Source organism: Cellulomonas endophytica, assembly GCF_004123805.1.
Lineage (GTDB): Bacteria > Actinomycetota > Actinomycetes > Actinomycetales > Cellulomonadaceae > Cellulomonas > Cellulomonas endophytica.
In genome coordinates, this window is record NZ_RWJX01000006.1 from 1 (window position 1) to 106,053 (window position 106,053).

Annotated in this window: 87 protein-coding genes, 2 tRNA genes and 3 pseudogenes; 59 read left to right on the plus strand and 33 right to left on the minus strand. The window is 76.7% G+C overall.

The features are described from left to right. Positions 1-169 precede the first annotated feature (169 nt). A complete protein-coding gene (locus EJA20_RS03015; protein ID WP_129336704.1) occupies positions 170-1,504 on the minus strand; it encodes a GNAT family N-acetyltransferase in 1,335 nt (444 codons plus the stop codon). A 93-nt stretch (positions 1,505-1,597) separates the two neighbouring features. On the opposite strand from EJA20_RS03015, the gene EJA20_RS03020 reads away from it, so the two are divergent. Next, complete coding sequence (locus EJA20_RS03020) at positions 1,598-2,275, plus strand: uridine kinase family protein (protein WP_205687336.1); 678 nt, start codon at positions 1,598-1,600, stop codon at positions 2,273-2,275. A gap of 55 nt (positions 2,276-2,330) precedes the next feature. On the opposite strand, the gene EJA20_RS03025 is transcribed toward EJA20_RS03020, so the two are convergent. Genes EJA20_RS03025 through EJA20_RS03035 form a run of 3 tightly spaced genes read right to left on the minus strand, consistent with a single transcriptional unit; the run spans position 2,331 to position 4,229 of the window. After that, a complete protein-coding gene (locus tag EJA20_RS03025) occupies positions 2,331-2,960 on the minus strand; it encodes a GyrI-like domain-containing protein (protein WP_129336705.1) in 630 nt (209 codons plus the stop codon). Beyond that, positions 2,957-3,334 (minus strand): cupin domain-containing protein, encoded by a 378-nt coding sequence (locus tag EJA20_RS03030; protein ID WP_129336706.1) that lies wholly within the window; start codon positions 3,332-3,334, stop codon positions 2,957-2,959. The genes EJA20_RS03025 and EJA20_RS03030 overlap by 4 nt, the downstream gene beginning before the upstream one ends. Further along, the gene (locus tag EJA20_RS03035) at positions 3,327-4,229 is read right to left on the minus strand and encodes an alpha/beta hydrolase (protein WP_129336707.1); all 903 of its coding nucleotides are present in this window, start codon (positions 4,227-4,229) and stop codon (positions 3,327-3,329) included. The genes EJA20_RS03030 and EJA20_RS03035 overlap by 8 nt, the downstream gene beginning before the upstream one ends. Before the next feature lie 119 nt (positions 4,230-4,348). Here EJA20_RS03035 and EJA20_RS03040 point away from each other — a divergent pair, with 119 nt between their 5' ends. Both EJA20_RS03040 and EJA20_RS03045 read left to right on the plus strand, forming a co-directional pair. Continuing rightward, complete coding sequence (locus EJA20_RS03040; RefSeq protein ID WP_129336708.1) at positions 4,349-4,771, plus strand: SRPBCC family protein; 423 nt, start codon at positions 4,349-4,351, stop codon at positions 4,769-4,771. A gap of 25 nt (positions 4,772-4,796) precedes the next feature. Continuing rightward, a complete protein-coding gene (locus EJA20_RS03045; RefSeq protein WP_129336709.1) occupies positions 4,797-5,495 on the plus strand; it encodes a M23 family metallopeptidase in 699 nt (232 codons plus the stop codon). Here the strand turns inward: EJA20_RS03045 and EJA20_RS03050 are convergent, their stop codons facing one another. Next, on the minus strand, positions 5,496-5,879 hold the full coding sequence (locus EJA20_RS03050) for an MGMT family protein (protein ID WP_129336710.1): 384 nt from the start codon (positions 5,877-5,879) through the stop codon (positions 5,496-5,498). A 113-nt stretch (positions 5,880-5,992) separates the two neighbouring features. Here EJA20_RS03050 and EJA20_RS03055 point away from each other — a divergent pair, with 113 nt between their 5' ends. Next, entirely contained in the window at positions 5,993-7,108 is a 1,116-nt protein-coding gene (locus EJA20_RS03055) for an LLM class F420-dependent oxidoreductase (protein WP_129336711.1), read from the plus strand. On the opposite strand, the gene epsC is transcribed toward EJA20_RS03055, so the two are convergent. The 3 genes from epsC to EJA20_RS03070 form a co-directional block, all read right to left on the minus strand. After that, complete coding sequence (gene epsC / locus EJA20_RS03060) at positions 7,099-7,680, minus strand: serine O-acetyltransferase EpsC (protein ID WP_129336712.1); 582 nt, start codon at positions 7,678-7,680, stop codon at positions 7,099-7,101. The genes EJA20_RS03055 and epsC overlap by 10 nt on opposite strands. A 96-nt stretch (positions 7,681-7,776) precedes the next feature. Further along, on the minus strand, positions 7,777-8,712 hold the full coding sequence (cysK, locus tag EJA20_RS03065; RefSeq protein ID WP_129336713.1) for a cysteine synthase A: 936 nt from the start codon (positions 8,710-8,712) through the stop codon (positions 7,777-7,779). A 476-nt stretch (positions 8,713-9,188) separates the two neighbouring features. Further along, on the minus strand, positions 9,189-9,479 hold the full coding sequence (locus EJA20_RS03070) for a hypothetical protein (protein WP_129336714.1): 291 nt from the start codon (positions 9,477-9,479) through the stop codon (positions 9,189-9,191). A 188-nt stretch (positions 9,480-9,667) separates the two neighbouring features. Between EJA20_RS03070 and EJA20_RS03075 the strand changes: the two genes are divergently transcribed. The 6 genes from EJA20_RS03075 (at position 9,668) to EJA20_RS03100 (ending at position 19,223) form a co-directional block, all read left to right on the plus strand. Then, complete coding sequence (locus EJA20_RS03075) at positions 9,668-12,112, plus strand: beta-galactosidase (RefSeq protein WP_129336715.1); 2,445 nt, start codon at positions 9,668-9,670, stop codon at positions 12,110-12,112. A gap of 100 nt (positions 12,113-12,212) precedes the next feature. Beyond that, complete coding sequence (locus EJA20_RS03080) at positions 12,213-15,248, plus strand: DUF5107 domain-containing protein (protein WP_129336716.1); 3,036 nt, start codon at positions 12,213-12,215, stop codon at positions 15,246-15,248. An 83-nt stretch (positions 15,249-15,331) separates the two neighbouring features. Then, positions 15,332-16,105 (plus strand): group II truncated hemoglobin, encoded by a 774-nt coding sequence (locus tag EJA20_RS03085; RefSeq protein ID WP_129336717.1) that lies wholly within the window; start codon positions 15,332-15,334, stop codon positions 16,103-16,105. Positions 16,106-16,144: 39 nt separating this feature from the next. Then, positions 16,145-17,158 (plus strand): LacI family DNA-binding transcriptional regulator, encoded by a 1,014-nt coding sequence (locus EJA20_RS03090; protein WP_129336718.1) that lies wholly within the window; start codon positions 16,145-16,147, stop codon positions 17,156-17,158. 278 nt (positions 17,159-17,436) lie between these two features. Next, complete coding sequence (locus EJA20_RS03095) at positions 17,437-18,141, plus strand: ThuA domain-containing protein (RefSeq protein WP_129336719.1); 705 nt, start codon at positions 17,437-17,439, stop codon at positions 18,139-18,141. Further along, entirely contained in the window at positions 18,114-19,223 is a 1,110-nt protein-coding gene (locus EJA20_RS03100) for a Gfo/Idh/MocA family protein (protein ID WP_129336720.1), read from the plus strand. The genes EJA20_RS03095 and EJA20_RS03100 overlap by 28 nt, the downstream gene beginning before the upstream one ends. A 21-nt stretch (positions 19,224-19,244) precedes the next feature. Here EJA20_RS03100 and EJA20_RS03105 read toward each other — a convergent pair whose 3' ends face one another. Together EJA20_RS03105 and aztD are read right to left on the minus strand one after the other, a co-directional pair. Further along, positions 19,245-20,165: a metal ABC transporter substrate-binding protein gene (locus tag EJA20_RS03105; protein WP_129336771.1), complete on the minus strand. Its 921-nt coding sequence runs from the start codon at positions 20,163-20,165 to the stop codon at positions 19,245-19,247. Then, complete coding sequence (gene aztD, locus EJA20_RS03110; protein WP_205687337.1) at positions 20,165-21,457, minus strand: zinc metallochaperone AztD; 1,293 nt, start codon at positions 21,455-21,457, stop codon at positions 20,165-20,167. Before aztD ends, EJA20_RS03105 begins: the two co-directional genes overlap by 1 nt. A gap of 157 nt (positions 21,458-21,614) precedes the next feature. Between aztD and EJA20_RS03115 the strand changes: the two genes are divergently transcribed. Together EJA20_RS03115 and EJA20_RS03120 are read left to right on the plus strand one after the other, a co-directional pair. Beyond that, entirely contained in the window at positions 21,615-22,322 is a 708-nt protein-coding gene (locus tag EJA20_RS03115) for a metal ABC transporter ATP-binding protein (RefSeq protein ID WP_240674950.1), read from the plus strand. 14 nt (positions 22,323-22,336) lie between these two features. Beyond that, positions 22,337-23,101: pseudogene (locus EJA20_RS03120) on the plus strand (metal ABC transporter permease); the annotation flags it as partial. Between the two features lie 44 nt (positions 23,102-23,145). Here the strand turns inward: EJA20_RS03120 and EJA20_RS03125 are convergent. The 5 genes from EJA20_RS03125 to EJA20_RS03145 form a co-directional block, all read right to left on the minus strand. Continuing rightward, complete coding sequence (locus tag EJA20_RS03125; protein ID WP_205687338.1) at positions 23,146-24,102, minus strand: GGDEF domain-containing protein; 957 nt, start codon at positions 24,100-24,102, stop codon at positions 23,146-23,148. A 199-nt stretch (positions 24,103-24,301) separates the two neighbouring features. After that, positions 24,302-26,386: a beta-galactosidase gene (locus EJA20_RS03130; RefSeq protein WP_205687339.1), complete on the minus strand. Its 2,085-nt coding sequence runs from the start codon at positions 26,384-26,386 to the stop codon at positions 24,302-24,304. 128 nt (positions 26,387-26,514) lie between these two features. Continuing rightward, entirely contained in the window at positions 26,515-27,030 is a 516-nt protein-coding gene (idi, locus tag EJA20_RS03135) for an isopentenyl-diphosphate Delta-isomerase (RefSeq protein WP_129336774.1), read from the minus strand. Between the two features lie 112 nt (positions 27,031-27,142). Next, positions 27,143-28,588 carry a phytoene desaturase family protein gene (locus EJA20_RS03140; RefSeq protein ID WP_129336722.1) on the minus strand — a complete coding sequence of 482 codons (1,446 nt, stop codon included), beginning with the start codon at positions 28,586-28,588 and terminating at the stop codon, positions 27,143-27,145. Positions 28,589-28,622: 34 nt separating this feature from the next. Then, a complete protein-coding gene (locus EJA20_RS03145; RefSeq protein ID WP_129336723.1) occupies positions 28,623-29,498 on the minus strand; it encodes a UbiA family prenyltransferase in 876 nt (291 codons plus the stop codon). Positions 29,499-29,817: 319 nt separating this feature from the next. On the opposite strand from EJA20_RS03145, the gene EJA20_RS03150 reads away from it, so the two are divergent. Further along, the gene (locus EJA20_RS03150) at positions 29,818-31,038 is read left to right on the plus strand and encodes a nucleotide disphospho-sugar-binding domain-containing protein (protein ID WP_240674971.1); all 1,221 of its coding nucleotides are present in this window, start codon (positions 29,818-29,820) and stop codon (positions 31,036-31,038) included. A 69-nt stretch (positions 31,039-31,107) separates the two neighbouring features. Here EJA20_RS03150 and EJA20_RS03155 read toward each other — a convergent pair whose 3' ends face one another. Next, positions 31,108-31,338, minus strand: a complete 231-nt coding sequence (locus EJA20_RS03155) for a hypothetical protein (RefSeq protein WP_129336725.1) — start codon at positions 31,336-31,338, stop codon at positions 31,108-31,110. On the opposite strand from EJA20_RS03155, the gene EJA20_RS19320 reads away from it, so the two are divergent. The 5 genes and pseudogenes from EJA20_RS19320 (at position 31,337) to EJA20_RS03180 (ending at position 36,601) form a co-directional block, all read left to right on the plus strand. Further along, positions 31,337-32,887 (plus strand): nucleoside hydrolase-like domain-containing protein, encoded by a 1,551-nt coding sequence (locus tag EJA20_RS19320; protein WP_276319519.1) that lies wholly within the window; start codon positions 31,337-31,339, stop codon positions 32,885-32,887. The genes EJA20_RS03155 and EJA20_RS19320 overlap by 2 nt on opposite strands. Next, positions 32,884-33,378 (plus strand): MarR family winged helix-turn-helix transcriptional regulator, encoded by a 495-nt coding sequence (locus EJA20_RS03165; RefSeq protein WP_129336726.1) that lies wholly within the window; start codon positions 32,884-32,886, stop codon positions 33,376-33,378. Before EJA20_RS19320 ends, EJA20_RS03165 begins: the two co-directional genes overlap by 4 nt. A 140-nt stretch (positions 33,379-33,518) precedes the next feature. Further along, a complete protein-coding gene (locus EJA20_RS03170) occupies positions 33,519-34,658 on the plus strand; it encodes an LLM class flavin-dependent oxidoreductase (protein WP_129336727.1) in 1,140 nt (379 codons plus the stop codon). Beyond that, positions 34,655-35,329: an NADPH-dependent F420 reductase gene (locus EJA20_RS03175; protein ID WP_129336728.1), complete on the plus strand. Its 675-nt coding sequence runs from the start codon at positions 34,655-34,657 to the stop codon at positions 35,327-35,329. Before EJA20_RS03170 ends, EJA20_RS03175 begins: the two co-directional genes overlap by 4 nt. A 97-nt stretch (positions 35,330-35,426) precedes the next feature. Next, positions 35,427-36,601 (plus strand): annotated as a pseudogene (locus EJA20_RS03180) (IS3 family transposase). 827 nt (positions 36,602-37,428) lie between these two features. Here EJA20_RS03180 and EJA20_RS03185 read toward each other — a convergent pair. Then, positions 37,429-37,971 (minus strand): hypothetical protein, encoded by a 543-nt coding sequence (locus EJA20_RS03185; protein WP_129336729.1) that lies wholly within the window; start codon positions 37,969-37,971, stop codon positions 37,429-37,431. Continuing rightward, complete coding sequence (locus tag EJA20_RS03190; RefSeq protein WP_240674954.1) at positions 37,968-38,300, minus strand: helix-turn-helix transcriptional regulator; 333 nt, start codon at positions 38,298-38,300, stop codon at positions 37,968-37,970. Before EJA20_RS03190 ends, EJA20_RS03185 begins: the two co-directional genes overlap by 4 nt. Before the next feature lie 1,809 nt (positions 38,301-40,109). Here EJA20_RS03190 and EJA20_RS19890 point away from each other — a divergent pair. Both EJA20_RS19890 and EJA20_RS03205 read left to right on the plus strand, forming a co-directional pair. After that, positions 40,110-40,253 (plus strand): annotated as a pseudogene (locus EJA20_RS19890) (type II toxin-antitoxin system PemK/MazF family toxin); the annotation flags it as partial. A gap of 315 nt (positions 40,254-40,568) precedes the next feature. Next, positions 40,569-41,066 carry a helix-turn-helix domain-containing protein gene (locus tag EJA20_RS03205; RefSeq protein ID WP_129336730.1) on the plus strand — a complete coding sequence of 166 codons (498 nt, stop codon included), beginning with the start codon at positions 40,569-40,571 and terminating at the stop codon, positions 41,064-41,066. Here the strand turns inward: EJA20_RS03205 and EJA20_RS03210 are convergent. Both EJA20_RS03210 and EJA20_RS03215 read right to left on the minus strand, forming a co-directional pair. After that, complete coding sequence (locus EJA20_RS03210; protein ID WP_129336731.1) at positions 41,028-42,167, minus strand: tyrosine-type recombinase/integrase; 1,140 nt, start codon at positions 42,165-42,167, stop codon at positions 41,028-41,030. The genes EJA20_RS03205 and EJA20_RS03210 overlap by 39 nt on opposite strands. A 167-nt stretch (positions 42,168-42,334) precedes the next feature. After that, a tRNA-Gly gene (locus tag EJA20_RS03215) sits at positions 42,335-42,408 on the minus strand. Between the two features lie 137 nt (positions 42,409-42,545). On the opposite strand from EJA20_RS03215, the gene EJA20_RS03220 reads away from it, so the two are divergent. From EJA20_RS03220 to EJA20_RS03255, 8 genes are all read left to right on the plus strand, one after another. Beyond that, positions 42,546-43,490 carry a Ppx/GppA phosphatase family protein gene (locus EJA20_RS03220; protein ID WP_129336776.1) on the plus strand — a complete coding sequence of 315 codons (945 nt, stop codon included), beginning with the start codon at positions 42,546-42,548 and terminating at the stop codon, positions 43,488-43,490. A gap of 102 nt (positions 43,491-43,592) precedes the next feature. Continuing rightward, positions 43,593-43,666 (plus strand) — tRNA-Pro (locus EJA20_RS03225). 192 nt (positions 43,667-43,858) lie between these two features. Further along, positions 43,859-45,073, plus strand: a complete 1,215-nt coding sequence (locus tag EJA20_RS03230; RefSeq protein ID WP_129336732.1) for a baeRF2 domain-containing protein — start codon at positions 43,859-43,861, stop codon at positions 45,071-45,073. Positions 45,074-45,314: 241 nt separating this feature from the next. Then, positions 45,315-46,760: a trigger factor gene (tig, locus tag EJA20_RS03235; RefSeq protein ID WP_129336733.1), complete on the plus strand. Its 1,446-nt coding sequence runs from the start codon at positions 45,315-45,317 to the stop codon at positions 46,758-46,760. A 273-nt stretch (positions 46,761-47,033) separates the two neighbouring features. After that, positions 47,034-47,684 carry an ATP-dependent Clp protease proteolytic subunit gene (locus EJA20_RS03240; protein WP_129336777.1) on the plus strand — a complete coding sequence of 217 codons (651 nt, stop codon included), beginning with the start codon at positions 47,034-47,036 and terminating at the stop codon, positions 47,682-47,684. Positions 47,685-47,736: 52 nt separating this feature from the next. Further along, positions 47,737-48,438: an ATP-dependent Clp protease proteolytic subunit gene (locus EJA20_RS03245; protein ID WP_129336734.1), complete on the plus strand. Its 702-nt coding sequence runs from the start codon at positions 47,737-47,739 to the stop codon at positions 48,436-48,438. A 230-nt stretch (positions 48,439-48,668) separates the two neighbouring features. Further along, positions 48,669-49,955 carry an ATP-dependent Clp protease ATP-binding subunit ClpX gene (gene clpX / locus EJA20_RS03250; protein ID WP_129336735.1) on the plus strand — a complete coding sequence of 429 codons (1,287 nt, stop codon included), beginning with the start codon at positions 48,669-48,671 and terminating at the stop codon, positions 49,953-49,955. 5 nt (positions 49,956-49,960) lie between these two features. Beyond that, entirely contained in the window at positions 49,961-50,347 is a 387-nt protein-coding gene (locus EJA20_RS03255; protein WP_129336736.1) for a chorismate mutase, read from the plus strand. Between the two features lie 133 nt (positions 50,348-50,480). Here EJA20_RS03255 and EJA20_RS03260 read toward each other — a convergent pair whose 3' ends face one another. Further along, the gene (locus tag EJA20_RS03260) at positions 50,481-52,322 is read right to left on the minus strand and encodes an AMP-dependent synthetase/ligase (protein ID WP_129336737.1); all 1,842 of its coding nucleotides are present in this window, start codon (positions 52,320-52,322) and stop codon (positions 50,481-50,483) included. A 41-nt stretch (positions 52,323-52,363) separates the two neighbouring features. Then, positions 52,364-55,057 (minus strand): valine--tRNA ligase, encoded by a 2,694-nt coding sequence (gene valS, locus EJA20_RS03265; protein ID WP_129336738.1) that lies wholly within the window; start codon positions 55,055-55,057, stop codon positions 52,364-52,366. 229 nt (positions 55,058-55,286) lie between these two features. Between valS and EJA20_RS03270 the strand changes: the two genes are divergently transcribed. The 4 genes from EJA20_RS03270 to EJA20_RS03285 all read left to right on the plus strand — a co-directional run bounded on the left by EJA20_RS03270 (position 55,287) and on the right by EJA20_RS03285 (position 62,471). Then, positions 55,287-55,991, plus strand: coding sequence for an SDR family NAD(P)-dependent oxidoreductase (locus tag EJA20_RS03270; protein WP_205687341.1), 705 nt, complete (start codon positions 55,287-55,289; stop codon positions 55,989-55,991). 174 nt (positions 55,992-56,165) lie between these two features. Continuing rightward, positions 56,166-60,092: a Pls/PosA family non-ribosomal peptide synthetase gene (locus EJA20_RS03275; protein ID WP_129336739.1), complete on the plus strand. Its 3,927-nt coding sequence runs from the start codon at positions 56,166-56,168 to the stop codon at positions 60,090-60,092. 5 nt (positions 60,093-60,097) lie between these two features. Further along, on the plus strand, positions 60,098-61,453 hold the full coding sequence (locus tag EJA20_RS03280; protein ID WP_240674955.1) for a M1 family metallopeptidase: 1,356 nt from the start codon (positions 60,098-60,100) through the stop codon (positions 61,451-61,453). Positions 61,454-61,535: 82 nt separating this feature from the next. Then, entirely contained in the window at positions 61,536-62,471 is a 936-nt protein-coding gene (locus EJA20_RS03285; protein WP_129336741.1) for an aldo/keto reductase, read from the plus strand. Between the two features lie 45 nt (positions 62,472-62,516). Here EJA20_RS03285 and EJA20_RS03290 read toward each other — a convergent pair whose 3' ends face one another. Beyond that, positions 62,517-63,341 carry a 4'-phosphopantetheinyl transferase family protein gene (locus EJA20_RS03290; protein ID WP_129336742.1) on the minus strand — a complete coding sequence of 275 codons (825 nt, stop codon included), beginning with the start codon at positions 63,339-63,341 and terminating at the stop codon, positions 62,517-62,519. Between the two features lie 89 nt (positions 63,342-63,430). Between EJA20_RS03290 and EJA20_RS03295 the strand changes: the two genes are divergently transcribed. The 5 genes from EJA20_RS03295 to EJA20_RS03315 all read left to right on the plus strand — a co-directional run bounded on the left by EJA20_RS03295 (position 63,431) and on the right by EJA20_RS03315 (position 70,382). Further along, positions 63,431-64,435, plus strand: a complete 1,005-nt coding sequence (locus tag EJA20_RS03295) for a TIGR03557 family F420-dependent LLM class oxidoreductase (RefSeq protein WP_129336743.1) — start codon at positions 63,431-63,433, stop codon at positions 64,433-64,435. A gap of 89 nt (positions 64,436-64,524) precedes the next feature. Further along, on the plus strand, positions 64,525-65,340 hold the full coding sequence (cofE, locus tag EJA20_RS03300) for a coenzyme F420-0:L-glutamate ligase (RefSeq protein ID WP_129336779.1): 816 nt from the start codon (positions 64,525-64,527) through the stop codon (positions 65,338-65,340). A 49-nt stretch (positions 65,341-65,389) separates the two neighbouring features. Beyond that, positions 65,390-65,830 (plus strand): YbjQ family protein, encoded by a 441-nt coding sequence (locus tag EJA20_RS03305; RefSeq protein ID WP_129336744.1) that lies wholly within the window; start codon positions 65,390-65,392, stop codon positions 65,828-65,830. An 83-nt stretch (positions 65,831-65,913) separates the two neighbouring features. Further along, entirely contained in the window at positions 65,914-66,321 is a 408-nt protein-coding gene (locus EJA20_RS03310; RefSeq protein WP_129336745.1) for a DUF6766 family protein, read from the plus strand. A gap of 155 nt (positions 66,322-66,476) precedes the next feature. After that, positions 66,477-70,382: a Ser-Thr-rich GPI-anchored membrane family protein gene (locus EJA20_RS03315; RefSeq protein WP_129336746.1), complete on the plus strand. Its 3,906-nt coding sequence runs from the start codon at positions 66,477-66,479 to the stop codon at positions 70,380-70,382. Positions 70,383-70,437: 55 nt separating this feature from the next. On the opposite strand, the gene EJA20_RS03320 is transcribed toward EJA20_RS03315, so the two are convergent. After that, positions 70,438-71,010, minus strand: a complete 573-nt coding sequence (locus EJA20_RS03320; RefSeq protein ID WP_129336747.1) for an HhH-GPD-type base excision DNA repair protein — start codon at positions 71,008-71,010, stop codon at positions 70,438-70,440. 105 nt (positions 71,011-71,115) lie between these two features. Here EJA20_RS03320 and cofC point away from each other — a divergent pair, with 105 nt between their 5' ends. Then, entirely contained in the window at positions 71,116-71,850 is a 735-nt protein-coding gene (gene cofC / locus EJA20_RS03325) for a 2-phospho-L-lactate guanylyltransferase (protein ID WP_240674958.1), read from the plus strand. A 30-nt stretch (positions 71,851-71,880) separates the two neighbouring features. Here the strand turns inward: cofC and cofD are convergent, their stop codons facing one another. The 5 genes from cofD to EJA20_RS03350 all read right to left on the minus strand — a co-directional run bounded on the left by cofD (position 71,881) and on the right by EJA20_RS03350 (position 78,464). Then, complete coding sequence (cofD, locus tag EJA20_RS03330) at positions 71,881-72,891, minus strand: 2-phospho-L-lactate transferase (protein WP_129336748.1); 1,011 nt, start codon at positions 72,889-72,891, stop codon at positions 71,881-71,883. After that, positions 72,888-73,862, minus strand: a complete 975-nt coding sequence (locus EJA20_RS03335; RefSeq protein WP_129336749.1) for an ATP-binding cassette domain-containing protein — start codon at positions 73,860-73,862, stop codon at positions 72,888-72,890. The genes cofD and EJA20_RS03335 overlap by 4 nt, the downstream gene beginning before the upstream one ends. Beyond that, positions 73,853-75,058 (minus strand): putative F420-0 ABC transporter permease subunit, encoded by a 1,206-nt coding sequence (locus EJA20_RS03340; protein ID WP_240674961.1) that lies wholly within the window; start codon positions 75,056-75,058, stop codon positions 73,853-73,855. Before EJA20_RS03340 ends, EJA20_RS03335 begins: the two co-directional genes overlap by 10 nt. Beyond that, the gene (locus EJA20_RS03345; protein ID WP_129336750.1) at positions 75,058-76,227 is read right to left on the minus strand and encodes a putative F420-0 ABC transporter substrate-binding protein; all 1,170 of its coding nucleotides are present in this window, start codon (positions 76,225-76,227) and stop codon (positions 75,058-75,060) included. The genes EJA20_RS03340 and EJA20_RS03345 overlap by 1 nt, the downstream gene beginning before the upstream one ends. A 617-nt stretch (positions 76,228-76,844) precedes the next feature. After that, positions 76,845-78,464: an aminotransferase class I/II-fold pyridoxal phosphate-dependent enzyme gene (locus tag EJA20_RS03350; RefSeq protein WP_240674963.1), complete on the minus strand. Its 1,620-nt coding sequence runs from the start codon at positions 78,462-78,464 to the stop codon at positions 76,845-76,847. A gap of 277 nt (positions 78,465-78,741) precedes the next feature. Here EJA20_RS03350 and EJA20_RS03355 point away from each other — a divergent pair, with 277 nt between their 5' ends. The 14 genes from EJA20_RS03355 to EJA20_RS19685 all read left to right on the plus strand — a co-directional run bounded on the left by EJA20_RS03355 (position 78,742) and on the right by EJA20_RS19685 (position 93,535). Next, positions 78,742-79,590 (plus strand): nitrilase-related carbon-nitrogen hydrolase, encoded by an 849-nt coding sequence (locus EJA20_RS03355; protein WP_129336752.1) that lies wholly within the window; start codon positions 78,742-78,744, stop codon positions 79,588-79,590. A 59-nt stretch (positions 79,591-79,649) separates the two neighbouring features. Next, positions 79,650-81,065 (plus strand): dihydropyrimidinase, encoded by a 1,416-nt coding sequence (gene hydA / locus EJA20_RS03360; protein WP_129336753.1) that lies wholly within the window; start codon positions 79,650-79,652, stop codon positions 81,063-81,065. A 72-nt stretch (positions 81,066-81,137) separates the two neighbouring features. After that, positions 81,138-82,169 (plus strand): TIGR03842 family LLM class F420-dependent oxidoreductase, encoded by a 1,032-nt coding sequence (locus EJA20_RS03365; protein WP_129336754.1) that lies wholly within the window; start codon positions 81,138-81,140, stop codon positions 82,167-82,169. Beyond that, positions 82,166-83,044 carry an ABC transporter permease gene (locus EJA20_RS03370; RefSeq protein ID WP_240674965.1) on the plus strand — a complete coding sequence of 293 codons (879 nt, stop codon included), beginning with the start codon at positions 82,166-82,168 and terminating at the stop codon, positions 83,042-83,044. The genes EJA20_RS03365 and EJA20_RS03370 overlap by 4 nt, the downstream gene beginning before the upstream one ends. Further along, positions 83,041-83,967: an ABC transporter ATP-binding protein gene (locus tag EJA20_RS03375; RefSeq protein ID WP_129336755.1), complete on the plus strand. Its 927-nt coding sequence runs from the start codon at positions 83,041-83,043 to the stop codon at positions 83,965-83,967. The genes EJA20_RS03370 and EJA20_RS03375 overlap by 4 nt, the downstream gene beginning before the upstream one ends. Continuing rightward, a complete protein-coding gene (locus EJA20_RS03380) occupies positions 83,964-84,758 on the plus strand; it encodes an ABC transporter permease (RefSeq protein WP_129336756.1) in 795 nt (264 codons plus the stop codon). Before EJA20_RS03375 ends, EJA20_RS03380 begins: the two co-directional genes overlap by 4 nt. A 102-nt stretch (positions 84,759-84,860) precedes the next feature. Further along, on the plus strand, positions 84,861-85,520 hold the full coding sequence (locus EJA20_RS19820) for an ABC transporter substrate-binding protein (protein WP_338068790.1): 660 nt from the start codon (positions 84,861-84,863) through the stop codon (positions 85,518-85,520). 78 nt (positions 85,521-85,598) lie between these two features. Beyond that, entirely contained in the window at positions 85,599-86,051 is a 453-nt protein-coding gene (locus EJA20_RS19825) for a hypothetical protein (protein WP_338068791.1), read from the plus strand. 174 nt (positions 86,052-86,225) lie between these two features. Continuing rightward, on the plus strand, positions 86,226-87,683 hold the full coding sequence (locus EJA20_RS03390) for an aspartate aminotransferase family protein (RefSeq protein WP_129336757.1): 1,458 nt from the start codon (positions 86,226-86,228) through the stop codon (positions 87,681-87,683). Next, positions 87,680-88,456: an SDR family oxidoreductase gene (locus tag EJA20_RS03395; protein WP_129336758.1), complete on the plus strand. Its 777-nt coding sequence runs from the start codon at positions 87,680-87,682 to the stop codon at positions 88,454-88,456. Before EJA20_RS03390 ends, EJA20_RS03395 begins: the two co-directional genes overlap by 4 nt. Before the next feature lie 96 nt (positions 88,457-88,552). After that, positions 88,553-88,885 (plus strand): YnfA family protein, encoded by a 333-nt coding sequence (locus EJA20_RS03400; protein WP_129336759.1) that lies wholly within the window; start codon positions 88,553-88,555, stop codon positions 88,883-88,885. 618 nt (positions 88,886-89,503) lie between these two features. Further along, entirely contained in the window at positions 89,504-91,300 is a 1,797-nt protein-coding gene (locus tag EJA20_RS03405) for an ABC transporter ATP-binding protein (RefSeq protein WP_129336783.1), read from the plus strand. Then, positions 91,297-93,048, plus strand: coding sequence for an ABC transporter ATP-binding protein (locus EJA20_RS03410; protein ID WP_129336760.1), 1,752 nt, complete (start codon positions 91,297-91,299; stop codon positions 93,046-93,048). The genes EJA20_RS03405 and EJA20_RS03410 overlap by 4 nt, the downstream gene beginning before the upstream one ends. Positions 93,049-93,199: 151 nt before the next feature. After that, positions 93,200-93,535, plus strand: a complete 336-nt coding sequence (locus tag EJA20_RS19685) for a hypothetical protein (RefSeq protein ID WP_129336761.1) — start codon at positions 93,200-93,202, stop codon at positions 93,533-93,535. A gap of 44 nt (positions 93,536-93,579) precedes the next feature. Here the strand turns inward: EJA20_RS19685 and EJA20_RS19330 are convergent, their stop codons facing one another. Together EJA20_RS19330 and EJA20_RS03425 are read right to left on the minus strand one after the other, a co-directional pair. Continuing rightward, positions 93,580-94,524: a dihydrofolate reductase family protein gene (locus tag EJA20_RS19330; RefSeq protein WP_240674967.1), complete on the minus strand. Its 945-nt coding sequence runs from the start codon at positions 94,522-94,524 to the stop codon at positions 93,580-93,582. Beyond that, positions 94,521-95,477, minus strand: coding sequence for an NAD-dependent epimerase/dehydratase family protein (locus tag EJA20_RS03425; RefSeq protein WP_129336762.1), 957 nt, complete (start codon positions 95,475-95,477; stop codon positions 94,521-94,523). The genes EJA20_RS19330 and EJA20_RS03425 overlap by 4 nt, the downstream gene beginning before the upstream one ends. A gap of 111 nt (positions 95,478-95,588) precedes the next feature. Between EJA20_RS03425 and EJA20_RS03430 the strand changes: the two genes are divergently transcribed. After that, complete coding sequence (locus tag EJA20_RS03430; protein ID WP_205687342.1) at positions 95,589-96,227, plus strand: TetR/AcrR family transcriptional regulator; 639 nt, start codon at positions 95,589-95,591, stop codon at positions 96,225-96,227. A gap of 63 nt (positions 96,228-96,290) precedes the next feature. Beyond that, positions 96,291-96,809 carry a phosphoribosyltransferase gene (locus tag EJA20_RS03435; protein WP_129336764.1) on the plus strand — a complete coding sequence of 173 codons (519 nt, stop codon included), beginning with the start codon at positions 96,291-96,293 and terminating at the stop codon, positions 96,807-96,809. Positions 96,810-96,848: 39 nt separating this feature from the next. On the opposite strand, the gene EJA20_RS03440 is transcribed toward EJA20_RS03435, so the two are convergent. Beyond that, entirely contained in the window at positions 96,849-97,610 is a 762-nt protein-coding gene (locus tag EJA20_RS03440; protein ID WP_240674968.1) for an HAD hydrolase-like protein, read from the minus strand. Continuing rightward, a complete protein-coding gene (locus EJA20_RS03445) occupies positions 97,607-98,395 on the minus strand; it encodes an HAD hydrolase-like protein (RefSeq protein WP_240674969.1) in 789 nt (262 codons plus the stop codon). The genes EJA20_RS03440 and EJA20_RS03445 overlap by 4 nt, the downstream gene beginning before the upstream one ends. Before the next feature lie 366 nt (positions 98,396-98,761). On the opposite strand from EJA20_RS03445, the gene ileS reads away from it, so the two are divergent. The 5 genes from ileS to dhaM all read left to right on the plus strand — a co-directional run. Continuing rightward, positions 98,762-102,037 carry an isoleucine--tRNA ligase gene (gene ileS / locus EJA20_RS03450; RefSeq protein WP_129336765.1) on the plus strand — a complete coding sequence of 1,092 codons (3,276 nt, stop codon included), beginning with the start codon at positions 98,762-98,764 and terminating at the stop codon, positions 102,035-102,037. Beyond that, the gene (locus EJA20_RS03455) at positions 102,034-103,644 is read left to right on the plus strand and encodes a bifunctional folylpolyglutamate synthase/dihydrofolate synthase (protein ID WP_129336766.1); all 1,611 of its coding nucleotides are present in this window, start codon (positions 102,034-102,036) and stop codon (positions 103,642-103,644) included. Before ileS ends, EJA20_RS03455 begins: the two co-directional genes overlap by 4 nt. Positions 103,645-103,877: 233 nt before the next feature. Beyond that, positions 103,878-104,873, plus strand: a complete 996-nt coding sequence (dhaK, locus tag EJA20_RS03460) for a dihydroxyacetone kinase subunit DhaK (protein ID WP_129336767.1) — start codon at positions 103,878-103,880, stop codon at positions 104,871-104,873. A 28-nt stretch (positions 104,874-104,901) separates the two neighbouring features. Beyond that, the gene (gene dhaL / locus EJA20_RS03465) at positions 104,902-105,588 is read left to right on the plus strand and encodes a dihydroxyacetone kinase subunit DhaL (RefSeq protein WP_129336768.1); all 687 of its coding nucleotides are present in this window, start codon (positions 104,902-104,904) and stop codon (positions 105,586-105,588) included. Then, on the plus strand, positions 105,585-106,053 hold a 469-nt coding region (dhaM, locus tag EJA20_RS03470), incomplete at its 3' end, for a dihydroxyacetone kinase phosphoryl donor subunit DhaM (protein ID WP_129336769.1). The genes dhaL and dhaM, both read left to right, overlap by 4 nt.

The window sequence follows — 106,053 nt, forward strand, 5'->3', positions numbered from 1 at the left end:
CGGGTCGCGGGGCACGGGCCGGGACGCTAGCCCAGGCCCGGCCGCACGCGCCCGACCGCCCGGCCCGCAGGCGCCGGACGCGGCACGACGGGCCGTGCCCGCCCCGCCGCCCCCGGGCCGCCCGCGGCCCGGTCCTGCGTCAGAGGACCCTGCGTCAGAGGACCCTGCGTCAGAAGACCCAGCTGCAGAGGGGCGCGACCGGCCAGCCGGCGGCGAGGTCCAGGGCGCGCAGCGCGGCCGCGTCTCCCCGGACCAGCCCCGCGGCGGCGAGGGCCGTGAAGGACCGGCCGCCGAGGTAGGCGGCGCCGAGCTCGCGGACGTCGAGCCGGACCGCGGCCTCGGCGTCGGTCCGCTCGAGGACCGCCGGGCGGGTGCCGTCCGCGGCACCCTCGCCCGTGGCCAGCCGCCACCGGCCGGCGTTGGCGGGGAGCAAGGCGTCGGTGACCTCGAGGACGACGTCCACGGGTGCGCTCCAGCGCCGGGCCGCGAGCGCCGTGGGCAGGTCGAGCAGCCGCACCCAGAGGTTGTCCGACAGGGTGCCGCGCCCCCGCGGGTCGACGAGGAGGGCGGCCAGCGGGTCGTCGAGCGCGAGGGACGGCGTCCGCACGGTGGCGGTGAGGTCGAGGTCGAGCAGGAACGACCACACGCGGTGCGCGGCGGCGGCGTCGAGCGCGCCGACCTCCTTGACGCGCACGGACGCCGCGGGGCCGGTCGGCTCCCACTTCTCCGTGCGGGCGAAGAGCGCGTAGCCGCGCGGCTCGCCGTCGGCCGTGGCGACGGTGAGCAGCAGCAGCGCCTCGGCCCCGTGCCGCCACTCGACGGGGTCGACGAACACCCGCTGCCGCAGGACGTCGGAGTCGCGCGTCATCCAGCCCGGGCGGTGCGCCCCGGCCCGGTGCAGCCGCTCGACGAGCTCGCCGTCGTGCGCCCCGTCCGCGCGGCGCAGGTGCACCCGCAGGTCCGCCGATCCCGGCACGTCCCGCAGCCGCGCCCCGCGCGTGAGGTCCCACGTGACGGAGTCGGCCGCGGAGCCGTACCCGAAGCGGCCGTAGATCGCCGGCTCGGCGGCCCACAGCGCGGAGACGGGCTCGCCGCGCTCGAGGCTGCGCTCGACGTGCGTGGCGATCATGCTCCGCAGGAGCCCGCGGCGGCGGTGGTCGGGGCGCACGCCGACCCACGTGAGGCCCGCGCACGCCACGTCGCCGCCGGGCACGGGCATGCGGAACGCGTAGGAGCCGTGCACGGCCGCGAGGCCGCCGTCCGGCCCCTCGACGCCCATGGCGCGGTCGACCGGCACGGTGAACGGCAGCTGGGCCTGCAGCTCCGGCGTCGTGGCCATCGCGAACGCCAGCGCGTCGACCGCGAGGTACTCCTCGACGCGCTCGGCCGGCACGGGCACCGTGCGGTACCCCTCCGGCAGGGCGTGCGGGCGGACGGTGGGGACGTCCTGCGAGGGCGTCCCGGTACCGGGAGCGGCGGCGGTGGAGGTGTCGGTGGCGACCATGGCGCCATCGTGCCGTCCCCACGGGGCCCCGGGCACCACCTTTCCGGCAGGGGGACCGGGGCCGGCGGGAGGCCGTGCGGCAGGATGTCGGCCGTGCCGATGCTGCTGCCCACGGGCGAGCCCGCCGCGACGGGGTGGAGGGTCGTCGACGAGGCCGCGCTCGTCGCCCGGGTGCTCGAGGCCGCGGGCGAGCCGGCGGGCCGGCCGCGGGTCGTCGCCGTCGACGGGCGGGGCGGCGCCGGCAAGTCGACCCTCGCCCGGCGGCTGGCCGCGGCGGTCCCGAGCACGGCGGTCGTGCACACGGACGACCTCGCCTGGCACGAGGCGTTCTTCGGCTGGGGCCACCTGCTCCAGGGGCTGCTCGAGGCCGTCCACCGGGACGGCGCCGGGCGGCTGCGGCCTCCGGCGTGGGAGCGGCGGGGGCGGCCGGGTGCCGTCGAGGTGCCCGCGGGCACGTCGCTCGTCGTCGTCGAGGGCACGGGCGCCAGCCACCGGGAGCACGCCCACCTGCTCGACGCCACGGTGTGGGTGCAGTCCGACGCGGCGGAGGCCGAGCGGCGCGCGATCGACCGCGACGTGGCGCAGGGCGTCAACGGCGACCGTGCCGCCGCGGTCGCCTTCTGGGACGAGTGGATGGCGCACGAGCTGCCGTTCTTCGCCGCGCAGCGCCCCTGGGAGCGGGCCGCGCTCGTCGTCGCCGGGACCGCGCCGGGGCCGCTGCCCGAGGGCGCCATCGCCGTCGTCGCCGGGCCCCTGCCCGCCGCGGCCTGAACCGCCGCACGGGCCGTGGCCCGGGCCTCCCGCCCTGCCGCACCAGCACCCGGGCTCACCCGGCCGCGTCGGCCGTCCGGCGGACGGGCTGGCGCAGGATCGTGCGCAGCCGCTCCGGCGCCGTGCGCCGCGGGTCTCCGAGGTAGACCTCGTGGTGCCGGCCCGTCGGCACGAGCCCGTGCTCCGGCAGGAACCGCCCGTGCAGGTCCGCGAGCACGGGGCCCTCGTCGTCGTACGGGCCGACGTGCAGGGTCTGCACGCACAGCCCCTCGTCGAGCCCCAGCACGTGCAGCCGGTCGAGGGGCAGGACGGGCGAGCGCGCCGCGACGGCCGCCCGCGCCGCCGCCACGTGCTCGTCGCCCAGCCCGTCCGGGACGAGGACCAGGAGCGTCCACGACCACGCGCCCTTGTCCCGCCGGTCCGTGAAGGACACCGGGTCGTCCGCCCACCAGAGCCCCTCGAGCGGCGGCACGACGTAGTCCGCGCCGAGCGCCTCCCGGCTCACCGCCCGCAGCGCGTACGCCACGGGGTAGAGCAGGGCGACCGCCTCCGCGTACGCCGGGACGGTGTCCGGGTCGCCCCGCCCGTCGACGGCGAGGTAGCGCGCCGGGGGCACCTCGAGCACGCGCGGCTCACCGCGCCGGGCGGCGTACCGGTCGAGCGTCCGCCGCAGGTCCGTCCTCACCTCGCCCGGCCGCGCTCGTCGGTCCGGTCCTCCTGCACGAACACCGGCGAGGCATGGATGCACACCATGCGCAGGCGCCCGGACCCCGTGTTCGTGAAGGCGTGCCAGGTGCCGGGCTGCACGACCGCCGTGTCCCCGGCCTCCGCCACGACGACGACGTCGCCCCGGGTGATCGTCGCCCGGCCCTCGAGGACGGTCCACGTCTCGGTGTAGGGGTGCCGGTGGAGGCCGGGCCCCTGCCCCGGGTCGTCGTCGACGAGGTAGAAGCTGACGCCCGACCCGTGCGCCGCCCCCTCGAACCGCAGCGTCCGGCTGCCCGGCGCACGCAGGGTCTCCGCCCGGACGACGGCGGCGGCGTCGTCGCCCTCAGGCATCGCCGGCCAGGACCGCGCGCAACGCACGGGCGAACTCCACCGGCCGGCCGGTCTGCCCGTACTCGCCGCCGAGGAAGCCCGCGTGCCCGCCGGGGAGGACGACGGGCGGCCGGCCGAGCGCCGCCGCGAGCGCGTGCCCGCCACGCCCGGCCATCTCGCCGTCGTCGGGGCCGCCGGACTCCTCGCCCACGGCGACGACGACCCGCGTGCGCGCGGCGCGCAGGGCCTCGAGGTCGGGCGTCCACCCCACGCCGCCGCCGCGCATGTTGGCCATGAGCGGGTCGTCGCGCGTGCCGTCGTCCGTGGTCGGCAGGCCGAAGGCCGCCGGGTCCGGGGCGGGCCGCGCGCGGAAGTCCGCGTCGACCGGACCGCGGTGGGACACGAGGGCGATGAACCGCGCCATCGCGGGCCCGGACCCGCCGGCGTCGTAGGCCGCCAGGATGTCCTCCGTGGCGGCCCGCACGCCGTCGGCGTCGGGGAGGAGAGCGGCCAGCGGCGGCTCGTGCGCGACGAGGAGCCGCACGTCGTCGGGGTGGGCGGCGACGAGCGCGAGGCCGTTCGTCGCCCCGCCGGACGAGCCGAACAGGTCGACGGGACCGTCCCCCAGCGCCTCGACCACGGCGTGCAGGTCCTCGGCGTGCTGCTCGACGGTGACCGCGGCGGACGGGTCGTCGCGCTCGCTGCGGCCGGTGTTCCGCGGGTCGACGAGGACGACGAGGCGGTCGGGGAAGTGCGAGGCGAGCGTGCCGAAGCCCGTGCTGTCCATCGGGGAGCCGACGAGGAGCAGGGGCGGGACGCCGGGGGTGATGGCGGCGGCGTCGCCGAGGCGGTACGTGGCGATGCGGGCGCCGCGCGCGGGGACGAGGACCGGCTCGGCGGCGGTGGTGGTGGTCATGCGCGGGTAGACCGCCGGCCGTCCGACGACTCATCGGGCGCCCGCCCGACGGGGCGGGAGGGCCCGGCGGTCCGTCCGTCGGCCTCGTCCCCCAGCGGCCCCGGTGGCAGGCTGCGGGGATGGTCCACGAGTCCCGGCACGTCGCCGTCCACGTCGCCCGCCCGCTCGACGAGGTGTGCGCCTTCGTCGCCGACCCCGCGCACCTGCCGTCGTGGGCACCGGGCCTCGGCACCTCGGTCGAGCACCGGGACGGGGAGTGGTTCGTCGCGACGCCGCAGGGGGAGGCGCGCGTGACGTTCGCGCCGCCCAACCCCTTCGGCGTCCTCGACCACGACGTGGTCACGCCCTCGGGGGAGACCGTGCACGTGCCGCTGCGCGCGCTGCCCGACGAGGACGGGTGCGAGGTGGTGCTCACCGTCCGGCGCGCGCCCGGCATGTCCGACCAGGAGTTCGAGCGCGACGTCGCGCTCGTCACCGCCGACCTCGCCCTCCTGCGCACGGTGCTCGAGGGGTCGTCGCCGGACGAGACCCCGTCCGGCTGAGGGGTCGCGGGTTTACCGTGCCGGGATGGTCGTGCTCGCGCTGCCGTTCGCGGGACGGTGGCGGGTCGAGAACAGCCCCGCCCGCCGCGTCCCGAGCCACGGCACCGACCTCATGGGGCAGCGGTACGCGATCGACTTCGTCGGGGTCGACGCGCGCGGCCGCTCCTCGCCCGTCCGCGACCTGCGCACCGTCCTGGGCACGGAGCCGCCGGAGCGGTTCGTCGGGTTCGGGCGCCCCGTCCTCGCGCCCGGCGACGGGGTCGTCGTCGTCGCGCACGACGGCGAGGCGGACTACGCGGCGCGCCGCTCGCCGCTGACGCTGCTGCCGTACGCCCTCGGGCAGCCGGGGCGGCTGCGGGCGGGGACCGGCGCGGTGGCCGGCAACCACGTCGTCCTGGCGCTCGCGGACGGGGGCCCCTTCGTGGCGCTGGTGCACCTGCGGGCGGGGTCGCTCCGCGTGGCCGTCGGGGACCGCGTGGTGACGGGGACGGCCCTGGGCGCCTGCGGCAGCTCGGGGAACTCGACGCAGCCGCACGTGCACGTGCAGGTCATGGACGACCTCGACCTGGCCCGGGCCCGGGGCGTCCCGTCGGTGTTCGCCGGGTTCCGGGAGTGGCCGCGGCACGGCGGGGGAGCGGTCGTCCGCGACGTCGGAGTCCCGGCGGAGGGCGCGGTGGTCGAGGCCCTCGGGACCGGCCCCGGGGCGGCGTGGCAGGAGAGGTGATCAGCCGTCGTGCGGGTCGTCCCCGGCCGACCCCCTCGTGGGGTCCGCGCCGGTCGGCGGCGGCGGGAACCACCCGGCGGTGCGCAGGGCCACGCGGGTGCCGTCGGCGACGAGCGGCGTGGCCTCCTCGCGCAGGTGCCCCAGCGCGCGGGACGCGTGCCGCGCGGGCGGGCGGCCCGAGGCGTCGACGACGCGCCACCACGCGACCCCGGAGCCGGCACGGGCGAGCACCTGCCCGGCCTGGCGGGGCCCGCCGCGGCGGGTGGACCCGGCCGCCTCCAGCCGCTCCGCCGCCGCCTCCGCCACCGCGCCGTAGGACATCGCGCGCCCCGACGGGATGCCGGCGACGACGTCGAGCACGGCCTCGAGGTACTCCTCGTCCACGGCCGCGACCCTAGCGCCGCCGCGACGGCCGACCCTCCGCCGCACCGGTGGTGGGGCGGCCCGCTACGGTGGCGGCCGGCGCGGCGAGGGCGGGCGCCGGAAGGGGCGTCGACATGGACGGACGGCAGGCAGGACCCGCGCTGGGGTACCACACGGGCTACTGGTCCGCGGGGCCGCCGCCCGGCGTCGCCGAGGCCGTCGCGGGCGCGGACGCGCTGGGGCTCGACTCCGTCTGGACCGCCGAGGCGTACGGGTCGGACGCCTTCACGCCCCTGGCGTGGTGGGGCGCCGCCACGTCCCGGGTGCGGCTCGGCACGGCGGTCGCGCAGCTCGACGCGCGCACCCCGACCGCCACCGCGATGGCGGCGATGACGCTGGACCACCTCTCCGGGGGGCGCGCGGTCCTCGGGCTGGGGGCCTCCGGCGTGCAGGTCGTCGAGGGCTGGTACGGCCGCCCCTACGCCAGGCCGCTGGCGCGGACCCGGGAGTTCGTCGCCGTGGTGCGGCAGGTGCTGCGGCGGGAGGCCCCGGTGCAGGCGGCCGGCGACTTCTACCGCCTGCCCCTGCCCGAGCCCGAGGGCAGCGGGCTCGGCCGCGCGCTGCGGCCCACGCTGCACCCCCTGCGGGCCGACCTGCCCGTGCTGCTGGCGGCGCAGGGCCCGCGCAACGTCGCGCTCGCGGCGGAGATCGCCGACGGGTGGCTGCCGCTGTTCGTCACGCCGTCGTCCGACGCGGCCGTCCGCGAGCAGCTCGCCGACGGCTTCGCACGGCGGGACCCGCGCCTGCCGCCGCCCGAGGCGTTCGAGGTCGTCGCGACGCTGCCCGTGGCGCTGGGCCCGGACGTGGAGCGGGCCGCGGACCGGGTCCGGCCCTCTGTCGCGCTCTACGCCGGCGGGATGGGGGCCCCGGGCGCCAACCACCACCGGGCGGCCCTGGACCGGCTGGGGTACGCCGACGCCCTCGACGAGGTCGAGGCCCGCTTCCGCGCCGGTGACCGCGCCGGGGCCGCCGCCGCCGTCCCGACGGAGCTCGTCCGGGAGGTGGCGCTCGTCGGGACCGCCGCGGACCTCACGGAGCAGGCACGCCGGTGGCGGGGGTCCGTCGCGACGACGCTCGCGCTGCAGACGGACCCGGGGGACCTGCCGGACGTCGTCGCGGCCCTGCGTCGCGCGGGTTTGGGCGCCGCGGGCCCGGGCGCCGCCGGCCCGGGTGCCGGGCCTCAGATGTAGATCGCCGGGTCGTCCACGTCGGCGAGCAGCGGGGTCACGGGGCGGCGTCGGATCGTCGCGGGCACGCCGACCGCGGTGCTGCCGGCCGGCACGTCACGGATGACGACGGCGTTCGCGCCGATGCGGGCGTCGTCGCCGACGGTCACCGGGCCGAGGACCTTGGCGCCGGAGCCGACGACGACGCGGTCGCCGACGGTCGGGTGCCGCTTGCCGTGGCGCATCGACGTGCCGCCGAGCGTGGCGCCGTGGAAGAGGACCACGTCGTCGCCGACCTCGGCCGTCTCGCCGATCACCACCCCCATGCCGTGGTCGATGAAGAGGCGGCGGCCCAGCACGGCGCCGGGGTGGATCTCGATGCCCGTGGTGGCGCGCGCGGCCTGGGACAGCAGGCGGGCGGCCAGCTGCAGGCCGGGGCGGTGCCACAGCCGGTGCGCGGCCCGGTACGCCCACACGGCGTGCACGCCCGGGTAGCCGAGGGCGACCTCGAGGAGGCTGCGTGCGGCCGGGTCGTGGTCGCGCGCGGCCTGCAGGTCCTCCCGCAGCGTCGCGCGGAAGGGCAGGTGGTGGGACATGCAGGGGGCCTCGGATCGGGAGGGGCGGACGCCGGTCCGGCCCCGGCGCGGTGCCGGGGCCGGACGGGCGGTGGTGCGCGGGACGGGGGCGGCCCGTCAGTCCATGAGGTCCTGGTAGAGGATCGTGGACAGGTAGCGCTCCCCGAAGGACGGGACGATGACGACGATCGTCTTGCCGGCGTTCTCGGGACGCTGCGCGAGCAGGGTCGCGGCGTGCAGCGCGGAGCCCGACGAGATGCCGACGAGCAGGCCCTCCTCGGCGGCGGCGCGGCGGGCGACCTTCACCGAGGTCTCGGCGTCGACGTCGATGATCTCGTCGTAGACCTCGCGGTCGAGGATCTCGGGGACGAAGTTGGCGCCGATGCCCTGGATCTTGTGCGGGCCGGGGGCGCCGCCGTTGAGGATCGGCGACTCGGCCGGCTCGACGCCCACGACCTGCACGCCCGGCTTGCGCTCCTTGAGCACCTGGCCGACGCCGGTGATGGTGCCGCCCGTGCCGATGCCCGCGACGAAGATGTCGACGGCGCCGTCGGTGTCGGTCCAGATCTCCTCGGCCGTCGTGCGGCGGTGGACGGCCGGGTTGGCCTCGTTGGCGAACTGGCGGGCCAGGACGGCGCCCGGGCGCTCGGCGGCGATCGCCTCGGCCTGGTTCACCGCGCCGCGCATGCCCTCGGACCCGGGCGTGAGGACGAGCTCGGCGCCGAAGGCCCGCAGCAGCGCCCGGCGCTCCTTCGACATGGTCTCCGGCATCGCGAGGACCACCTTGTAGCCGCGCGCCGCGCCGACCCAGGCGAGGGCGATGCCCGTGTTGCCCGAGGTCGCCTCGACGATCGTGCCGCCGGCCGTCAGCTGCCCGGAGGCCTCCGCCGCGTCGATGATGGAGACGCCGATGCGGTCCTTGACCGAGTTGGCGGGGTTGTAGAACTCGAGCTTCGCCAGGACGGTCGCCGGCGCGCCGTCCGTGATGCGGTTGAGCCGCACGAGCGGGGTGTTGCCGATGAGCTGGGTCGCGTCGTCGTAGATGCGGGCCATGGCGTCTCTGTCCTCCTGGGACCGGTCGGGGCGGTGGTCGTCGTGGACGGCCGGCCCGGGACGTGGGTCCGGGAGGGGTGCGACGGGGCCGTCCGCGGGGCGAGCGCTGGTGCGGGTGCGTCGCAGGGACGGACCCGCCCTCGGACGAGGGCGTCCAGCGCTCTAGGGACAGCGACACGGGCGGGCGACGACCACGTCGTCCGCCTGCGACGGCACGGCCACGAGGGACCGGAGGGTGCGGTGCAGCACGCCTGTCCCCTCCTCGCCTGTCCCGGACCGTCGCCGTGGGCGCGACGACCGTACCCGTAACGCCTCGGGCGCCGCAAAGAGTCCCACGACGAGTCCCACGACCGGGTGAGGACCCGGGGACCACCGGACGGCGCGCCCCGGGAGGCAGGTGCGTGCCGCTGCACGGGGAACGGGTGCGCGGGGGTCCGGGGCGCGCCGGACCGTCCCGCGGCGCCCCGGGGACGTGCTCAGCAGCAGGGGCGCACGCGCTCCCGCAGCGCGAGGACGGCGCCCTCGTCGAGCACCGTCACGTCCTTGGCCGTCTGCATCCACACCGCGTCGCTCATGACGTGGCCCGCCACGTGCTCGACGACCCACAGGCCCGCGTCGGGTCCCGACCCGGCGACGAGGTGCCAGGTGCCGACGCGCCCGGTGGCGGCGTCGACGCCGCGCAGCGTCTCGGTGGCCGTGGCGGTGGCGGTGACGGCGGCGGGGTCGGTCGCCGCGACGGGCGGGGTCGCGAGCAGGGTGGCGCTCATGGGGGGCTCCGAGGGCGGGAGGACCGGTGCCGACGGTCGTCGACCCCTCCTCATCGACGCGGGGAGGGCACCCCTTGAGTCGCTGCGCCCCCGGGCGCGGGACGTCCCCAGCCCCGGCGCGGTTTCGTCCAGGGTCTGCATCGACCCGGCTCCTGCGCGCCGGCGTGGGCGGACCCTACGGTCGTCGCATGCTCACCGCAGAGACCGCCGCCGAGGGCGTGCCGGGGACGACCGGGCCCCGCGCGCCCGGGCCGGCCCGGGGCGCACGCCGCCTCGTCGTGCCCGTCCCGCCCGCGCCGCGCCGCGGCCACCTCCCGCTGGGGGAGCCGGCCGGGACGCCGGACCGGATCGAGGTGACGAGCGGCTGGTTCGAGCGGGCCGGGCGGCCCTGGTTCCCGGTCAGCGGCGAGGTCCACTACGCGCGGGTGCCGCGGGAGCGGTGGTCGGACGTCCTGGGGCACGCCCGCGCCGGAGGGCTCGACAGCGTGGCGACCTACGTCCTGTGGCAGGCCCACGAGCCCGAGCCGGGGGTGTTCCGCTGGGACGGGGACCGCGACCTGCGGGCCTTCGTGCTGCTCGCGGCCCGGCACGGGCTGGACGTCGTCGTGCGGATCGGCCCGTGGGCGCACGGGGAGGCCCGCCACGGCGGCTTCCCGGACTGGCTCGTGGGGCGCGACGACGTGCGCCCGCGCACGGACGACCCCGCCTACCTCGCGCTCGTGCGCCGGCTGTACGCCGAGACGGCCGCCCAGCTCGAGGGGCTCAGCCACACCGACGGCGGGCCGGTCGTCGGCGTGCAGGTGGACAACGAGCTGTACGACCAGCCGGGCCACCTGGCGACGCTGCGGCGCACGGCGGAGGAGCTGGGGCTGCGGGTGCCGCTGTGGACGGCGACGGGGTGGGGCGGGGCGCAGGTGCCCGGGACCCTGCTGCCCGTCTACAGCGCCTACCCCGACGGCTTCTGGGAGGAGACGACGACCGGCTGGCCGCCCTTCGCCCCGGTGCACTTCCGGTACAGCAGCGTCCGCGACGACCTGTCCGTGGGCGCCGACCTGCGCGAGGCGCTCGACGGCGTGGTCCTCGACCCCGCCGTGCCGCCGCGCCAGGACGACGACGCGCTCCCGTACGCCACCTGCGAGCTCGGCGGGGGGATGCACGTGGCCTACCACCGCCGCCCGCTCGTGCAGCCCCTCGACGTGGCCGCCCTCGCGCTGGCGAAGATCGGCAGCGGCTCCGTCTGGCAGGGCTACTACATGTACGCCGGCGGGACGCAGCGGGTGGGCGCGCACGGCACGGAGCAGGAGTCGCAGGCCACGGGCTACCCCAACGACGTGCCGACGCGCACCTACGACTTCCACGCGCCGATCGGCGAGCACGGGCAGGTCCGGCCGCACCACCACGCCCTGCGGCGCCAGCACCTCTGGCTGGCCGCGGACGCCGCGCTCGCGGCGATGCCGGCGACGATCGGGGGCGGGGGCGAGGACCCGGAGGAGCTGCGGTGGTCCGTGCGCTCGGACGGGCACCGCGGCTACCTGTTCCTCACGACCTACCAGCCGGCGCACACCCCGCTGCCCCCGCAGCCCGGGGTCCAGGTCGAGGTCGTCCTCGGGGGCACCCCGCTCACCGTGCCGTCGGCGCCGGTCGACCTGCCCGCGGGGGTCAGCGTCGTCTGGCCGCTGCGCCTGCCGCTGACGGACGCGCTCGTCCTGCGCAGCGCGACGGCGGGGCTGCTCACGCGCCTGGACGCCGAGGACGCCGCCGACGCGACCGGGGACGTCGACCCGCTGGTCGTGCTCGTCGCGACGGACGGGGTGCCCGTCGAGCTCGTGCTGGAGGGCGACGTGCCGGTGGGGGGCGCGGGCCGCGGCGCCGCCCGGGACGGGACGACCGTCGTGACGCTGGCCGACGCCCCGGGGCCCGGGACCGTCGTCCGGCTGCCCGGCGTCCGGGTCCTCGTGGTCGACGAGGCGTCCGCCGACCGGCTCCACCGCCTCCACCTCGGCGGCCGCGACCGCCTCGTGCTGGCCGACGCGCCCGTGCACGCCGAGGACGGCGCCCTCGTCGCCCACCCGACCGGTCCCGTGTCGTCCGTGTCCGTGCTCCCGGCGCCGGCGCGGCTCGTCGGCGAGGGCGTGACGCCGGCGGCGTCGACCGCGCCCTGGACGACGTGGACGCTCACGACCCCCGACGCAGGGGCCCGCCGGCTCGTCGCGGACCTGCACCCCGTCGCACCGGCACCCCCCGCGCCGACGCGGGGCGGGCCGATGGACCGCCTCGCCGCCCCGACGGACCTGTCGGGCGCGGCCCGCGTCGACCTCGCCGTGCCCGACGCCCTGCTCGCCGACGTCGACCGCGCGCTGCTGCGGATCACGTGGACGGGCGACGTCGGCCGCCTGCTCGTCGGCGAGGAGGTGGTGGGCGACCACTTCTGGCACGGCCGCGTGTGGGACGTGGACCTGGCGCCCTGGCGCGACGAGGTGCGCCGGCACGGCGTCCGGCTCGAGCTCCTGCCCTGGCGCCGGGCCACGGGCGTGTGGGTCGACCCCTCCGTGCGGGACGTCCCCGACGGCATCACCGTCGCGGCGGTCGACGTGGTGCGCGTCCCCCGGGTCGTCGTGACCCTCGAGGACTGACCCCGCCTCCCTGCAGCGGCCGTGGCCACGACCGCCCCGGCACCCCCGACGGCATCCCGACGACCCGCCCTCCCCCCGACGACCCTGCGAGGACCGCACCATGACCACCGACCAGCACGCCCCGCCCGCGCCGGCCCTGCCCGGCGCCGTCGACGCCGCTGCCGCCGCGGCGGTGGACGCGCGGCCGCGGATCACCCTGCCGGACGCCCCCGCGCACCTGGCCGCGACCCTCGCCGCCGGGGGCGCCGTGGCGTGGTCCGAGCCGCTGACGATCCGCACGTACGAGGCGGGCGAGCCGAGCCCGTACCCCATGTTCCTCGACCACCGCGTCTACCAGGGCTCCAGCGGCGCGGTGTACCCCCTGCCCCTCGTGGAGAGGGTGGCCGACGAGGGCGTCGACCGGCCGTGGCAGGCGGTGCACCTGGAGAACGCGTACGTGCGGCTCGTGGTGCTGCCCGAGCTCGGCGGGCGGATCCACGTGGGGTACGACAAGACCACGGGGTACGACTTCTTCTACCGGAACGACGTCATCAAGCCGGCCCTCGTGGGGCTGGCCGGACCGTGGATCAGCGGCGGGGTCGAGCTCAACTGGCCGCAGCACCACCGGCCGGCCACGTACCTGCCGGTGGAGACGCACGTCGAGACCGACGACGACGGCACGGTCACCGTCTGGTGCGGCGACCACGACCCCTTCGCGCGCATGTCGGCGCAGCACGGCGTGCGGCTGCGCCCGGACAGCTCGCTGGTGGAGCTGGCGGTGCGGCTGCACAACCGGACGAGCGAGCGCCGCTCGTTCCTGTGGTGGGCCAACGTGGCCGCGCGCGTCCACGACGACTACCAGTCCTTCTTCCCGGAGGACGTGCGGTACGTCGCGGACCACGCCCGCCGGGCGCTGACGGCCTTCCCGCGCGCGGACCGGCCCTACTACGGGGTGGACTACCCCGCGCTGGCGGCGGAGCACCCCGGCGCGGACCGGATCGACTGGTACCGCAACATCCCCGTGCCGACCTCGTACATGGTCGTCGACTCGCAGGAGAGCTTCTTCGGCGGCTACGACCACGCCGCGGGCGCGGGGTTCGTGCACTGGGCCGAGCGGCGCCTGTCGCCGGGCAAGAAGCAGTGGACCTGGGGCGACGCCCCGTTCGGGCACGCCTGGGACGACCAGCTCACGGACGGCGGCGGGCCCTACGTCGAGCTCATGGCCGGGGTCTACACCGACAACCAGCCGGACTTCTCCTGGCTGCTGCCGGGCGAGACGAAGGTGTTCACGCAGCACTGGTACCCCGTCCCGGCGATCGGCCCGGCCCACGCGGCCACCCCCGACGCCGCCGTGCACGTGGACCGCACGGGCGGAGCGGGCGGAGCGGGCGGAGCGGGCGGAACCGGCGAGGTCGTCGTCCGGGTCGCCGTCACGTCCCCGCAGCGGGGCGCCGAGCTGCGCGTCCTGCGTGCGGGCGCGGTGGTGGCGCGCCGCGTGCTCGACCTGCGGCCGGGCGAGGTCGGCACCCTCGGGGCGCCGGGCGGTGCGGGCGAGGACCTGCGGGTCGAGCTCCGCGACACGCACGGCCGCGACCTCGTCTCCTGGGCCCCCTCCCACCCCGCCGACGGGACGCCCTGGGTCGCCGACGAGCCCCCCGCGCCGCACGCGGTCGGCTCCGTCGAGGAGCTCTGGCTGACCGGCGTGCACCTGAGCCAGTACCGGCACCCGACGCGCTCGCCGCTGCCCTACTGGCGCGAGGCGCTGCGGCGCGACCCCGGGGACGTCCGCACGAACCTCGCGCTGGCCGACCACGACCACCGCGCCGGCCGGTACGCGGCGGCGCTGGCCCGCGTCGAGACCGCCCTGGGTCGCCTCCAGCGCCGCAACGCCAACCCCCTCGACGCCGAGGGCCTCTACCTCGCGGGCCTGCTCCTGGCCCGCCTGGGCCGGGGCGAGGAGGCCGAGCGGGCGTTCGGCAAGGCCGGGTGGGACGGCACCTGGGCCGCGGCGGCCGGGCTGGAGCTCGCCCGGTCCCTGGCGCGCCGCGGGCGTGACCGGGCGGCGCTGCGCGTGCTGGACACGCTCGACGGCGTGGTCGGCCACGACGTGCGGCGCACCGCCGTGCGGGCCGTGGTGCTGCGCCGCACGGGCCGGGCGCAGGAGGCGGCGGCGCTCGTCGACGCGGCCCTGCGCGCCGATCCGCTGGACGCCACGCTGCGGGTCCTGGCCGACCGGCGCCCGCCGACGGACGCCGGCCTGCTGGTGGACGTCGCGGGCGACCTGGCCCGGGCGGGGGAGCCCCTGGCCGCCGTCGCGCTGCTGGAGCGGGCGGCGGCGGCGCCGCCGACCCCGGCGGGCAACGTGCGCCCGGTGGCGCTGTACACGGCGGCGGAGCTGCTCGACGAGGCGGGCCGCCCCGGGGCCGCCGAGGCGCTGCGGGACCGGGCCCGGGCGTCCGACCTCACCTGGGCGTTCCCCCACGGGCTCGACGCGCACGACGTGCTCCGGCGGGCCGTCGAGGCCGCGCCCGAGGACGCGGTGGCCCGGCACCTGCTGGGGTTGCTGCTGTACGCGCACGGACGCCGACGCGAGGCGCGGGACCTCTGGGAGCGGGCCCTCGCCCTCGGGCTGCGGCACCCGGTCCTCCTGCGGGACGCCGGGCTGGCCGCCTACGCGGTCGCCCACGACGACGCGCTCGCCTGGCACCGGTACGCCGAGGCGGTGGCAGCGGCGCCGGAGGACGCGCGGCTGCGGTACGAGCAGGACCAGCTCGCGCTGCGGCTGGGCCACGGGCCGCAGGAGCGGCGCGCCCGCCTCGAGGCCGTCGAGCCCCTCGTCCTCACGCGCGACGACCTCACGGTCGAGTACGTCGGCCTGCTCACGGCCACCGGGGCCGCCGAGCGCGCGCGGGCCATCCTCCTCGGCCGTCGGTTCCACCCCTGGGAGGGCGGGGAGGGCCGGACGCTGGCCGCCTGGGACGCGGTGCACGACGCGCTCGGGCTGCCGCGCACCGACCCCCCGGCCGGCCTCGGCGAGGCGCGCCCCCGCTGGACCGCGCCCGCCGCGGTCCGCCCGGACGGCTCCACGGACTACTTCGCCACGAGCCTGCCCGACCTGCTCCTGTTCGTCCGGGAGAGCGAGGACGACGAGGGCTGAGGCGGCGGCCGCGACGCCGCCGGCACCGGCCCGCGCCCGGGAGGGGGCTGCCGCGGGCGGCGCCGGGCTCCTAGGGTCGGTGCATGACCGTCGAGTACGTGCGGTACCGCGTCACAGGTGACGCGCAGGCGTTCGAGGACGCGTACGCGCGCGCCGCCCGGTCGCTCGCGCAGGCGCCCGAGTGCGTCGACTACGAGCTGAGCCGGTGCACGCAGGACCCGGCGGCGTACGTCCTGCGCCTGACGTGGACGTCCGCCGCCGGGCACCTCGAGGGCTTCCGCCACGGGCCCCACTTCCCGCCCTTCCTCGCGGAGATCCGGCCCTGGGTCGACGACCTGGAGGAGATGCGCCACTACGAGCCGACCGCCGTGGCGGGGTCCGGGGGCGCCGTGCCGACGCTGCACGCCTGGGCCGGCGGCGCCGGGGCGTTCGAGCGCCTCACGGAGGTCTTCGACGGCAAGGTGCTCGCCGATCCCGTCCTCGGCCCGGTGTTCGCGGGCATGGACGCCTCGCACCCGCGGCACGTGGCGCTCTGGCTGGCGGAGGTGTTCGGCGGCCCGCCGCGCTACACGGCCGAGCGCGGCGGGTACCCGGCGATGCTCGGCCACCACCTCGGCCGGGGCATCACGGAGGTCCAGCGGCGCCGCTGGGTCGACCTGCTCCTGGACGCCGCCGACGAGGCGCGCCTGCCCGACGACCCCGAGTTCCGGGCGGCGTTCGTCGGCTCCGTGGAGTGGGGCACGCGGCTCGCGGTCGCGAACTCCCGCCCGGGCGCCGCGCCGCCCCGGGAGGCACCCGTCCCGCGGTGGGGCTGGGGCGTCGCGCCGCCCTACAGGGACGGCACCCCGGCGGGCTGAGCCGCCGCCGCGACGGGCCGCCGGTGCGATGATCCGCCCGTGAGCACCCCGGGCGCCCGGCCGACGCTGCTCGACGTCGCGCGGACGGCGGGCGTGTCACGGGCGACCGCCGCGCGGGTGCTCGCCGGCAGCGGGACGGTGCGGGAGGACATGGCGTCCCGCGTCCACGCCGCCGCCGGCACGCTGGGGTACCTCACGAACCCGGTCGCGCGCGCCCTGCGCCGCGGCCGCACGGGCGCGGTGGCGGTCGTCGTGCCCCACAGCGCGACGGGCGGCCTGGCGGCACCGTTCGTCACGGACCCCGTGCAGGGCGCCTCGACGGTGCTCTTCGAGCGCTCGCTCCAGCCCGTGCTGCTGCTCGACGACGGCCGCAACACCGACTGCCTGGTGCACCACCTCCTGTCGGGGTTCGTCGACGCCGCCGTCGTCATCCCGCTGGGGGAGTCCGAGGCGCTGTTCCGCGAGCTGGGCGCCCTGCGGGTGCCGGTCGTCTTCGCCGGGCACCCGAGCGCGGACGTGGAGGGCCGGCACTTCGTCGACGCCGACAACCTCGGGGGCGCACGGGCCGCGGCCCGGGCCCTCCTCGAGGCCGGCCGGCGCCGCATCGGCATGCTCGCGGGCCCGGCCGCCTACGAGCCCGCCGTCGACCGCGAGCGGGGGCTGCGCGAGGAGCTCGCGGCGTGGGGCGTGCCGGCGCCCACGGTCGTGCGCGGCGACTTCTCCCTGCCGTCGGGCGTGGCCGCCTGCGAGGGCCTGCTGCGCCGCCTGCCGGACGTGGACGGGGTCTTCGCCGCCTCCGACCTCATGGCGGTCGGCGCGCTGCGCGCCCTGGCGGCGAGCGGCCGTCGCGTCCCGGAGGACGTGTCGGTCGTCGGGTTCGACGACACGGTGGTCGCGGCCACGTCCGAGCCGCCCCTGACCACGGTGCGGCAGCCCCTGCGCGAGATGGGCGCGCGCGCCGCCCGCATGGTCCTCGAGCTGCTGGAGCGGGGCGCGCTCGACGAGCCGCACGTCCTCCTCCCCACGGTCCTCACCCGCCGCGGATCCGTCTGAGCCGGCCGGGGGAGGGCGCCGTCGCCGCCGTGCGACCGCTTTACAACGGCCGGGGCCTGCGGCAGGCTCTCCCGTCAGAGATCGATCTCCGGCCTGCGGGCCCGCGACCGGTCGCGACCGCCCTGCCCGACGACGTGCACCTCGGCTGACCGCACCCTCCCGCCCCAGCACCTGCCGCCCAGCACCTCCCGCCCCGCGGCCCGGCGCCCCGCCGCCGACGGCCGGGACCGCGCCGCGCCGACCCACCACCCCTGCACCCATCCCGACGGAGGGACGACATGACCCGACAGGCGCTCGTGGTCCGCGGCGGCTGGGACGGGCACCAGCCCGTCGCCGCCACGGACCTGTTCCTGCCCTTCCTGCGGGACCAGGGCTTCACCGTGGACGTCGAGACCGACCCGGAGGTGTACGCGGACGCCGAGCGCATGGCGGCGACGGACCTCGTCCTGCAGTGCGTGACGATGTCCACCATCAGCGGCCCGGCCGTGGCCGGCCTGCGCGCGGCGGTCGAGGCCGGGACGGGGCTGGCCGGCTGGCACGGCGGCATCGCCGACTCCTTCCGGGAGAGCTCGGACTACCTGCAGCTCGTCGGCGGGCAGTTCGCCACGCACCCCGGCCGGGCGCCGGAGGAGCGGTCGGGCGAGGCGTCCGACAACTACCTGCCGCACCGGGTCGAGATCACGCCGCTCGGCCGCGAGCACCCGGTCACCGCGGGCCTCGAGGACTTCGCCCTCGAGACGGAGCAGTACTGGGTGCTGCACGACGACCTCGTCGACGTGCTCGCCACGACGACCCACCCGGTGCAGCCGTACCACCCGTGGCACCGGCCGATCGTCTCGCCGGCCGTGTGGACGCGGCTGTGGGGCGCCGGCCGGGTCTTCGTCGCGACGCCGGGCCACACCCCCGAGGTGCTCTCGGAGCCGTCCGTCCGCACCATCGTCGAGAGGGGTCTGCTGTGGGCCAGCCGCACGGCATCGGAGTAGTCGGCCTGGGCGTCATCCTCGACGCCTACCTGCGCACGCTCGCGGACCACCCCGGCGTGCGGCTCGCGGCCGTCGCGGACCTCGACCTCGCACGGGCGGCCGCGGTGGCGGAGCGCGTGCCGGGGGCGCGGGCCCTCACGGTCGAGGCCCTGCTGGACGACGACGAGGTGGACACGGTCCTCGACCTCACCACGCCCGGCGCCCACGCGGAGGTCGCCCTCGCCTGCGCCGCGCACGGCAAGGCCCACTACGGGGAGAAGCCGCTGGCGGCGACGCTGGAGGACGCGCGCAGGGTCGTCGCGGCGGCGGCCGCCGGGGGCACGGGCCTGGGCTGCGCCCCCGACACGGTGCTCGGCACCGGCGTCCAGACCGCTCGTGCGGCGGTGGACGCCGGCGCGATCGGCCGCCCGACGTCGGCCGTGGCGACGTGGATCTCCCCGGGGCACGAGGCGTGGCACCCGAACCCCGACTTCTACTACCGCCACGGGGGCGGGCCGCTGCTGGACATGGGCCCCTACTACCTCACGAGCCTGGTCCACCTGCTGGGGCCGGTGGCGAGCGTGACGGGGGTGGCGGCAGGGCTGCGGGCCTCCCGCACCATCGCCTCGGGGCCCCGGGCCGGCGAGAGCGTCCCCGTCGAGGTGGCGACCCACGTGGCGGGCACGCTGCTGCACGTGGGCGGCGCGGTCTCGACCGTGACGATGAGCTTCGACGGCGCCGGCACCCGGGCCCGCCCCATCGAGGTGCACGGCGAGGAGGGCTCCCTGGCCGTGCCCGACCCCAACACCTTCGCCGGCGACGTCGAGCGCTTCGTGCCGGGCGGGGACTGGGAGGTGCTGCCGCCCTCGGCGGGTTTCGTCGAGGCGTCGCGCGGCGTCGGCCTGCTCGAGATGGTCGGTGCGGCCGGCCTCGGCGGGGCCCCGGCCACGCCGCGGGCCGGCGGCGAGCTGGCGCTCCACGTCACGGAGCTCATGGCGGGCCTGCTCCGGTCCGCCGACGAGGGGCGCCGGGTCGACCTCACCACGGCGCCCGACCGGCCGGACCTCGTCCCGCTCACCCCGCTCGCGACGTGGAAGGGCTGACGGCCGCGGCCGGCTGCGCGTCTACCCGTCCCCGTCGCAGTCCAGGCCCGCGGCGAGGGCGGCCAGGTTCGCGCGCATGAGGGAGGGGTAGGTCTCGTCCTCCGCGACGCGCTCGACGGGGTGCAGCACCGCCGTGGCGACCCCCAGGTCCTCGGCCAGCGTCCCGGCGACCCGGGGGCTCGTCGTCGCCTCGAAGAACACCGTGCGCACGCCGCGGCCCTCGACGACGTCGACGACGTCGCGCAGACGGGCCGGCGAGGGCTCCACGTGCGGGTCGATCCCCGCGATGCCCACCTGCTCCAGGCCGTAGGCATCCGCGAGGTAGCCGAACGCCTCGTGGGCCGTCACGAGGGTCGCCCCGCGGCACGGTGCCAGCGCCGCGGCGTACTCCTCGTCCAGCGCCCGGAGCTCCGTGACGAGCGCCCTCGCGCCGGCGCGGTGGTCGGAGGCCCCGGACGGGTCGAGCTCCGTGAGCCGGTCCGCCACCTGGCCGGCCAGGGTGGCCATGCGGCCGGGGTCCAGCCAGACGTGCGGGTCGCCCTCCCGGTCCGCCAGCGGGGCGGCGTCGAGGAGGTGCTCGGGCTGCTGCTGCGCGAGCGCCGCGTCGACGCCCGGCTGGAGGCCGGACAGGTGGACGACGAGGTCGGCCCCCCCGAGGGCCGCGACCTGTCGTGGCGTTAGCTCGGTGGCGTGGCTGTCGGCGCCCCGGGCGGTGAGGTTGATGACCTCGACCCGGGAGCCGCCGACCTCCCGCACCACGTACTCGAGGGGGTAGGACGACGTGAGGACGGTGAACCCGTCGTCACCCGCCCCCGCACCCCCGCCGCCGGAGCAGGCGGCGAGGGTGAGGAGGCCGGCTACGAGGCCGAGGGATGGGAGGGCGCCGCGCGTGCGGCCGCCCCCGCCCGTCGTGCCCCGGGACGCGCCCGACAGGGTGCGCATCACCCGTGGTCGTGACCGGCGTGCTCGTCGGCCTCGCCCGTCACGCCCGAGAGCTCGTTCGGCACGACGTCGAGGTCGGCGCTCGCCCAGATCTCACCGGTCTCGATGTCCACGGCATGGATTGCCCGGCCGGCGGGGTCGGTGATGTACGCGGTGCCCTCCAGGGTGAAGACCTGCGGCTGCGGGTCCTGCCAGTTCTCGGAGACCTCCCACGCGTCGATCACGGGGACGGAGCGGGCGACCGTGCCGGCCTCGGTGTCGATGACGTGGAGCGAGCCGTCCGTGCCCAGGACGACGCCCTCGCCGTTCTCGCCCCGGCCGAGGGAGCGGTACCAGTACGAGGAGGGCAGGTCGACGAGCCGCAGGGTCGCGGTCCGCGTGTCGATCAGGGAGACGCGGGTGGTGAGGTCGATCTCGGCGTCCGGGTCCGCCTTGTAGTCGCCGAGGACGACGGGCGAGTCCTCCGTGCCGAACTGGTTGCCGATGCGGCCGTAGACGTCGGGGCTCTGCACCTTCGTGATCGTGCCGTCGCGGTAGACCAGGACGCCGTCGGTGCAGCCGATGACGACCGTCTCCTCCGCGGCGACGGTCTCGCCGTGGACGTCCGGGCACCGGTCGTCGGCGGCGATCTCCTGGTCGTCCTCGTCGAGCACGCGGATGCCGGTCCGGCCCTCCTCGGTGCCCTCCGAGACGACCATGCGCCCGTCGGACAGCTCGACGGCGACGCCGTGGTGCACGGCGGGCGTGGTGTACGTGCGCAGCTCGCGGTCCTCGTCCTCGATCTCGGCGCTGCTGAACGACGTCACGTCGCCGGTGCCGTCGTCGAAGAGGACCGTCCTGCCGGCGTGCGTGACGACGTGCGCCGGCTCCTCGGCGGGGAAGACCGTGCCCGTGAGGCCCGGCTCGGCCGTGTAGAAGTGCGAGTGGTCGCCGTGGGTCTCCTCCCAGGCGCCGCCGTCGAGGACGTGCCAGCCGCCCTGCGCGGTGACGAGCAGGTGACGTCCGTCGCCGGCGGGGTTGAGCCGGACGAAGCCCTCCAGCCTCTCGTCGGCGAGCACCTCGAGCGTGGTGCCGTCCACGACCTGCACCCCGCCGTCGTAGGAGATCGCGAGGCGCGGGGAGGACGCGGCGGCCTCCGTGGCGCCCGAGGGGGTGCTCTCGCCGTCCTCGGTCGTGGCGCTGGCGGACGCGGAGGCGGAGCCGCCCGCCTCGGAGGTGCCGCAGGCGGCCAGGAGGACGAGGGGGAGGGCGGCGGCCGCCGCGAGGGGGCGGCGAGGTCGGGTCACGGGCACGGAGGAGTCCTGTCTCGGGAGGGGGGTGGCGGAGGGCCGGTGGGCCGCAGGTGCGCCCGGGCGCGCCGAGGACGGCCGCGGCAGGGCCGGGCCGGTGTGCTCCGGCGGACCGGGCGGGACCACCTTAACGCTAACGATTCTCGTTTACAGTGAAGCCGTGATCGCCTCCCTCCCCACGACCGCACGCGCCTCCGAGCTCTCCCCACCGGGCGGCGCCGCTCTCCTGACGCTGGACTGCTGCGCGCTCGGCTACGACGGGCGGGCGCTGCTGAGCGACGTCGACGTCGTGGTGCGCGGCTGCGAGTGCGTCACCGTGACCGGCCCCAACGGCTCGGGCAAGACCACGCTCCTGCGCGCGGTCCTGGGGTCGGCGCAGGTGCTGGACGGGACCGTCCGCGTCGGGACGGCCCGCCTCGGGTACGTGCCGCAGCGGGACCCGCTCGCGCCCGTGGTGCCCGCGACGGTGGCCGAGGTGGTGGGGGTCGGGCGGCTCCCGCTCACGGGGCCGCTGCGCCGCCTGCGCCCCGCCGTGCGCCGGGCGGACCGGGCGGCGGTGCAGGACGCCCTCGAGCTCGTCGGCCTCGCCGACCGCGCGCGCACCCCCGTCGCCCAGCTGTCCGGCGGGCAGCAGCGCCGCGTCCTCGTGGCCCGGGCCCTGGCCGCCGAGCCGGAGCTCCTGCTGCTCGACGAGCCCACGGCCGGCGTCGACGCCCTCCACCAGAGGGCGCTGTGCGAGGTCCTGGCGCGGGTGCGGGACACCGGCGTCGCCGTCCTCGTCGTGACGCACGAGCCGGAGGCGCTCCGCGGCGCCACGACGCGCCGCCTCACGGTGGCGGACGGCCGGGTCGCGGAGGCGGCGGCGTGAGCGACCTGCTGGGGATGCTCGACCACGCCTTCCTGCAGCGCGCGCTGCTGGCCGCCGCGCTCGTAGGCGTCGCGGCGCCGCTCGTCGGGACCTTCCTCGTGCAGCGCGGCCTCTCGCTGGTGGGGGACGGGCTGGGGCACGTCGCCCTCGCCGGGGTGGCCGCCGGGGTCCTCACCGGCACGGCGCCGGTGGGGACCGCGCTCGTCGCCGCGGTGGGGGCGGCCCTCCTCGTCGAGGCCGTCCGGGCGCGCGGGCGCACCGCGGGGGACGTCGCGCTCGCGGTCGTCTTCTACGGCGGCATCGCCGGGGGCGTCGTCCTCATGAGCCTGGCCCCGGCCGGCGCGACGACGGACCTCGAGAGCTACCTCTTCGGGGCGATCACCACGACCGGCACCGCCGACGTCGCCGTGTTCGCCGTGCTGGCCGCGCTGCTGCTCGTCGTCGTCCTCGTCCTGCGGCCCTGGCTCCTCGCGGTCGCGCTCGACGAGGAGCACGCCCGGGCCGTCGGGCTGCCGACGCGCGCCCTGACCTCCACGCTGGCGGTCCTCACCGCCGTGACGGTGGTGCTCTCGATGCGCACCGTGGGGCTGCTGCTCATCAGCGCCCTCATGGTCCTGCCGGTGGCGGCCGCGCAGCGGGTGGGCCGCAGCTTCACCGCCGTGCTCGGCACGGCGTGCGCCGTCGGCCTGGTGTCGAGCGTCGGCGGGGTCGTGACGTCAGCCGTCGCGGACACCCCCTCCGGCGGCACCATCGTGCTCCTGGCCCTCGGCGCCTTCGCCCTGGCGGTGCTCGCCGAGGCCCTCGGCCGCCGGGGTCCGCGCGGTCACGCCCTCCGGCGGCGCTTGTTCTCGTACATCGCCGCGTCGGCGGCACGCCACGCCTGGGGGAGCGTGCCCCCGGGTGCCCGCTCGGCGGTGCCGGCCGCGACGGGGACGGCCGCCGCGTCGAGCGCGGCCCGGAGCCGGACCTCCAGGGCGGCGGCGCCGGCCGGCCCCGTCTCGACGGCGAGGACCGCGAACTCGTCGCCGCCCAGCCGCGCCAGGTAGTCCGCGGAGCGGGCCGACCCCCGCAGGGCAGCGGCGCACCGGCGCAGCAGCGCGTCCCCCGCGTCGTGGCCGTCCCGGTCGTTGACCGCCTTCAGCCCGTCGACGTCGAGGACGACGACCGCGGCCGGGTGCCCGTACCGCACCGCGCGCGCCTCCTCCGCGGCCAGCACCGCGTCCCAGCCGCGACGGTTCCCCAGGCCCGTGAGCGCGTCCGTCGTCGCGTCGCCCTCCGCGCGCTCGAGGCGCCGGTGCAGGTCCTCCGCCTGCAGCTCGAGGTCGAGCAGGGTGGACAGCAGCCGCGCCTGGAGGCGGACGAGCGGCTCGAGCTCGCGCAGCGACGCCGGCTGCGGCTCGGGGTCGAAGCCGCACAGCGTGCCGAAGACCTCGCCGTCCGCCCGGACGAGGGGCATCCCGACGTACGCCTCGATCGGGAACCCCTGCCGGTTGGGCGCCGCCGCCAGGGCGGGGACCTGCGCCACGTGCGGGGCCACGTGCGGGCTCCGCCCGTCGACCATGACCGCGCAGAGGGACCCCGGCCAGCTCAGGACGGCTCCGGCGGCCATCCCGTAGCCGTCGGGGGAGTCCTGCGCGAGGAGCACGACCTGCCGGTCGTCGGACCGGCGCGTCACCATCCACAGGCGCAGCCCGGCCCGGCGGCGGAGGTCGCCGAGCACGTCCTGCGCGGCCTCGGCGAAGCCGGCGAACGGGACGAGCGGAGCCGGTCCCGCGCTCACCGGCGGACCCGGGGAGCGCAGGTGAGGGCGCGGGCGGAGGCGCGGAGTGGCGCACGGGCAGGACCGGTCACGGCTGCGGACCACCTCTCGCCCGGCGGCTGCGGGCGGGCCCATGATCCCCCGGCGGTCCGCCCCGGTCGACCACGGGCCGGCGCGGCCGTCGTGCTCGGCCCTCGGGCCGGGGTGCGCGCGGCGGGCGTCAACCCTCGACGACGAGCAGGTCCCAGCCCCCGATGGTCACGTCCTGCCCGGCGGTGAGCGTCCGGTCGTCCAGCAGCGACCGGCCGGCCACGGGCAGGGTCAGCGTGACGGGCCCCGCGGAGTAGTTGAGCAGGTAGGTCAGGGCCCGGCCGCGTCCGTTCGTGCCACGGCGGACCGCGACCGTCGGGGTGGCGGCCGCGACGTCCTGCGGCCAGTCCCACAGGCCGGCGTCGCGCACGAGGGCGCCGAGGACGGCCCTGGTCGTGGCCGCGTCCGTGAGGGTGGCGAGGTAGGTGGCGGTGCCCGCGCCGAAGCGGTTCCGCGTCAGCGCGGCGTACGACGACCAGGCGGGGTGGTCGTACCCCGCGAGGACCTCCGTGCCCGCGTCGGGGACGAGCAGCTCCAGCAGCGCCTCCGCCGCGGGCCCCTCGTCGCCCGGGCCGTCCCCGGAGCCGGTCCCGGAGCGCTCCGCCAGCCCGGCGAACGCGCCGCGGAAGGCCAGGCGGGCGCCGTCCGGGGTGGAGAACTGGTTGTAGGTGGCGCCGAAGACGTCCGTGAGGCCGTGCGGCGCGCGGTCGTGCCAGACCTTCACGTGCTCGTCGGCCACCGCGGTCCGCAGGGTCGCGACGAGGTGCCCGCCGCCCTCGACGTACGCGCGCAGCGCCTGCACCGTCGCCTCGGGGGCGCTGTAGAGGACCGGGGCGACGACCATCGCGTAGCGGCCCAGGTCGGGGTCGTCGAACGGCACGAGGTCGACCTCGACGTTGAGCTCGAACAGGGCGTCGTACACCCGCCGCAGCACGTCGTTGTACGACACGGAGCGCGCGAGGGCCGCCGGGAAGCCGGTCTCCAGGGCGAACCAGCGCAGGGCCGTCAGCGCCTCGTTGCTCACCATGACCGCGACGCGGTTCTGCTTGCGCAGCCCGGTCAGCGCGGCGCCGAGCCGCTCGACCTCCGCACCGAAGACCCCGGCCTCCTCGAGGGTGGGGTTCGTCTCCAGGTCGTGGCTGAGCAGCCCCTTCCAGTACGTCTCGAAGGAGTGGTGGATGGAGTGCCAGTGCCAGTACATGACCCCGAGCGCGCCGCTGGCGAGGTGGCTCCACGCCTGCAGGCGCAGCTGGCCGGGGTAGGGCAGCCACCCCATCTGCCCCTGGGCCTGGGTCTCGAGGACGAGGTAGTTGGCGCCGCCCTTGATCGAGCGGGTCATGTCCCCGCCGAACGCGATCTCCTTGCCCGTCAGGCGGGACTGCGTCGGGTGGTAGATGTCCACCCCGGCGAGGTCCACCGCGCGGGCGGCGCGGAAGTGGTCCACGGAGGGCTGCAGGCCGTAGGACCAGCCCGGCGCCCAGTCGAAGTCGAAGTTGTGGGTGACGAACTGGTCCTCGCGCGCGTACTCGCGCACGAGGGCCGCCTGCCAGCCCAGGTACTCCTCCACCAGGCCGCGGCGGTACCGGTCGAACGCCGCCCCGAGCGAGCCGTTGATGGTGCCGCGCACGTCGGGGAAGTCCTCCCAGGCGTCCACACGGTTCGACCAGTAGTCGAGGCCGTAGGCGGCGTTGAGGGCGTCGAGGTCGCCGTCGAAGAGCTCGCGCAGGTGGCGCACGAAGCCGCGCTGCACCCCGGGCGAGGCGGCGTCGTAGTACTTCGTCTCGTTGTCCACCTGGAAGCCGATGACGTGCTCCCGGTGCGCGGACCGCTCCAGCAGCCGGCGGATGACGCGCTCGCCGTGGAGCCGGAACGCGGGGTGCGTGAGGTCCATGATCTGCCGCGCGCCGTAGCGTGGGGCGTCGGTCCGGTCGGTCACGGCCAGCACGCCGGGGTGCTCCGCGACGAGCCAGGCCGGCACCGCGTACGTCGGGGTCCCGACGACCACGCTGATGCCGGCCGCCTCCGCCGCGTCGAGGGCCCGGTCGACGTGGGTGAGGTCGAAGACGCCGGGCCGGGGCTCGAGGGTGCTCCACGTGGACTCCGCGATGCGGATGACGTTGAGGTGCGCCGCCCGCATCATCGCCGTGTCGGTGGTGACCCGGTCCGTCGGCAGGTACTCGTCGTAGTACGCCGCCCCGAACAGCACGCGGTCCACAGCCCCACCCTCCGTCGCGTGGCCGGGCGCGTCCTCGCGCCGGCGCGACCCGTCCGGACCGCGCGGTCACCCTACCGACCGGTCGGGCTCCCGCGGCGTGGACGAGGGCGGGGGCCGCCGCGGCCGCTCTACGCGCCGAGGGCACCCGCGATGCGGTCGAAGGACTGCACGAGCCACGGGCTCAGGGCCCACGGGGCGGCCTCGACGGTCCGGCGCAGCCTCTCGGGCGTGACCCAGGTGAGGTCCATGACCTCCTCCGGGTCGGCGACCGGGGGCCGGGCGGCGCGCGCCAGGAAGATCGGGCAGATCTCGTTCTCGACGACCCCGGAGGCGTCCGTGGCGCGGTACCGGAAGTCGGGGTCGATGAGCCGGACCTCGGTGAGCACGAGCCCGAGCTCCTGCTGACCCCGGCGCCGGACCGCCTCCTCCATGGGCTCCTCGGGCGCCGGGTGGCCGCAGAAGCTGTTGGTCCACACGCCGGGCCACGTCCTCTTGTGCAGCGCGCGCCGGCTGACGAGGACCCGCCCGTCGTCGTCGACGACGTGGCAGGAGAACGCCAGGTGCAGCGGCGTGGTCGCCGTGTGCACCCCCGCCTTCTCCGCCACGCCGATGGCGCCGCCCTGCTCGTCGAGCAGGACGACCATCTCCGGCTCCGTCACGGGAGCTCCCCTCTCCGAGGGCCCGCGGTGTGCGCGTGCCCGTCTGCGTCCGTGTCCTGATGGGTCCGTGCGTGGCGTGCCGACGGGTGCGCCGTCGTCACCGCCGGTCGGCGGGCGCCGACCGCAGCAGCCGCGCCACCGCGATCATCGCGCCCCCGAGGACGGCCGGGATGCCGCCGCCCGGGTGCACGGACGCCCCGACCCGCCACAGCCACGGCCGCCACGGGTCGTGGTAGGCGGGGCGGTGGAAGGGCCCGCTCAGCCAGGGCGGCCGGGCCGCCCCGTAGAGCGCGCCGTGCGGCTCCCCGAGGGCGCCGTAGGAGTGCGGGTCGAGCACGAAGGGCCTCTCCATGCGCTCGGTCAGGGGGGCGTCGAGACCCAGGACGGCCGAGACCCGCTCGACCTCGCGGCGCACGAAGGGGTGCTCGACGGTGTAGCGGCCGCCGTCCGCGGGGGCGGTGAGCAGGACGCCGACGGTGCTGCGGCGGTTCGGGTACACCTCGCCGGCGCGGTAGTGGTTGACGAAGGCCATCGTGTCGGCGGGCTCGTCGCCGGCCTCGAGGCTGCGGTAGAGGGCGGCCGGGCGGGTCGGCAGCACGACGCTGTGCGCCGCGAACCCCGCGGGCAGCTCCTCGCGCAGCACCCCGTACACGGCGATGCCGGAGCACGAGAGCGCGCGCGGACGGGCGCCCGGGCGCCGTCGGCCCGGGCCGGCGCCGAGGGGCGGGGCGTCGAGCAGCGTCGCGAGGCGGTCGGCGTCCAGGGCGCTGACGACGAGGTCGGCCCGGTGCTCCCCGGCGACGGTGCTGACGCGGCCGCGCCGGAGGCGGGTCACGGCCTCGCCCGTGCGCACCTCGACCCCGGCCGCCTCCGCCCGGCGCGCGAGCGCCAGCACGATCTCGTGCACGCCCCCGCGGGGGACCCAGGCGCCGCGCTCGGCCATGATCGCCGGCATGCTCGCGTAGAGGGCGGGGGTGCGCGCCGGCGAGACCCCCGCGTTGAGCGTGTGGATGGCGAGGACGTCCCGCAGCCCGTCGGGCAGCCAGGGGAGGCCGTCGAGGTAGGCGGCGGTCGTCAGCCGCCGCCCGTAGACCGCGAGGAGCCGCCGCAGCGCCGGCAGCGCCGCCCGGTCGAGGGGGTCGGCGAGCAGCAGCGCCGTCACGTCGTCCGCGAGCGGTGCGTGCAGGTCGCAGAAGCGGCGCCAGGCCGGGTACCAGGGGTGGTCGGGGGCGACGGGCAGGGTCGTCTCGTCACCGCGGTGGTGGTAGCGGCCGACCTCGGGCAGACGGACGAGGTCCAGGTCGGCGCCCGGGTCCGGCCGCCGGTCGTCGCCGAGCCGGCGCACGAGCTCGTCCCAGACCTCGGGGAACGTCACGAGCGACGGCCCGGTGTCGACCCTTTCGTCGCCCAGCAGCACCCGGCGGCTCTTGCCCCCGAGCCGGTCCGACGCCTCGAGCAGCACCACCCGGTGCCCGGCGCGCGCAAGGAGGGCCGACGCCGCGAGGCCGCCGAGCCCGCCGCCCACGACCACGACCCGGCTCACGGCCGCCCCCCGGTGCCGGCGGGCCCCGTCGCCGTCACGGGTAGCGCCCGAGGTGGACGGCGACCGTGAGCAGCACCCCGGCGACGGACCCCGCGACGTAGGGGAACGCGACCGACAGACGGTAGAGCCGGTGGCCCGTCGCCGGCGTGGGGTCGCGCAGCAGGCCCACGACGAGGGTGCCCGCGATCGCCAGGTTCACGGCCGCCACGGGGATGCTCTCCAGCGCGAAGAGCACCGTCGAGAGCAGCCACCAGGCCCCGCTCCACAGCGCCGTCCCCCGGGGCCCGAGGCGCACGGCCGTCGTCGTGATCCCCGCGGCCCGGTCCTCGACGATGTCCTGCACCGCGTCGAAGGGGTGCTTCGCCACGCTCCACGCCATGAGCCCGAGGGCCACGGGCCACACGGGCTCCACGCCGAGCGCCAGGGGCACGATCAGCAGCGGCAGCGCGTACGCGGCGTTGCTCAGCGCGTCGAGGAACGGGCGGGCCTTGAACCGCAGCGGCCGCGCGGAGTAGAAGACGAAGACCCCGGCGTACAGCAGGACGACGGCGTTGGCCGCGGTCGGGAGGGCGAGGAGGAACCACAGGAGGAACGGCACGTTGAGCACCGCGACGCCGCCGGCGATGAGCCGCACCTCCGAGGGCCGGATGCGCGCCCCCTCGAGGGAGCCCTTGCGCGGGTTGGCGGCGTCCGTCTCCTGGTCGTAGATGTCGTTGACGCCGTAGATGAGCAGGTTGAACGGCAGCGTCAGCCACAGGAGGACCGGCAGGGCGCGCACGTCCATGAGCGCGCCGGTGAGCCAGACGGCGACGACCCCGCTGCCGATGGTGTTGACCCACAGCACCGGGCGCGAGATGTGCACGAGGCGTCGCAGGACCGCACCGGCGCGGGCCGGCGCGACGCCCGCCACGGCCTCGCCCCCCTCAGCGACGGGACCGCCCTCCGCACGACGAGGACCGGCGCGTGCTGCGAGCGCGCATGCCGTCCCCCCCCCCCCGTGATCGTCGTCGTGCCGTCCTCGTGCCGTCGCGGTCCCCGCCGCCGCGGCGGCAGGGCGCGCCGACCACGCGGCCACGCACCCCGGGCGTCGTCGGGGCAGAACGTAACCCGGCCCGCGGAGACGGGGCCAGCCCGCGCCGACGCGCCGGTGGTGCGCCCGCAGGTCGCTCACAGGTCGGCCGGCGCCTGTCGGCGGGCGGGCCGGCACGGGGGAGACTGCCCGGGTGCGGATGATGCTGCTGACGGCCGGGACCCGCGGCGACGTCGAGCCGTTCCTGGCCCTGGCCCGGTACGCCGCCGCCCGGGGCCACGACGTCCGGCTGGCCACGACCGAGGACGCGGAGCGGCCGCCGGACGTGGACGTCGTCGGGCTCGACCTCGACTTCCGCCGCGTGTTCCGTCCCCCGGGCCGCACGCCGTGGGCGCTGGCGCACCACCTGCGCACGGAGGTGCGGCCGGGGATGCGGCGGATGTTCGCCGCGGCGGTGCGCCAGACCCTGCTCTTCGCCCCCGACGTGGTGGTGCACCACCCCCTGGTCCTCAGCGCGCCGATGGCGGCCGACGCCCTCGGCGTGCCCCGGGTGCTCGTCGAGCTCTCCCCGGTCGCGACCCCGTCCGGGGCGTTCCCAGCGGCGGGGGGCCCGACGGCGACGTACGACCTGGGCCGCTGGAACCGGGCGACCTACGCCGTCCCGCGCGCCGCCGCCCACCTCTTCGACGCCGACGTCGCCCGGGCCGCGGCGGGGCTGCCCGGTGGCCGCCGCCCCCCGGTGCGGACGCGCTCCCGCGCCACGCTCATGGCCGTGAGCCCGCAGCTCCTGCCCCGGCCCCGGGACTGGCCGGCGCAGGTGCACCTCACGGGGAGCTGGCACGACGAGGACGCGCGCGGGGGCAGCCGGCACGACCGGACGGCGGTGGCGCCCGTGGACCCCGAGGTCGCGGCGTTCGTCTCCGGCGGCGGGCACCTCGTCGCCTCCTTCGGCTCCATGGCGGTGGGCGGGGCCGAGGCGCGGGCCCGGGCCGTCGTGGCGGCGGCCCGGGCCCACGGCCTGCGCGCGCTGCTGCTGACGGGCTGGGGCGGGATGGCGCTGCCCGAGGACCTGCGCGGCGACGACGTGCTGGCGGTGCGGTCGGCGCCCTTCGACGCGGTCCTGCCGGGCGCGGCGGCGGTCGTCCACCACGGCGGCGCCGGCACGTCGCACGCGACGGCCCGCGCCGGCGTCCCGGCCGTGGTCGTGCCGGTCACCGCCGACCAGCCGTTCTGGGGAGCGCAGCTCCACCGGCGCGGCCTCGCGGCCCGTCCCGTCCCCGTCCGCCGCCTGACGGCCGCGACCCTGGTGTCCGCCCTCGGTGACTTGTCCGGCCGTCGCGAGCGTGCCGCCGAGGTCGGGCGGGCCATGCGGCAGGAGGACGGCCTGGGGGCGGCACTGGCGGTGCTCACCGCGCTGTGACGCCCGGCGCCACCCGCACTGCCGTGCGGGCCGCGGCCCCGGGTGCCCGGCGGCCCGGTCCGCCGTCCGTCAGGAGGGGCCGAGGGCGCCGGGGTCCGGTGCACGGAACGGCGGGTCCGCCCGGTCCTCCAGGCCCGCGGGGAGGCTCTCGTCGGGGGCGGCGTCGTCGGCACCCCCCGTGAGGCCCTCGTCCTCGTCGAAGCCGGGGGCCGTGCCCGGCGCATCGGGACCCAGGTCGGCCGCCGGGACGCCGTCGGCGTTCCTGTCGGGGTGGGGGAGCAGGGGTTCGGTCTGGCTCATGCCCCGAGCCTGCACCGCGGGCCGAGGGCCCGCGACGCCGCCCGGACGCGTCGACGCTCGCCGGAGCCGCCCGTGGAGTCAAGAACAGTCGGCATCGGATGGATATTCGTCACCGCCGACCCGGCGGCGGCGTCGGCCGGCCGTCATCCACGAGCGCCTCACCGACGAGGCGCGCGTGCACGACCCGTCCTACCCGACGCCGGCCTACCTGCGCTCCATCACGCGCACGGGGAACATCCGGGACGTCGGTGACACGGCGGCCGCGACGCCCGGCTCCGACCTCATCGAGGAGGTCCTGCTCGACGACAGGCCGGGCCAGGTGTTCCTGCAGGCGTGGGGCGGCCCGAACACGATCGCCCGCGCCCTCCTGTCGATCCAGGAGGAGTACGAGGGCACGCCGGAGTGGGAGGCGGTGCACGCCAAGGTGTCCGCGAAGGCCGTGCTCACGAGCTGGGGCCAGCAGGACACCACCTTCGTCGACTACATCCGGCCGAACTGGCCGGACCTGGAGCACCGCGAGGTCGCCACGAACATCTGGGGGTACTTCGCCCGCGGCGCCGTCCCCGGGGACCAGGCGTCGAAGCTCGGCGCGGCGTGGATGCAGGCGAACGTCTCGTCGGTGGGGCCGCTCGGCGCGGAGTACCGCGTGTGGGGCGAAGGAGAGCAGATGGCCGCCGGCTTCGACGACGAGGACTACTTCGGCCTGTCCGGGTACACCGCCGACGAGCTGCGCGCCATGGGCTACCTCGTGTGGGGGGATCCCCTTGAGCACCGTCGCTCCCGTGGTGGTGCGTGCGCTCGCGGCGGCCCGCCGCGGTCGACGGCCCACCCTAGGGGCCGTGGAGCGCGGCCGTGCTCGTGCGGCGCGCCGGCGGTCGGGCTCGTCCCCTTGCCCCGCAGGCGGACGCACCCGCAGGGTGAGGCCATGTGGAGCAGGGTGGTCGCGGGCGGCGACGGCGAGGACGACGGGCGCGACGTGGACCACGAGCGGGAGATGCGGTCCTACGCGCCGCCGGACAACGAGGTGGGCGTCGCGGTGGCGGGGCCCCGTCTGGTCTCCCGCACGGACGGGGCGGCCCTCCTGCTCGACGCCGTGGTCGTGCACTCCACCGGCCTGCGCATCCGGATGGCGCTCGTGTGCCGGGACGTGCCCGGCTCGGCCGGCCGCCACCCCTACCGGGACCTCGAGCCCGCGGTCGGGGTGGAGCTCGCGGACGGGACCCGGGTCCTGCCCCGCCTCGGGCGCATGGGGCAGCCGCAGCTGCACGAGCGCGGCGGGCAGGGCGGCGGGCGCCGCTGGGAGCGCGAGCTCTGGCTGTCGCCCGTCCCCGACGGCGACCTGACGGTCGTGCTCGGCTCCGTCGGGATCGAGGTCCCCGAGGGGCGGTGGGTCGTCCCGGGCGAGGAGATCGCGGCCGCCCGGCTCGGGGTGCTCGAGCTGTGGCCGTGGACGCCCGAGGTGCACGAGGACGTCTACCCGGAGTCCCCGCTGCCGGCCGGTGGCTGGTTCGAGGCGGCCGCCGGCGCGTCGTCGGACGCGCCCGGGTGACCGGGGGAGGGGGCGGCCGCGGCTCCGTCCGTCGGGCGAACGAGGCCTGGGAGGCGCTGTTCCGCGCCCAGGCGACGCTCGCGCGCGAGTTCGAGGCCGCCGACTACTGGGGCGACGTCTCGCCGCGCGACTACGGCCTGCTGTACGCGCTCGCCGGGCAGGCGGACGGCGTGCGCGTCACCGACCTCACGCGCGACGTCCTCCTCACCCAGGCCGGCGTGTCGCGGCTCGTCGGGCGGCTCGAGGCGCGGGGCCTCGTCGCGCGCCTGGGCGACCCCGACGACGGGCGCGCCAGCCGCGTGGTGCTCACGGAGGCCGGCCGGGCGGCCCAGCGGCGGGTCGGGCGGGCGCACGCGCGGCACGTCACCGAGGCGATGACCCGCGCCCTCGCGCCGGAGCAGCTGGAGGTCCTGCGGGGGCTCACCACGGACCTGTCCCTGGCGACGCCTCGCACGGACGGGTCGCCCGGCACCCGGCGCGGCCACGGCTGACCGGCTGCGCGCGACGGCGGAATACATGCGGCGTCATGTTGTTGGGCGGGTGCAGCGGCACGACGAGGGGCACGGGCCCGTCGGCCGCCGGCACGAGGCCCGACGCCTCGCGCGAACGCCGTGAGAGAGGCAGTGCAGGCATGACCACCACGTCGAGCACGGGGACGACCGGACGGATCCAGTTCGGTCTCGACACGTTCGGTGACGTCCCGGAGGACGACCGCGGGGCGCTGCTCTCCCACGCGGACGCCATCCGGCAGGTCGTCGAGGAGGCGGTGCTGGCGGACCGCAGCGGCGTCGACGTCATCGCCCTCGGCGAGCACCACCGCCCCGAGTACGCGATCTCGACCCCCGAGACGGTGCTGGCGGGGATCGCCACCCGCACGGAGCGGATCACGCTCGCCTCGGGCGTCACCGTGCTGTCCTCCGACGACCCCGTGCGGGTCTTCCAGCGCTTCGCGACCGTCGACGCCCTCTCGGGCGGCCGGGCGCAGGTGATCCTCGGCCGCGGGTCCTTCACGGAGTCCTTCCCCCTGTTCGGGTACGACCTCGCGGACTACGACGTGCTCTTCGAGGAGAAGATCGCGCTCTTCGCCGAGCTCCTCAAGGAGGGGCCGGTGACCTGGCAGGGGACGACGCGTGCGGCGCTGCACGAGGCGGAGGTGTTCCCCCGCACCGACTCGGGGCACCTGGACACCTGGGTCGGCGTGGGCGGCTCGCCGCAGTCCGTGATCCGCGCCGCCCGCTACGGGCTGCCCCTCATGCTCGCGATCATCGGCGGGGACCCGGCGCGGTTCGCCCCCTACGTCGACCTGTACCGGCGGGCCGCCGAGCAGCTCGGCACGACGGCGCACCCGGTCGGGATGCACTCCCCGGGGTTCGTCGCGGACACCGACCGGGAGGCCGTCGAGCTCGTCTGGCCGCGCTACCGGGTGCTGCGCGACCGCATCGGCGCGCTGCGTGGGTGGCCGCCGATCCACCGGGACGAGTTCGAGGCGGAGGTCGCCGAGGGCTCGCTCTACATCGGGTCGCCCGAGACGGTGGCGAGGCGCATCGCGGCAGCCGTGGGCACCCTCGACGTGGGCCGCTTCGACCTCGTCTACACCACCGGCAGCACCCCGGTGCGGGCGCGGATGCACGCGGTCGACCTCTACGGCAACGTCGTCGTGCCGCGCGTGCGCGAGCTCCTCGCCGCCCGCACGGGCGTCGCGGCCGGATCGGCCGTGTCCGGCGGGTCGGGCGACGAGGGCGGCGGCGCCGACGCCCGGGCCCGGGCATGAGCACGGTCGCCGTCCTCGGTGCCGGGAAGGTCGGCACGGTCCTGGCCCGGCTCGCGGTCCGTGCCGGCCACCGCGTGCTCGTCGCCGGCTCGGGCGACCCCTCCCGCATCGCGCTGACGGTCGAGGTGCTCGCCCCGGGCGCCGTCGCGACCACCGCGGCCGACGCCGCGCGGGAGGCGGACGTCGTGGTGCTGGCGCTGCCCCTGGGCAGGTACCGCACCCTCCCGGCCGACGCGCTCGCCGGGAAGCTCGTCGTCGACGCGATGAACTACTGGTGGGAGGTCGACGGGGTGCGCCCGGACCTCACGGACGCGGGCACCTCGACGAGCGAGATCGTCCAGGCGTCCCTGCCCGCCTCGCGGGTGGTCAAGGCCTTCAACCACATGGGCTACCACGACCTCGAGGCCGGGGCACGCCCTCGTGGGGCGGCCGGACGGAAGGCGATCGCGCTCGCGGGCGACCGGACCGAGGACGTCGCGGTCGTGGCGGCGCTCGTCGACGGGCTGGGTTTCGACCCCGTCGTCGCCGGGCGCCTGGCGGACGGCGCGGCGCTCGAGCCGGGCACCGCGCCCTTCGGGGCGAACGTCGACGCGGACCGTCTGCGCGCGATGCTCGTCCGTCCGCCCCTGGCCGCCGTCCCGGCGATGACGACGGGCGCCGACCCGGCCTAGCTGTACTCGGCCAGCACGTTGGTGACGGGGGACTGTTGCAGGTTCGGTTGACACCTGACCTGTGGGGACTGTGGTCCCCGCTGGAAGGATGTGCCCCGTGCCCAAGCCCCATCCGAAGGAGTTCCGCGATGACGTCGTGGCGGTCGCGCGCCGCGGTGAGGCGCCGATCGCTGACATCGCGAAGGACTTCAACATCTCCGAGTCGTGCCTGCGGAACTGGTTGAAGGCCGCTGACGTCTAGGCCGGCAACCGGCCCGGCGTGACGGCCAGCGAATCGGCCGAGCTGCGGGACCTGCGGCGCCGCAACCGGTTGCTGAAGCAGGAGAACGAGGTCCTGCGCAAGGCCGCCGCGTACCTGTCGCAGGCGGTGCTGCCCTCCCCAAAATGATGTTCCCGCTGGTCCGTGACCTGGCCGCGACAACGACGCCTGTGCGGGTGCCGGTCGCGGTGACCTGCCGGGTGCTGGGGTTCTCGACCCAGGCGTACTACAAGTGGCTCCCTCAGCCCGTCTGCGAGCGGGACCTGACGGACGCGTATCTGACGAACGAGGCCCTGGACGCGCACGCCGAGGACCCCGGCTACGGGTACCGGATGGTCTGGGAGGACCTGGTCGCCGCCGGTCACCAGGTCGGCGAACGCCGCGTGTGGCGGCTGTGCTCGATGCAGGGCGTGTTCTCCGCCCACTCGCGCCGCCGCGGCAGGACCAAGCGCCCGGGCCCGTCGGTGCACGACGACCTCGTCCAACGCCAGTTCACCGCGGACCGGCCGAACCAGCTGTGGCTGACCGACATCACCGAGCACTGGACCGCCGAGGGCAAGCTGTACTGCTGCGCCATCAAGGACGCGTTCTCCAACAAGATCGTCGGGTACTCCATCTCCGACCGGATGAAGTCCAAGCTTGCCGTCGACGCCCTCACCAGCGCAGTTGCCCGCCGCGGCGGAGCCGCGGCAGTCGCAGGATGCGTTGTCCATTCCGACCGAGGCAGTCAATTCCGGTCCCGGAAATTCGTCGCCGCATTGCACCGGAACGAGCTCGTCGGATCGATGGGACGCGTCGGCGCAGCCGGCGACAACGCCGCCATGGAGAGCTTCTTCGCACTCCTGCAGAAGAACGTCCTGAACCGCTCGCGCTGGGCCACCCGCGCCGACCTGCGCATGGCCATCGTCATCTGGATCGAGAGGAGCTACCACAACCGACGCCGCCAACGCCGCCTCGGACGCCTGACCCCCGTCGAGTTTGAGACCATCTACACGACCGCCCCAGCGGCCTGAGAACCACTCACCCCGAGTGTCAACCAGACCTGCAGCAGTCCCATGAGCCCGACGCCGTTCTTCAGCGCGCGGTCCTGTGGGAGTTGCTCGAACGACCTGCGTGGGCCGCGGATGCGCTTGCACGTGTCCCTGAGGGGGACGCCGGACGCGACCTACGCAAGCACGCACATGAGGTCAGCGTCCTCGCCGACGCGGTCGCCGGTCGTGTGCGCGCGGACGTCGACTGCTCTGGCTGGTCCAACTGGCTGCAGCGAGCTGTGTGCGACCAAGCCTCCGATATACCCGTCCTGCGGGTCCTAGCCGAGAGGGGTTTCAGCCGGCACGTTCGCGCGCGAGCAACCAGCCGGCTCCGCGAACTAGCTGGCCGCTGAGGGCGAAGTGTGCGCCCGGCGCCACGGGAGTTGCCTACGACGGCAGCCGCTCGCATCGCGGCAGATCCGGGCGAGCGCGGCCCCGCTGTCAGCCGCACCTAGGAGATCGGGCCTTCGGCCGTCCAACCAGCGGGGCGAGCGCGGCGGCGCACCGGGGTCTACTTCCTGGCCTTCTTGAACCTCTCGCGAGGACAACCCGAGTGCGCCCTTACCGCCAAGTTGGCCGCGCAAGGGACTGCCTCGCCAGCGTAGCGATACCCCGGTGTCAGCCGACTCGCGCGACCGCAGCCCGTCAGAAGACCGACCGCCTCGCGGCAGATCCGGACGTCCGACCAGCGGCAGATTTCGGCGAGCGCAACTGCCCCCGGAGCGGCATGACCGTGAAGTTGTCCGGGGTCTGAGCGGACCAAGCGTCGCGTTCCGCGGCCTGTCGAGACTTGTCGTCTGTGAGGACGGCTACTCGTTGAAGCCGTCGCCCTCGGGGACCGGTTCACGCCAGGTCCAGGCCAGGGCAGCGGCGGGCAGCATGGTGGCGGTGAGGAACGAGGCGACGAGCAACGTCGTCCAGCCCCCGGTCTCGACGAGCTGCACGCCCGCCTTGTCAACCAGGAGGTTGTCGAGGACCGCCAGGACTGCCAGCACACCCAGCAACGACAGGGTGAGGTTGAAGCCGCGGCGGTAAGCATGGTCGCGGTCGCTGATCTCGCGTTCGTCGAGCAGGTTCTCCGGTGCGTCGTCCAACATCCGCGTCGCGCGGCGCAGCACGGCCAAGGCGTAGCTGGCCGGGGCGATGGCAAACACGACCAACGCCGGGTCGAAGTCGCCGACGGTAGCGGCCAGGACACCAAAGGCGAAGGTGGCCGCGGGGAGCAGGGCGAGCGCGCGGCGGGCGGTGTGGGTGGCCAGCCACGCCGGCAGCGGCTGCTGGCGTTGTTCCTGGAGTCGGGCATGGGTAGCGGCGCGTCGGTGCGCACGGTATTCGGTCCCGATGGGGTTCATGTGCTGGCTCCTGCCTGGGCGGGCACTGCCGTGGGTGCCTCAGCGGGCGCCTTGGGGGATATGGGGGCGGGGTAGAGCTGCGTTGACATGGGTGGGAAGGGGGTGAGGGAGAAGAGCGCCTCCACGGGGAGGCCGAAGTGGCCGGCCAGGCGCAGGGCGAGTTCGACGGAGGGGCCGTAGTCGCCGCGTTCGAGGAAGCCGATGGTCTGGACGTTGACGTCGACCGCTTCGGCGAGCTGGCGGCGGGTGATGCCGCGTTCGGCGCGCAGCACCGCGAGGCGGTTGTGCAGGTGCTTCGCGCCTGCCGACTCTTTCGCCTTGTCCACCACCCTCACATGTTGCGTCCCCGCAACACAAAGCGCAAGGGAGGCAATGGAGATGGCACATGGGGTGGTGCTCGATGACCTCGCGGACATCGGCATGACCGTGCGTTGGTGAGCGCGGCCCGGAGAGGGTGACAGGGGCCGCCGCGGTCAGCCGTGAGCCCGTGTTGAGTCGGCCCGTGGCGATGACGGCGGGCCGTCATCGGGGGCGCTCGTCGTCTGTCACTGGCTCTGCAGACCCACTCACGCGGCCACGCCGAGCCGTGGTGCCAGAAGAGTCAACTCCTCTTGGCAACGGTCGTTGTCGCCCGTCGCGAGCCGGCGGTGGGAGCTCGGCGGCAGCACGGCACCCTCAGGCGGCGCGCCCCTCGCGGCGCTCTGGCGGGCATCGCGGCGGGGAGGGGCCGCGCCCGTCAGAGCGGGCGTGTCCCCGGTGACGAGCCCGTGAGTGGCGCCAGTCCGTCCCCGGCGCCCGCGTGGGGAGCACGAGGCGCGACGGTCGCAGTGCTGGCGCTTTTTGTTCCTCGCTCGATTTGACGCGTGAGCCGCGCGTACGGCGTGGGCGCTGGGGCGTCCCATCGCCAGGGCGGCGTCGACGAGGCGAAGGGCTGTATTTCACAGGTGGCGCCGCTAGAGAAACACTGCAGAAGCCACGCGTATTGGTGCGCCATGTCGACGCCCGCCTCTGCCGCCAGTCTGCTGGCCGCAATCCGTGCGCGAGCTGCCGGGGTTGGCCGGGGCATAGGCAGCCACGGCTCACCTGGAGATGCCGGCCACGGTGTCTGGGCGTCCGGGACTCCCGCGGTCCCCGGTGTGGCGCCGCGCCAGCAGCCGGTGGTGTCGTCGGCTCCGCGGCTGCTTGAGCCTGTGCTCGGGGAGCGCGTCTTCCGCGCCTGCGGGGCCTCACCTGTTGAGGTGGAGGGGAGGCGCCTATGGGCAGACGGCGCGACCAGGTTCGGCGGGAGCGCGCTCGCCAGGCGGCAGCGGCCCGAGCGGTCTCGGTTGCGATAGGGGCGGCGGCTGACGGTCGGCGCCGCCTCCTCGGGCTCTCGTCGCATGCGACTCCCTGGCCCGTCTCCTTCGATGACCTAGGAGACCCTGACGATGCCGGCGCCGGAGGAGGGCTCGAGCGCGGCATCGAGACAGGGGAGACCGCGGGCGACGATGGAGAACTCGCCACGGTGCTGACGCGATGCCGGGCCATTCGTCAGCTGCATCAGGAGTGCGAAGCCCAGCTGGCCAGCGCGGTCTGGTCGGCCCACGAGCGCGGGCAGAGCTGGGCGGAGCTGGGACGGATGCTCGGCGTCAGCCGACAGGCCGCGCGTCAGCGATACGGCAGGTGAGCGTCATCCTGCGACGCCGATGCCTCGGAACAGGAGTCCGAGCCGGCCCGGTCAGAATCCCCGCGACGTCGCAGCGGTGATCGGGGCTGCCGCGGCGACGTGCGTCCTGCCCCGCCACAACAACCGGTCCGCCCGGTCACGCCCCGGAACGGGACACGGGCGGCGTTGCCGCGTCTGGTTGTACCCGGTCATGCTCGAGCCGTGAAGGTCGCCATCTCTGTCCCGGACGGCACCTTTGAACGGGTCGTGCGGCGCGCCGCCGATCTCGGCATGAATCGGTCCGAATTCTTCGCCCGCGCCGCGGAGCGGTAGCTGGACGGGCTCGACCGCGCCTCGCTCACGCAGCAGATCGATACGCGCTGGCGACCGTTCCTCCGGGCGAGGACGGGACGACGTCGGCTGCGGTCGCCGCCGGGCGTCGGGTGCTCGCGCAGGACGACGACTGGTGATCGAGCGGGGCGCGATCCACTGGGTGGATCTCGGCGCTCCCGTCGGATCCTGGCCAGGGAAGCGCCGGCCGGTCGTCGTCGTGTCCGGGCAGCGCTCCAACGACAGCCGCATCGCCACGGTGATCGCCGTCGTCATCACGACCAACGTCGCCCTCGCGGCGATGCCTGGCACCGTGTCCCTGCCGGCCGCGGCCACGGGCCTTCCCTGTGACTCCGTCGTCGATGTCACCGGCCGTGGTCACCCTCGACAAGACCGACCTCGAGGAGCGCGTCGGGATGCTGCCTCTGGCGCTGCAGCTCGACGTGGACCGGGGCCTGAGCGTGGCGCTCGGGCCGTAGGACTCCAAGCCCGGCCTGCTCGGACCTCGCCTGCGAGCGCGACGGCAACTCGGTCGTCTCGCTGTTCCCTCGCCGCGCACCGACAGCCCCAAGCTGAACTGCATGCGTCATCGGCTCGTCATCGGCGAGGCGATGACGAGCCGATGACGATCTCGGGGCAGATCGTGATGACGGGCGTCGGCATCGCGTCTTGGCGTAGCAGAGGTGCTCATGGCTCCTGGATGTCCTGCTCGACGACGCACGGGTTGGCTGGAGGAGCGATGACGGCGCGCGACGACCGCACAGCCCGGCACGGCGGGGAGGCGGCAGTCGGTGTGCTGCTCGACGCCCGTGCCGCCGCGGGCGTGCTCGGCATCAGCGTCACCATGCTGCGCACGGCCACCGCGGCTGGCGAGATCGCGCACGTCCGGCTGCGCGGACGAGGTGACGGCGCGCGGGACGCCGTGCGGTGGCTGCGGACGGACCTCGACGCGTGGGTCGAGGAGCACCGCGTGCCCGCGCAGCCCTTCACCCCGCCGGCGCCGAGACGGCGGGCCGGTCGCCGGGCGGCGACGCCGGCGCGGCCCGCCGTGCCTCGACCGAGGCACGGCGGCCCCCTGCTGTCAGCTCGGGCGGTGCTGCGGGAGGTCGGCTCGGCCTGAGCGCGGCGATCGGTCGGGGAGCGGCAGGACTCGGGCGCCGTCGACGGAGCCAGCGGCGATGCGGTCCGCGATGGCCTCGTCGCGCTCGTCGGCGGCGCGCTGGTAGAGCATCGCGGCGCGCGGCGTGGACTGGCCCATGCGGCGCATGATCTCCTTCGTCGACGCGCCGGTCTGCGCCGCCAGGGTGCCGCCGAGGTCGCGGAAGGCGTGGAAGGTGACGCCCTCGAGCCCGATCTGGGCCGCGGCACGCTTCACGAGGGCGTCGATCCAGTTGTTGGGCGGGGGAGTGCCGTTGCGGGTTGGGAAGACGAGGTCCTCCGGCCCAGGCCCGGCGAAGGCGGCCAGGTGCGCCTCCAGCGCCGGCCGCATCGTCTTCGGCAGGTGGATGACGCGCTCCGACGCCGGCCGCTTCGTGTCGCGGAAGCTCCCGCGGTACCACTGACGCTCGACCGACACCGTCATCCGCAGCACGTCGACGTCCCGCCGGCGCAGCGCGACGAGCTCGCCGTAGCGAGCGGTCGACATGACCGCCAGGTGCACGAGGAACTGCCACCGGTCGGGCAGGAGGGCGGCGATCTGCCGCGCCTGCTCCAGGTCCGGCATCGCGCGCACCTTGTGCCGCGTGACGCTGCCGCCCTTGATGCGGCACGGGTTGACGACGATCGCGCCGTCGTCGACCGCGACGTTGAGCACCTGGCGCAGCAGCGCGTAGGAGCGGGCGCGGGCCGTCGGCGCAGCCTTGGCCTCCATCTGGGCGTACCAGGAGCGCACCAGCGCGGGGTGGATCTGCCCGAGCTCGAGCAGCCCGAACGTGGGCAGCAGGTGGTTGTCGAGGTAGCCGGCGTACAGGCTCTTCGTCGTCGGCGCGATCTGCGCCGTCGACAGCCACGTCGTGGCGTAGACGTCGAAGCGCTGGTGCGCTGCCGCAGGGTCGCTCCAGGAGCCGCGCTCCCGCTCCGCGGCGAGGTCGTCGAGCCACTCCCGGGCGGCCTCCGCGGAGGTGAAACGCGTCGTCTCGTGCACGCGGCGGCCGTCGGTCCCCGGGTAGTAGGCCTGCCACCACCCGCGCTGCTGCCGCACGCCGCCGAACGGTCTGGGCACCGACCGCTCACCCCCGCCGTTTGATAGCCAGTCGGTGGCGGGGCTGGGTACTGAGTGGGTACTGAAGCCCGCCAGATCCGAGCGTAGCGAGAACTCTTGGAACTGAACCGGGTCCGTCGCCGGGCCTCCGAGAGCCGCTCCGTCGCGGCTCTGACCTGCGGTGATGCTGGAGCGGACGACGGGAATCGAACCCGCGTAGCCAGTTTGGAAGACTGGGGCTCTACCATTGAGCTACGTCCGCGCAGGTCAGGACGCTGATCGGTGGCCGCTCGCCGGGGCGGGCCGCCGCCGGGGGACCCGACCGCGCCGCCCAGGGTACCGGTCGTGGGGCGGCGCTCGTCGCCCCGCCCGCTCGGGGCCGCTACCGTCCCGGGCGTGATGACGACGCAGCGCCTCGCGGTCCTGGACCTGGGGTCCAACACGGTCCACATGCAGGTGGTCGACGCGCGGCACGGCGCGCGGCCGTCCCCGGTGGGGTCGCAGCGCTCCGTCGTGCGCCTCATGCGCTACCTGCAGCCCGACGGCTCCATCAGCGACGAGGGGGTCGCGCTCATCCTCGCGGGCGTCGACGCCGGCCTCGCCTTCGCCCGCTCACAGGGGTACGACGAGCTGCTCGCCATGGCGACGTCCGCCTTGCGTGACGCCAGGAACGGGGGAGCGGTGCTGGCGGAGATCGGGCAGCGGCTCGGCGTGCCCGTCGGCGTGCTGTCCGGCCCCGACGAGGCGCGCCTGACGTTCCTCGCCGCCCGGCGCTGGGTGGGGTGGGCCGCGGGGCGGCTGCTGCTGCTCGACATCGGCGGCGGGTCGCTGGAGATCGCGTCGGGGGTCGACGAGGAGCCGGACGTCGCGCTGTCCGTGCCGCTCGGCGCGGGCCGGACGACCGCGATGTTCCTGCTCGACGACCCCGCCGGTCCCGGGCAGGTCAAGGGGCTGCGGGAGCACGTGCGCCGCACCCTGGCCCCGGCCGTCGCCGAGCTGCGGGGCGTGCCGGCGCCGGACCACGTGGTGGCGACGTCGAAGACGTTCCGGTCGCTGGCGCGGCTCTCGGGGATGCAGGTGGCCGTCGTCGGGCCCGACGAGCGTTGGCGGATGCGGCGCTCGCAGCTGGCCGACTGGGTGCCGCGGCTGGCACGCATGACGCCGGAGGGGCGCAAGGAGCTGCCGGGCATCACGGCCGAGCGCACGTTCCAGATCGTCGGGGGAGCGGTCGTCGCCGAGGAGGCGATGCGCGCGCTCGGCGTCGACGAGGTCGAGATCTGCCCCTGGGCGCTGCGCGAGGGCGCGATCCTGCGGCGCCTCGACGCCCTCGCCGCCGGTCGCTGACCGGTCGCCGACCGGCGGCTGACCGGCAGCCGGCCGGCGGCCGGTGGCGGCTGGACACGGGCCCCGGCCCCGGCGCGCGCCGCCACTAGACTCCGGCGGGCACGGGATGTGGCGCAGGTTGGTAGCGCGTCCGCTTTGGGAGCGGAAGGTCGTGGGTTCGAATCCCGCCATCCCGACGAGGGTGCGCCGCCGCATGCCACCGTCCGCCGTGGGTCCCGCGCGGAGCAGCGCAGCGCGCCGGCGGCACCTCCGCGGGGTGGTCGCGCTCCGACACCCGATCGGGTGGCGACACCCCGGGTCGGGGGCCACAGTGGGACGGACGTCGGCGTCCGCGCAGGACGCCCCGCCCACCAGTCGGAGGTGCCCACATGAAGCTGGACTGGCTCAAGCCGCTCGTCCGTCGTCCCGGACCGTTCGTCACCGTGCACATCGACGCCACGCGCGCCGACACGCGGGCCGACCGGGAGATGCGCGACCGGTGGCAGGGCCTGCGCCGGGACCTCCTGGAGCAGGGCTGCGACGAGACGGTCCTGGCGAACCTGGACGACCGCGTCGCCGAGGCCACGGGTGTCGGCGGCCGGCACGGGCGGATCCTCGTCGCGACGACGGAGGGCGTGCTGCTGGACCGCGTCCTCCCGGTCCCGCCCGCCCGCGACGAGGCCGTGTGCGCCTCGGAGCCGGCCCTGCTCGGCGCCGCCCGCGCCGGGGAGGAGGAGGTGCCGCACCTCCTCGTCGAGGTCGACCGCTCCGGCGCCAACCTCACGTGGTCGTACGGGACCGGCGTGCCCGGCCAGGACGTGGAGACGACGGTCGAGGGCGGGCACGACGAGCTGCGCAAGGTGCCCACCGGGGGCTGGTCGCAGCGGCGGTTCCAGTCCCGGGCGGAGGACTCCTGGGAGCGCAACGCCGCGGCCGTCGCCGCGGAGATCGACCGCATCGCCGGGGAGAAGCACCCCGAGGCGGTCCTGGTCACCGGGGACGTCCGCGCGGTCGCCCTCGTGCGCGAGGCGGTCAACCCCACGCACAAGGAGCTGCTCGTCGAGCTGTCCGGGGGGTCCCGCGCGGAGGGCGTCAAGACGGACGTGTTCGAGTCGCGCGTGAAGGAGGCGCTCGACGTCGTGCGCGCCCGTCGTCGCGAGGCCGTGCTGGACGTGTTCCGCCAGGAGCGCGGCCGCGCCGGCGCCGCGGTGACGGGGCTGGCGGACGTCGTCGACGCCCTGCGCCGCGCCCAGGTGCGCGAGCTCGTCCTCGACGAGGCCACCACGCTGCCCGGCTCGCCGCTGGCGGACCGGCGGCTGCACGTGGGCCCCGACCCCCTGCAGCTGGGCCTGTCCGCCGACGACCTGGCGTCCCTGGGCGTCCAGGACGGGGAGGGCGACGAGCTGCGCGCGGACATCGCGCTCGTCGACGCGGCGGTCGGCTCCGACGCGGGCATCACGTTCGCGGAGACGGGTTCCGTCGAGCTCGTCGACGGCGTCGGCGCGATCCTGCGCTACGAGGACGCCAGCACCCCCGACGAGTCGCTGCTGACGATGGGCGGCGACACGCACCGGCAGGGCCGCCACCGCGCGGTCGCCCGCTGACCCGACGGACGCCCGGTGCCGCCCACGCGCGGCGCCGGGCGTCCGCGCGTCGGGCGCGAGGCGCCGCCGGCGGTGCCGGCACCGCGCCGGGCGGGTCGTCCGGCCACGGGCCGGTGCGTCCGGCGGCGCGCTCCTGACGTACCATCGAGGGTCGCACGCGTGCCGTGCCGTCGCGGTGCGCCCCCGGTGCCCGCGTGCACCACGCCCGCCCGCCTGACCCGACTGCTGGGAGAGCACAAGAGTGAAGAGCGCCGTCGAGACCCTGGACCCCACCAAGGTCAAGCTGACCGTCGAGGTCACGTACGAGGAGCTCGGCCCGAGCATCACGCACGCGTACGAGCACATCGCGCAGCAGGTGACGGTCCCCGGCTTCCGCAAGGGCAAGGTCCCGCCGCGCATCATCGACCAGCGCGTCGGCCGCCCCGCGGTCATCGAGCACGCGGTCAACGAGGGCCTCGGCGGCTTCTACGCGCAGGCCGTCCGCGACAACCAGCTGCGCCCCCTGGGCCAGCCCGACGTCCAGGTGACGAAGGTCCCCGGCCTCGTGAAGGGCGAGGAGGAGGGCCAGCTCGAGTTCACGGCCGAGGTCGAGGTCCGCCCGACCGTCGAGCTCCCCGACCTCGACGCCCTCACCCTCACCGTCGACGGGCTGGACGTCTCGGACGAGGACGTGCAGACCCGCCTCGACGCGCTGCGCGAGCGCTTCGGCACGCTCGTCGGCGTCGACCGCCCCGCGCAGGAGACGGACTACGTCGTCCTCGACCTCGTCGCCACCATCGGCGAGGAGGAGGTCGACCAGGTCTCCGGCATCAGCTACCAGATCGGCTCGGGCAACATGCTCCAGGGCCTCGACGAGGCGCTGACCGGCCTCTCCGCCGGCGAGACCACGACCTTCGTCTCCACCCTGGTCGGCGGCGAGCGCGCCGGCGAGGAGGCCTCCGTCACCGTCACGGCGCAGCAGGTCAAGGAGCGCCAGCTCCCCGAGGCCGACGACGAGTTCGCGCAGCTGGCGAGCGAGTTCGACACCCTCGACGAGCTCGTCGCGGACCTGCGGGAGCAGGCCGGCAAGGGCAAGGCGTCCGGCCAGGCCGTGCAGGCGCGGGACCTGCTGCTCGAGAAGATCGTCGGCGACGCCGAGGTGCCCGTCCCCGCGGGCGTCGTCGAGGCCGAGGTCGTCCGGCACCTGGAGTCCGAGGGCCGCCTCGAGGACGACGAGCACCGCGCGGAGGTGCAGGAGCAGGCCACGACCGCCCTGCGCAACCAGATCGTGCTCGACACCCTCGCGGAGCACCTCGGCGTCAAGGTGAGCCAGAACGAGCTCGTGGAGTACCTCGTCGCGGCCTCGCGCCAGTACGGCATGGACCCGAACACCTTCATCAAGACGATCGACGAGAACGGCCAGGTGCCCGCCATGGTCGCCGAGGTCGCGCGCTCGAAGGCGCTCGCCGTCGCCCTGCGCCGCGTGCAGGTGACGGACGCCTCCGGCGCCCCCGTCGACCTGTCGGAGTTCATCGGCTCCGACGAGGAGGACGCCGCGGTCGAGGCCGAGGAGGCCGCGGACGCCGGCACGACGGCGGACGACCTCGCGGAGGAGACGGCGACGGAGGTCGCCGTCGCCGAGGAGGACGCGCTCGAGGGTGGCGACGAGGCCGGGGCCGGCCAGGCCCAGCCCGTCGCGAAGGGCTGACGCCGTCGCCACGACCGCAGGACGCAGCACCGGAGGGGCCCCGCGCACGGCGCGGGGCCTCTCCGCGCGTCCGGCCGCCGTCCTCCGTCCGGGCCGCCGGCACGGGCCCGGGGGGTATGCGCCGACAGCGAAAAGGGGCGCCGGGGGAGCGGGCGCGTCGGTGGTGCGGGCTAGGGTCGCTCCAGGCCGATCGAGGGGTGCGCGAGCAGCCCCCGGACCCGGCCCCACAGCGGCGACACGAGGGAGCACGGCGTGAACGAGCGAGGCATGGACATGGCCGCGATCGGCCGGGGCGCGACGGCGGACGCCATCGGCGTGCCGGCGGTGGCGCGGTCCGACGGCGCGAGCATGGGCCTCAACGACAGCATCTTCAACCGGCTGCTGCGGGAGCGGATCGTCTGGCTGGGCTCGGAGGTGCGCGACGAGAACGCGAACGCCATCTGCGCCCAGATGATGCTCCTGGCGGCGGAGGACCCGAACAAGGACATCTGGCTGTACATCAACTCGCCGGGTGGCTCCATCACGGCGGGCATGGCGATCTACGACACCATGCAGTACATCCAGCCGGACGTGGCGACGATCGCGATGGGGATGGCGGCCTCGATGGGGCAGTTCCTGCTCTCCTCGGGCAAGAAGGGCAAGCGCTACGCCCTCCCGCACGCCCGCGTGATGATGCACCAGCCGTCGGGCGGCATCGGCGGCACGGCGACCGACGTGCGCATCAACGCCCAGCTGATCCTCCACATGAAGAACGTGCTCGCCGAGCTCACCGCGCAGCAGACGGGCAAGAGCACGGAGCAGGTGAACCGGGACGCCGACCGCGACCGCTGGTTCACGGCGGACGAGGCGCTGGAGTACGGCTTCATCGACCACGTCGTCACGAGCTCCGGCTCGGTCACCGGGGGCGGCGGCACGGGCTCCTGAGCCCGGCCCGCACCGTCCCCGCCCCGACACCCGCACCCCTGAGAGGACACCCGTGAGCGACGAGTACGCGTTCGGCACCCGTGCCGCCCGCCTGGCCGGCCCCGGCGGACTGGCCCCCACGAGCCCCGCGGGCCGGTACGTGCTGCCCCAGTTCGAGGAGCGCACGCCCTACGGCTTCAAGCGGCAGGACCCGTACACCAAGCTGTTCGAGGACCGGATCATCTTCCTGGGCGTCCAGGTCGACGACGCGTCCGCGGACGACGTGATGGCCCAGCTCCTCGTGCTCGAGAGCATCGAGCCCGAGCGCGACATCACGCTGTACATCAACTCGCCCGGCGGCTCCTTCACGGCGCTGACGGCGATCTACGACACGATGCAGTACATCCGCTCGCCCATCGCGACGGTCTGCCTCGGGCAGGCCGCCTCGGCGGCGGCGGTGCTGCTCGCCTCGGGCACGCCGACGAAGCGCCTGGCGCTCCCGAACGCCCGCGTGCTCATCCACCAGCCGGCCATGCAGGGCGGCGGGTACGCGCAGGCCTCGGACATCGAGATCCAGGCCAACGAGCTCATCCGCATGCGCGAGTGGCTCGAGGAGACGATCGCGCACCACACGGGGCGCGACCTGGAGCAGGTCAAGCTCGACATCGAGCGCGACAAGATCCTCACGGCCCAGCAGGCCAAGGAGTACGGCATCGTCGACCAGGTGCTCGAGAGCCGCAAGGGCGTCCGGCCGACGGTCGTCCACCCGGCCTGACACCCGGTCGCACCGAGCAGGACCGCTCGACCCCGGCCCCGGCCACCGGCGCGCACCCCGCGCGCCGGTCGCCGGGGCCGACACGCCGGAGGCGGTGGACGGTCGGCTGACAGGCCCGCCGCGGTGGTGTGGAATGGTGTGCGAGCGGCGCGGCCGCCGGCACCGCCCACCGGGCGGGAGGTGGCACGCACGGCCCGCAGCGCGCGGGGCGCAGAGGAGGGGAGAGGCACATGGCTCGGATGGGGGACGGTGCTGACCTGCTCAAGTGCTCCTTCTGCGGCAAGTCGCAGAAGCAGGTGAAGAAGCTCATCGCCGGTCCTGGCGTGTACATCTGCGACGAGTGCATCGAGCTGTGCAACGAGATCATCGAGGAGGAGCTGGCGGAGGCCACGGAGGTCGGCCTCGTCGAGCTGCCCAAGCCCCGCGAGATCTTCGACTTCCTCGAGGGCTACATCATCGGCCAGGAGCCCGCCAAGCGGGCGCTGGCCGTCGCCGTCTACAACCACTACAAGCGCGTGCAGGCGGGGGAGACCCCGCGCTCGCCCGGCTCCGGCGACGACCGCATCGAGATCGCCAAGAGCAACATCCTGCTCGTCGGCCCCACGGGCACGGGCAAGACCTACCTCGCGCAGACGCTGGCGAAGATGCTCAACGTCCCCTTCGCGATCGCCGACGCTACCGCGCTGACGGAGGCCGGCTACGTCGGCGAGGACGTCGAGAACATCCTCCTCAAGCTCATCCAGGCCGCCGACTACGACGTCAAGAAGGCCGAGCAGGGGATCATCTACATCGACGAGATCGACAAGATCGCCCGCAAGAGCGAGAACCCGTCGATCACGCGCGACGTCTCCGGCGAGGGCGTGCAGCAGGCGCTGCTGAAGATCATCGAGGGCACCACGGCCTCCGTGCCGCCCCAGGGCGGGCGCAAGCACCCCCACCAGGAGTTCATCCAGATCGACACGACGAACGTGCTGTTCATCGTGGCCGGGGCCTTCGCCGGTCTCGACGACATCATCGCCGCCCGCGCCCGCAAGCGCGTCGTGGGCTTCGGCGCCCCGCTGCTCGAGTCCCGCGAGGACGACGACCTCTTCGGCGAGGTCCGTCCCGAGGACCTGCAGAAGTACGGGCTAATCCCCGAGTTCATCGGCCGCCTGCCCGTGGTAGCGTCGGTGTCGAAGCTCGACCAGCACGCGCTCGTGCGGATCCTCACGGAGCCGAAGAACGCCCTGGTCAAGCAGTACCAGCGGATGTTCGAGATCGACGGGGTCGAGCTCGAGTTCACGGACGACGCGGTGGAGGCCATCGCCGACCAGGCGCTCCTGCGCGGCACCGGTGCGCGCGGCCTGCGGGCCATCATGGAGGAGGTCCTCCAGCGCGTGATGTTCGAGGTGCCGAGCCGCGACGACGTGGCCCGCGTGGTCGTCAACCGCGAGGTCGTCCTCGAGAACGTCTACCCGACGCTCGTGCCCCGGGACACGCCCCGCCAGAAGCGCTCCCCGCGCGAGAAGTCGGCCTGAGGCCGGTGGCAGGGCAGGACGGCGAGGCCCCGGCGGCCGCGCCGGCACCGGCGAGCGCCGCGCACCCCCCGACCGCCCTCGCCGACGCGGGGACGCCGCCGGAGCTCGCGCGGCTGCGGCACAGCATCGACAACATCGACGCCGCCCTCGTGCACCTGCTCGCGGAGCGCTTCAAGGCCACGCAGCAGGTCGGCCTGCTGAAGGCGGAGCGCGGCCTGCCCCCGGCGGACCCCGCGCGCGAGGCGCGGCAGGTCGCGCGGCTGCGCGCCCTGGCCGTGGACGCCGACCTCGACCCCGTGTTCGCGGAGAAGTTCCTCGCGTTCATCGTCGAGGAGGTCATCCGGCACCACGAGGCGCTGGCCCAGGACGCATCGGCCGGGCCGAGCGCCTGACCGCTCACCGGGCCGCGCCGGGCGCACCCCGAGCGCGATCCCCCCTCGACGAGATGACGGTCCGGGTCGGTCCGGGCGGCCCGGAGCGGTCGGGAGCGGCATCTCGTGGGGAGGGGGTCGGGGCGGCTCCCGGTCAGTCGGGGCGGTCGGCGGCCGGGCGCTCGTCGACGTAGAGGGCCTCGACGTCGCCGGCGAAGTCCTTGAGCACGGCGGCGCGGCGGACCTTGAGCGACGGGGTCAGGTACCCGTTGGCCTCGGTGAAGTCACCGGGCAGGACGCGGAGCTTGCGGATGGACTCCGCGCGGGAGACGGCCTCGTTCGCGCGCTCGGCGGCGGCGTCCAGGGACGCGAGGACGCGCGGGTCGGTGCGGGCGGCCTCGACGTCCATCGCCGGCAGCCCCTTGGACGCGAGCCACCCGGGCAGCATCTCGGCGTCGAGCGTGACGAGCGCGCCGATGAAGGGCCGCCCGTCGCCCACGACGACGACCTGGCTGACGATGGGGTACCCGCGCAGGCGGTCCTCGAGCACGGCGGGGGCGACGTTCTTGCCGCCCGCCGTCACGATGATCTCCTTCTTGCGGCCCGTGATGCGCAGGTAGCCGTCGTCGTCGAGCGTCCCGAGGTCGCCCGTGCGGAACCAGCCGTCGACGAGGGCCTCGGCCGTCGCCTCGGGCTGGTGGCGGTAGCCACGGAAGACGTGCGGGCCGCGGACGAGGATCTCGCCCGCGTCGTCGATCCGCAGCGCGGTGGCGGGGAAGGCCGGGCCGACGGTGCCGATCTTCGTCAGCGCCGGGCGGTTCACCGCGGTGGGCGCGGTCGTCTCCGTCAGGCCGTAGCCCTCGAGGACCTTCAGGCCCACGCCCCGGTAGAAGTGGCCGAGCCGTTCGCCCAGGGGTGCGCCGCCGGAGACGGCCCACTCGCACCGGCCGCCGAGGGTCGCCCGCAGCTTCGACAGCACGAGCCGGTCGGCCAGCGCGTGCTGCGCCCGCAGCCGCGCGGAGGGCCGGCCGCCGTCCTCCTGCGCGCGCGAGTACGCGGTGGCGACGTTCGCGGCCCAGCGGAAGACCTTGAGCTTCCCGCCGGCGCCGGCCTTCTGCTCAGCCGAGTTGTAGACCTTCTCGAAGACCCGCGGGACGGCCAGGAGGAACGTGGGGCGGAACGAGCCCAGGTCCGCCACCAGGTGCTTCGCGTCCGGCGCGTGGCCGAGCACGGCGCGCGAGGGCACGCACAGCACCTCGATGAAACGCGCGAAGACGTGCGCCAGCGGCATGAAGAGCAGGGTGCGGGCACCGGGCGTCGAGACGACCTCCCCGAGGCCGGCGGCGCCGTTGAGCGCGAGCGCGACGAAGTTGCCGTGCGTGAGCTCGACGCCCTTGGGACGGCCCGTCGTGCCCGAGGTGTAGATGATCGTCGCGAGGTCGTCGCCGCGGGCGAGGCCGCCGCGGCGCACGACCTCGTCGTCCGTCACGCCCGCCGCGCGGCCGCGCTCCACGAGCGTGCCGACCGCGCCCTCGTCGAGCACGAGCACCTCGGTGAGCCCCGGCAGGTCGTCCCGCACCTGCGCGACGGTGGCGGCGTGGCGGGCGGTCTCGACCACCGCGAGCCGGGCGCCGGCGTCCGCGGCGATCCAGCGGACCTGCTCCGCCGACGAGCTCTCGTACACCGGCACCCCGACGGCGCCCGCGGCCCAGACCGCGAAGTCGACGAGCGTCCACTCGTAGCGGGTGCGCGACATGATCGCCACGCGGTCGCCCGGGGCGACGCCCGAGGCGACGAGCCCCTTCGCCAGCGCCCGCACCTCGGCGACGAACTCCTCGACGAGGACGGGCGTCCACGCGTCCGCGTCCGCGCCGCCGCCGCCGCGGCGCTCGGCGAAGACGCCCCGGGCGTCGTCGGCCAGGCGCTGCGCCAGGAGGCCCGGGATCGACAGGGCGGCGTCGGGGACGACGAGCGTCTCGGAGACGGCTTCACGCATCGGTGCGGGGCTCCCGGGTCGGGGGTGGGGCGGCGGCGGGGTCAGCGGGTTCCGGCGTCGGCGGGCAGGACCAGGCGGGCGTCCTGCGCCACGACGCCCTCGGCGCCCTCCGGCGCGACGGCGAGCCCGAGGGTGCCGGTGACGCGGCCGGCGGCCCGGACGTCGGAGAGGGCCGCCTCGACGCCGTCGCGCAGGGCGGCGGGCACCACGAGGACGGCGTGCTCGATCTCCGTGCGCATGGAGACCTTCGCCTCCGACTTCACCTTGCGCAGGGCCGCCAGGGCGGACCCGGCGGCGCCGACCACGGCCGGCACGGCGTCGCCGGCCCCCGTGCGCAGGCCCGCGGACGTCGGCCACGGCGCGCGGTGCACCGAGCCCTCCCGCCACCAGGACCACACCTCCTCCGTGGCGAACGGCAGCACGGGTGCGAACAGGCGCAGCAGCGCGTCGAGCGCGAGCCCGAGCGCGGCGCGCGCCGACGCCGTGCCGGCGCCGACCTCGCCCTCGGCGTCGCCCGCCCCGTAGGCGCGGTCCTTCACGAGCTCGAGGTAGTCGTCGCAGAACGTCCAGAAGAACGTCTCGGTGAGCTCGAGCGCGCGGGTGTGGTCGTACGCCTCGAGCGCGGCGGTGGCCGCGTCGACGACGTCCGCCAGCCCCGCGAGCATCGCGCGGTCGAGCGGGTCCACGACGAGGGCCGGGTCCAGCACCACGGGCTCGTCGGGCGCGCCGAACGACAGCGCGAACTTCGAGGCGTTGAGGACCTTGATGGCCAGGCGGCGACCGATCTTCATCTGCCCGACCTCGAAGGCCGCGTCCGTGCCGAGCCGCGCGGAGGCGGCCCAGTACCGCACCGCGTCGGAGCCGTGCTCCTCGAGCAGCCCCATCGGCGTCACGACGTTGCCCTTGGACTTCGACATCTTCTTGCGGTCGGGGTCGAGGATCCAGCCGCTGATCGCCGCGTCCGACCAGGGCAGCGAGCCGTGCTCCAGGTGCGAGCGCACCACGGTGGAGAACAGCCAGGTGCGGATGATGTCCTGCCCCTGGGGCCGCAGGTCCATGGGGAAGACCCGCGCGAACAGGTCGGGGTCCGTCCGCCAGCCGCCGGCGATCTGCGGCGTGAGGGAGCTCGTCGCCCACGTGTCCATGATGTCCGGGTCGCCGACGAAGCCGCCGGGCACGCCCCGCTGGTCCTCCGTGTACGCCGCGGGCACGTCGGAGGAGGGGTCGACGGGCAGCGCGTCCTCGCCGGGCAGCAGCGGGGCGTCGTGGCGCACCTCGCCGTGCTCGTCGAGCGGGTACCAGACGGGGAACGGCACGCCGAAGAACCGCTGCCGGGAGACGAGCCAGTCGCCGTTGAGGCCGCCGACCCAGTTCTCGTAGCGGACCTTCATGAAGTCGGGGTGGAAGTCCAGCTCCGTGCCGCGGGCGAGCAGCTCGGCCCGCAGCGCCTCGTCGCGGCCGCCGTTGCCGATGTACCACTGGCGGCTCGTGACGATCTCGAGGGGCTTGTCGCCCTTCTCGAAGAAGTTCGCCTTGCGCTGCGTGGCCACGGGCTCGCCGTCGAGGTCGCCCGTCTCGCGCAGCCCGGCGACGACGGCCTCGCGCGCGGAGAAGGTCGTCTTCCCGGCGACGGCGGCGTAGCGCTCCCGGCCCTCGTCCGTGGCGATCCAGTCGGGGGTGTCGCGCAGGATCCGGCCGTCGCGGCCGAGCACCGAGCGCGTCGGCAGGTCGAGCTCGCGCCACCACTGGACGTCGGTGAGGTCGCCGAACGTGCAGCACATCGCGATGCCGGCGCCCTTGTCGGGCTCCGCGGCCGGGTGCGCGAGCACGGGCACCTCCACGCCGAACAGCGGCGTCCGGACCGTGGTGCCGAACAGGTCGCGGTAGCGCTCGTCGTCGGGGTGGGCGACGAGGGCCACGCACGCGGGCAGCAGCTCCGGGCGCGTGGTCTCGATGTGGACCGCGCCCGTGCCGTCCGTGCGGTGGAACGCGACGCGGTGGAAGGCGCCGGGGTAGTCGCGGGCCTCGAGCTCGGCCTGCGCGACGGCCGTCTGGAACGTCACGTCCCACAGGCCCGGCGCCTCGGCCTGGTACGCCTCGCCGCGGGCGAGGTTGCGCAGGAACGCCTGCTGGGCGACCGCGCGGGCCTCGGCGGAGATCGTCTGGTAGGTCATGCCCCAGTCGACGGACAGCCCCAGGCGCCGCCACAGGGCCTCGAACTGGACCTCGTCCTCGGCCGTGAGGCGCTCGCAGAGCTCGACGAAGTTCCGGCGGCTGATCGGCACCTGGTCCGCGGCGCGCACGCTCTTGCCCTCCGCGCCCTGCAGGGGCGGCTCGAAGGCGGGGTCGTACGGCAGGGAGGGGTCGCAGCGCACGCCGTAGTAGTTCTGCACCCGGCGCTCGGTGGGCAGGCCGTTGTCGTCCCAGCCCATGGGGTAGAAGACCTCGGCGCCGCGCATGCGGCGGAACCGGGCGACGACGTCCGTGTGGGTGTAGCTGAAGACGTGGCCGACGTGCAGGGAGCCGGAGACGGTCGGCGGCGGGGTGTCGATGGAGAACACCTGGGCGCGCTCGGCGGTCCGGTCGAAGGCGTAGAGGCCCTCGGCCGTCCAGCGGCCGTCCCAGCGCTCCTCGATCCCGTCGAGGGAGACGCGGTCCGGCACGGACCGCCCCGGTACCGCGGTGCCGGGGGCGGCGGCCGGGGCGGACGGGGCGGAGGGGAGGTGATCGGACATGGGCGCCATCCTCCCAGATCCGGCGGGTCGTCCCGGTGCCGTCGCTCCTGCGCCGGCGTTCCCCGCCGGCGGTCCCCGGGCCGGCGGCCTGCGGGCCGGCGTTCCTGTGCCGGGGCTGCGGCGGCGCGCACCCGCGCTGGCCGGGGGCGGCGGGGACGCCCACGATGGCGGCGGGCCGTCCGGCCCGTTACGACGGGGCCGCCGGCCGGCGGCGGAGGGCGGGGTCGACGTGGCGGACCTGACGGGGCGGCGCGTGCTGGTCACCGGCGGCAGCGGGGGGCTCGGGTCGCGGGTGGCGGCGCGGCTGGCGGGGGCCGGCGCGCGGCTCGCCCTCGTCGCCCGGGACGCGGACCGCCTGGCCGCCGCGGCGCCCGAGGGGGCCACCCTGCTGCCCGCCGACCTGCGGCGGCCGGAGGAGCCCGCCCGCGTCGTGGCCGCGGCGGTGGAGGCCCTCGGCGGTCTCGACGCGGTGGTCGTGGCGCACGGGGTGGTGGCGTTCGGGGCCGTGGAGGACCTGGACGCGGCGACGCTGGCCACGCTCTTCGCGACGAACGCGCTCTCGCCCGCGCTGCTGCTGGCGGCCGCGGTGCCGCACCTCGTCGCGTCGGCGGAGGCGGGGCGCACGCCCGTGGTGCTGCACGTGTCCGCCGTCGTCGCCGAGCGTCCGACCGCCGGCATGGCCGCCTACAGCGCGAGCAAGGCGGCGCTCACAGCCCTCGACGCCGCCGCGGCCCGCGAGCTGCGCCGCCGCGGGGTGCGCGTGGTCGACGCCCGGCCCCCGCACACCGGGACGGGCCTGGCCGAGCGGCCGCTGACGGGCACCGCCCCCGCGCTGGGCGCGGGGCTGGACCCGGACGCGGTGGCCGACCGCCTCGTCCGGGCCCTCGTCGACGACGAGCGCGACCTGCCGGCCTCGGCGTTCGACGCGGGCTGACGCGCCGCTGCCCCCGGCCTCCGGTCCGGCCGTCCCGTCCCTGGACACGTCGGAACCGGCGCCCCGGGCCTGGCAGGATCGGCGCCGGTCGCGCCGCACGGCGGGCCGGGCCGTCGCGGGACGGGGCGGAGGCCAGCACCCGACGGCCCCGGGGGACGCCGGGGGGACGGACCGATGGACGAGGGCCTGCGACGCGCCCACCGCGCGCCCGACGCGCGCACGCTCGTCGACGTCCTGACGGCGACCGCCGCGGCGCACCCGCACGCGCCGGCGCTCGACGACGGCACGACCGCGCTGAGCTACGCCGAGCTCGAGCTCGTCGTGGGTGCGGCGGCCGCGGGGCTGGCCGCCGAGGGCGTGCGGCGGGGGGACCGCGTCGGCGTCCGCATCCCGTCCGGGACCGTGGAGCTCTACGCGGCCGTGCTGGCCGTCCTGCGCGCGGGCGCCGCGTACGTGCCCGTGGACGCCGACGACCCCGACGAGCGGGCGCGGACGGTCTTCGACGAGGCCGGCGTCGTGCGCGTCCTCGGCGCGGACGACCTGTCCCTCCTCGCGGCGGCGGGTGAGGGCACAGCCCTGCCCCCGCACCCGGGGCTCGACGACGACGCCTGGATCATCTTCACCTCCGGCTCCACCGGCCTGCCCAAGGGCGTCGCGGTGACCCACCGGTCCGCGGCGGCCTTCGTCGACGCCGAGGCGCGGCTGTTCCTCCAGGGCACCCCGCTCGGCCCGGGGGACCGGGTGCTCGCCGGGCTCTCGGTCGCCTTCGACGCCTCCTGCGAGGAGATGTGGCTGGCGTGGGGGCACGGCGCGTGCCTCGTGCCCGCCCCCCGGGCGCTCGTGCGCAGCGGCGTCGACCTCGGCCCCTGGCTCGTCACGCAGGGCGTCACCGTCATCTCGACCGTGCCGACGCTGGCGGGGCTCTGGCGCCCGGACGAGCTCGAGGCCGTCCGGCTGCTCGTCTTCGGCGGCGAGGCGTGCCCGCCCGAGCTCGCCGCCCGGCTCGTCGCGCCCGACCGGGAGGTCTGGAACACGTACGGGCCCACGGAGGCGACCGTCGTGGCGTGCGCCGCGCCCCTGACGGGCAGCGGCACCGTGCGCATCGGGCACGCGCTCGACGGCTGGGACCTGGAGGTGCTCGCCCCCGACGGCACGCCCGTGCCGCCCGGCGGGGTGGGCGAGCTCGTCATCGGCGGCGTCGGCCTGGCCCGCTACCTCGACGCGACGAAGGACGCCGCCGCCTACGCGCCGCTGCCGCAGCTCGGCTGGGAGCGCGCGTACCGCTCCGGCGACCTCGTCCGGGCCGACCCCGAGGGCCTCGTCTTCGTCGGGCGGGCCGACGACCAGGTCAAGGTCGGCGGCCGGCGCATCGAGCTCGGCGAGGTCGACGCGGCGCTGCTGGCCGTGCCCGGGGTCGCCGCCGCGGCCGCCGCGGTCCGCACCACGCCGGCGGGCACCGCCGTGCTCGTCGGGTACCTCGTGCCCGCCGACGGGCCGCTGGACCTCGCGGCGGCCCGCGCCGTGCTGGCCGGGCGGCTGCCGGCCGCCCTCGTCCCGCTGCTGGCCGCCGTGGAGGCGCTGCCCACGCGCGGGTCCGGCAAGGTCGACCGGGCGGCGCTGCCGTGGCCGCTGCCCGGCGCGCCGGCCACCGCGGGCGACGCCCCCGCCGCGCCGCTCGGCCCGACCGCCGCCTGGGTCGCGCCGCGCTGGACCGCCGCCCTCGGCACGCCCGTGGCCGGGCCCGACGAGGACTTCTTCCTCGCCGGCGGCGGCAGCCTCGTGGCGGCGCAGCTCGTCGCGGCGCTGCGCGAGCGGTGGCCGACCGTCACGGTCGCGGACGTCTACGAGCACCCGCGCCTGGGCGCCCTGGCCGACCGCCTCGACGAGCTCGCGCCCGCCGCCGGGACGGTGACCGGCCCGTCCGCGACGCCCGGGCCCGTGCCCGCGCACGTGCCGTGGGTGCAGGCGGCGCTCGGCCTCGTCCCCGCCGCCCTCGTCGGGGCGCGCTGGCTCACCTGGGCGCTGGCGGTCGTCGCGCTCCTCGACGCCCTGGGGCGGCACCCCGCGTGGCTGCCGGCCGTCCCCGGAGCGCTGCCCGCCGCGCTCGTCGGCTGGGTGCTCCTCGTCAGCCCGCTCGGCCGCATGGGCACCTCCGTGCTCGTCGCGCGGACCCTGCTGCGGGGGCTGCGGCCCGGCTCCTACCCCCGCGGTGGCGTCGTGCACCTGCGGCTGTGGTTCACGGAGCAGTGGGTGCGGGCCGCCGGCGCGGAGGGCCTGTCCTGCGCGCCCTGGACCGCCGCCTACGCCCGGGCGCTGGGCGCCCGCGTCGGCCGCGACGTCGACCTGCACACGGCGCCGCCGGTCACGGGCCTGCTCGTGCTCGGCGACGCGTGCGCCGTGGAGCCCGAGGTGGACCTGCGCGGCCACTGGGTCGACGGCGACGTGCTGCGCGTGGGCCGGGTGCGGGTCGACCGGCGCGCGACCGTCGGGGCGCGCACGACGCTGGCCCCGGGCACGCGCGTGGGGGAGGGCGCCGAGGTCGGGGCCGGCTCCGCGGTGCTCGGGCACGTGCCGCCTGGAGAGCGCTGGGTCGGCTCGCCGGCCCGGCTCGACGGCCCCGCCCGCGAGCACTGGCCCCGCACCTCCGCCCCGCGCGCCCGGGCGTGGGTGCTGGGCTACGGCGTCGGCGCCTCGGTCCTGGCCGCGGTGCCGCTCGGCGCGGCGGCGGCGGGGCTCGTCGTCCTCCTGGCGCTGGGCGGCCTGCTCGATCCCGCGGTGACGGACCCCGCGGACGCCCTGCGGCGGGCCCTGCTCGCGGCCCCCGCGGCGGCGGCGACGGCCTTCGTGCTGCACGCCCTCGTCGTCCTCGCGGTCGTCCGGCCGCTCGGCCGCGCCACCACGGAGGGCTACCACCCCGTCCGCAGCCGCGCCGGGTGGGCCGTCTGGGCCACGCTCCGGCTGCTCGACGAGGCGCGCACCGCCCTCTTCCCGATCTACTCCAGCGCGCTGACCCCCGCCTGGCTGCGGGCGCTGGGCGCGGACGTCGGCCGGGACGTGGAGGCCTCGACCGCGCTGCTGCTGCCGCGCATGACGACCGTCGGCGCCGGGGCCTTCCTCGCCGACGACACGCTGCTGGCGTCCTACGAGCTCGGCCGCGGCTGGATGCGCATCGCGCCCAGCGTGGTGGGCAAGCGCGCCTTCCTCGGCAACTCCGGGATGATCGGGCCGGGCCGCAAGGTGCCCAAGCGCGGGCTGGTCGCCGTGCTGTCGACCACGCCGCGGACCGCGCGCAAGGGCCAGTCCTTCGTCGGGTCGCCGCCCGTGCGGCTGCGCCGGACCGCCGGGGACGCCGACGCGACCCGGACGTTCGCCCCGCCGGCGCGGCTGCGGGTGGCGCGGGCGCTCGTCGAGGCGTGCCGGGCCGTGCCCGTCGTGCTCTCCGCCGCGCTGGCCGTGGCCGTGCTCGGCGTGCTGGCGGCGCTGGCGGCCGGGCGGGGGATCGGCACGGCCCTGCTGCTGGCCGGGCCGGTGGTCCTCGGCGCGGCCGCCGTGGCGTGCGCGCTGGCGACCACCGCGAAGTGGCTCCTCGTCGGGCGGCACCGCGTGGCCGAGCACCCGCTGTGGAGCGCGCGGGTGTGGCTCGACGAGCTGGCCGACACCTTCGTCGAGCAGCTCGCCGTGCCCTGGCTCGGGCCGGCGGCCGCCGGGTCGCCCGCGCTCACGTGGTGGCTGCGCAGCCTGGGGGCCCGCATCGGGCGGGGCACCTGGTGCGAGACGTACTGGCTGCCCGAGGCGGACCTGGTCGAGCTCGGCGCCGGCGCGACGGTCAACCGCGGCTGCGTGCTGCAGACGCACCTCTTCCACGACCGGGTCCTCAGCACGGGGACCGTCCGCCTCGGGGCCGGTGCCGGCATGGGCCCGCACGGGGTCGTCCTGCCGGCCGCCGAGCTCGGCGCCGGGACGCTCGTCGGGCCCGCGTCCCTCGTGCTGCGCGGCGACCGCCTGCCCCCGGGGACGCGCTGGACGGGCAACCCGGTGGCGCCGGACGGCCGGGCGGCGGGGCTCCCGGTGGCGCCCGTCGCCCCCGTCGGGGCACGGTGACCGGCGTGGTGCCGGACCCCTACGTGCCCCACCGCGGCGGTGGCGGCCTGCGGGTCGAGCGCTACGACCTCGAGCTCGACTACCGCGTGCGCACGAACCGGCTCGCCGGCACCGCGCGGCTCCAGGGCGTCGCGACGCTCGACGTCGACCGCGTGACGCTCGACCTGGACCGGCTGCGGGTGGAGGACGTGCGCGTCGACGGCGCGCGCGCCCGCTGGACGCACCGGGACGGGCGCCTGGTCGTGCGACTGCCGGCGCCGGTCCGGGCGGGCACGGGGCTCGTCGTCGAGGTGCGCTACGCCGGGGCGCCGCGGCCGACCCGCGGGCCCTGGGGCGAGGTTGGCTGGGAGGAGCTGACGGACGGGGTGCTCGTGGCCGGGCAGCCCGACGGCGCCCCCTCGTGGTTCCCCTGCGTCGACCTGCCGGGGGAGAAGGCCGAGCTGCGGCTCGTCCTCACCACGGAGCCCGGCTACACGCTCGTCGGCAACGCCCCGGTCCTCGCGCGGACCTCCCGCGCGGGCTCCGTGCGCTGGGAGCTGGCGCCCTCCGCGCCGCTGGCCCCCTACCTGGCGACCGTCCAGCTCGGCCGGTACGAGCGCCACGTCCTCGCGCCCGGCCCCGACGGCGGGCCCGGGGTGGGGCAGGACGTCCGCCAGGAGGTGCACGCGCCCGCCGCGCGCCGGGCCGGGGCGCTGCGGGACCTCGCCCGGCAGCCGGTCATGATGAGGCTGTTCTCGGACCTGTTCGGGCCGTACCCCTTCGACTCCTACGCGGTGGTCGTCACGGACGACCCGCTGGAGATCCCGCTGGAGGCCCAGGGCCTGTCGGTGTTCGGCGCGCAGCACCTCGACGGGCGCGGCGGGTACGAGCGGCTCGTCGCGCACGAGCTCGCGCACCAGTGGTTCGGCAACAGCCTCACGGCGACGACGTGGCGCGACATCTGGCTGCACGAGGGCTTCGCCTGCTACGCGGAGTGGCTGTGGTGGGAGGCCTCCGGGCAGGCGTCCGCCGATCGCACGGCGCGCGAGGCGCTCACCCGGCTGCGGCGGCTGCCCCAGGACCTCGTGCTCACCGAGCCCGGCGCCGAGCGGATGTTCGACGACCGCGTCTACCAGCGGGGCGCGCTCACCGTGCACGCCCTGCGGCGGGCGGTCGGCGACGGGCCCTTCGTCGACGTGCTGCGGGCGTGGACGGCGCGGTACCGGCACGCGACGGTGCGGACCGCGGACCTGCTCGCGGTCGTGCGCGAGGTGGCGGGGCGCGACGTCTCGCCCGTGCTGCTGCCCTGGCTGCAGGAGGCGGGGCTGCCCGACCTGCCCTCGGGCAGCGGCGGCGGTCGGCTGCGCCGGCTGCGGCTCTGACGCGCCGGCCGCGCCGGCGGCCGCGCCGGCGGACCGCCCCGCCCGGGGCGCGGGGGCGCGCGGGCCGCTCTAGGGTCCGGACGTGAAGACCTTCACCCTGCCCGGCACCGACATCACCGCGCCGAACGTCGTCCTCGGCCTCATGCGGATCACGGACAAGACCGACGACGAGGTGCGCGACCTGCTCCGGGCCGCCCGCGACGCCGGCATCGACTTCCTCGACCACGCCGACGTCTACGGTTCGGAGCTCCACCACTGCGAGCGGCGCTTCGCCGAGGCGATGGCGCTCACCGCCTCGCAGCGGGACGAGCTGACGATCCAGACGAAGTGCGGCATCGTCCCCGACGGCCCGTACTTCGACTTCTCCTACGAGCACGTCGTCGCGTCCGTCGAGGGCTCGCTCGAGGCGCTGCGCACGGACCGCATCGACGTCCTGCTGCTGCACCGCCCCGACGCGCTCGTCGAGCCCGAGGAGGTCGCGCGGGCGTTCGACACGCTGCACGCCGCGGGCAAGGTGCGCGCCTTCGGCGTCTCCAACCACACCCCCCGGCAGATCGACCTGCTGCGCCGGTACGTGCAGCAGCCGATCGTCGCCAACCAGGTGCAGCTGTCGATCCCGCACGCGCCGCTCGTCGCGCAGGGCGTCGCCGGGAACATGCTCGCCGAGGACCAGTCCGTGGTGCGGGACGGTGGCGGGATGCTGGACTACTGCCGCCTCCACGACATCACCGTCCAGGCCTGGTCCCCGTTCCAGGGCGGCTTCTTCACCGGCGCCTTCCTCGGCGACCCGGCGTTCGCCGAGCTCAACGCCGTGGTCGACCGGCTCGCCGCCGCCTACGACGTGCCGCCGATCGCCATCGCCACCGCCTGGATCACGCGGCACCCGGCGCAGATGCAGGTCGTGCTCGGCACGACGACCCCCGAGCGCGTCACCGGCGCCGCCCAGGGGTCGGACCTGCCGCTCACGCGCGCGGAGTGGTACGAGCTGTTCCGCGCCGCCGGGCACATCGTCCCCTGAGCGGCCCGGCGGCGGCCGCACGGGCGGTCCGGCGGACCGGGTCCCTCACGCCCCGTGGGGGACCGTCGGGGCCGGGTCGCCGAGCAGGTCGACGAGCCCGCTGTCGACCCGCCCCGCCCCGGGCGGACCTGCGGCGGCGTCGGCGCCCCGCCGGGTCGTCCGCAGCGCCAGCGCGGCGGCCGCCCCCGGCGGGGCGCCGGCGGGCACGACGAGGTCGAGCAGCCACCACCGGCCGCCTGCGAGCCGCGGGTCCGCCGTGCGCACGGCGGGGGCGCCCGCGGCGTCCGCGACGTCCAGCGCACCGGAGGCCAGCCGCAGCCCGCACCCGGCGGCCTTGAGCACGGCCTCCGCCCGCACCCACCGGGTGCGTCGGTCGTCGGCGCCCCCGCCGGGCGCCGCGCGCACCCCGGCGGCCCGGAGCGCGTCGGCGGGCACCGCGCCGCTCTCCACGTCGACCCCGAGCCCGTCCGCGGGCCCGTCCGCGAGCCCGTCCCCGAGCCCGTCCCCGGGCCCGTCCCCGGGGCCGGACGCACGGCCCCCGGCCGCCCGCCCGAGGGCGACGACGACGAGGCCCGGCGTGCGCGCCAGGCTCACGAGCGGCGCGGGCCGGCCCGGTGGCCCCCCGACGACGCGCGGTGCCCCGTGCCGGCCGGAGCCGCAGCGCGGGCACCGGCGCACGAGCCGCCCGCGGCCGTCCGTGGCCCCGTGCACCACGGCGTCGGCGAGCACGAGCGAGGCGGCCAGCGCGTCGCGCACCGGTCCGGGCCGGTGGGCGGCGACGCGCTCGCGGTCCGCGGGCCCGAGGCGGGGGAGGAGGGCGTCGGCGGGCGGCGGCACGGCGAACCGCACCGTCACCGCGCCCGCGTCCACGGGCCCATCCTGCCGGGCGCCGGGCGGGCCGCCGCTGGTTAGGGTGGGCGCCGCGGTGGCCGGCGGACGGCCCGCGACGAGGAGGACGGGTGGGCGAGGGCCTGCGGGTCGGCTGGACGGCGGCGCTGGAGCAGCTGCACCCGCGGGACGCGGTGGAGCTCGCCGTCGCGGCCGAGGCGGCCGGCTTCACGGGCACGCTCGCCACGGACCACTTCCAGCCCTGGGTGCCGGCGCAGGGGCAGGCCTCCTTCGTCTGGAACGTGCTGGCGGCGGTGGCGGAGCGCACGCGCGGGGACGTCGGCCCGGGCGTGACGGCGCCGACCTTCCGCTGGCACCCGGCGATGGTCGCCCAGGCCAGCGCCACGCTCGCCGCGATGCACCCCGACCGCCACTGGCTCGGGCTCGGCGCGGGCGAGGCCGTCAACGAGCACGTCGTCGGGCAGTACTGGCCGGAGGCGCCCGAGCGCATCAACCGCCTCTTCGAGGCGCTCGACCTCATCAAGCGCCTCTTCGCCGCCAGCCTCGCCGGCAAGGACACGAAGTTCTCCGGGCAGTGGTACCGCCTGGAGTCGACGCGGCTGTGGACCATGCCCGAGCGCGCGCCGCAGGTGCTCGTCGGGACGGCGGGGCCGGTGACCGCGCGCAGGGCGGGGCGGCACGCCGACGGGATCCTCACGGTCGGCGCGCCCGTCGACCGGCTCGCGCAGCTCCTCGGGCGGTTCGCCGACGGTGCCCGCGAGGCCGGCCGGGACGCCTCCACGATGCCGCGCGTGCTCCAGGTGCACCTGTCCTGGGCCGCCACGGACGAGGAGGCGACGGCGAACGCGCTGCGCGAGTGGCCGACGGCGGGCATGCGCTTCAACCGGGCGGACATCCGCTCGCCGTTCGACCTGGAGCAGATGGCCCGCCTCGTGCGGCCCGAGGACCTCGCCGGGCGCATGGTCGTCTCCGCCGACCCCGACGTGCACCGCGCCCAGCTGCAGCGGTACGTCGACCTGGGCTTCGACCGGATCTACCTGCACAACGCCGGCCGCAACCAGCGCGAGTTCCTCGAGGTCTTCGGCCGCGACGTGCTCCCGGGGCTGCGCCCGTGACCGCCGTCGGGCCGGTCGAGCCCGTCGAGCCCGTCGAGCCGGTCGAGCCGGTCGAGCCCGTCGAGCCCGTCGAGCCCGTCGACGTCGTGCTGTCCGCCTGGGCGCCGGCCGGGCTGGGGGAGGTGCGGCCCGGCGACGACCTGCCGGCGCTCCTCGTCGCGCTCCTGCGCGCCGACGCCGCCCGGGACCCCGCCCGTGCGCCGGCCGACGGCGACGTCCTCGTCCTCACGAGCAAGGTCGTCTCGAAGGCGGAGGGCCGGGTCGTCGCCGCCGACGACCGCGAGGACGCCATCACGGCCGAGACCGTGCGGGTCGTCGCGACGCGCGCGTTCCCCGGGGGGGTGACCCGCATCGTCGAGAACCGGCTGGGCCTGGTCATGGCGGCCGCCGGGGTCGACGCGAGCAACACCCCCGGCGGGACCGTGCTGCTGCTGCCGGAGGACCCCGACGCCTCCGCGCGGGCCGTGCGCCGGGCGGTGGCCGACGCGTTCGGGGCGCGGGTGGGCGTGCTCGTCTCCGACACCGCCGGGCGGCCCTGGCGCGAGGGCGTCACGGACCTCACCATCGGCGCGGCGGGCGTGCGCGTGCTCGACGACCTGCGCGGCTCGGCCGACACCTTCGGCCGGCCCCTGACGATGACCGTCGCGGCCGTCGCCGACGAGCTGGCCGCCGCCGCCGAGCTCGTCAAGGGCAAGGCGACCGGCCGGCCGCTGGCGGTCGTGCGCGGGGCGGGGCACCTCGTCGTCGAGGAGGACGGGCCCGGGGCGCGGGTGCTGACCCGCACCGGGCCGACCGACATGTTCGCGCTGGGCACCGCCGAGGCGTACGCCGCGGGCTGGGCCGACGGCTGCGCCGGGCGCCGGGCGGGGGTCCCGGGTGCCGCGCCCGGGCCGGTGCCACGATGACGGCGTGGCCGATCACGGCCCGCCCGAGGACCGCCGGCAGGAGGACCGCATGATCGTCGTGACCACGGACGCCGTCCCGGGGTACCGCGTCGTCGCGGTCCTGGGGGAGGTCCTCGGGCTCACCGTCCGGTCCCTCAACGTCGCGACGAGCCTCACCGCCGGCCTGCGCTCCCTCGCCGGCGGCGAGATCCCCGAGCACACGCGCGTGCTCGAGGAGAGCCGGGCCGAGGCGACCGCCCGGATGACCTCGCAGGCCGCGGCCCGGGGGGCCAACGCCGTCATCGGCACCCGCTTCGACACGGGCGCGGTCGGCCAGTTCGGCGAAGTCTGCGCCTACGGCACGGCGGCCGTCGTCGAGCCGCTGCCGGCCGGCGTGCCGGGCAGCACGCCCCAGTCCGCGCAGGACGCGGACCGCGCGGCGGCGGGACCCCCGGGCACCGTGCCCCCGGGGACGACGCCCCCGGATGCCGCCTCCCTCCCCGGTCACTAGCGTCGGGGGCACGGGCCCGAGCAGCGGGGCCCGTCCACCCGCCGGGGCGCTGCCGCCCGGCGTCGACCGTCCGGGAGGACCCCGTGGCCACCGCGCACCGGAACCGCCCCCGCTTCTTCACCGCCTACTCGTTCGGCATCATCACGGGGCTGCTCTTCCTGCTGTCGTGGATCGGGCAGTTCGTCTTCCAGCTCCTCGAGGAGCGGGGCGTCGCGGAGCAGCACGGGGAGACCTTCGCGTGGGGCGACTTCTGGCCCTCGTTCCTGCAGTCGACGTTCGAGAACTGGCAGTCCGAGTTCCTGCAGCTCGTGTGGCAGGCGGCCGGGCTCGCGATGTTCTTCTGGTGGGGCTCCTCGCAGTCGAAGGAGGGCAACGAGCGGCTGGAGGCGAAGGTCGACCGGCTGCTCGTCGCGCAGGGCGTGGACCCCGACGAGTTCGAGTACCGCGAGGAGCGCGAGGCGGAGGAGCAGGAGCACCAGCGTCCCCGCTGACGCCGCGGTGCCGTCCCGCGACGCGCCGCGCAGGGCGCCGGCTGCACCCGCCCGCACACCCGCCCGCGCGCCCGGTCGGGGGAGCGGCACGGGCGGACGGGTGAGCCTGCCGGGCGGCGCTCACCCCGCCCGGCGCCGCCCCCGATCCGGGCGGCATGCTCTCCCGCTCCCGGCGTCGTGCGCGCGCCCTCCCGCCGTCCACCCCCGTGGCGGGCCCCCGTCCCGGTCGGCCCCTCCTGCGGCGCACCGCCGCCGTCGTCGCCGCCGGTGCCGTCGGCCTGACGGGGGTCGCCGCCGCGCCCGCCGCCTGGTCGTCCGACGACGCGCCCGTCGCGACCGGGGTGGCGTCCGCCGACGGCGTGCTCGTGCCGGTCCCCGGCGCGACGGAGCCCGGCGAGGGGCCGGGCGTCGTGCGCGCGCAGACGGTCGAGGTCGGTCTCGCAGGCCTGCCCGCCCCGGCCCCGGCCGCCGCCGAGGACGTGCCGGTGCCCGTCGCGGACGACCCGGCGGACGCCGGGGACGAGGTGCCCGGCGCCCCCGCCGCCGCGGGCGACGAGGTGCCCCCGGGCGACGCGGCGCCCGTCGACGCGGCACCCGCCACCGCCGTCGACCTGGCCCTGTTCCCCGACCTCGTCGTGGGCACCCTCCTGACGCCCGCGCGCACCGAGGGCGAGGCCACGGTCTGGTCCGGCCGCGTCGTCGACGCCGGTGGCGCCGGCGAGGCGGGCGGGTCCGTCGTCCTCGTCGAGCACGACGGCGGCCTCAGCGGCTCCGTCGCCGTCGGCGACGACGTCTACCGCCTCACCGCCGTCGCCGCGGGCACGTCCCTCGTCGAGCAGGTCGACCCGGCCGCGCTGCCCGCCGCGGGGGACGACGAGGTGCGCCCGGGCGACGCCGACGCCTACCGCCCCGTCGCGGGCGACGCGCCCGCCCCCGACGCCGCCGACGGGCTCGTGTCCTCGCTCGTGGCGGCCGCGTCCGACGCCGACGCCGACGCCGGGACCGCGGCCGACGGCAGCCCCGTCGTCGACGTCCTCGTCGGCTACTCCACCGCGGCGAAGGACGCCCGCGGCGGCCAGGTCGCGATGGAGTCCGACGTCCTGCTCGCGATCGCGCAGACGAACGAGGCGTTCGCGGAGTCGGGCATCGGCGCCCGCGTCCGCCTGACCCGTGCCGTGGAGGTGCCCCTGAACGGCGACGTCACCTCCGCCGTGCTGTCGCGGACGGCGAACCCGGGCGACGGCTGGAACGACGGCCTGCACGTGCTGCGCGACGCCGACGGGGCGGACCTCGTCGCGCTCGTCGTCGACGACGCCGCGAACCAGGCCTGCGGCATCGCCTACGTCCAGGGCGCCGGCGCCGGCTTCGCGCCCTACGGCGTGAGCCTCGTCGACGTGCACTGCTCGACGGGCACGTACTCGTTCACCCACGAGCTCGGCCACAACTTCGGCGCGGCGCACGACCGCGGCTCCTGGAGCGGCACGCCGGCCTACCCCTACGGCTACGGCTGGGTGAACGCCACGGCGCGCTTCCGCACCGTCATGGCCTACGCCAACGCCTGCGCCGGCTGCGCCCGGGTGCTCCGGTTCTCCAACCCGGACCTCACGCTGAACGGCTACCCGCTCGGCGCGCCCATCGGGGCGACGAACCAGGCCGACCAGCGCGCGCTCGTCAACGTCACCGCCCCGGTGACCGCGGCGTTCCGCGGCGCCCCCGTGCCGGCCTCGCTCGCCGTGACCGCCCCGGCGGAGGCGGCCCGCGTCACCGCGCCGGGCACGACGACGGTCCGCTGGACGCGCACCGGCAACGTCGGGACGACCGTGCGGGTCGAGCTGCTGCCCCCCACCGGTGCGGCGGTCGTGCTGGCCACGGCCGCGCCCGCCGGCGTCGACGCCCTCCCCTGGAAGGTCGCGTCGACGCTCGCGCGCGGCGACGGCTACCGCGTGCGGGTCACGTCCGTGCTCGACCCGAGCCTGACCTCGACGTCGGAGCCGTTCGCGCTCGTCGACCCGGTCCTGACCGTCACCGCCCCGGCCGGCGGCGAGACCTGGGCCGTCGGCACCCCGCGCACCGTCTCCTGGACCTCCACCGGCACGCCCACGGGGTACGTGAAGCTCACGCTGGAGCGCCCGGGCGCCACGCCCGTCGTGCTCACGAGCACCGCGAAGGTCGGCACGGACGGCGTCGGGTCCTTCACGTGGACCCCCGCCGCCACGCTCGGCGCCTACGACGACTACGCGGTGCGCGCCACGCTCACCGCCGTGCCCGCCGTGACGGACGCCTCGGCCGGCGCCCTCACCCTGACCGGCGGCCCCGCGGTGCGGCTCACCTCCGGCACGCCGACGGAGCCCTGGCGCGCGGGCGGCACCTACACGACGACCTGGACGACGTCCGGCACCGTCGGCAGCACGGTGCTCGTCGAGCTGCTCCGCGGCACGACCGTCGCCGCGACCGTGGCGTCCAACGTCCCCGCGGGCAACGGCACGGTCACCTGGAAGGCCCCGGCCAGCCTCGCCGACGGCACCTACCGGGTCCGCGTCTCCAGCACCTCGCTGCGGCACCTCTCGTCGTCCACGGACGAGCTCGTCCTGCTGGGCACCTCCATCGTGGCCGGCGACCCCGCCGACGGCACGGCCTGGACCGCCGGCACCCCGCGCACCCTCACGTGGACGCCCGTCGGGCTCCCCGGCGCCTCCGTGAAGCTCGAGCTCGTCCGCCCCTCCGGCGCGACGGTGCTCGTCTCGGCCGGGCGGCCCCTCGCCGCCGGGTCGTACACGTGGACGCCGCCGCTCACGACGCCGCCCGCCGCCGACTACCGCGTCCGGGTCACGGTCGTGGGGAACACGGCCGTCACCGCGACGAGCGCCACGGACCTCGCGGTGGTGCGGCCGACGATCGCCGCGCCGACGCCCGCCGAGGCGCAGACGTGGACGACGGGGGCACCCGTCACGCTGGGCTGGCGGCTCACGCCGGGCGTCACGGCTCCCGTGAAGGTCGAGCTCGTGCGCGGCACCGCGGTGACGGTCGTGGCCGCCTCGGCCCCCACGGCGGCGGACGGGACGGGCTCCGTCACGTGGACGCCGCCGGTCGCGCTCACGGCGGCGAGCGGCTACCGCGTGCGCGTCTCGGCCGTCGCCGACCGCACCCTCACGGCCACCGCCCCCGGCGAGGTCACGCTCGTCGCCCCGACGCTCACGCTGACCTCCGCCGGCACCGGCTGGGCCGCCGGCGCGAGCAGCACCGTCACGTGGACGCTCTCCGGCGGCGCGACCACCCCGGTGAAGGTCGAGCTCCTGCGGGGCACGACGCCCGCCGTGCTCGCGGCGTCCGCCCCGACGCCGGGCGGCCACGGGTCCCTGACCTACCGCGTCGCGACCGCGCAGGCGGCCGGGGAGTACCGGGTGCGGGTGACCGTCGTCGGGCTCGCCAGCAGGACGGTCACGTCCGACCCGTTCGCCCTGACCGGCACCGCGATCGGCGTCGGCGACCCGGCGGACGGCCAGGCCTGGACGAAGGGCGCTCCGCGCACCCTCACGTGGGCGCCCGTCGGGGCCCCCGGCACGGCCGTGAAGGTCGAGCTCGTCCGTCCCTCCGGCGCGACCGTGCTCGTGAGCCCGTCGCGGGCGATCAGCCCCGGCACGCTCGTGTGGTCGCCGCCGCTGACCGCGCCGACCGCCGCCGACTACCGCGTCCGCGTCACGGTCGTCGGGAACACGGCGGTCACCGCCACCAGCACGACGGACCTGTCCCTCGTCGCCCCCGCGCTCGCGGTGACCGGCCCGTCCGCGGGCGGCACCTGGGCCCCGGGCAGCACGCAGACGGTGACCTGGACGCTGTCGGGCGGGTCGACCGCCCCGGTGCTCGTCGAGCTCGTGGGTGCGACGAAGAAGTACGTCGTCGCCACCGCGGCCGCGACCCCCGCGGGTGCGGGCACGCTCACCTGGAAGGTGCCGACGACCCTCCTGCCCGGTGCCTACACGCTGCGGCTGCGTCCTGCGGCGACGGGCACCAGCGCCGCCGTCCAGGCGACCGTCGCCGTGACGGTGGCCCCGGCGGGCTGAGCCGGGCGGACGGGGACCGGGCGGGCCGGGGACCGGGAGGGCCGCGGCCCGGGCGTCAGCGGGACGCCCGGGCCGCGGCCTTCGCGGCCTTCTTCGTCTCGCGCACGGCGGCCAGCGACGCCGGGTCGGTGACGTCGGCGATGGAGCGTCGCGCGTCGGCGTCGCCGTAGGCGCCGGCGGCCTCCCGCCAGCCGGCCGGCCTCACCCCGCGCTGCTTGCCGAGCAGGGCGAGGAAGATGCGGGCCTTCTGGTCACCGAAGCCGGGCAGGGCCTTCAGGCGGCGGAGCACGGTGGGGCCGTCCGGGTCGTCGTCGGTCCACAGGCGCGTGACGTCGCCGTCGTACTGCTCGAGCACGGCGGCCGCGACGGCCTGGATGCGGCCCGCCATGGAGCCGGGGTAGCGGTGCACCGCCGGCGGGGTGGCGCAGAGGCGCACGAACTCGTCGGGGTCGGCCTCCGCGATGCGCCGCACGTCGAACCCGTCCATGCGGGTGGCCAGCTTCGCGGGGCCGGCGAAGGCGGACTCCATCGTCACCTGCTGGTCGAGCAGCATCCCGACGAGGAGCGCGAACGGGTCGCCGTCGAGGAGGCGGTCGGCGTCGGGGTCGCCCGTGAGCCACAGCGTCATGGCGCCATCATCGCCCCTGCCGTCGGCGCGGGGCCGCTCCCGCGGGGCCCGCCCGGCGCGGCGCCCGGTGCGCGCGGGCAGCCGGGCACGGGGGAGGATGACGCCGTGCGCCCCGTCCCCTCCCGCCCCGTGACGGGCTGGTCCGTCGTCGTGCCCGTCCGCGGCGCGGCGACGGGGAAGTCCCGGCTGCTGCCGGACGCCGACCCGGCCGACCGGGCCGCGCTGGTCCGGGCGATCGCCCTGGACACCGTCGCCGCGGCGGCCGCGGCGCCCGGGGTGGCGGCCGTGCTCGTCGTGACGCCCGACGAGGGGCTGCGGGAGGACCTGGCGGGCCCCGGCACGCGGCCCGGCGCCCCCGTCGAGGTCGTCGCCGAGCCGCCGGCGGCGACGACCGGCGGGGCGCAGGGGCCCGAGCCCGGCCTCGACGCGGCCGTCGCCGCGGGCGTGGCCGCCGCTCGCGTCGAGCGGCCGGACGCGCCCGTCGCCGTGCTCCTCGGCGACCTGCCCGCCCTCGACCCGGCCGACCTCGGCGAGGCCCTGGCGGCCGCCGCGGGGGTGGCGCGGGGCCTCGTCGCCGATGCCGACGGCACCGGGACGACGCTGCTCACGCTGGCCGCCCACGAGATCCTGCGCACGCGCTTCGGGCGCGGCTCGGCGGCCGTGCACGGCGCGCTGGGCTCGGTCGCGCTCGCGGTGCCGTCCACGTCGAGCCTGCGGCGCGACGTGGACGTCCGGGAGGACCTGGAGGCGGTCCTGGCCGCCCCGGGCGGGAACGGCCGGGCGCCGCGGACGCGGGCGGCGTGGGCCCGGGCGCTGGACGGCGCGCGCCGGTCGGCCTGAGCAGGTCCGTCACGACGAGGAGCGCCCCCGTCAGCCGCCGGCGAGCGCCAGGGGAGCGAGTGCCAGGGCCACGGCCGCCACCCGGGCCGCCGCGGGGACGTCGACCATGAGCGTGTCCGCGACGGCGACGGGCCAGCCCTCGGCGCGCAGCGCGGCGGCGTCGGGCCGGTCGCGCCCGTCGACGAGCCATGCGTCGAGGACGCCGCCGAGGGACCGGCGCCCGTAGTGGCGCGCGACGGCCGCGGCGGTCGTCTCCACGCCGATCGCCGCGAGGCACGCGTCGGCCATGCCCCGGACCGGTGCGCCGCCGACGACGGGGGACACGCCCACGACCGGGGCGGCCGTCGCGACGAGCGCGTCGCGCAGCCCCGGCACGCCGAGCACCGTCCCGACGGAGACCACGGGGTTCGACGGCGGGAGGAGCACCACGTCGGCGGCGGCCAGGGCCTCGAGCACGCCCGGGGCGGGCACCGCGTCCTCGACGCCCACCTGGACGAAGCGCCGCGGGCGCAGCGCGGCCCGGTGGCGCACCCACCACTCCTCGAAGTGCAGCAGGCGGGGCCCCTCGTCGCCGTCGACCTCGACGTGCGTCTCCACCGGCTCGTCGGCCATGGGCAGCAGCCGCACGCCCCGGCCGGCCAGGTCCCAGCGGGCGGCCAGGCGCGCGGTGACCCCTTGCAGCGGGACGCCCTCGCGCAGCCACTGCGTCCGCGCCAGGTGCGTGGACAGGTCGAGGTCGCCGAGCGTGAACCAGTCCCACCCGACCCCGTACGCGGCGAGGTCGGTGCTCACGCGGGTCGACTCCTCCCGGCGGCCCCAGCCCTGCTCCTCGTGCACGACGCCGCCGAGCGTGTAGAGCAGCGTGTCGAGGTCGGGGCAGACGCGGACGCCGTGCAGCCACAGGTCGTCGCCGGTGTTGGCGACGACGGTGACCTCGTGGGCCGGCGCGCGACTGCCAGGGGCGTCGGCGCCGAGGTGCGCCAGCAGCCCGCGCGTGAAGCGGGCGCCGCCCACGCCCCCCGAGAGCACGACGACCCTCACGACCGGCCTCCTGTCCCGACGGGCGTGGTCGCCCCGTCGGCGCCGGACGCGTGACGGGCCGGGCCGTCGGCCCCGGCGTGCGCGGTGACGGGCCCGTCGTCGGGACCCGTCGGCTGCGGGCCGTCGAAGGCGATGACCGGGTGCCCGGTGCGGGGGTGGACGAGCACCTCGCACCGCACGCCCCACACCCGCGCGACGAGCTCCGCGGTCAGCACGTCGGCCGGCGCGCCGGCCGCGACGAGCCGCCCGCCGTCGAGGACGAGGACGTGGTCGCACCAGGCCGCGGCGAGCGTGAGGTCGTGCAGCGCGGCGACGGCCGTGGTGCCCCGGCTGCGCACGAGCGCGAGGGTGGCGAGCTGGGCGTGCACGTCGAGGTGGTTCGTCGGCTCGTCGAGCAGCAGCAGGCTCGGCTCCTGCGCCAGGGCCCGGGCGATCTGGACCCGCTGGCGCTCGCCCCCGGACAGCTGCGACCACGCGCGGTCGGCCAGGTGGTCCGCGCCGGCGGCGACGAGGGCGGACGCCACGACGGCCTCGTCCCTGCCCGGCGCCGACAGGCCGCGGTGGGGGATCCGCCCGAGGGCGACGACCTCGCGCACGGTGAACGGCACGGCGAGCGAGGACTCCTGCTCCAGCAGCGCCACGGCCCGGGCGCGGCGGCGGCGGGGGAGTCGGTGGAGGGGGACCAGCGCCCCGTCCGGCCGTCCCGCGGCGTCCTGCGGCGCCGGCGCCGGCACCTCGTCGGACGTCCCGACGAGCACCGTCCCCGCCTCGGGCGCGGCCACCCCCGCGACGAGGCGCAGCAGCGTGCTCTTGCCGGCGCCGTTGGGGCCGAGCAGCCCCGTGAGCCGTCCCGGCGGCGGGGTGGCGTCGACGCCGTCGACGACCCAGCGACCGCCGAGCCGCGTGCCCACGCCCTCGAGCCGCAGCCCCGTGATCCGCAGGGGCGCACCGCCCCGGTCGCTCAGGCCCATGCCGGCCCCCGTCCCCGCCGCAGGACGACGGCGAACACCGGCACGCCGATGAGCGCGGTGACGATGCCGACGGGCAGCTCGCGCGGGTCGAACACCGTGCGCGCCAGCGTGTCGGCCCACACGAGCACGACCGCCCCCGCGAGGGCCGCCACGGGCAGGAGCCGCCGGTGCGCGGGGCCGGTGAGCGCGGACACCGCGTGCGGCAGCACGAGCCCGACGAAGCCGATGGACCCCGAGACCGCCACCATCGCGCCGGTGAGGAGGGCGACGAGCGTGAGCAGCGTCCAGCGCGTGCGGTCCACCGCGACCCCGAGGGCGGCGGCGGCGGTGTCGCCGAAGGCGAAGGCGTCGAGACGGCCGGAGGAGGCGAGCAGCACGGCACCGACGACGAGCACGGCCGTGCCGGAGATCGCCACGGACGACCAGGACGCACCGGCCACCGAGCCCAGCAGCCAGTCGAGGATCTCGCGGTAGGAGTCGCCCGTGGCCGTCCAGAACACGACGAAGGACGTCAGCGCCGCGCAGAGCTGGGACACCGCGAGCCCGGCGAGCACCGCCCGGCCCGGGCTCAGCGTGCCGCCGGAGCGGGCGAGGGCCAGCGAGGCGACGAGCGCGACGAGCGCCCCGGCGAAGGCCGCCACGGGCAGCAGCACCGCGACCCCGAGCACGAGGACCGCCACCGCGCCGACGGACGCCCCGGACGACAGGCCGAGCAGGTAGGGGTCGGCCAGCGGGTTGCGCGTGAGCGACTGCATGACGGCGCCGGCGAGCGCGAGCCCCGCGCCGACGGCCGCGGCGGTGAGCACCCGCGGCAGCCGGATCTGCCAGACGATCGCGTCCTGGAGCCGGTCGAGGGGCACCACGTCCAGGCCCGCGTGGCCGCCGACGCCGCGCAGCACCTCCGCGACGCCCAGGCCGGACGGGCCGACCGTCACCGCGACGAGCACCGTCCCCAGCAGCGCGAGCGCACCGGCCCCGACGAGCAGCGCGAGCGGCGGCCGGCGGCGCGGGGCGCCGGTCGCGGGGCCGTCGCGGCGCGCGCCGGGCGTCGCCGCCCGGTCGTGGCCCGTCGCCGCCGTGGCCGTCCGGCCCGTGGCCGTGGCGCCCGCCGCGCCGGTGCCCCCGGTGCCGTGGGGTCGCCCGCCGCCGTGCGCGGGACCGGTGCCCGTGCCGCTCGGCAGGGTCGGTGCGCTCATCAGCCCTCGCCGTCCCCGTCGACGAGCCCGAGGTCCGCGAGCCCGTCGGCGACCGTGCGCGCCGCCTCCACGTTGCGGACGCCCCCCTCGGACGCCGCGAACGGGACGACGACGTACCGGCGCTCCCGCACGGCCGTCAGCTGCGACGTCGCCGGGTCGGACTCCAGACGCTCGATCTTGCTCTCCGCGGTGTTCCAGGTGGCGTCGACGAGGACCAGCACGTCGGGGTCGGCCGCGACGACCGCCTCCCAGCCCACGCTGGTCCACGTCTCGCGGACGTCGCCGACGACGTTCTCCAGGCCCACGGCGTCGAGGACCATCTGCGGCGCGCCGATGCCCGCCCCGACGTAGGGGGTGTCCGTGCCCGAGGAGTACCACAGGGCCGTCGTCCCGGGCGCGGCCTGCGGTACGTCGGCGAGCTGCGCCCGCTGCTCCGCGACGAGGACCTCCGCTCGCTCCGGCACCCCGAGCAGGGCCGCGACCTCGCGGATCTCGTCGAAGACCACGGGGAACGTCAGCGGGTCGGGCCGGTACGCCTCCTCCTGGCAGGCCGACGGCGCCACGTAGGTCGCGATGCCCAGCGCCGCGAGCGCCTCCCGCTCGCCGACGCCCTCGTCGGAGAAGTTCGACTCCCACCCGCCGAGCACGAGGTCGGGCGCGAGCGCGAGCACGGCCTCCTGGCCGGGGACGCCTTCCGACAGGACCGGGACGTCGACGGCGTCGGCGGCGAGGGCCTCGGGGAGGGGGCCGTCGGCGAAGGCGGTGCCGACGAGCCGGTCGCCGAGCCCCAGCGCGAGGACGAGCTCGGTCACGGAGGACTTCACGGTGACGACGCGCTGCGGCGGCGCCTCGAGGGTGACCTCCGTCCCGCAGTTGTCGACGGTCACGGGGTGGCCGTCGGCCCCCGGGGTCGCGCCCGCCGTGGGGCTCGACGAGGCCGCCGTACCGGCGGTGGTGCTGCCGGCCGGGTCGGACGCGCAGCCGGCGAGCGCCAGCGCCAGCACGCCGGCGGCGAGCGGCAGCGCCGCCCGGTGGGCACGCCGGGGACGGACCCGGGTGACGCCGTCGGTCGACCGGCCGACCGGGCCGGCCGCGGGCGTCCGGAGGCCGGCGGCGGCGGAGGGCTCGGCCGGGAGGGGGTGGACGGTGCGATCGGCGCGGGCGGGCATGCGGGGTCTCCTGACGGTGCGGGTGCCGGACGCGGACCCGCGGGTGGCCGGACGCGCGCAGGACGCTCCCGGGGTGCGGGCGGGCGTCGTCGCTCGTGCGGGCCGGGCGCGGGTGCGCGGCGGCCGGTCTCGGTGCACGTCGCACCGTGGCGTCCGGCCAGAAGAGGGGCCGGCACGACCCGGCCAGGAGACGCCGGGATCCTCCGCCGAGCCTAGGCGCACCCGCCCGCCCCCGCGCAACCGCCCACGCCGCCCGTCCCGTCGCCGCCCGCGCACGGCCACCGGGCGTCGGGCGGGCGCTCGGGTGGAGAGACGCTGCACCGGCGGGCCGACGCGCGGGCGACCATGCCGCCGCGGCCGTGTGTCGCCGGTGCCGCGGCAGCGTCCCTTCCTGTCGTGCCGGGGACGGCCGACCGGCGGAGGTCCGGCGAGAGGCTGTGCCCTCGCGGCCCGTGGCGGCGTCGACACCTGCCACGGTGGAGGACCGCTGCACCGGCGGCCGGCCGCGCCGGTCGCGAGGCCACCGCAACGGGGTGCCGCCGGCACCGCAGCAGCGTCCCTTCCCGGAACGTCCGGGACGTGCTGGACCTGCGGGGCGGGTGCCGGACGGCGGGCGCTCAGGCGCGGGCGGCCAGGGCCAGGGCGGCGGCGACCGCGCCGACGTCCTCGCGCAGGAGGCCCACGGTGACGCGCACGTGCGGCCCCTCGTCGTCGTGGGGGGCGGCGGCGAAGTAGGGCGACCCCCGCGACACCCGGATGCCGGCCGCCTCGAGGTGGACGAGGGCGGCGGCCTCGTCGCGGACGGGCAGCCAGAGGTTGACGCCGTCGCCGGGCAGGACCACGAGCCCGTCCCGGGCGAGGGCGCCGACGAGCGCCCGCTGCCGCGCGAAGTAGACCCGGCGGGCGTGGGCGACGGCGTCGAGCGCGTCGGGGTCGGTGAGCAGGTCGACGAGCGTGCGCTGCAGCAGGCGGCTGGTCCAGCCGGGGCCGAGCATCCGCCGGGCCACGAGCGCGTCGAGCACGTGCGCCGGCCCGCCCACCGCCGCGAGCCGCAGGTGCGGGCCGTGGGACTTGGAGTACGAGCGCACGTGCACGACCTGGCCGGGCAGCGACGTGCCGAGGCTCACGTCGCGCGCGGAGGTCACCTCGCCGGAGTGGTCGTCCTCGAGCACGTGCACCCGGCGGGGGCGGCCGGGGCCGGGGCGACCGGCCCCCGGCCCGCCCGCACCGCCCTCGCCCAGGCCGTCCGCCGGCCCGTCGCCGCGGTCCCGGGGCCCCGAGCCGGTGCCGTCCCCGTCCTCGCCCCGACGCCCCGGACGCCCGTCGGCGGCCGCGTGCCGACGGACCGCCGCCGCGAGCTCGCGGGCACGCGTGGGGCTCAGGCTGACGCCCGTGGGGTTCTGCGCGCGGGGCTGGAGCAGGACGCAGGTGGCGCCGGCGTCGAGCGCGGCGGCCAGGGCGTCGGGGCGCACGCCGTGGTCGTCGAGCCGCAGCGGGACGCGCTCGAGGCCCAGGCTCTCCAGCAGGTCGAAGACGGGCGGGAAGCCCGGGTCCTCCACCGCGACGCGGTCGCCGTACCGCGCGACGACCTCGAGCGCGCGCCCGAGCCCGTCGAGCGCCCCGTCGACCACGGTCAGGCGCTCGACCGGGAAGGGCCAGCCCGCGCGCAGGACGGCCTCGAGCTCGGGCACCAGCGGCGTGCGCAGGTAGCCGCCGCCGGTGGCGGGCTCCGCGACCGCCGCGGCGCGGGCGAGCGCGGGTCCGAGGGCCGGCAGCAGCTCGGGGTCGGGGGTGCCGGACGACAGGTCGACGCGCGCGGGCCCGCCCGCGGCGAGCTCGCGGTAGCGCGGCGGGAGCCACCCGATGGGCGGCGGCAGCACGACCGTCCCGGCGCGCCCCCGGGAGAGGACGAGCCCCACGGTCGCCAGCGCGCTGAACGCGCCGGACACGGTCGCGGGGCTGACCCCGAGCCCGGCGGCGAGGTCGCGGACCGTGGGGAGCCGGTCGCCCGGGCGCAGCTCCCCGGTGCCGACGAGCCGGGCCACCGCGGCGGCGATGCCGCGGGGGCTGCGGTCGCCGGCCTCCGCGACGAGCCCGGCCAGCCGGTCGCGGGACGGCCCGCCCCGCTCCACGGGCGGAGACCCGTGCGCCGTGACCGTCGGCGCCGTCGCGGCCCCGGGGGCGGCGGGCGCCGGTGCGGCGGCCGCGGTCGCGGTGGCGGGGACGACGGGGGGCACGGGCGTCATCGTCGCCGTCCGCGGCGGACGCGCGACGGTGACCTGGACCACACCACGACCCGGCCCACCACCCGCCCGGGGGACGCGCGGCGACCTTTTACGCGCCGGACACAGGCGTTCTCGCGCCGGTAACGGGGGGTAACGGTGCAGAAATGTTCAACCCCGACAGTCACATTCCTCGCCGCCGGACGACCACCGGGCCGGCCGGCGGGGACCACAGGACCCAGGAGCGGACGAGCAGGGCGCGCAGCGCCGGCGGCCGCGGACGGAGGAGCAGATGAGCGTCGTGAGGGTCGCCTTCACCCAGGCCCGCTGGACGGGCGACAAGGAGTCGATGATCCGGCTCCACGAGGACTGGATGCGCGAGGCGGCCTCGGCCGGCGCCGGGGTCATCGGCTTCCAGGAGCTCTTCTACGGCCCGTACTTCGGCATCACGCAGGACACGGCGTACTACGACTACGCCGAGACCGTCCCCGGGCCGACCACGGAGCGCTTCGCCGCGCTCGCGGCCGAGCTCGGCATGGTCGTCGTCCTGCCGATCTACGAGGAGGACCAGCCCGGGGTCCTCTACAACACGGCCGTCGTCATCGACGCGGACGGCACGGTGCTCGGCAGGTACCGCAAGCACCACATCCCGCACCTGCCGAAGTTCTGGGAGAAGTTCTACTTCCGCCCCGGCAACCTCGGGTACCCGGTGTTCGACACCGCCGTCGGGAAGATCGGCGTGAACATCTGCTACGACCGGCACTTCCCGGAGGGCTGGCGCGTCCTGGCCCTCAACGGCGCCGAGATCGTCTTCAACCCGAACGCCACGAAGCCCGGGCTGTCGAACCGGCTGTGGGAGGTGGAGCAGCCCGCCGCGGCGATCGCGAACGGCATGTTCATCATCGCCAACAACCGCGTCGGGCTCGAGGACAACGAGTACGGCGACGAGGCGGTCGACTTCTACGGCTCGTCCTACGCCGTGGGCCCCGACGGCGAGTTCGTGGGCGAGATCGGGTCCTCGTCGCAGGACCAGCTGATCCTCCGCGACCTCGACCTCGACCAGGTCCGCGAGGTGCGCGAGCGGTGGCAGTTCTTCCGCGACCGCCGCCCGGAGGCGTACGGGCCCGTCGTCGCCCCCTGAGCGGGACCCGGCCCGACCCGCCCACGCCCGACCCAGCCCACGCATGGAGGCAGCGCACCGTGAAGACCCTCATCACCGGCGGGACCGTCGTCAACGCGACGGGCCGCGGCGCCGCCGACGTCCTCGTCGACGGCGAGCAGATCGTCGCCCTGCTCGCGCCGGGCTCGACGATCCTCGGGCACGACCTCGCCGGCCACGTCGACAAGGTGGTCGACGCCACGGGGAAGTACGTCGTCCCCGGCGGCATCGACGCCCACACCCACATGGAGATGCCCTTCGGCGGCACCTCGGCCTCGGACACGTTCGAGACGGGGACGACCGCCGCCGCGTGGGGCGGGACGACGACGATCGTCGACTTCGTCGTGCAGTACGCGGGGGAGAGGCCGCTCGAGCAGTACGCGGCCTGGCACGAGAAGGCGGCCGGGCACTGCGCGGTGGACTACGGGTTCCACCAGATCCTGTCCGACGTGCAGGACTCGTCCCTGCACGCGATGGACGAGCTCGTGGCCGAGGGCGTGACGAGCTTCAAGCTGTTCATGGCCTACAAGGGCGTGTTCCTGTCCGACGACGGCCAGATCGTCACGGCCATGCAGAAGGCCGCGGACAACGGCTCCATGATCATGATGCACGCGGAGAACGGGTCCGTGATCGACCTCCTCGTGCAGCAGTCCCTGGGCCGCGGGGACACCGATCCGGTCTTCCACGGGCTCACGCGGCCGTGGCAGGCGGAGGCCGAGGCCACGCACCGGGCGATCATGCTGGCGGACCTCACGGGCGCCCCGCTCTACGTCGTGCACGTGTCCGCCAAGCAGGCCGCCGAGCAGATCGCCCTCGCCCGCGACCGCGGGCAGAACGTCTTCGGCGAGACCTGCCCGCAGTACCTGTACCTGTCCCTGGAGGAGCAGCTCGGCGCGCCGGGCTTCGAGGGCGCGAAGTGGGTCTGCTCCACGCCGCTGCGCTCGCGGGCGGAGGGCCACCAGGACCACATGTGGCGCAGCCTGCGGACGAACGACCTGCAGCTCGTCTCGACCGACCACTGCCCCTTCTGCATGACGCAGAAGGAGATGGGGCGCGGCGACTTCTCGAAGATCCCCAACGGCATCGGGTCCGTCGAGCACCGCATGGACCTGCTCTACCAGGGCGTGGTCACGGGGCAGATCAGCCTCGAGCGCTGGGTGGAGATCACCTCCACGACGCCGGCGCGCATGTTCGGGATGCACGGCCGCAAGGGCGTGCTGGCACCGGGCGCCGACGCGGACGTCGTCGTGTACGACCCGCGGGGCCACACGTCCATCGGCCTGGGGAAGACCCACCACATGAACATGGACTACTCCGCCTGGGAGGGCTTCGAGGTCGACGGGCACGTCGACGTCGTGCTCTCGCGCGGCGAGGTCCTCGTCGAGGACGGGCAGTTCCACGGCCGCCCCGGCCACGGGCGGTACGTCAAGCGCGGGCTGTCGCAGTACCTCATCTGACCCGTCCCGGGACCGGGTCGACGAGGGACCTCGTCGACCAGCTGCCCCGCCCCCGCCCGAGAGGAGACCGTCGTGGACTTCGGCGCCGTCCTGCAGACCAACCCCCCGGCGTCCCGCACGGTCGAGCTCGCGCGCCTCGCTGAGACGCACGGCTTCAGCCACGTCTGGACCTTCGACTCCCACCTGCTGTGGGAGGAGCCGTTCGTCATCTACTCCGCGATCCTCGCCGCGACGCGGAAGGTCGTCGTCGGGCCGATGGTGACGAACCCGGCGACGCGCGACTGGACCGTGCTGGGGTCGCTGTTCGCGACGCTCAACGAGATGTACGGCAACCGGACGATCTGCGGCATCGGCCGCGGCGACTCCGCCGTCCGCACGCTCGCCGGCAAGCCCTCCAACCTCGAGGCGCTGCGCGAGTCCATCCACGTGATCCGCGAGCTCGGCAACGACCGCGCGGTGGAGCACAACGGCCGGGTCGTGCGCTTCCCCTGGAGCCGGGGCTCCGCCCTCGACGTGTGGGTCGCCGCCTACGGCCCGAAGGCCCTGCAGCTCACGGGCGAGGTCGGCGACGGCTTCATCCTGCAGCTCGCCGACCCGGACATCGCGGCCTGGATGATCGCCGCCGTGCGGAACGCGGCCGAGGCCGCGGGGCGGGACCCGATGTCCGTGAAGTTCTGCGTCGCGGCGCCGGCCTACGTCGGCGACGGCGACGACCCCGCCGTCCGCGCCCACATGCGCGAGCAGTGCCGCTGGTTCGGCGGCATGGTCGGCAACCACGTCGCCGAGATCGTCTCGCGCTACGGCACGGGCCTCGCGGTGCCCCCGGCGCTCACGGACTACATCGCCGGCCGGCAGGGCTACGACTACAACGAGCACGGCCGCGCGGGGAACTCGCACACCACGTTCGTGCCCGACGAGATCGTCGAGCGGTTCTGCGTCCTCGGCTCGCCGCAGGAGCACGTCGCCAAGCTGGAGGCGCTGCGCGACCTCGGCGTCGACCAGTTCGCCGTCTACCTGCAGCACGACAGCAAGGAGGAGACGCTGCGCCAGTACGGCGAGCGCATCATCCCGGCGCTCGCGGGCACCGTCGTGGCGACGGCGTGAGCGGCGTCCGGGCGGGGCTGCGGCGCGCCGGGGTGGCACTGGTCGCGCTCCTCGTCGCCCTCGTGCTCTGGGAGGTCGTGAAGGCGGTCGTCCCCGACACGGGGGTGCACCTGGGCACCGCGAGCCTCCTGCCCCGGACCGACGACCGCGCCATGCCCCACGTGTGGGACGTGCTCGCGCGGCTCGGCGAGGCCGAGTCCGGGGCGCGCGACGCCCCGACCGTGCTCGCGGCCACGCTGTCGGCCGCGGTGTTCACGCTCGGCATCGCCCTCGTCGGGTGGGCTCTGGGCGTCGTCGGCGGGCTGCTGCTCGCGGTCCTCATGCAGCGCTGGCGCGTCGCCGAGCACGCGGTGCTGCCGTGGGTGGTGCTGTCGCAGACGGTGCCGCTCGTGGCGCTGGCGCCCCTCGTCGTCGGGTGGGGCGGGCGGCTCGAGCTCGGGCCGCTGCAGTGGGAGCGCTGGATGTCGGTCGCGCTCATCGCGTCCTACCTGGCGTTCTTCCCCGTGGCCGTCGGGGCGCTGCGCGGCCTGCAGTCGCCGACGGCGGCCCAGGTCGAGCTCTTCCGCGCCCAGGCCGCCGGTTGGGGCCGCACGCTCGTCTCGCTCCGGCTGCCCGCCGCCGTGCCCCACCTGCTCCCGGCGCTCCGGCTGGGCGCCGCCACGGCCGTCGTCGGCGCCATCGTCGCCGAGGTCTCCACCGGCACCCGGGGCGGCATCGGACGCCTCGTCGTCTCCTACGCCCAGGCCGCCTCGGGCGACCCCGCCAAGCCCTGGGCCGCCCTGCTCGGCGCCGCCGTGCTCGGGCTCGTCGCCGCCGGCGTGGTGGGCCTGCTCGGCCTCGTCCTGCGCCGCTACCGCACCGCGGAGGTGTCATGAGATCCATCCCGGTCCCGACCGGCAGCCGGTCCGGCAGCACGACGAGCGCCGTGGCGCCGGCCGCCGGGGCGCCCCGCCCCGGGCCCGCCGCCGCCGTGCGCGCCGTCGGCGTCCACAAGAGGTTCCGCACCCGCGCCGGGGTCGTCACGGCGCTGCAGGACGTGCACCTGGAGGTGGCGGCGGGCGAGTTCGTCTCCCTCATCGGCCCGTCGGGGTGCGGCAAGTCGACGCTCCTGCGCCTCGTCGCCGACCTGGAGGAGCCGACGTCCGGCGAGCTCTCGGTCTTCGGCAAGGCGCCCCGGGTGGCCCGGGAGGCGCAGGACTACGGCATCGCGTTCCAGCAGGCCGGGCTCCTGCCCTGGCGGAGCGTGCGCGGCAACGTCGAGCTGCCGCTCGAGCTGCACGGGGTCGGCCGCCGGGAGCGGGCGGGCCGGGCGCGGGAGCTGCTCGCGCTCGTCGGGCTGTCGGACTTCGCCGACCACACGCCGGCGCAGCTCTCGGGCGGGATGCAGCAGCGCGTCGCCATCGCCCGGGCGCTGGCGGAGCGGCCCAGCCTGCTCCTCATGGACGAGCCGTTCGGCGCGCTCGACGAGATGACCCGCGAGCGGATGCAGACCGAGCTCGTGCGGATCTGCGCCGAGAGCGGGGCGGCGGTCGTCTTCGTCACCCACTCCATCCCCGAGGCGGTGTTCCTCTCCGACCGCGTCGTCGTCATGTCGCCGCGGCCGGGGCGGATCAGCGCGGTCGTGCCGATCCGGCTGCCCGGGACGGGGGAGCGGACGGAGGGGCTCCGCGAGGACGCGGCCTTCTTCGCGGCCGTCACCGCGGTGCGTGAGGCCCTGCACGGGGGGGCCGCGGGCACCCCGGCCGTCGCCGCACCGGAGACGGCCGCCGGCGCGCCGCGCGGCGTGGACCTGCGATGAGCACGACGACGAGCAGCGCCGTCCGGGCTGCGGGCGGCGACGTGCTGCGCCGCGCGCTGCCGCCGGTGCTCCTCGGCGTCGTCGGGCTCGCAGCCTGGCAGGCGCTCGTCGTCGCGGCGGACGTGCCGCCGTTCCTGCTGCCCAGCCCCACGGCGATCGTCGAGCAGCTCGTCGAGGTCGGTCCGCTGGTGCTGGAGGCCTCCCTCGCGACCGGGGCGAACGTGCTCGTCGGGACGCTGCTGGGCGCCGTCGTGGCGGTGCTCGCCGCGCTCCTCGCCGCCCGCAGCCGCCCGGTGGACGCGGTCCTGTCCCCGACGGCCGCGGCCATCGCCGTCCTGCCGATCGTCGCCCTGGCGCCCGTGCTCAACACGATGTTCGGGACCACGACGACGACCCCCCGGCGGCTCGTCGTGGCCGCGGTCGTCTTCGCCCCGGTGTTCGTCACCACCCTGCGCGGCCTGCGCCAGGTGCTGCCCGTCCACCGCGAGCTGCTGCGTTCCTACGCCGCCACGCCGGCGCAGCTCGCGCGCACCGTGACGATCCCCGGCGCGCTGCCCTACCTCTTCACGGGGTTGCGCATCGCGTCCTCGACGGGCGTCATCGCCGCCGTGGTGGCCGAGTACTTCGGCGGCCTCCAGGACGGGCTCGGCTCGCGGATCACCTCCGCCGCGGCCAACAGCGCGTACCCGCGCGCCTGGGCCTTCGTCGTCGGGGCGATCCTCCTCGGCCTCGCGGTCTACCTCCTCACCCTGGCCGCCGAGCGCCTCGTCGCCCGGCGTCAGGGCCTCTGACAGCCCCGACCCCCCGAGGCAGCCCGTCCGACCCAGCCGCACGTCCCCCGCGTCGCACTCCCTCCCGCCTGCCGCACCGCCCCCCCTCCCGATCGGAGCCCCATGAGCCCCCTCCACCGTCCCGGCCGCACCCGCCGCACCCGCCGCACCCGCGCGACCACCGCCCTGGGGCTCGCGCTGGCCCTCGCCCTCGCCGGCTGCTCCGGCGGCGACGACGGCGCCGCGGGCGGCGACGCCGCCTCCGGCTCGCCCGACGCCGGGCTCACCCCGGTGCGCCTGCAGCTCCAGTGGTTCACCCAGGCGCAGTTCGCGGGCTACTTCGCCGCCGTCGACCAGGGCTACTACGAGGACGAGGGGCTCGACGTCGAGATCGTCGAGGGCGGCGTCGACATCGTCCCGCAGACCGAGCTCGCCAACGACGCCGTGGACTACGCCATCGCGTGGGTGCCGAAGGCCCTGGCCTCGCGCGAGCAGGGGGCGGGCATCACGGACGTGGCGCAGATCTTCCAGCGCTCGGGCACCCTGCAGGTCTCGTTCAAGGAGGCCGGCATCACGAGCGCCGCCGACCTCGCCGGCAAGGACGTCGGCAACTGGGGCTTCGGCAACGAGTTCGAGCTCTTCGCCGGCATGACGGAGGCGGGGCTGGACCCCGCCACGGACGTGACCCTGGTGCAGCAGCAGTTCGACATGAACGCCCTGCTCTCGGGCGAGATCGACGCCGCGCAGGCGATGACCTACAACGAGTACGCGCAGGTCCTCTAGGCCGAGGACCCCGAGACCGGCGAGCTCTACACGGCCGAGGACTTCACCGTCGTCGACTGGAACGAGGAGGGCACCGCGATGCTCCAGGACGCCATCTGGGCGAACACGGAGCGCCTCGCCTCCGACGAGGAGTACCAGGAGACGACCGTCGCCTTCCTGAAGGCGAGCCTCAAGGGCTGGGTCTACGTCCGCGACAACCCCGAGGCGGCGCGCGACGCCGTCGTCGCGGCCGGCTCGCAGCTCGGCAACAGCCACCAGCTGTGGCAGGTCAACGAGGTGAACAAGCTCATCTGGCCCTCGGCGGGCGGCATCGGCCTCGTCGACGGGACGGCCTGGGACCGGACGGTCGAGATCGCCCTGAACACGCGCAACGACCAGGGCGCGACGGTCATCACCGAGGAGCCCGACGAGGACGCGTACACGAACGAGTACGTCGAGCAGGCCCTGGCCGCGCTCGAGGAGGAGGGCGTCGACGTGACGGGCGAGGGCTTCGCCCCGATCGAGGTGACGCTGGAGGCCGGCGGCGCCTGAGCCGACCCGGACGCCGACCGGCACGGACGGCCACGAGCCCCGTGCCGGTCGGCCCCGGTCCCCGTGCGCGCCCGGACCCGGTGCCGGTCGGCGCCGGGTGATCCGAGGCACACTGCACGGGCACAGACGCACCACGGGGTCCGCGTGCAGCGCCCCGACGACGAGAGGCGATCGATGAGCCAGACCCTGCCGGCGGAGCCGGCTGCCCCCGCCGTGACGGACGCGGAGGCCGGTGCCCCGACGGACGCGGCCGCGGTGACCGGCGCGGGTGCCCCCGGCGAGACCTCGGCATCCTCCGCCGCACCCTCCGACGGGGCCGCGCTCGACGCGGAGGCCGTCGCGCTCGACCGCGCCCACGTCTTCCACTCCTGGTCGGCGCAGGGCGCGCTGTCCCCGCTGCCCCTCGCGGGCGGCTCCGGCTCGCGGGTCTGGGACCACGCCGGCCGCACGTGGCTCGACCTGTCCTCGCAGCTGGTGAACACGAACATCGGCCACGGCCACCCCGCCGTCGTCGCCGCCATCCAGGAGCAGGCGGCCACCCTGGCGACGATCGCCCCCGCCGCCGCGAACCTCACCCGGGGCCGCGCCGCGGCGCGGATCCTCGCGCACGCGCCGGAGGGCTTCTCCAAGGTCTTCTTCACCAACGGCGGCGCCGACGCCAACGAGAACGCGATCCGCATGGCGCGCCTGCACACGGGCCGCGACAAGGTCGTCTCGCACTACCGCAGCTACCACGGCAACACCGGCGCGGCGGTCGTCGCGACGGGCGACTGGCGCCGCGTGCCCAACGAGTACGCGCGCGGCCACGTGCACGTCTTCGGTCCGTACCTGTACCGCTCGGAGTTCTGGGCGACGACGCCGGAGCAGGAGTGCGAGCGCGCGCTGCACCACCTCGAGCGCGTCGTCCAGGCCGAGGGGCCGGACTCCGTGGCGGCGATCCTGCTGGAGTCGGTGCCGGGCACCGCCGGCGTGCTCGTGCCGCCGCCGGGGTACCTCGCCGGCGTCCGTGCGATCGCCGACCGGTACGGGATCCTGCTGGTCCTCGACGAGGTCATGGCGGGCTTCGGGCGCACGGGGGACTGGTTCGCGCACACCGCGCACGGCGTGGTGCCGGACCTCATCACCTTCGCCAAGGGCGTGAACTCCGGCTACGTCCCGGCCGGCGGCGTGCTCCTCAACGACGCCGTCGCGCGCACCTTCGACGACCGCGTCTTCCCCGGCGGCCTCACGTACTCCGGGCACCCCCTCGCGATGGCGTCCATCGTCGCGACCATCGACGCGATGGAGCGCGAGGGGATCGTCGAGAACGCCGCCCACATCGGCGCCGAGGTGCTCGGTCCGGGCCTGCGCGCGCTGGCCGAGGCGCACCCGTCCGTGGGCGAGGTCCGCGGCACGGGCGTGTTCTGGGCCGTCGAGCTCGTCGCCGACCGCGCCACGCGCGAGCCCCTGCCCGCGCCCGCCATGGCGAGGCTCAAGGCGGGCCTGCTGGCCCGGGACGTGCTGCCGTTCGTGCAGGACAACCGTCTGCACGTCGTGCCGCCGTGCGTCGTCACGCCCGACGAGGTGCGCGAGGGCCTCGCCGCGATCGCCGCCGTCCTCACCGAGGTGGCGGACGCGGCGGTGACGGCATGAGCGTGCCCACGTCGGACGCGGTCGCCGCGACGGCCCCCAAGCGCGTCCTCGTCACCGGCGCCTCCGCCGGCATCGGCGCCGCGACGGTCCGCCGGCTGCGCGCCGACGGCCTGTCCGTCCTCGCCACGGCCCGGCGCGAGGACCGCCTCGCCGCGCTCGCGGCCGAGACCGGCGCCGAGACGCTGCGCCTGGACGTGACGGACGAGGCGGACGTCGCCGCCCTCGTCACCCATCTGCAGGCGACCGGGGGGCTCGACGCGGTCGTCAACAACGCGGGTGGCGCCCTGGGTCTGGAGCCCGTGGCCGAGACCGACCTCGAGCAGTGGCGGGCGATGTACGAGCTCAACGTGCTCGGCACGCTCCGCGTGACGCAGGCGGTGCTGCCGTTCCTGCGCGAGCGCGGCGGCGACGTCGTCGTCGTGACCTCCACCGCGGCGCTGGCCGCCTACCCGGGCGGCGCCGGCTACACCGGCGTCAAGCACGCGGCACGGATGCTCGCCGAGACCCTGCGGTGGGAGCTCGTCGGCGAACCGGTCCGGGTCATCCAGATCGCCCCCGGCGCCGTGGAGACGGAGTTCTCCCTCGTCCGCTTCGACGGCGACGAGGAGCGAGCCGCGAAGGTCTACGAGGGCTACACGCCCCTGTCCGCCGACGACGTGGCGGACTCGATCGCCTGGACCCTCAGCCGCCCGCCCCACGTGAACGTCGACAGCCTGGTCATCCGCCCCCTGGCGCAGGCGACGAACACGGTCACGGCCCGCCGCCCGTCCTGAGCCGGTCGGCTCGGACGGCGCGGACCGCACGCCGTCGGGGCCCGGGCACGCGCGCGGGTCCCGGCCGCGCTCCCCGCCGGTGCGTACCGTTCCGGCGTGACGGTCGCGCGCTCCCTGGTCCTGTTCGTCCTCGCGGCGGTGGCCGAGATCGGCGGCGCCTGGCTGGTCTGGCAGGGCGTGCGCGAGCACCGGGGCTGGGTCTGGGCGGGTGCCGGCGTCATCGCGCTCGGCCTCTACGGCTTCGTCGCCACGCTGCAGCCCGACGCGCACTTCGGGCGCATCCTCGCGGCCTACGGCGGGGTCTTCGTCGCCGGCTCGCTCGCGTGGGGCGTGCTCGTCGACGGCTTCCGCCCGGACCGCTACGACGTCGTCGGCGCCCTCGTCTGCCTCGTCGGCGTGGGCGTCATCATGTACGCCCCCCGCGCCTGAGCCACCGCTCTCGTCGAGCCTCATGCGAGGAGCGCCGCCGCACGCGCGCCCCCTGCCGCAGCAGGACGGGGGCGAGCAGGACGCTCACGACGCCCAGGCGCACCTCGGCCGCACGGCTCCCGCGGGGGGTCGTCGTCCCCATGCCGCCTCCGCCATCCACCACGCACCCGATGACCACACCGCCCGCCGCGGTACCGGCACCGGTCGGGGGAGCGGTGCCGATCCCCCGGGAGCACACTTCACCGGCACCGGCGCCGGGTGCGGAGCGCCAGCCTCCCACCGCTCCGGCGGGACGACCGCCGCGTGGCGCGCCGCTGAGGCGGCGCCCCGTGCCCGGGAGAGCGCTTGCGGGGAGCCCTCCGTAGGGTGGGCCGCGTGCGCCACACCCCCACCGAGGTCCGGCCCGAGGACGGGCGTCGGGGGCCGACGGGGGAGCGGGGCGCGTCCGACGTCCCGGCACCGGGGACGACCGCCGACGGCGCCGACGGCACCGCGGCAGGCACCGGGGGAGCGCCGGGCCACGGCACGGGCGCGGCGGCTGCCGCGGCCTCCAGCGGCCTCTCGACGACCCGCTCCCTGCTCCGGCTCCTGGCCTGGGCGCGGCCGGTCGTGCCGCGGATGGTCCTCGGGACGCTCACGTCCCTGGGCGCCAGCATCCTCGCGCTGCTCGTCCCGCAGGTGCTGCGGGCCCTCGTGAACGGCCCCCTGCTCGGTTCGGGCTCGCGCACCGCCGTGATCGGTGCCGCCGCCCTGGTGCTGCTCCTCGGCGTGCTCGAGGCCTTCCTCGTCTGGTGCCGTCGGGCGCTCGTGGCGCTGCCCGGCACGGGTGCCGAGAACGACATGCGCCGGTCGCTCTTCCGCCACCTGCTGGACCTGCCGCTGGCGTTCCACGACCGCTGGCCCGGCGGGCAGCTGCTGTCCCGGTCCATGTCCGACCTCAACGTCGTGCGCCGGTGGCTCATCTTCGCGTTCGTCATGCTCGTCGTCAGCGTCACGACGGTCGTCGTCGGCCTCGGGCTCATGCTCTGGACGGCCTGGCCGCTGGCGCTGGTCTACCTCGTCGGCGCGGTGCCGGTGCTCCTGCTCGGCTTCCGCTTCCGCGAGGACTACAAGGTGGTGGCCCGCCGTGCCCGCGACCAGGCCGGGGACCTCGCGGGCCGCGTCGAGGAGTCCGTGCACGGCATCCGCGTCCTCAAGGCGTTCGGCCGCGGCGAGGACGCGCTCGACGAGTTCGTCCGCCAGGCCGACATGCTGCGCGGCACGGAGATCCAGAAGGCGCGCACGCTGTCGAAGGTGTCGCTGGCGCTCGGCGCGATCCCCGAGCTCGCGCTGGCCGTCTCGCTCGTGCTGGGCGTGTGGCTCACCTCCGAGGGGCGGCTCAGCGTCGGCGCGCTCGTCGCGTTCTTCGCCACCGCGGCGGTCGTCAACGCGCCCGTCGAGCGCATCGGCTCGCTGCTCGCCATGACGCTGGACGCCAAGGCCGCCACCGACCGGTTCGTCGAGGTCATGGACACCGTGCCGGCCGTCCGTGACCCGGAGCACCCCGCACCGGTCCCGCCGCCGGGCCCGGACGGCAGCCGTGTCGAGCTGCGGGGGGTCGTCGTCGCGCACGCGACCGGGCGGCCGGTGCTCGACGGCGTCGACCTCGTGCTCGAGCCCGGCACGACGACCGCGCTCGTCGGCCTCACCGGCAGCGGCAAGACCACGCTCGCCCAGCTCGTGCCGCGCCTGTCGGACCCCACCGCGGGCCAGGTGCTGCTCGACGGGGTCGACCTGCGCGACCTGCGCCGCTGCGACGTGCGCGCGGCCGTCGCCGTCGCGTTCGAGGACCCGGTCCTCTTCTCGGCCTCGGTCCGCGAGAACGTCCTGCTCGGGCTGCCCGACGAGGGGGAGGTGCCCGACCCCGCCGAGGGCGGCGCCGGCGGGTCGCGCCCCGACGACGCGGAGCGCGACCGGGTCCTCGCCGAGGCCCTGGAGGGCGCCAGCGCGGAATTCGTCGCCGCCCTGCCGCAGCGCGAGGAGACCCTCGTCGGCGAGGAGGGGCTGAGCCTGTCCGGCGGCCAGCGCCAGCGCCTGGCGCTCGCCCGGGCGGTGGCCGCGCACCCGCGGGTGCTCGTGCTCGACGACCCGCTCTCCGCCCTCGACGTCACCACGGAGGCCGCCGTCACGGCCCGGCTGCGCGACGTCCTCCGCGGCACGACGACCCTCGTCGTGGCCCACCGCAGCTCGACGGTCGCGCTCGCGGACCGCGTCGCGGTGCTCGAGGACGGGCGCGTGACGGGCGTCGGCACGCACCGCGAGCTGCTCGAGACGCACCCGCACTACCGCTTCGTCCTCACGGCGATGCACGACGCGCCCCGCGACCTCGACGCGGAGCCGCAGGACGCGCGGGCCGACGAGGGGAGCCGTCGGTGAGCGCCGGGGACCGCCCGCCGCTGCGCCTGCTCGCCTCCGTCCTGCGTCCGGTGCGGCGGTCCGTGGCCACTACCGCCGCGCTCGTCGTGCTCAGCCAGGTCGCCGTCGTCTCCGGGCCGCTGCTCGTGGCCGCCGGCATCGACCGGGGGCTGCCCGCGCTCCGCGACGGGGACCCGAGGCCGCTCGCCCTCGTCGGGGGCGGGTACGTGCTCGCGGCCGTCCTCGCCGGCGTGCTCGCGGCGGCGGTCGTCCGCGCCTCGGCCCGCGTGAGCCAGGCCATCCTGCTGGACCTGCGGGCGCGGGTCTTCCGGCACACGCAGCGCCTGGACCTGGAGTTCCACGAGCGGTACACCTCGGGCCGGATCATCTCGCGCCAGACCTCGGACCTGGACGCGGTGCGCGAGCTCCTCGACGGCGGCGTCACGACGCTCGCCACGGGCGGCGTGTCCATGCTGCTCACGGGGGTCTCGCTCGTCGTGCTCGACGTGCCGAGCGGGCTCGTGCTCCTCGTCGCCGTGGTGCCGGGCATCCTGCTGACGCGGTGGTTCCAGCGGCGGTCGCAGCAGCAGTACCGGCGCACCCGGACGGCCTCGGCCCGCGTCATCGTGGCGTTCGTCGAGACGATGACGGGGATCCGGGCCGTGCAGGCCTTCCGCCGCGAGCGGGCGTCGACGCGCACCTACGGCGACCTCACGGAGGAGTACCGGCTCTCGACGGCCGACGCGCTGCGCACCAACGGCACCTTCGACATGGGCCTGACGCTCATCGGCAACGTCACGGTGGCCGGCGTGCTCCTCGTCGGCGGGCTGCGCGTGCTCGACGGCGGCCTCGACGTCGGTGTGCTCGTCGCCGCGGTGCTCTACGCCCGGCGCTTCTTCCAGCCGCTGCGCGACGTGGGCATGTTCTACAACTCCTTCCAGTCCGCCGCGGCGGCGCTGGAGAAGCTCGCGGACCTGCTCGCGGAGGTCCCGACGGTGCCGGACCCGGCCCACCCGCGCCGGCTGCCGCGGGTGCGCGGCGAGGTCACCTTCGACCACGTGTCCTTCGGCTACGGCGACGGGCCGACGGTGCTGCACGACGTGGACGTGCACCTGCCCGCCGGCACGACGCTGGCCCTCGTCGGCCGCACGGGCGCCGGCAAGTCGACCGTGGCGAAGCTGCTCACCCGCTTCTACGACGTGCGCAGCGGCGCCGTGCGCCTCGACGGGGTGGACGTGCGCGAGATCGACCCGCACGACCTGCGGCGCGGGGTGGTCATGGTGACGCAGGAGGCCTACCTCTTCTCCGGCTCGGTCGCGGACAACATCGCCATCGGCCGCCCGGGCGCGCCGCGGGCCGACGTCGAGGCCGCCGCCCGCGCGGTGGGCGTCCACGACCTCGTGCGGAGCCTGCCGCAGGGGTACGACACGGACGTCGACAGCCGTGGGGTGCGGCTGTCCGCCGGCCAGCGCCAGCTCGTCTCCTTCGCGCGGGCCTTCCTCGCCGACCCGGCCGTCCTCGTGCTCGACGAGGCCACGAGCTCCCTCGACGTGCCCGGCGAGAGGCTCGTGCAGGAGGGCCTCGACCGGCTGCTGCACCGTCGCACCGCCGTCGTCATCGCCCACCGCCTCTCGACGGTGATGGGGGCGGACCGCGTCCTCGTCGTCGACGACGGGCGGGTCGTCGAGGACGGGTCGCCGGCCGGGCTCGTGGCCCGGGGCGGGCGGTTCGCCGACCTCCACGCGGACTGGCAGGCGTCCCTGCGCTGAGGTCCGCCCACGCTGCCGGGCCCCCCGCCGGAGGAGCGGGGCGGGCCCCGCCGCCCACCCCGCCTGGGACGGGCCTGGCGAACCTCTGTGATCTGCCTGGGGACCGGCGCGCGGGCTCAGGGTGGGGCCCTCGCGCGCCGATGATCCGGTCATGACGACGACGGCGGCCGCGGGGCGTGCGGGCGCGGTGCCCGCGCCGCGCCCGACGCCGTCGTCGCCCCTCGCCCGGCCGGGCGAGGGGCCGCCGCGTGCCACCGACCCGTCGGCCCCGACCCGTCCCGGCCCCGGCGCGGACCCCGGCGGCGCGACCGTCCCCACCGCCGGCGTCGACCGCCTCGCCGAGCTGCTCGGCACCGACCGGGACGCCCTCCTGGCCGACCTGCGCGCCGGCACCGACCTCGGCGCGCTGCTGCGCTCGAACCGCGTTCCCACCGCCGCGCTGGCGGACCTGCTGCGGACCGGCCTCGTGCTGGACACCGAGGCCTGACGCCAGCGGCCCGCGGGCGGTCGGGGCCGTCCCGCCCGGCCGCCCTACCGGGACGCGCGGACGGCGTACGTGGACTGGACGAGCCCGCCGCCCAGCACGGTCGTGGAGCGGTGCTCCAGGAGCACGTCCCGCTCGAGGGGACCGAAGAGCGGCAGGCCCGACCCGAGGAGCACGGGGACGGTCGTGACGGTCAGCTCCTGCACGAGGCCGGCCGCCAGGAAGGACTGCACGGTCCGGCCGCCGTCGACGTACACGCGCCGGGCGCCGACCGCCGCGAGGGCCTCCACCGCCGCGTCGAGGCCGGGGACGACGCGGACCCGCGGGTCCGCGTCGCCGCCGGACCCCCGGCTGAGCACGAGGACGGTGCGGCCCTCGTAGGGCCACGTGGGGAAGGTGAGGGCCTTCTCGTAGGTCGCGCGGCCCATGACGAGGGCGTCCACCGAGGCGATGAAGTCGTCGTAGCCCGTGTCCCCGGCGCCCGTGCTGAGCTCCACCAGCCAGTCGATGTCGCCGTCCGGCCGGGCGATGTACCCGTCCAGGCTCGTCGCGATGAAGACGGCACCGGTGAAGCCGGCGCGGGAGGGTCCTGCTGCTGCGGGTGTCGTCGGGGTGCTCATGGTCCTGGCCTCTCGGTCTCGGTCGTCGGTCCTGGTGGGGCGCCGCGGCGCGGCGCGTCCGGTGCCGGTGCCCCTGCCCGCCGGGCCCGTCCCCGCCGGCGGGGTGGGCGGTGGCGATGCGGTCAGGGGCGCGGCACCGGTGCCCTCCTCGGGCAGGCGGAACTCCCGGAGGCCCGTCTCCTCGTGCACGAGCGGCAGCCCGAGCACGTCCCGGTGGAACGCGGCCAGCCTCGCGCCGTGCTCCGTCCGGGTGCCGCACCAGCCGAGGCCCAGGACCTCCACCGCGGTCCCGTCCCTCCCGTCCTGCCGTCCGCCGTCGTCCGCCCGGTGCGCTCCGGGCCCGTGCCGGTCCTCGTCGGCGACGCCGCTCATGCCGCCGACCGCGTCCCGTGCGGGCCGGTGGCCAGGTCCTCCACCGCTCCCGGGCGGGACGGCGCCCAGGCGAGGAGCCGGCGGGCGAGGTCGCCGCTGCACCGCTGGTCGAGCGCCAGGGCGTCGGCGAAGCCGTCGCCGAGGGCCTCCCGTGCCTGCGCGAGGTCCCACGGCTCGGCGACGTCCTCGACCCCGGCGGCCACCGCCGCCGCGCGGGCGAGGTCCGCGACGGGGACCGACTCCTCCGCCACCGCGTGCAGCAGCGTCCCGGCGCGGGCGCGCTCGAGGACGGCGAGCACGAGGTCGCCGAGGTCGTCGACGTGCACCATCGGCCACCCGACGGGGCCGCCGACGTACCGGCCCCGCCCGTGCGCCCGGGCGAGCTCCACCAGGAGGGCGGGGATGCCGCCGCCGCGCCCGTGCACGACCCCCGGCCGCACCACCGCCGACCGCACGCCCGACCGTGCGGACCCGAGCACGCGCCGCTCCAGCGCGGGGCGGTCCTGCACGAGCGGCACGGGGCGCACCGGGCTCGCCTCGTGGGCCGCCGCCCCGTCCGTCGCGCCGAGGACCCACACGCCGCTGACGTAGACGAAGGCCCGTCCCGTCCCGACGAGCGGGGACAGCAGCGCCTCGACCGCCCGCGCGTCCGCCGTGGCGTCGCCGGTGGGCGCCCCCGCGTGCACGACGGCGTCGACGTCCGGCGTGACCGCACGGCCCAGCGACGGGGCGTCCCGCAGGTCCCCGGCGCGGACGGCCACGCCGGCCGGGAGGTCGTGCCGCGCCGCGCCGGCCGTGGCGCCGGCCGTCGCGCCGTCCGCGCCGTCAGCGCCGTCCGCGCCGTCCGTACCCCTCTCCCGCACGAGCGCGACGACCTCGTGCCCCGCGCCCTGCAGCGCACGGACGACCCCCTGCCCGACGTACCCCGTCGCACCCACCACCAGGACCCGCACGGCTCTCCTCCTCGCCTCGATCTGGACTATGGTCCGCTTATGCGCGGAGAAGTTAGCGGACCGCAGTCCGCTTCGTCAACGGACGGCCACGGGCCCGGCGGCAAGGGGGCCGTGGCCGGTCCTCCGACCCCCCTCGGGCCCGGTGTCGGGCCGGGTGGCGGGCCCGGTGCCGGGCCGCCCGCGCGCGAGCGCGCCGACGCCGCCCGCAACCGGTCACGCGCCCTGGCGGCGGCCGAGGAGCTCTTCGCCGAGCAGGGGGTGGCGGCGACGACGATGGACGCGGTCGCCGCGCGCGCCGGCGTCGGCAAGGGCACGCTGTACCGCCGGTTCGGGGACAAGGCCGGGCTCGCCGCCGCCCTGCTGAGCGAGCGGGGGCGCGAGCTGCAGCAGGGCATCCTCGCCGGGCCGCCGCCGCTGGGTCCGGGCGCCCCGCCCGCGCGCCGCCTCGTCGCCTTCGTCGAGGCGTACCTGGCCTTCCAGTCCTCGCGCGTGGACCTCGTGCTCCTGTCCGAGACCGGCCCGCCCGGCGCCCGGCTGCGCAAGCCGTCCTACGCCTTCTGGCGGCAGCACTGCACGCTGCTGCTGTCGCAGGCCGGGGCGCCGGACCCCGCCCTGCGCGCCGAGGCGCTCCTGGCGTCCCTCGCGGCCGAGCAGGTGCAGCACTGGCTCCGGGAGGGGCGGGACCCCGAGGCGCTGCGGGGGGCCCTCACGGGCGTCGCCGCCGCCCTCGTGCCGTCCCGCGACCCGTGACGTCCCGCGGCACCGGGCACGGCGGCTCGGTGGCCCGGCCGGCCTGCCCCGTAGGGTGGCGCCATGGCGACCACCGAGGCGGCGGAGGGGCAGGCGCTCCCGGCGGACCGCGAGGTCCTGACCTACGAGGCGTTCGGCGTCGCCGCCCGGGACATCGCGCAGCGGGTGGTCGACTCCGGGTTCGACCCCGACATCGTCGTGGCGGTCGCCCGCGGCGGGCTCCCGGCCGGCGGCGCCGTGGCCTACGCGCTCGGCACGAAGGCCGTGGGCACGCTGAACGTCGAGTTCTACACGGGCGTCGACGAGCGGCTGCCCGACCCCGTCCTCCTGCCGCCGCTGCTCGACACCGAGGCGCTGCACGGGCACCGCGCGCTCGTCGTCGACGACGTGGCGGACACCGGGGAGACCCTCGCGCTCGTGCGCCGGCTCATGCAGCAGCACTGCGACGAGGTGCGCACGGCCGTCCTCTACGCCAAGCCGCGGTCGGTCATCGACCCGGACTACGTGTGGCGGCGGACGGACCGGTGGATCACGTTCCCCTGGTCCGCGCTGCCCCCGGTCGAGCGGAGCCCGCAGGGCTGACCACCGACCGCTCCGGGGCGGCGGCGCGCCCCGGGCGGGCTAGAGGTCCGCCAGCCCCAGCGCCTCGAGCACGGCCGGCGCCAGGTCCCGCGGCCGCATGACGAGCCGCGAGGCCCCCGCACGCCGCAGCTCGTCGGCGCCGCCGTAGCCCCACGCCGCGCCCAGGCAGGCCAGCCCGTGGGCGCGAGCGCCGTCCACGTCGTGCTCGCGGTCGCCGACCATGACGACGTCCCGGGGGTCGGAGGTCCGCTCCGGGCCCAGCCACGCCAGCGCGTCGCCGATGACCTGGGCCTTCGACGAGGCGGCCTCGTCGAGGGGCGCGCCGAACACCGCGTCGACGAGCCGGTCCAGCCCGAGCTCGCGGCACACCGGCCGGGCGAACACCTGGGGCTTGGAGGTGGCGACGACGAGCACGACGCCCTCCATCCGCAGCCGCACGAGCGACTCGGCCACCCCGTCGTAGACGTGCGTCTCCCACAGCCCGACCGCCGCGAACTGCTCCTGGTAGTGCGCGATGGCGGCCTCGAGCAGCTCCGGCGGCACGCCGTGCGCGGGCATCGAGGTCGTCATCGGTGGCCCGACGAAGGTGCGCAGCACCCCGTCGTCCGGCACGGGCAGGCCGAGGTGGGTGTAGGCGGCGCGCACCGAGGCGACGATGCCCTCAGCCGAGTCCAGCAGCGTGCCGTCGAGGTCGAGCAGCGCGACCGGGCCCGGGGGCAGCGTGTCCGGCGCGGGGTCCGTGCGCAGGTCGGCGGCGACGCTCTCGGGGGTGATGGCGCGCCGCCCCGGGGCGGCGCTCACCGGTCCGCCCCGACGGGCGAGGGCTCGACGACGCGGGCCCCGGCCGGGCGGCCGACCCCGCCGGCGCCGGGCCACCCCGCGGCCGCCAGGGACGCGAGCACCGCCGCGGGCAGCCCCGCCGGCGTCGCGACGACCGACTCGGCCCCGGCGGCGACGAGCTCGCCCTCCGGTCCGTAGCCCCACCCCGCGCCCAGGCAGGCGAGGCCGTGGGCGGCGGCGCCCTCGACGTCGTGCAGCCGGTCGCCCACCATGCGCGTCCACCGCGGCCCGGGCGTCCGGCGGGGGCCGAGGTCGGCCAGCGCGCGCCCGATGACCCCCGCCTTGCCGATCGGGCGGTCGGGGTCCGGGTCGCCCCACACGCCGGCCAGGTACGGCGTCAGGCCGAGCCGGTCGCAGATGGCGTCGGCGTTGTGCTGCAGCTTCGAGGTCGCCAGGGCCAGCGTGAGGCCCGCGTCCCGCAGCGCGGCCAGCGCCTCCGGGACGCCGTCGTAGACGCGGTTGAGGTGCTGCCCGACCGCCGTGTAGTGCCGGCGGTAGACGCGCACGCCCTCCGCCAGGCGGTCGGCCGGCACGCCGTGACCCTCGAGGTTCGTGCGCAGGGGCGGCCCGATGAAGGTCCGCAGCGCCGCGTCCGTCGGGACGGGCAGGCCGAGGGTCTCGAAGACCACGCGGGAGGAGGCCATGATCCCCTCGCCGGACTCCGTGAGGGTCCCGTCGAGGTCGAGCAGGACGAGCGGCGGCACGTCGGTGGCGGTCGGGCGGGCAGCGGGGTCACCGGGAGGCACCGGGCCATCCTCGCCCACCCCCGGCGACGCCCGCACCGGCCCGCACCCGCCCGCACCGCCTCGTCGCGGAGCGGTCCCCGCCGCCGTCCCGCCCCTCACGCGGTGCGGCAGGGGCAGCGGCTACAGTGGCGCCCACAGGCGTCGACCCGGCCATCACCGGCGAGCCTCCGGAAGAAAGGGCGGCCCGCCGCCCGAGTAGAACCGGACGGGCAGGCCCGTCACAGCCGTCACGAGTGGTCGCCTCCCCCCGGGGAGCCGGCAAGCGAGGTGGTACCGCGGTGCCCCGGACCGGTTCCGGTGGTGCCGTCCTCGCGGCCCGGCAGTCGCGCACCCGTCGGGGTGCGCCAGGATCAGGAGCCTGTCCTCGTGGCCTACCCCCTGCACCGTCCGGCGTCGCCCGACGCCGTGCCCGCCTCCCCGGACCTGCCCGCCCTCGAGGCCGAGGTGCTGGCCCACTGGGAGGCCGACGGCACGTTCGCGGCGAGCGTCGACGCCCGTCCGGCGGGCGAGCAGGGCGCCAACGAGTTCGTCTTCTACGACGGCCCGCCCTTCGCCAACGGCCTGCCCCACTACGGCCACCTGCTCACGGGCTACGTCAAGGACGTGGTGCCGCGCTACCAGACGATGCGCGGGCGCCGCGTGGAGCGCCGGTTCGGGTGGGACACCCACGGCCTGCCGGCCGAGCTCGAGGCCGAGCGGATCCTCGGCCTGACGGACAAGTCGCAGATCGAGGAGATGGGCATCGCGGCGTTCAACGCCGCCTGCCGCGAGTCCGTCCTGCGCTACACGGGGGAGTGGCGCGAGTACGTCACGCGCCAGGCGCGCTGGGTGGACTTCGACCACGACTACAAGACCCTCGACACCACCTTCATGGAGTCGGTCCTGTGGGCGTTCAAGACCCTGCACGACAAGGGCCTGGCGTACGAGGGCTACCGCGTCCTGCCCTACTGCTGGCGGGACCAGACGCCGCTGTCCAACCACGAGCTGCGGATGGACGACGACGTCTACCAGGACGTGCAGGACCGGACCGTCACGGTGACGTTCCCGCTCGAGGGGGAGCGCGCGGAGGCGCTCGGCCTCACGGGCGTGGCCGCGCTCGCCTGGACGACGACCCCGTGGACGCTGCCGACGAACGCCGCGCTCGCGGTCGGCCCGGACGTCACCTACGTCGTCGTGCCGCACGCCGTGCCGGCGGGGGAGCGGACCGGCCCTCAGGCCGCGCTGCGCGACGAGCGCTTCCTGCTCGCCGAGCCGCTCCTGGGCGCCCACGCCAAGGACCTGGGCTACGCCTCGGCCGAGGAGGCGCTCGCCGCCGTGGAGCGCCGCGTCACCGGGACCGAGCTCGCGGGCGTGACGTACCGGCGCCTGTTCGACTACTTCGCGGACCCCTCCTACGGGAACGAGAACGCGTGGCGGGTCCTCGTCGCGGACTACGTGACGACGGAGGACGGCACGGGCGTGGTCCACCAGGCCCCGGCCTACGGCGAGGCGGACCAGGAGGTGTGCGAGGCGGCCGGCATCCCGACGATCCTGTCCGTCGACGCGGGCGGCCGCTTCACCGCCGCCGTGCCGGACCTCGCGGGCCTGCAGGTGTTCGAGGCCAACAAGCCGATCATCGACCGCCTGCGCGCCGACGGCCGCCTCCTGCGCGAGGCCTCCTACGTGCACTCCTACCCGCACTGCTGGCGCTGCCGGAACCCGCTCATCTACAAGGCGGTGTCCTCCTGGTTCGTGCGTGTCAGCGCCTTCCGGGACCGCATGGTCGAGCTCAACCGCCAGATCGCCTGGACGCCCGAGCACCTCCAGGAGGGGCAGTTCGGCAAGTGGCTCGCCGGGGCCCGCGACTGGTCGATCTCCCGCAACCGCTACTGGGGCACGCCCATCCCCGTGTGGGTGTCCGACGACCCCGCGTTCCCCCGCACGGACGTCTACGGCTCCCTGGCCGAGCTCAGGCGCGACTTCGGCCGGGTCCCGACGGACGAGGCGGGCGAGCCCGACCTGCACCGGCCCTTCATCGACGAGCTCACGCGCCCGAACCCCGACGACCCGTCGGGGCGGGCGACCATGCGCCGGATCCCCGACGTGCTCGACGTGTGGTTCGACTCGGGCTCCATGCCGTTCGCGCAGGTCCACTACCCGTTCGAGAACGCGGAGTGGTTCGAGCACCACTACCCGGGCGACTTCATCGTCGAGTACGTGGGGCAGACGCGCGGCTGGTTCTACACCCTGCACGTGCTGGCCACGGCGCTGTTCGACCGGCCGTCGTTCCGCTCCGTGGTCTCCCACGGCATCGTGCTCGGCGACGACGGGCGCAAGGCGAGCAAGTCCCTGCGCAACTACCCCGACCCGATGCTCATGTGGGACCGCTACGGCTCCGACGCCGTCCGCTGGTCGCTCATGTCGTCCCCGGTGCTGCGCGGCGGGAACCTCGTCGTGGCGGAGGAGAGCATCCGCGAGGGCGTGCGCCAGGTGCTGCTCCCGCTGTGGAGCACGTACTACTTCTTCACGCTGTACGCGGGCGCGACGAGGGACGGCCGGGGCCTGACCGCGCAGGCGGTGACGGCGGAGCGCGTGCCCGGCCTGCCGGCCATGGACCGGTACCTGCTCGCGCGCACGCACGACCTCGTCGACGTCGTGACGCAGCGGCTGGACGCCCTCGACGTGGCTGGTGCCTGCGAGGCGGTGCGCGACCACCTCGACGTGCTGACGAACTGGTACGTGCGCACGCAGCGGGACCGCTTCTGGGCCGAGGACGCCGACGCGTTCGACACCCTGTGGACGGCGCTGGAGGCGCTCACGCGCGTCATGGCGCCGCTCGCGCCGCTGGTGACGGAGGAGGTCTGGCGCGGCCTCACCGGCGGCCGCTCGGTGCACCTGACCGACTGGCCCGCGCCCGACGGCCCCCTCGTGGCCGACCCGGCGCTCGTCGCCGCGATGGACGGCGTGCGCTCCGTCGTGTCCGTGGCCCTCGGGCTGCGCAAGGCGCACGGGCAGCGGGTCCGCCAGCCCCTGCGCCGGCTCACGGTGGCCGTGCCCGACCCCGACGCGCTCGCGCCCTACCGCGCGCTGCTCGCGGGCGAGCTCAACGTCCAGGACGTCGAGCTCGTCGTGGCCGACGAGGCCGCCGCGCGGGCCCACGGCATCGCCCAGCGGCTGTCCGTCCACGCCCGGGCGGCCGGCCCGCGCCTGGGCCGCGGCGTCCAGGCCGTGCTCCGGGCGTCCAAGGCGGGGGACTGGCGCCTCGAGGGCGACGTCGTGGTCGTGACGACGCCCGACGGAGACGTGCCGCTGCAGACCGGCGAGTACGAGCTGGCGACGGTGGTCGCCGCCGACGAGGGTGCCGCCGAGCCGGAGGCCGCCGCGGCGGTGCTGCCCGGCGGCGGCTTCGCGGTCCTCGACCTCGTGCTCGACGACGACCTGCGGGCCGAGGGCTACGCCCGCGACGTCGTGCGCGCCGTCCAGGACGCCCGCAAGGCCGCCGGCCTGAACGTGGGCGACCGGGTCGTCCTCACCCTGGGCGTCCCGGCCGAGCACGTCGCGGCGGTCGAGGCGCACCGGGCGTTCGTCGCCGAGGAGACCCTGGCCACGACGCTCGTCGTCGGCCCCGCCCCCGAGCTCACCGTGGAGGTGGCCCGCGCATGACCGGTCGCAGGGACGAGGACCCCGAGGTGCCGCGGGAGGACGACGCCTGGGACGGCGTGGTCGAGGACGACGCCGACGACGCGCCGGCCGGCACGGAGGACCCGGTGCGCCCCGACCGCGCCGTGCGCGCGCCGGTCCGCGACGAGGACCACGGCCGCGACGCCGACGGCAGCCGGCGCGACCTGCTGGGGGAGCGGCTGGCCGAGCACGACCGCCGCCGGCAGCCGGCGACCTCCGGCGCGGAGCACCTGCGCGCCGAGGCCGCACGGCAGGCCCGCGAGGAGGCCGACGAGGTCTACCGCGCGATCCTCGAGCGCGCGCCGGAGCACGACATCGACCCGACCCTGGAGCGGGTCCGGGCCGTGCTCGAGCTGCTCGGCGACCCGCAGCGCGCGTACCGGACGGTCCACCTGACGGGCACGAACGGCAAGACGTCCACGGCGCGCATGGTGGAGCGGCTCGTGCGCGAGCACGGGCTGCGCACCGGCCGGTTCACCAGCCCGCACCTGTCCCGGGTGACGGAGCGCATCGCGATCGACGGCGAGCCCATCGCCGACGACCGGTTCGTCGAGGTGTGGCAGGACGTCGCGCCGTACGTCCACCTGGTCGACACCCGCAGCGCCGAGCGGGGCGAGCCCCGCCTGTCGTTCTTCGAGGTCTTCACGGTGATGGCGTTCGCGGCCTTCGCCGACGCCCCCGTCGACGTCGCGGTCGTCGAGGTCGGCCTCGGCGGGCGCTGGGACGCCACGAACGTCGTCGACGGCGAGGTCGCGGTGATCACGCCGGTCGCGATGGACCACCAGCGCTACCTCGGCGACACGCTCGTGAAGATCGCGTCCGAGAAGTCCGGCATCGTCAAGGACGGCGCCACCCTCGTGCTGGCGCGCCAGGAGGAGGACGTCGACGGGGTCGTGCTCGCCGCGGCGGCCGAGCGCGGGGCGCGGGTGGTGCGCGAGGGCGTGGACGTCGACGTGCTGGAGCGCCGGGTCGCCGTCGGCGGGCAGCTCGTCACGCTGCGCGGGCTCGGCGGCGTCTACACCGAGGTGTTCCTGCCCCTGCACGGCGAGCACCAGGCCCACAACGCGCTCCTGGCCCTCACCGCCGTCGAGGCCCTGCTCACGGGCGGGTCGGCGCTCGACGCGGGGGTCGTCGAGGCGGCCTTCGCCGACGTGCGCTCGCCCGGCCGGCTCGAGCTCGTGCGCTCGAGCCCGACCGTGCTCGTCGACGGCGCGCACAACCCGGCCGGCGCCGAGGCGCTCGTGGCCGCCCTCGACGAGGCGTTCTCCTTCGTGCGCGTGGTCGGGGTCGTCGGCTTCATGGCGGACAAGGACGTCGAGGGCATCCTCTCGGTGCTCGAGCCCGCGTTCGACGAGGTCGTCGTCACCCGGGCCGGGTCGTCCCCGCGCGCGATGGACCCCGAGGACCTCGCCGACCTCGCGCGGGAGGTGTTCGGGGAGGACCGCGTGCACCTCGTCGAGCGTCTCGACGAGGCCGTCGACACCGCGGTGCAGCGGGCCGAGGGCGGCGCCGAGCGCGGGGCGGGCGTCGTCGTCACGGGCTCCATCCAGCTCGTCGCGGAGGCGCGGGCGCTGCTGGGCCGGGCCTGACGCCGGCCCCGTCGCCGGGCCGGGGCGCGGCTCGGCGCGGGGGTCGGCCCAGGGCCGGGTGCGGCGGCCTCACCCGGTCGGGGGATGTCGTGGTGGCCGCCGCACCGACGTGCGGCCGCCCTGCACGCCCGTCCCTTGACCCGCGCCCACCTGCGGGGAAGGGTGGGGTCCGCCAGGGCGAGGACGCCCGGCCCGGCCCCGGTGGGTCGCGTGCGCAGGCGGAGGGACGGCCCGTGAAGAAGCTCATCAACGACCCAGCCGACGTGGTGACGGAGTCCGTCGAGGGCTTCGGGCTCGCCCACCCCGACGTGGTGCACGTGCGGACGGACCCCCTCTACGTCACGCGCGCCGGCGGGCCGCGCACGGGCAAGGTCGGCCTCGTCAGCGGGGGCGGCAGCGGGCACGAGCCCCTGCACGCGGGCTTCGTCGGCGTGGGCATGCTCGACGCGGCGGTCCCGGGGGCGATGTTCACCTCGCCCGTGCCCGACGCCATCACCCCCGCCCTGCAGGCCGCCGACGGCGGCGCGGGCGTCGTCGCGATCGTCAAGAACTACACGGGCGACGTCATGAACTTCGAGCTCGGCGCCGAGATCGCCGAGGCCGAGGGCGTCACGGTCCGCACCGTCCTCGTCAACGACGACGTGGCCGTGGAGGACTCGACCTGGACGGCCGGGCGCCGCGGGGTCGCCGGCACGCTGTGCGTGGAGAAGATCGCCGGTGCGGCGGCCGAGCGCGGGGACGACCTCGACGCGGTCGTCGCGGTGGCGGAGAAGGTCGTCGCGAACGTGCGGTCCATGGGCGTCGCGCTCACGGCCTGCACGGTGCCGCACGCGGGCCGCCCGAGCTTCGACCTGGCGGACGACGAGATCGAGATCGGCATCGGGATCCACGGCGAGCCGGGGCGCCACCGCGTCCCCATGGCGCCGGCCGACGCGGTGACGGAGCAGCTCCTCACGCCCGTCGTCGAGGACCTGCGCCTGGGCGACGGCGAGAGCGTGCTGCTGTTCGTCAACGGCATGGGCGGCACCCCGCTCTCGGAGCTCTACGTCGTGTACCGGCACGCCCGCCGGCTGCTCGAGGAGCGGGGCGTCACCGTCACGCGGTCCCTCGTCGGCAGCTACGTGACCTCGTTGGAGATGCAGGGCGCATCCGTGACGGTGCTCCGGCTCGACGACGAGCTCACCGCCCTCTGGGACGCCCCCGTCCGCACCACGGCCCTGCACTGGTGAGACCCCGCCGCGCGTTACGGTGCGGGTCATGGGGCAGGACGGGGTGCCGGACGGCACCGCAGAGGGCGGGGGCAGCAGCGTGACGACGCTCGACGTGACGTGGGCGCAGGCCTGGACGCGAGCCGCGGCGCAGGTCGTGGCGGAGCACCGGGACGAGCTCGTGGAGCTGGACCGGCAGATCGGCGACGGCGACCACGGGGAGAACCTCCACCGGGGGTTCACGGCCGTCCTGGCCAAGCTGGACGGGCTGACGGAGCCGCCCGGCCAGGTGGGGGACGTGCTCAAGCTCGTCGCGACGACGCTCATGTCGACCGTGGGCGGCGCCGCGGGGCCGCTCTACGGCACGGCGTTCCTGCGGGCGGCGAAGGTCACCGCGACGGAGCGCCTCGACGCCGCCGGCGTCGTGGCGATGCTGGAGGCGGCGCTCGAGGGCATCGTCGTGCGGGGCAAGGCGTCCCCGGGCGAGAAGACGATGGTCGACGCCTGGACCCCCGCCGTGCACGCGGCCGTGGAGGCGGCGGACGGCGGCGCGGAGCCGGCCGCGGTGCTCGCCGCCGCGGCCACCGCGGCGGAGGAGGGGGCGGTGGCGACCGACCCCCTCGTCGCGACGAAGGGCCGGGCCAGCTACCTGGGGGAGCGCTCGGCCGGCCACCGGGACCCGGGCGCGGCGTCGTCCGCCCTCCTGCTGCGGGCCGCGGCCGAGGCGGCGGCGTGACCGCGCTCGGGGACGCGCCGGCCGCGGGGGCGACGGACGCGGGCGGGGCCCGGGTCTCGCTCGTCCTCGTCTCGCACTCCCGGCTCGTGGCCGAGGGGCTCGTCGAGCTGGCGGCGCAGATGGCCCCCGGGGTGGTCATCCTGCCCGCGGGCGGCACGAGCGACGGCGGCCTCGGCACGAGCTTCGACGCGGTCGAGGAGGCCCTGGGGCGGGCGACGGCCGACGGCCGCGGCGCCGTGGTGCTCACGGACCTGGGCTCGGCGGTGCTCACCGCGGAGTCCGTGCTGGACGTCGCCGACGACGACGTCGCCGCGCGCACGCGCGTGGTCGACGCGCCCCTCGTGGAGGGCGCGGTCGCGGCCGCCGTGACGGCGGCGGGCGGGGCGGACCTCGACGCCGTCGTCGCCGCCGCGGTCGGCGCGCGCTCCGGCGGCTCGCAGGTCGCGGACCTGGCCGCGCCGCCCG

Coding starts and splice junctions, on each gene's coding strand:
- EJA20_RS19685 (WP_129336761.1), top strand. CDS start 93,200: ATGACGACGACGGCGGCCGCGGGGCGTGCGGGCGCGGTGCCCGCGCCG.
- EJA20_RS03075 (WP_129336715.1), top strand. CDS start 9,668: ATGCTCACCGCAGAGACCGCCGCCGAGGGCGTGCCGGGGACGACCGGG.
- EJA20_RS03390 (WP_129336757.1), top strand. CDS start 86,226: ATGAGCCAGACCCTGCCGGCGGAGCCGGCTGCCCCCGCCGTGACGGAC.
- EJA20_RS03240 (WP_129336777.1), top strand. CDS start 47,034: ATGGCCGCGATCGGCCGGGGCGCGACGGCGGACGCCATCGGCGTGCCG.
- EJA20_RS03170 (WP_129336727.1), top strand. CDS start 33,519: ATGACCACCACGTCGAGCACGGGGACGACCGGACGGATCCAGTTCGGT.
- EJA20_RS03085 (WP_129336717.1), top strand. CDS start 15,332: ATGACCGTCGAGTACGTGCGGTACCGCGTCACAGGTGACGCGCAGGCG.
- EJA20_RS03220 (WP_129336776.1), top strand. CDS start 42,546: ATGACGACGCAGCGCCTCGCGGTCCTGGACCTGGGGTCCAACACGGTC.
- EJA20_RS03375 (WP_129336755.1), top strand. CDS start 83,041: ATGAGATCCATCCCGGTCCCGACCGGCAGCCGGTCCGGCAGCACGACG.
- EJA20_RS03040 (WP_129336708.1), top strand. CDS start 4,349: ATGGTCCACGAGTCCCGGCACGTCGCCGTCCACGTCGCCCGCCCGCTC.
- EJA20_RS03315 (WP_129336746.1), top strand. CDS start 66,477: ATGCTCTCCCGCTCCCGGCGTCGTGCGCGCGCCCTCCCGCCGTCCACC.
- clpX (WP_129336735.1), top strand. CDS start 48,669: ATGGCTCGGATGGGGGACGGTGCTGACCTGCTCAAGTGCTCCTTCTGC.
- EJA20_RS03030 (WP_129336706.1), bottom strand. CDS start 3,334: ATGCCTGAGGGCGACGACGCCGCCGCCGTCGTCCGGGCGGAGACCCTG.
- EJA20_RS03035 (WP_129336707.1), bottom strand. CDS start 4,229: ATGACCACCACCACCGCCGCCGAGCCGGTCCTCGTCCCCGCGCGCGGC.
- EJA20_RS03095 (WP_129336719.1), top strand. CDS start 17,437: ATGACCCGACAGGCGCTCGTGGTCCGCGGCGGCTGGGACGGGCACCAG.
- EJA20_RS19825 (WP_338068791.1), top strand. CDS start 85,599: ATGCTCCAGGACGCCATCTGGGCGAACACGGAGCGCCTCGCCTCCGAC.
- EJA20_RS03405 (WP_129336783.1), top strand. CDS start 89,504: ATGGTCCTCGGGACGCTCACGTCCCTGGGCGCCAGCATCCTCGCGCTG.
- EJA20_RS03070 (WP_129336714.1), bottom strand. CDS start 9,479: ATGAGCGCCACCCTGCTCGCGACCCCGCCCGTCGCGGCGACCGACCCC.
- EJA20_RS03015 (WP_129336704.1), bottom strand. CDS start 1,504: ATGGTCGCCACCGACACCTCCACCGCCGCCGCTCCCGGTACCGGGACG.
- EJA20_RS03205 (WP_129336730.1), top strand. CDS start 40,569: ATGACGATCTCGGGGCAGATCGTGATGACGGGCGTCGGCATCGCGTCT.
- EJA20_RS03335 (WP_129336749.1), bottom strand. CDS start 73,862: ATGGGCCTGAGCGACCGGGGCGGTGCGCCCCTGCGGATCACGGGGCTG.
- dhaL (WP_129336768.1), top strand. CDS start 104,902: ATGGGGCAGGACGGGGTGCCGGACGGCACCGCAGAGGGCGGGGGCAGC.
- cysK (WP_129336713.1), bottom strand. CDS start 8,712: ATGGCCCGCATCTACGACGACGCGACCCAGCTCATCGGCAACACCCCG.
- epsC (WP_129336712.1), bottom strand. CDS start 7,680: ATGTCCCACCACCTGCCCTTCCGCGCGACGCTGCGGGAGGACCTGCAG.
- EJA20_RS03080 (WP_129336716.1), top strand. CDS start 12,213: ATGACCACCGACCAGCACGCCCCGCCCGCGCCGGCCCTGCCCGGCGCC.
- EJA20_RS03185 (WP_129336729.1), bottom strand. CDS start 37,971: ATGAACCCCATCGGGACCGAATACCGTGCGCACCGACGCGCCGCTACC.
- EJA20_RS03105 (WP_129336771.1), bottom strand. CDS start 20,165: ATGCGCACCCTGTCGGGCGCGTCCCGGGGCACGACGGGCGGGGGCGGC.
- EJA20_RS03305 (WP_129336744.1), top strand. CDS start 65,390: ATGATCGTCGTGACCACGGACGCCGTCCCGGGGTACCGCGTCGTCGCG.
- EJA20_RS03455 (WP_129336766.1), top strand. CDS start 102,034: ATGACCGGTCGCAGGGACGAGGACCCCGAGGTGCCGCGGGAGGACGAC.
- EJA20_RS03395 (WP_129336758.1), top strand. CDS start 87,680: ATGAGCGTGCCCACGTCGGACGCGGTCGCCGCGACGGCCCCCAAGCGC.
- EJA20_RS03340 (WP_240674961.1), bottom strand. CDS start 75,058: ATGAGCGCACCGACCCTGCCGAGCGGCACGGGCACCGGTCCCGCGCAC.
- idi (WP_129336774.1), bottom strand. CDS start 27,030: ATGGTCGTCCTGCTCGACGAGCAGGGCGGCGCCATCGGCGTGGCGGAG.
- EJA20_RS19820 (WP_338068790.1), top strand. CDS start 84,861: ATGAGCCCCCTCCACCGTCCCGGCCGCACCCGCCGCACCCGCCGCACC.
- EJA20_RS03345 (WP_129336750.1), bottom strand. CDS start 76,227: ATGCCCGCCCGCGCCGATCGCACCGTCCACCCCCTCCCGGCCGAGCCC.
- EJA20_RS03355 (WP_129336752.1), top strand. CDS start 78,742: ATGAGCGTCGTGAGGGTCGCCTTCACCCAGGCCCGCTGGACGGGCGAC.
- EJA20_RS03155 (WP_129336725.1), bottom strand. CDS start 31,338: ATGAGCCAGACCGAACCCCTGCTCCCCCACCCCGACAGGAACGCCGAC.
- EJA20_RS03260 (WP_129336737.1), bottom strand. CDS start 52,322: ATGCGTGAAGCCGTCTCCGAGACGCTCGTCGTCCCCGACGCCGCCCTG.
- EJA20_RS03380 (WP_129336756.1), top strand. CDS start 83,964: ATGAGCACGACGACGAGCAGCGCCGTCCGGGCTGCGGGCGGCGACGTG.
- EJA20_RS03045 (WP_129336709.1), top strand. CDS start 4,797: ATGGTCGTGCTCGCGCTGCCGTTCGCGGGACGGTGGCGGGTCGAGAAC.
- valS (WP_129336738.1), bottom strand. CDS start 55,057: ATGTCCGATCACCTCCCCTCCGCCCCGTCCGCCCCGGCCGCCGCCCCC.
- EJA20_RS03275 (WP_129336739.1), top strand. CDS start 56,166: ATGGACGAGGGCCTGCGACGCGCCCACCGCGCGCCCGACGCGCGCACG.
- EJA20_RS03055 (WP_129336711.1), top strand. CDS start 5,993: ATGGACGGACGGCAGGCAGGACCCGCGCTGGGGTACCACACGGGCTAC.
- EJA20_RS03175 (WP_129336728.1), top strand. CDS start 34,655: ATGAGCACGGTCGCCGTCCTCGGTGCCGGGAAGGTCGGCACGGTCCTG.
- EJA20_RS03435 (WP_129336764.1), top strand. CDS start 96,291: ATGGCGACCACCGAGGCGGCGGAGGGGCAGGCGCTCCCGGCGGACCGC.
- EJA20_RS03230 (WP_129336732.1), top strand. CDS start 43,859: ATGAAGCTGGACTGGCTCAAGCCGCTCGTCCGTCGTCCCGGACCGTTC.
- EJA20_RS19330 (WP_240674967.1), bottom strand. CDS start 94,524: ATGAGCGGCGTCGCCGACGAGGACCGGCACGGGCCCGGAGCGCACCGG.
- EJA20_RS03320 (WP_129336747.1), bottom strand. CDS start 71,010: ATGACGCTGTGGCTCACGGGCGACCCCGACGCCGACCGCCTCCTCGAC.
- EJA20_RS19320 (WP_276319519.1), top strand. CDS start 31,337: ATGCCCCGAGCCTGCACCGCGGGCCGAGGGCCCGCGACGCCGCCCGGA.
- EJA20_RS03150 (WP_240674971.1), top strand. CDS start 29,818: ATGATGCTGCTGACGGCCGGGACCCGCGGCGACGTCGAGCCGTTCCTG.